The following is an 84,745-nucleotide window of genomic DNA, read 5'->3' as shown; positions in this document are numbered from 1 at the left end:
GCGACCTCGCGAGTGCCAAAGACCTGATCGGGCATCTCGCGCCGGGCTCAATGCTGCTGGCCGACAAGGGATACGACGCCAACGACCTGCGCGCTGCCGTCGCCGAGCGGAACGCATGGGCGAACATCCCGCCCAAGCGCAACCGCAAGGACCCGATCTGCTTCTCCAGGCACCTCTACAAGGCGCGCAACCTCGTCGAGCGCTTCTTCAACAAGATCAAACACTTCCGCCGTATCGCCACCCGCTTCGACAAGACGGCGGAAAACTTCCTCGCCGCCGTGAAGCTCGCGTCCATCCGCATCTGGCTACGCGGTTATGAGTCTACGGCCTAGGAAGTCCTGCGAGACGCTAGCAAAAATCCACAGCAATACAAATATATTCCAAGTATCATCAGAATTGAGATAGCAATAATCCGCCCTCCAAAGTCCCAAATTGCTCCCATTGAGTTTGTGAATACTGGTGAAAAACAGGCCGTTGCTGGCTTATTGCCGCATCTTACGCTTCAATCACAATCTTGACCTTCTCAGGATCGACTCCAAGCGATTGTGCCAAACGCCGCTTCGCCTCCGCGATGGTTAAGGGCGCCTCCTGGTGCGGCATGGGCGCTTGAACTACGAGTTCGGCTGCCGCTCCGTCGTCCGCGCCATCCAGCTTCGCGGTAAGAAGAGGTTGCTTGCCGAGAGCGATGCCGCCACCGATCGATGACGGTGTCTCTGGGTCTTCGGGAAGGAACATCGAAACCCAAACGCCGCGCCCGATGGGGATGCTGTGCCCCGCATCCAGTCTTGCACGGTAAGCACGATCGAAACGCTCTCGCATTTCGTCGCCGTCCACCATGTAGACCAGGCCACGCTTCGGGTTGTCCTTGTCATCGACGGTGACAGCCGCGACGTAGTCGACGTCGTCCAGCGTGACCCATCCGCTGTCGTCCTCGTTCCGCGGAAAGGCAATCCACGTGTCCTGCGTCGTGCGAATGGAAACGGTGTGCCGTTCGGCTCCCCTCACGATTCTGCGAACGCTGGACTTGCCGATTCCTTGGATACGCTCGATGCGCCAGCCCGCTTGCTCAAGCGCGCGCTGGCCCAACTCAAAAAGCTTACGACGGCTTGCAATCTTTCCCGGCTTTCCGAAAACATTTGTCATTCCGCAGTCCTTTCAAAACGGCATGCGGATGATGCCGTCGGTGTGGCGACGTGTCAATTTGTTCCGTAATCTTTCTGGAAGATATTCGGAACAAATGCGGCGGCTTCGGACGGGGAGTAGCGCCGGCTATCGGAGGCAGGCGCGTAACGGTAGCCAAAGCGCAAGAGCCCGCGATCTGCGAACGGAGGAAGGTAAGCCGCCTCAAACTGAATCAGAAATCCAAGGGCGCTCCGGTTCGATGGATGCTTCCGCCTTTTATAGGCGCCATGCCGGCATATTCGAATATTCACCCCACCCTCTCCCTCAACCGCAACAACGCGATTCGCTCGATTTCCGCCATCGCCGTCGAGAACTCCGCTTCCGGCGTGTTCGCCAGCCGCGCCTGAAAAGCCTCCAGGATCTCCTCCTTGGTCCTGCCCTTCACGGCCATGATGAAGGGGAAGCCGAAGCGGGCCTTGTAGGCGTCGTTGAGGGCGAGGAAGGTCGTCTTCTCCTCGGCCGTCAGGCGGTCGAGGCCGGCGCCGGCCTGTTCGCGGCGGGAATCGGGGGCGAGCTCGGCGGTTTTCAGGCGGCCGGCGAGGTCCGGGTGGGCCTTGATGAGGGCGAGCTTTTTCTCACGCGGGGCATGCGCCAGGACGGTGCACATGGCCGCGTGCAGGCCCTCGGCGCTGTCCTGGGCGGCGGTGAGGCCGCGCCGGTGCGTCTCCTCGGCGATCCAGGGGGAATGTTCGAAGACGTCGCCGTAGAGGGCGATGAAGCGCGGGGCGGAGAGGCGGCTCGGCACGAGGCCGGCCGGGCGGTGGTGAACGTACCAGTGGCGGGCGATGTCGATGCGGCGCGGCACCCACACGCGCGGATGCGCGGCGACATAGTCGAGGAAGCGGGCGAGCGCCGCGGCGCGGCCCGGCCGGCCGACGAGGCGGCAGTGCAGGCCGATGTTGAGCATCTTCGGCGCGCCTTCGAGGCCCTCGGCATAGAGAGTGTCGAAGCTGTCCTTGAGGTAAGCGAAGAACTGGTCGCCGGAATTGAAGCCCTGCACGGCGGCAAAGCGCATGTCGTTGGCATCGAGCGTGTAGGGGATGACGAGGTGCGGCCCGTGCGGCCCCTCGACCCAATAGGGCAGGTCGTCGGCGTAGGAATCGGAGGAATAGAGGAAGCCGCCCTCCTCCATGACGAGGTCGGTGGTGAAGGCCGAGCAGCGGCCGGTGTACCAGCCGAGCGGGCGCGCGCCCGTCACCTCTTCGTGCAGCTCGAGCGCCTGCAGAAGGTGAGCGCGCTCCTCCTCCTTGGAAAAATCCTTGTATTCGATCCACTTGAGGCCGTGGCTGGCGATCTCCCAATCCGCCTCCTGCATGGCAGCGACGGCCTCCGGGTTGCGGGCGAGCGCGGTGGCGACGCCATAAACCGTCACCGGCAGGCCGCGGTGGGTGAACATGCGCCACAGGCGCCAGAAGCCGGCGCGGGAGCCGTATTCGTAGATCGACTCCATGTTCATGTGGCGCTGCCCCGGCCAGGGCTGGGCGCCGACGATCTCGGACAGGAAGGCCTCCGAGGCGGCGTCGCCGTGCAGGATGTTGTTCTCGCCGCCCTCCTCGTAGTTGAGGACGAACTGCACCGCGATCGCCGCCCCGTTCGGCCAGAGGGGATCGGGCGCGTGGCGTCCGTAGCCAATCATGTCGCGGGGATAGGGGCTCGTCATGGCGAAGGGCTCCGGAGGCAGCGGCTGGAGGGGCGGCCGGGAGGCCGCGCCCGGCACCAAGCAAGCATCGGGCCGCGGCGGAAATCAACGGGGGGGTGCCGGCGCGGCCGGCTGTCGCGGCCGCCCGTTTTTGCATCTTCGCCTCTTTGGCAAGCGGTATGCACTGTTGTAGTGACAATGTCTGGGACAACCGTCCCGCCGGATGAGGTAGGACCCCCGTGAGCACGCCCGCGATCCACGGCGCCATCAGGCCATCCGACTGGCATTTGCGCAGCACGCTGCAGGATCTCTTCCTGCTCGTGTCGGCCATGGCGCTCGCGGTGCTCGTCGCCTGGCAGTACGATATCTTCACGAGCGGCTATGTCACCGATCCGCCGGAGAAGAAGATCGAGATCGACGAGGCCTTGCTGCTCGGCCTCATCCTCGGCATCGTGCTCTTCCTGTTCTCGCTGCGCCGGCTCTCCGAGCAGCGCCGCGAAGAGGCGCGGCGGGTCGCCGCAGAAGAGCGGGCCCAAGAGGCCGAGCAGCTTGCCATGCTCGACCCGCTGACGGGCCTGCCCAACAGGCGCGTGCTGAGTCGGGCCTTCGAGGAGATGCGCGCACGGCCGGAGCGTGCCGGTGCCACCCTCGCCTTCATGCTGATCGACCTCAACGGCTTCAAGGCGGTCAACGACCGGCACGGCCACCCGGTCGGCGACCGGCTGCTCGTCGTCGTGGCGCAGCGCCTCGGCGGCGCGCTGCCGCGGGAGGCTACCTTGAGCCGGCTCGGCGGGGACGAGTTTGCGGTTCTCTGTCCCAACATTACCGGCCGAGAGGATGCCGCGGCCGTCGCCCAGCGGCTCGTTGAGGTCATCGGGGAGCCGATCGTGATCGACGGTCGGCGCCATGCCGTTTCCGCTGCCGTCGGCGTTGCCCTCCGCCCGCTCGTCGGCGCCGTCGTCGATGATCTGATGCGCGAGGCTGATGCTGCGCTCTATGCGGCCAAGGCCGCGGGCGGTGCGGCGATCCGCTTTGCGGCAACGCCTGCCGATGCGCCGGCGGGCTGAACGGCGGCACGCTGCGCGACATTCCTGTTGAGAGACATGAAGCCATGGCTGCCATGCAGCGGCGGCCCTGCGCCAGCGGCACGAATCATGTTTCGCTGGTAGAAGTGCAAGTTGCGTCATGTGGCGTTCAGTCGGGTCGTGGTGTCGGTATGCGTTTCGAGGCGTCGTTTTCCGTCGAGGTCGACGAATACGGGCGCATTGCGCACGAATGTGTCGACTATTCCTTGCTGCCCCTGCGTTACGAGCGGCTGACGCTGGAGCTCGACGAGCCGATGCCGCGCCGGCAGATCGGCTATGCCATCGTCTGGAACGACGACCGGGTGGTGCATGCCGCCGCGGTGGTCAGCGACCGGCTGCGGATCGACCTCGATCTTGCCGTGCCGGCCGGCGACCATGCGTTCTGGTTCCTGTGCGCCGGGCTCGAGCCGGGCGCCACCATCAGGGGGCGGGCCGTCGTCGAGGGGCGGCTCGACCTCGCGGCCGATGCTGCGGCTGATCCGGACTGACCGGCGGGGCCGCGCGGAAAGATACAAAGGCGGAATAGGGGGAAGCAGTGGGCATCATCTCTTACCTGACGACGACGGAGTTCGGGCCGGGCAGTCTCGCCAAGCTGCCTGAGAGCCTCACGGGCCTCGGCATCCGGCGCCCGCTCCTCGTCAGTGACCGCGGCCTTGCCGCGACGCCGCTCGTCGAGCGCGTCAGGGCGCTCTGCCCGGAGGGCACGCCGGTCTTCCTCGACGTGCCGACGAACCCGACCGAGGAGGCGGCGCTCGCCGCGCTCGCGCTCTACAAGGCGGAGGGCTGCGACGGGCTCGTGGCGCTCGGCGGCGGCTCGCCCATCGACCTCGCCAAGGCGGTGGGGCTGCTCGCCACGCATCCGGCGCCGCTCGCGCGCTATGCCGCCATCGACGGCGGCATGGTCCATATCACGGCAGCGGTCGCGCCGCTCGTCGCCATACCGACGACGGCCGGCACCGGCGCGGAGGTGGGGCGCGCCAGCCTGATGACGCTGGCCGACGGGCGCAAGGTGGGCATCATCAGCCAGCATCTCATCCCGCGGCTCGCCCTGTGCGATCCGGAGCTGACGCTCGGCCTGCCGCCGGGGCTGACGGCGGCGACGGGGCTCGACGCGCTGTCGCATTGCATCGAGACCTTCCTGTCGCCGCGCGACAATCCGCCGGCCGAGGCCATCGCCCTCGACGGCGCCGGCCGCATCTGGCGCAACCTGGAGCGGGCCGTTGCCGACGGCTCCGACCTCGCGGCACGCACCGAACTGATGATGGGCGCACTCGAGGGCGGCCTCACCTTCCAGAAGGGGCTCGGCGCGGTCCATGCGCTGAGCCACGCGCTCGGCAGCCTCAAGGAGCCGTCGCTGCATCACGGTACGCTCAACGCCATCCTGATGCCGCCGGTGGTGCGCTTCAACGCCGGCCATGTCGGCGACAAGCTTGCGCGCATCAAGGCGGCGCTCGGCCTGCCGGCTGAGGTGGACCTCGCCGCCGAACTCGACGCGCTCAACCGGCGCCTGAACATCCCGGCAGGCATCAGGACGCTCGGCGTCACCGAGGCCATGCTGCCGAGCGTTGTCGAGAAGGCGCTCGCCGATCACAGCAATGCCACCAATCCGCGTGCGGCGACCGGCGACGACTACATGGCGCTGTTGCGCGCGGTGCTGGTGTGATCGGGGGACCGGTCAGCGCAGGGTGAAGTTGACCGGCACGCGAACGTTGAGCGTCGCCTGCTGCATCATGGCTGGTGGGGGGGAGGGCACGGGGCTCGCTTGCCTGGCGCCGTCGATGATGGCGGCGTCGAGGATGGGCGAGCCGCTGCTCGCCGCGATGCGCACAGCGAGCACGTTGCCCGCCGCATCGAGCCGCAGCAACAGCTGTGCGGAACCTGTCACGGTGCCGGCGCGGGCGCGGTCGGGATAGCGGATGTGACGGCGCAGGTGTGCCACGACCTTGCCGGCCCATTCCATCTTCGTCTGACCCGACACGGGGGCCGAGCCCTCGCGCGGCGCCGCCGGCGCGGCAGCCTCGTTCTCCTGCGGCGCCAGGCTGCCGCGCGTGCGCCGCTGCTGCGGCGGCGGGGGGCGGCGCTCGATCCTGGGCTGGACGGCCGCGATCTTGGGTTGCTCGGGCGGGGTCAACTCCGGCGGGCGCTGCGGCGGCGTCGGGGGCGGCAGCGTCACCTGCGGCGTCGGCACATCGGGCGGCGGCGGCACATCGAGCGCCGCGACCTCGGCCGGCGTCACCAGCTCGGCGAAATCGGGCGTCGGCGCCGGCTCCGGCAGCTCGACGACGGGATCGGGCAGAGGCTCCGGCGGCGGCTGCTCGGCCGGCTCTTCCGGAACGGGCTGGGGATCGGGCGGCTTGGGCTGCTCCTCCTCGGCCTCCGTCGGCTGCGTGTCGGCGTCCTCGCCCGGTGTCGTGTCCTCGTCGCTCGCCTCGCTCGGCGGGGCGGCGGTGAGCGGGGCGAGGTCGACCATGACCGTCGCCGGCGGCTCGCCGGGATCCTGGAACGGCATGGCCGAGCGCAGCAGGCCGATGGCGACGAGGCCGTGCACGGCCAGCACAACCGTGCCGGCGAGCGTCCAGCGCAACGCCAGACGGCCCGGATGTTCCGCAGCGGTGAAGCCGGGGTGATGCATCCGTCAGGGGCTCGCCGTGGGCGCCGCGGCGGCTGCCGCCTGCTCCAACCCGACGAGCGCCACCTTGAGATAGCCGGCGGCGCGCAGCGCGTTCATTACCTGCATGACATCGCCATAGGCCACGGCCTGGTCGACGCGCAAGAAGATGCGTTCTTCGCGGTTGCGCTTCGTCGCTGCATCGAGCGCGGCGGCAAGACCCTCGCGGGTCACCGTCTCCTCGCCGAGGGTGAGGCCGAGGTCTGCCCTGATGGTGAGGTAGAGCGGCCGTTCGGGCCGCGGCTGCTGGGCGGCGTTCGACACGGGCAGGTCCACCGGCACGTCGACGGTGGCGAGCGGCGCGGCCACCATGAAGATGATGAGCAGCACGAGGATGACGTCGATGAACGGCGTGACGTTGATCTCGTGGGTTTCGGCGAGATCGTCATCCCGGTGGTCGAGCTGGACGGCCATGGTGCTGCCTGTTCATTCCGCCGCGGCAGGCAGGCCGGAGATGGCGCGCAGGTTCGTGCGCCGTCCCTGGGCGGCAAGGTCGCGACGGTCGAGATCGCGCGAGAGGAGGCGCATCACCTCGCTGCCGGCATCGGCGAGGAGGGCCTTGTAGCCGCCGATGGAGCGCGTGAAGGCATTGTAGATGATGACCGCGGGGATGGCCGCGACGAGGCCGATGGCCGTGGCGAGGAGCGCCTCGGCAATGCCCGGCGCCACCACGGCGAGGTTGGTCGTCTGCGCCTGTGAGATGCCGATGAAGGAGTTCATGATGCCCCAGACGGTGCCGAAGAGGCCGACGAAGGGAGCCGTGGCGCCGATGGTGGCGAGGAGGCCGGTGCCGCGCGTCATGCGCCGGGCCGCATTGGCCTCGATGCGGGCGATGGAGATGGCGACACGCTCCTTGATGCCGTCGGCCGGCATGGCGCCGGAGCGCTCCACCTCGCCCTGCGCCGCTCGCGGCAGGTTCGCCGCCGGGCTGCGCGCTGCAACGCGGTCGCGGTCGAAGATCGCCTTGAGGGCGTCGTCCAGCGTCGCGGCCCGGGCGAGTGCGGCATTGACCCGCCGGGCGGCGCGCCGCGCGGCCGCGAGTTCGAGCGTCTTGACGAGCCACACGGTCCAGGTGACGACAGAGGCGAAGGCAAGGCCGATCATGACCGCTTTGACGACCCAGTCGGCCGCCATGAACATGCCCCAGGGCGACAGGTCGTGCGGCAGCAGGGCTGTCACCCCCGGGGGCGCGGCGTCGTTCAGAGCAGCATGCTCCCCGGCGGGCGGGGGCGCGGGCATTGCTGTCGCAGGCTCCGCTCCTTCGGTCGCGACAGGCTGATCCGCTGCCGGCGCGGCCTGCGGCGCGGTTTCCTGTTGCGCGGGGGCAGCAGCGCCGGGCTGCGCCGTGTCCTGCTGCGCCTCGACGGCGACGATCGAGAGCGCGCCGAAAACAAGAACGATCGCGAGGCGGCGTATCGCGGTGCCAGCGATGTGCAAGGCGATCCATCGCCGTGCCTCGCGCCCGGCAGGCGGCTGAGTTGCAGTCATGTCCGGCCTCGTTCGCTGTCGGTCTGTTTTCACCTGCCGCGGTCGCCCTGCGGCAGGCAGGCATATGTGCTTTGCTGCAATAGATACACGGTAGTTGGCAAGTAAAAATCGAAAAATCTAAATTGAAATAATTCCAAAGAGGGCAGAGGCGCGATGAATTACGGAGCATTTATTATTTTCGGGCGCCATTCTGCAGCAGGCGGCTTCGCTCGGCGCTGAATGCGCCGCTGGTATGCGCAAAGTGGAAAGCGCGACGAAAAACGGTGCGCGGGGGCGGCGACTGCCCTATTGAGAAGATCAACAACACGGAGCGAAGCCACATGAGCGAGGGGTCACCCTTCACCTGCGTGCTCGACGCACGCGCCCGCCTCGGCGAAAGCCCGGTCTGGTCTGTGGCGGAGCAGGCTCTTTACTGGGTGGACATCAAAGGCCGGGCCCTGCATCGCTTCGACCCCGCGACGGGCGTGGACGAGGCCATGGCGATGCCAGAGGACATCGGCTCGGTGGTGCTCGTCGAGGGCGGCGGCTTCATCGCGGCGCTGCGCACGGGTCTCTTCTTCGTCGAGGCGGACGGCACGGTGCGCGAGCGCCTCGCTGCCAATCCCGAGGACCATGCCGTGAGCCGCTTCAACGACGGGCGCACGGACCCGGCGGGGCGTTTCCTCGTCGGTACCATCGACGAGCCCAAGGCCGGCGGCAAGGCGCATCTCTACCGCTTCGACGAGGGCGGCCTGGCACCTCTCATCGGCGGTCTGCTCACGTCCAATGGCCTCGCCTTCAGCCCGGACGGCACCTGGCTCTATCATTCCGATACGCCGGCCTTCACTGTCTATCGCCAGCGCTACGACATCGAGACCGGAGAATTCGCCGACCGCGAGGAATGGGTGCGCCTGACGCCGACGGAAGCCGACCGGGGTCGGCCCGACGGTGCGGCGGTGGACATTGAGGGATGCTACTGGACGGCCCTCTTCGAGGGCGGCCGCATCCAGCGCTATTCGCCGCAGGGCGAGCTCCTCGCCGAATATCCGGTGCCCGCCCGGTGCCCGACCATGATCGCCTTCGGCGGGGCGGACCTGCAGACGATCTTCGTCACCTCGGCGCGGGACGGGCGGCCGGAGGAGGAACTTGCGCGCCTGCCGCAGTCCGGCGGCATCTTCTCCATGCGCGCGCCGGTGCCCGGTCTGCCGGAGCCGCTATTCCGCCGGCCGGTGCGCTGAGCACGCTACGCGGCTGGCGCATGGGCGTTGCCCGCCTTCCGCCATTCCCGGTTGCGGCGAGCGGGGATAGAGAGGGGCGGATTGCAGCCGGTGCCTCGCCCATGACCGCCTCCACCCCCGGATCGACCGCCGAAGCTTCGTCGCCCGCGGCGCGCGGGCGCCTGAACGGGCGCATGGGCGGCCTTGGCGATGTCGTGCCAGGGGTCCTGCTCGCGGCGGCGGTCGGCGTCGTCGCGACGCTGCTCGAGCCCACCGCGGCGCGCCTTGCCGCTGCCCTCTTCGGTGCCACCGCTGGCCTGCCGGCGATGGTGCTGGCGCTCGTCATCGGCATCCTGCTCAATCCGGTGGCACAACGGCTGGTCTTCAGGCCGGGGCTCACCTTCTGCGTCAAGAAGGTGCTGCGCTGGGCCGTCGCGCTGCTCGGACTGAAAATCGCCGTCGGTGACGTCCTCGGCCTTGGCTGGCAGGTCATGGTCGTGGTCGTCGCCGGCATGGCGGCGACGCTCGTCTCGGGCGTGTGCCTGGCGCGCCTTTTCGGCCGTAGCGATGCGTATGGCGCGCTCGTCGGCAGTGCCACAGCCGTCTGCGGCGCCTCGGCGGCCCTTGCCACGGTCAGCGTGCTGCCGGACTACAAGGAAAGGGAAGCCGACGTTGCCTTCGTCGTCGTGGCGGTGAACGCCCTGGCGACGCTCGCCATGCTGCTCTACCCGCCGCTCGCGGCCTTCGTCGGCTTCGACGAGCGCATGACCGGCGCCCTCCTCGGGGCGGCGATCCACGATGTCGCCCAGGTTGCCGGCGCGGGCTACGCGGTGTCGGAGGTGGCGGGCAATACGGCGGTGGTGGTCAAGCTCTTCCGCGTTTTCCTGCTGCTGCCGGTCGTCCTCGCCGTCGCCTTCTATTTCGCGAGCCAGGGCGGCAGCACGGCGCGGGCGCGCGTGCCCGTGCCGGTCTTCGCGATCGTCTTCCTGGCACTCGTCCTCGTCAACAGCTACGCCCTGCTGCCCGGCCCGGTCACGGGAGTGCTCAACGAGGCCTCGCGCACCGGGCTGCTGCTCGCCATCGCCGCGCTCGGCCTCGGCACGTCGCCGCGGGCGCTGGCAAGTCTTGGCTGGCGACATGTCGTCATCGCCACCGGCGTGACGCTCGTCATCCTCGCCATCTCGGTCGCCGGGCTCGCCCTTCTCGGCTGACGGGCCTCAGCCACGCGCCGCGGGCGTGGGGGCTGGGGCACCGGCCGGCACGGCGGTCGCCTCCTCATCCTCCTTCTTCTCCGCCATGCTGCCCCTGAGGGCGATGCACAGGAGCGTCGTCGGGATGCCGATGGCGGCGGTGAGGATGAAGAAGGTCGGATAGCCGAAGCTGTCCACCATGTAGCCGGAGAGGCCGCCGACGACCTTGCCGGGCAGGGCGTAGAGCGAGCTGAGGAGTGCGTATTGAGTCGCCGCGAAAGCGGGCGAGGTCAGGCTCGACATGTAGGCGATCAGCGCCGTTCCGGCGAAGCCGCCGGCGAAGTTGTCGAGGCTGATGCTGAGCATCAGGAGATTGAGGTTGTGCCCCTCGAGCGCCAGCCAGGCGAACATCAGGTTCGAGGCGGCGGCGCTGACGGCGCCGATGAGCAGGGTGGTCCACAGGCCGAGGCGCGTCGCCGCGATGCCGCCGGCAAAGGCGCCGAGAATGCCGATCCACACGCCATAGAGCTTGGAGACGCTGGCGATCTCGGACTTGGAGAAGCTGAGGTCGATGTAGAGGGGATTGGCCATCACGCCGGCGACGAAATCCGGCAGGCGGAAGAGCGCGACGAGGGCGAGGATGGCGACGATCAAGGGGCCCTTGCGGCGGGCGAGGTCGGCGAAGGGCTCGACCACCATTTCCTGGGCGCGTGCCAGCAAGGAGGTGCCCCGCGGCGCGGCGCGCTCGCGGCCGATGTCGAGATTGGGGGCGAGCAGGCTCGCGCCGACGCCGACCGCCATGACGGCGGCCATGGCGAGATAGGCGCTGCGCCAGTCGACGAAATCGGCGATGTAGAGCGCGCCCGCGCCGGCGCAGATGAGAGCGAGGCGATAGCCGAGCTGGTAGGCGGCCGACATCATGCCCTGCCGCTCGGTGGGGGCGGCGTCGATGCGCCAGCCGTCGATGACGACATCCTGCGTCGCCGAGAAGAAGGCGACGACGAGCGCGCAGACCACCGTGACGCCGAGGCTCGTTCCTGGATCGCTCAGGGCGATGCCGACGAGGCCGAGCGCAATGCCGCCCTGCGCCGTCAGCATCCAGGCGCGGCGCCGGCCGACGAGGCCCGACAGCACCGGCACGTCGAGACGATCGATCACCGGTGCCCAGACGAACTTGAAGCTGTAGGCAAGAGCGACGTAGCTCAGGAGCCCGATATCGGTGCGCGAGATGCCGGCCTCGCGCAGCCAGGCCGACAGGGTGCTGAAGACGAGGAGGAAGGGCAGGCCGGCGCTGAAGCCGAGGGCCAGCATGATGGCGAGGCGCCCATCCGAGAGGAGGGCGGCGAGGCTGAGGCGGGGGCGCTCGGTCTTCGTCACGGCATCATTCCGGTGTCTCGTCGCTCGCGGTCCGCCGGACAGCGGCGACCGCCGGCCACGGCCAGCATAGCAGCAATGATGGCTAGGGTGCGCCCGATCCCGTTGACTTTCCGTTAACTATGCGGCGCCGGCGGTGGAGGTTTCTTCAGGGCCGGCCTCCACGCCCGTCTCGCTGCCGAATGCGGCATCGGGCCCGTTCGGGTCGCCCGGCGCCGTCTCCCAGCCGAGATCGGGAAAGGCCATGACGCGGTTGTTGCGGAAGTCGTTGCGGCAGACGATGACGCCGCGCTCTTCCATATAGGCGATGAGGCGCCTTGCTCGCCCGGCCGAATGCGTGCCGTAGGCGCGGGCAACCGCGGCATCCGAAGGGCAGGGGGCGCCGTCGTGGGCGGCGCGGGCGAGCATCAGGAAGACGCCGTGCATGTCCTCCGGCAAGGTCGCCGCCAGCGAGACCGCCGCATGCCAGGGACCTTCCTCGGCGGCGCTCTGCGCATCGATGCCGGCGCGCGCCATGGCGAGGCGGCGGCGGAAGGCCGGCAGGTCCGGCGGTGCGCCCGGCACCCGGCGGATGCGGCAGCGCACGAGGAAGTCCTGGTAGAGCACGGCGATGGAGCGGAAGGCCGAATCGGGGTCGGCGAGCACTTCCGCGAGCACGGCGTCGATCAGCGCGTCGCGTTCGGCGGGCGGCATCGGCGGCTCCGCTGGCTCGCTCGGCGCCGGCGGCTCGGGCCTTGCACGCACGAGCTGGGCGAGGATGTCGTTGGTCGAGGGCGGCGGCGGTGCGACGGGCCGGCGCGGCGGCGGGCGCACGGGCTCGGGCTCTGCGGGCGTGAAGATCAGCTCGTGCGCATCCTCGGGCGGCTGCTCGGGCAGGGGCAGGAGCCGCGGGCTGCCGCTGCGGGCGCTCGTCTCGACGGCGCCGATGGTCACCGGCAGCGGCCGGCGCGACAGGGCCGGGCCGAGGGCGACGAAGCGGCCCCGGTCGAGGTCGCGGAACATCTCGGCCTGGCGGCGCTCCATGCCGAGGAGGTCGGCGGCGCGCGCCATGTCGATGTCGAGGAAAGTGCGCCCCATGAGGAAGTTCGAGGCTTCCGCCGCCACGTTCTTGGCGAGCTTGGCGAGGCGCTGGGTGGCGATGACGCCGGCGAGACCGCGCTTCCTGCCGCGGCACATCAGGTTGGTCATGGCGCCGAGCGAGACCTTGCGCGCCTCGTCCGACACCTCGCCGGCCGCCGCCGGGGCGAAGAGCTGCGCCTCGTCGATGATGACGAGCATCGGATACCAATAGTCGCGCTCGGCGTCGAAGAGGCCGCCGAGGAAGGCGGCGGCGCAGCGCATCTGCATCTCGGAGTCGAGGCCCTCGAGGTTGAGGACGACGGAGACGCGGTGCTGGCGCACGCGTGCGGCGATGCGGGTCAGGTCGTTCTCGCTGCGGATCGCATCGACGACCACATGGCCGAAGCGGTCGGCCAGGGTGACGAAGTCGCCCTCGGGGTCGATCACGGCCTGCTGCACCCACTGAGCGCTCTGCTCCAGCAGGCGGCGCAGCAGGTGCGACTTGCCGGAGCCGGAATTGCCCTGCACGAGCAGGCGCGTCGCGAGCAGCTCCTCGAGATCGAGCAGGGCGGATGTGCCCGCCTGCGTCACCCCCATGTCGATCCCGACCTTCATCCCACTCCTCGTTTCGGCTCCCGGCCATCCGGCGACCGGTCCCGTGCGATTCGCACCCGCGAGCGCGCGGCCCATCAATAGCTGCCTGAGGCAAGGCGCGCCAAGACCGGCAGCGCCTGCCAAAGGGCCGAAGCTGGTGGGAGGCAGGCGCAACATGTCGTAATGAGACGCGATTCCTGTCGCGTTCGCGTCAAAGTCGTGGTGAACGATGATCGTCGTGGCCGGGCGGCGGTCGCAGGATGGCGCAAGGAAGGCGACATGACGGCTCGTATCGAGGAAACGCACATCGTCTATGACGGCTGGACGACGGTGGAGGTCGCCACGATCCGTTTCGAGGACGGTTTCGTCATCCACCGCGAGGTGGAGAATCATGGCACGGCCGTGGCAGTGCTCGCCTTCGACCCCGAGCGCGGCGTGGCGCTGCTCACCAGCCAGTGCCGTGCGCCCATCCTGCGCGAGGGCGGCGACAGGGTGCTCGAGGTGCCGGCCGGGCTCGAGGAGGGAGAGGAATCCGCCGCCTGCGCCCGGCGCGAGGTGCTGGAGGAGACGGGCGTGCGGCTCGATCGCCTCGTCAACGTGGTGCGCGCCTGGACGATGCCGGGCCTCTCCACCGAGCGCTGCTCGCTCTTCCTCGCCGAATACCGTGAGGCCGACCGGGTCGAGGACGGTGGCGGGCTCGACGAGGACGGCGAGCGCATCACCGTCCACGAGCTGCCGCTCGCCACGCTCGCCGTTATGGCCGACGGGGGCAGACTGACCGACCTCAAGACCTTCGCCCTCGTGCAGACGCTGCGCCTGCGGCGGCCGGAGCTGTTCGCGCCCCGGTGACGCAGCGGGCCAGTAACGCCTCAGGCCGGTGCCGTCTCGCTCGCCTCGTCCGTCTCGATGCCGAGGAAGCCGCCGGACTGGCGATGCCACAGGGCGGCGTAGAGGCCGCCGCGGGCCAGGAGTTCCTCGTGCGTGCCGGTCTCGACGATGCGGCCGCCGTCCATGACGACGAGCCGGTCGAGCACGGCGATGGTCGACAGGCGATGGGCGATGGCGATCACCGTCTTGCCCTCCATCAGGGCATAGAGCTGCTCCTGGATGGCCGCCTCGATCTCCGAATCGAGGGCGGAGGTCGCCTCGTCCAGCACGAGGATCGGCGCGTCCTTCAGGAGCGCGCGGGCGATGGCGATGCGTTGGCGCTGGCCGCCGGACAGCTTGACGCCACGTTCGCCCACATGGGCGTCGTAGCCGTGGCGGCCCGCCGGATCGGTGAGGTCGTCGATGAACGTGTCGGCATGGGCCATCCGGGCGGCCGCCCGGATCTCCTCCTCGCTCGCTTCCGGCCGGCCGTAGGCGATGTTGTCGCGGATGGAGCGGTGCAGGAGCGAGGTGTCCTGCGTCACCATGCCGATCTGCCGGCGCAGCGACGCCTGGGTGACGCCGGCGATATCCTGCCCGTCGATGAGGATGCGCCCGCTTTCGGCATCGTAAAAGCGCAGCAGCAGGTTGACGAGCGTCGACTTGCCGGCGCCCGAGCGGCCGACGAGGCCGACCTTCTCACCGGGCCTCACGACGAGCGACAGATCGTCGATGACGCCGGACGCGCGCCCGTAGTTGAAGCGCACGTGCTCGAAGCGGATCTCGCCTCTGGACACGACGAGCTCGCGCGCGTCCGGCCGGTCCTTGATGGCGGTCGGCCGGGCGATGGTGTTCATGCCGTCCTGCACCGTGCCGATCTGCTCGAAGAGCCCGGCGACCTCCCACAGGAACCAGTCCGACATGCCGCGCAGGCGCAGCACAATGGCGATGCCGACGGCGATGGCGCCCATCGACAGCGCCGACTGGTGCCAGGCGTAGATCGACAGGCCGGCGACGCCGGCGAGCAGCAGGGCGTTGGTGGTGTGCAGCCCGACCGTGAGCCACGTCACGAGCCGCATTTGCCGATAGACGGTGTCCATGAAGCCGCCCATGGCATCGCGCGCGTAGTCGAGCTCACGGCGAGTGTGGGCGAAGAGCTTGATGGTCTGGATGTTGGTGTAGCTGTCGACCACCCGTCCGGTCATCTCGGCCCGGGCATCGGCCTGCTGCATGGAAATGGCCCTGAGCCGCGGGACGAAGAAGATCATGAGCCCGGCATAGGCGAGGAGCCAGAGGACGAGCGGTAGCATCAGGAGCAGGTCGGCGCTGGCGAGGAGGACCAGCGCGCCGAGGAAGTAGGTGATGACATAGACTGCGACGTCCATGAGCTTCATCACCGTCTCACGCACGGCGAGCGCCGTCTGCATCACCTTCTGCGAGACGCGGCCGGCGAACTCGTCCTGAAAGAAGGCCATGCTCTGGTCGAGGATATAGCGGTGCGTCAGCCAGCGCGCGATCATCGGATAATTGCCGAAGATCGTCTGGTGGGTGACGAGCGACTGCGCGAGGACGGCGAGCGGAAAACCGACGACGACGAGCAGCGCCATGCCGATGAGCGGCCAGCCGTGCGTCTCGAAGAAGGTGGCGCGGTCCGCCTTGGCCAGCCAGTCGACCAATGAGCCCATGAAGCCGACGAAGCTGATCTCGATGATCGAGATCACCGCCGTCAGCACCGCCATGACGATCAGCCAGGGCAGCACCGGGCGCGAATAATGCATCACGAACGGCACCAGCCGGCGCGGCGGCGCGACGGCCTCGGCCCTGGGGAACGGATCGACGAGGGTTTCGAAGAAGCGGAACATGGCGTCCAGACGAAAATCGATGGAGCTGCGGCCGGCGGGGAGGGCCGCCGCAGCGGGAAAGCGAGACCTTTGCCGCCTCCTCAGGCGGGCAGAAAGAGCATGGCCAGGGGCATATGGTGGCTCCTTCGCTTCGTTGCACGCCCGGCCGGATCGCGGGTCCGGCGGGTGGCTCGAGGGCGGAGCGGCGTTATAGAACCTCGACCAGGGTTGAGATCAAGCCGCGCTCCGCGGGCCGGCGGCCTCATGGCCGCCAGCCGTCCGTCAGCTCCAGCGCCTGGCGCTCGAACAGGCGGCGGTAGAGGCCGCCGGGCCGGGCCACGAGTTCCTCGTGGCTGCCCTCCTCGACGACGACGCCGTGGTCGAAGACGAGGATGCGGTCGACCGCACGCACCGTCGACAGACGGTGGGCGATGATGAGCGCCGTGCGGCCCTTGAGGAGCCGCGCCATGGCCTGCTGGATCGCCGCCTCGCTCTCCGAATCGAGGGCCGAGGTCGCCTCGTCGAGGATGAGGATCGGCGCATCGGCGAGGAAGGCCCGCGCCAGGGCGACGCGCTGGCGTTCGCCGCCCGAGAGCTTGACGCCGCGCTCGCCGACGAGCGTCGCATAGCCGCGGGGCAGGCGGTTGATGAAGGCGTCCGCATTGGCGAGCGCCGCTGCGCGCCGGATCTCCTCCATCGTCGCCCCCGGCTTCGCATAGGCGATGTTCTCGGCCAGCGAGCGGTGGAACAGCACCGGCTCCTGCTGCACGATGGCGATCTGGGCACGCAGCGATGCCTGCGTCGCATGGCGCACGTCCTGCCCGTCGATCAGCACGCGGCCGCCGGTGACGTCGTGCAGGCGCTGGATGAGCTTGACGAGCGTCGTCTTGCCCGAGCCGGACGGGCCGACGAGGCCGAGGCTCTCGCCGGGCGCTATCGTGAGGTTGAGGTCGCGGTAGAGCGGCGTCGGGTGGCCGCCGTAGCGGAAGTCGACACGCTCGAACACGATCTCCCCCCGCTTGACGGACAGGGGCCGCGCATCCGCCAGGTCCTCCACGCCGAGTGGCGTGTCGTGCATGGCCACGAGTTCCTCCATCTCGTTGACGCCGCGCTGCAGGTTGGAGATGTGGTAGCCAACGTCGCGCAGGTAGCCCTGCACCATGAAGAACATGGTGAGCACCGTGGCGAGGTCGCCGGCGCTTGCCTCGTCGCGCCACCACAGCCACAGGGCGACGGCGACGATGCCGATGCGCAGGGCGAGGAGGGTGACGATCTGCAGTGCCTCCGAGCCGGAGCTGCGCAGCCAGGTGCGCCGCGTGCGGCGACGCCACTTGTCGATCAGGGCGGCGAGGCGTGCGTCCTCCCGGGCTTCCGCACCGAAGGCCTTGACCACGGCATTAGCGCCGATGGCATCGGCCATGGCGCCGCCGAGCTTCGTGTCCCAGCTGTTCGACAGCCGGGCCGCGGGCGCCACCCAGAGCAGCGACAGGAGCACCGTCAGCACGACATAGAGTACGCCGCCAGCTGCGACGAGGAGGCCCATGAGGGGCCAACGCCAGCCGAGCAGCAGCGTCGCACCCAAGAGCACCATGGCCGAGGGCAGGAGAGCGATGAAGACGGTATCGCCGACAAGGTCGATGGCCCACATGCCGCGGCTGATGCGGCGCACCGTCGAACCGGCGAAGCTGTTGGCGTGCCAGTCCGACGAGAAGCGCTGCACGCGCTCGAAGGCATCCGAGCCGGTGCGGCTCATGACCTTCAGCGTCAGCTCGATGATGGCGAGGATGCCCGTCATGCGGCCGGCGAGCACCAGGAGCCCCATGAGCGCAAGCAGGCCGAGCGCGACGAGCGCGGCTGCGAGCGCCTCCTCGCGTCCGGTCTCGCCGCTGCGGGCGATGGCGTCGACAAGCTGGCCGGCGAAGACGGGCACCAGCACGTCGGCGACGGTGGCGACGACGAGGCCGCCGATGAGGGCGGCGAGCAGCGCGGGATGGCATCGCCATCGGCGCCAGAGGAAGGCGAGCACGGGGCGAAAAGCCCCCGTGCGCCGGGTCTGTTCGGCGGTCACGGTTCGATCACGCCCGCGCGGCGCGGGCGGCCCTTATGAGGGAAACTGGCGCCGGCGACGCGCGCACGACGGCGCGCGGGCCAAGGCCCGGTCCCGAAATGGATAGGAGGTGGAAAGTGGGGTCGGCGGCCTAAGCCGCTCGCGACCTAACGGCGCTTGCGCCCGCTCGGCGAAATGCCGGCGCCCGCCCGCAGCATGGCAAAGGGCATCTGCGTATGACGGATAACTGTCATGTCCGCCCTCCTGCGGGGTGAGTTAGGGGCGCTCTTTGTACAGCGTGATCAGTTTTTGGGCAAGTCCGGTGCGGCGGGAGCGCGCATGTCGCGTGGACGGAGTGGCATCGGAGCCACAGGCGGTCCCGCAGTCTGGTGCGGGAGATCACTTCCTCCGGCGCGGCAAATGCTAAGCTCTTCCTGCTTTCGGCCATCTCCGGACGGGAGGACCATCATGGCCAGGAAAACGCCACCGGTCAGGGAACAGGTTGTCGGGCCGTATGTACGATCGAACGCCTATATCAAGGGCCGGCTGATCGATTTCGACACGGGCAGTGCGGCCCTCGAGGGACAGCACAAGCAATGGCTGTCGGAGAAGATGGCCTATGTGAAGAGCCAGTCCGGCTTCCACATGTGGCTGATCGGCTTCGCCTCGAAGATCGGGGACGCCAACTACAACAAGCGCCTGTCGAACGACCGGACCAATGCGGTCCTCAAGTTCATCGGCGGCCTCGACGAGCGCGCCCTCAGCGCCATCGACCTCTGGGAAGCGCGCGGCGAGGAAGGCTACAACGCCGCCGAAAGCGACAATTCGGCCGACATGCGCGCGGTGGAGGTCCACATCTTCATCGGCGACATCCCGCCTCCGCCGCCTCCACCCGACATCAAGCCACGGCCGCGGCCCCTGCCGCCGCTGCCGGGCGGGCAGCGTTATTCGGACTGGGCGGTTGCCTCGCCGGGCGGCGCGGTGTCGAACATCCTGCCGGGTGTCGTGATCGGCTTCAACGTCTTCGTCTTCCGCAACAGGACGACCGGCGAGCAGCGGGCCTATATTGCGCCGAGTGCCGGGTTCGGCCAGTCGCTGAGCCTGAAGGGCGGGCCGGTGAAGCAGGCGGTGCAGACGCTCCTGACCTCGCCGGCCGGAACCAACATGGACTTCGAGCCGCTCACGTCGCCGCTGCCCATCACCTGGGAGGAACTGGGCGACAGCCTGAGCACGGTCTCGTCCATCGGCGGCGGCATCGGGCCGCGCGGCGTGACGGCGATCCACACCACGATCGAGGCACCGAACGTGTGGCGGCACTCGCCCTCGGGCGTGCCGATCCGGAAGGAGCTTCAGCTGTTCTCGTTCGACTATGTCGGCAAGAACTTCCAGCTTGGGGCCGGCGGCTCGGCCGTCGTCGGGCCGCTGGTCGAAGTCGCCCGCTGACGGCGGGCAGGCGGGCCGGATTGCGGGCGTGCGCCGCCGGCAATCTGCCGCCGCCGTCACACGTCGAGGTTCGCCACCGACAGGGCGTTTTCCTGGATGAACTCGCGCCGCGGCTCGACAATGTCGCCCATCAGCTTGACGAAGATGTCGTCGGCCTCGTCGACCTCGCGGATCTTCACCTGCAGGAGCGAGCGGTTCTCGCGGTCGAGTGTCGTCTCCCAGAGCTGGTCCGGGTTCATCTCGCCGAGGCCCTTGTAGCGCTGCAACTGTATGCCCTTGCGGCCGGCGGCCATGACGGCGTCGAAGAGGCTGACGGGCCCGTCGATCGTCCTCTCGTCGCCGCGGCGCACGAAGGTGGCGGGCTTGGCATAGACGTCCTGCAGGCTCGCGGCGCGCTCATCGAGCTTGCGCGCCTCGGAGGACGCGAGGAGCGCCGCGTCGAGACTCACCGCCTGGCGCACGCCGCGCACCGTGCGAGCGAAGACGAAGCCGCCGGCTTCCGCCCGGCCTTCCCAGCCACGCTCGGTCTCCTCGGCGATGGCGTCGAGGCGGCGGGCGATATAGCTGGCCGCCGCTTCAGCTTCGGCCGGCTCCTCCGCCACCTGCGGGCGCAGCGCCCCGGCGATGGCCGCTTGCTCAACCACGGTGCGGTTGTAGCGGGTGTGCAGGCTGCCCAGCATCTGGCGCACGAAGCGCGCCTCCTCGACGAGGGAGCGCAGGTCGGCGCCGGCGCGTTCCTCGCCGTTGCCGAGCCGCAGGAGCGCGCCCTCGAGGCCGCCGTCGATGAGATAGTCCTCAAGCGCCCGCTCGTCCTTCAGGTACTGCTGCGACTTGCCGCGCGTGACCTTGTAGAGCGGCGGCTGCGCGATGTAGAGGTGCCCGCGCTCGATCAGCTCCGGCATCTGGCGGAAGAAGAAGGTGAGCAGCAGCGTGCGGATGTGGGAGCCGTCCACGTCCGCGTCTGTCATGATGATGATCTTGTGGTAGCGCAGCTTGTCGGGCGCGAATTCCTCGCGGCCGATGCCGGTACCGAGAGCGGTGATCAGCGTGCCGATCTCCTGGCTCGACAGCATCTTGTCGAAGCGCGCGCGCTCCACATTGAGGATCTTCCCCCTCAGCGGCAGCACGGCCTGATACTCGCGGGCGCGGCCCTGCTTGGCAGAGCCGCCGGCCGAATCGCCCTCCACGATGAAGAGTTCGGCTTTGGCCGGGTCGCGTTCCTGGCAGTCGGCGAGCTTGCCGGGCAGGGAGGCGATGTCGAGCGCGCCCTTGCGCCGCGTCAGCTCGCGCGCCTTGCGCGCCGCCTCGCGAGCCGCGGCGGCCTCGACGACCTTGCTCACCACTGTCTTGCCGTCGGAGGGATTCTCCTCGAGCCAGGTCGACAGGGCCTCGTTCATGATCCCCTCGACCACAGGTCGCACCTCCGAGGAGACGAGCTTGTCCTTGGTCTGGGAGGAGAACTTCGGATCGGGCACCTTCACCGAGATGATGGCGGTGAGGCCTTCGCGGCAGTCGTCGCCGGTGAGCGAGACCTTCTCCTTCTTCGTGAGACCGCTCGCCTCGGCATAGCCCGTGATCTGGCGCGTCAGCGCGGCCCGGAAGCCCGCCAGATGCGTGCCGCCGTCACGCTGCGGAATGTTGTTGGTGAAGGCGAGCACCGTCTCGTGGTAGCTGTCGTTCCACCACAAGGCGATTTCGACACCGATGCCGTCGCGCTCGCCGCGCAGCACCACCGGCTTGGTGATGAGCGGGCTCTTGGTGCGATCGAGATAGCGCACGAAGGCCTCGACGCCACCCTCGTAGCACAGCTCCTCGCGCTTGCGCTCGGCATGCCGGTTGTCGGTGAGGACGATGCGCACACCCGAATTCAGAAAGGCGAGCTCGCGCAGCCGGTGCTCCAGCGTCGCATAGTCGAATTCGGTGATGGAGAAGGTCTGAGGGCTCGGCAGGAAAGTCACCTCCGTGCCGCGCTTGTCGCCCGCCTCGCCGACGACCGTGAGCGGGGCCACGGCATCGCCGTGGTGGAACTCGACGAAATGTTCCTTGCCGCCGCGCCAGATGCGCAGCTTCAGCCAGCTCGACAGGGCATTGACGACGGAGACGCCGACGCCGTGCAGGCCGCCGGAGACCTTGTACGAATTCTGGTCGAACTTACCACCGGCGTGCAGCTGGGTCATGATGACTTCGGCAGCCGAGATACCCTCCTCGGCATGCAGGTCAGTCGGAATGCCGCGGCCGTTGTCAGTCACCGTGCAGGAGCCATCGGCATTGAGCGTCACCGTGACCTCGGTGGCGTGGCCGGCCAGCGCCTCGTCGATGGCGTTGTCGACGACCTCGTAGACCATGTGATGCAGGCCCGAGCCGTCGTCGGTGTCGCCGATGTACATGCCCGGGCGCTTGCGCACCGCATCGAGCCCCTTGAGCACCTTGATGGAATCGGCGCCGTAGGAGTCGGGGTTGAGGTCGCGAGCGGGTTCGGCCATGGGGCGATAATCCTGTCAATGATCCTGAGCCGCACGCGAAGCGTGCGACAGGCTTGATTCGACTATTGAATTTAGTGTCTCAACCGGGCGATTGCACGTATTGCGGCCGCTTTTGCGGCCTCATTTGCAGCCTTGCCCTGGCTCCGATGCGTCCCGTCAACGGCTCGCCACCGCAACGGCCGCGCCGGCCATCATCGTCCCGGTGGCGCGGTTGACGAGGCGCACCGCCTGAGCGCTCGTGAAGAGGCGGCGCGCGCGGGCGGCAAGGACGATATAGGCCGAGAAGACCGCGGCGAGAATACTCAGCGTCACGACGACGAGTTCGACATAGCCCACGGCATCGAGGCGGGCGAGGTCGACGATGTTCGGCACGAGCGCGAGATAGAAGACGATGACCTTGGGGTTGCCGAGCGTGACGGCGAGCCCGGCGAAGAACAGCTTAACCGGGTGCTCACGCCGGCGGTCCGCCTCGATCTCGCGCGCTTCGGCCGGGGCACTCCACAGCTTCCAGGCAAGATAGAGCAGATAGGCCGCGCCGGCGTATTTCACCACGAGGAAGACGCCATGGAAGGTCTGGGCGAGGACGGCGAGGCCCGTCACGGCGAAGGTCAGCCACACGACATCGCCGATGGCGAGGCCGGCCGTGAAGGCGGCGGCTCCCTGTGTGCCGCGGCCGAGCACACGCGCGACGATCGCGGCGATGCCGGGACCGGGTGAGGCGGCCGCCACGGCGAGCGTACCGGCGAAGACGAGAAGACCCGTGAGGTCGAGACCGGACATGAACAGCAGCAACTCCATGCGTCGCGGGCGGATCAGCGCTTCTCCCCGGCGACCGCCCCGTTCTTAGCAGAAATGCCGGCATCCGCGAAGTCCGGCATCGCCGGCGTAATCATTCCGGCGGCGGATGGGCGACGGTGACGTGCAGCTTGCCGACGCCCGCACATGAAGCCGGCAAAGAGCGGCACGCCGCCGATGCGCAGCGCCACTGCGGGATCAGCTGCCGGCGTGCGTCTTGAAGATGGTCAATCCCGTGCCGGGACATGGCTAGGGCGGATAATGTAGGCTTCCTGCAGCTCACCGAGCTTCAGCAGGATGGAGGCGACCTGCACGAGAATTGCCGCGGCGACGGGCCGTCGTGACGATGGACCGGTCAGTCCGATGGCCTCAGACCTGCCCGGTGAGCATGATCGGCACCAGCGCTCGTTTCATGCGGCGGGCGCAGCCGGTGTGAGCCGGCCCGGCGTCACGGCGAAGCGCACGGCGTCCGCGGGCAGGTCGGCGAAGAGGGCCGGATCGGCGCCGGTCATCCAGACCTGGCTGCCGAGTGCGGCAAGCGTGCCGTAAAGCGCGGCGCGCCGCCGCGGGTCGAGATGGGCGGCGATCTCGTCGAGGAGCACGAGCGGGGCTAGGCCGCTCATGGCGGCAACGAGGCGGGCATGGGCGAGCACGAGCCCGATGAGGAGGGCCTTCTGCTCGCCGGTGGAGCATTCGGCGGCCGGCGTGTCCTTCGGCCCGTGGCGCACGGTGAGGTCGCTCGCCTGCGGGCCGGCGAGCGTGCGCCCGGCGGCCCGGTCGCGCATGCGGCTCTCGGCGAGGTGGGCGCGGTAAAGATCCTCCACCTCGACGGCCGGCCGGTCGGCGGCCATGTCCTCGAACGCGCCCGCGATGGCGAGATCGCCCCAGGGAAAGGGCGAGGCGTCGTCGCGGGCCGCGAGGATGAGGGCGGCGAGACGGGTGACGGTCTCGCGCCGGGCGGCGGCCACGGCGACGGCGAGCTCGGCGAGTTCGGTCTCGATGGCGTCAAGCCAGGCGGTGTTGCGTGGATGCTCCTCGAGCACGCGGTTGCGGCTGCGCAGGGCGCGCTCGAAGGCATTGACGCGCGTGCCGTGGGCGGGGTCGACGGCGAGGACGAGCCGGTCGAGAAAGCGCCGCCGGTCGCCGGGGGTGCCGGTGAAGAGGCCGTCGAGTGCCGGCGTCAGCCAGACGACGCGCACATATTCGGCGAAGGCGGCCGGGGAGCCCGCCGTCTCGCCGTCGATCCGGCAGCGGCGTGCAAGGCCGCCGTCCGGCGCGCGCTCCGTTCCCGTGCCGAGCCGGACGCCGCCCCAGCGGGTGTCGAGCGCGACAGCGACGGAGAAGGTGCCGGGCCCCTCATGCGCCGCCATCGTAGCGAGATCAGCACGCCGCAAACCGCGGCCCGCCGTGAACAGCGACAGTGCCTCGAGCACGTTGGTCTTGCCGGCGCCATTCTCGCCGACGAGGGCGACGAGCGGCGCGTCGATGTCGGCGTCGAGGGCGCGATAGCTGCGGAAGTCGCGCAGGCCGAGGCGCGTCACGCGGCACGGCGCGGCCGCGCCCGTCGGCGGCAATGCAGCAGGTGGCGGTTGCTCGGTCATCGCCTCGTCACACAGCGGCGCGGCACCCCGCCGCGCCTCTTGCCGAAGACCGGCGAGGCGTGCGCGCCGTTCCGTCCGGATGCTTACACCCGCATCGGCATCAGGACATAGAGGGCGCTTGCGCCCTCGCGGTCCTGGATCAGTGTCGGCGAACCGGGGTCGGCGAGCTTGAACAGCGCCGTGTCGCCGTCGAGCTGGGCCGTGATGTCGAGGAGGTAGCGGGCGTTGAAGCCGATATCGAGCGCTTCGGCCTCGTAATCGACCTCGATTTCCTCTGTTGCGCTACCCGAATCGGGGTTTGTGACCGAGAGCGTCAGCCGGCCGTCGGCGAGGGCGAGCTTTACGGCCCGGCCACGCTCGGAGGAGATGGTCGAGACACGGTCGACGGCGGCGGCAAAGCTCGCCCGCTCGACGACGAGTTGCTTGTCGTTGCCGGCCGGGATCACCCGCTGGTAGTCAGGGAAGGTGCCGTCGATGAGCTTGGAGGTGAGGACGACCGAGCCGATCGACAGGCGGATCTTGCTCGGGGACAGTTCGACGTTTGCCTGCGCCTCGGCGTCCTCCAGCAGCTTCTGCACCTCGGCCACGGCCTTGCGCGGCACGATGACGCCGGGCATCCCGGCCGAGCCTTCGGGAGCCGTGGTCTCGACGCGGGCGAGCCGGTGCCCGTCGGTGGCCACGGCGCGCAGCACCGGCATGCCGTTGCTCTCGATGGTGTGGAGATAGATGCCATTGAGGTAGTAGCGCGTCTCCTCGGTCGAGATCGCGAACTGCGTCTTGTCGATGAGGCGCTTCAGCTCGCCCGCCGGCAGGGTGAAGCGGTGCGGCATCTCGCCGGCCGCGATGTCGGGGAAGTCGCTCTCGGGCAGGGCCTGCAGCGTGAAGCGCGAACGGCCCGAGCGGATCAGCATCTGGCTCGTGTCGCCGCCCGTCTCGAGCGAGACCTGGGAGCCGTCGGGCAACTTGCGCACGATGTCGTAGAGCACGTGCGCGGGCACGGTGGTCGCGCCCGCCATCTCCACATCGGCGGCGAGCGCCTCGGTGACTTCGAGATCGAGGTCCGTCGCCTTGAGATGCAGCATGCCGCTCTCGGCGCGCAGCAGCACGTTCGACAGGATCGGAATGGTGTTGCGCCGCTCGACGACGCGATGCACATGCCCGAGCGACTTGAGGAGCGCCGCCCGCTCGACCGTGACCTTCATGACCGCCCGTTTCCCTTTGGCGCCCGAAGGCGCATGAGGCTCGCTTGCCCGGCTGGCTGATAGCCCACCGGGGCACGCACAATGCCGTCTTGTCGGCCCTTGTGCAAGGGCGGCAACGGGTGTGTCAACAGTGGCGGGCGCGGCAGCTCGGGCTGCGGCCGCTCACTCCTGCAGCATGCGCTTGAGCAGCTCGACCTCCTCGTTCAGCGCCGGGTCGTCGCCCACCGCCTTCTCGATCTTGCGCACGGCATGCAGCACGGTGGTGTGGTCGCGCCCGCCGAAGCGCCGGCCGATCTCGGGCAGCGAACGCAGGGTCAGCACCTTGGAGAGGTACATGGCGATCTGTCGCGGCTTGACGACGGCCGCCGTACGGCGCTCGGAGAGGAGGTCGGCGCGCGACACGTTGTAACGGCCGGCAACGAGCTTCTGGATGTCCTCGATCTTGACGCGCTTGGGGTCGCGGGTGCGCACCAGGTCGCGCACGGCCGCCTCGGCGGTCTCGACGGTGAGGGGCGAGCCGGTCAGCGTCGCGTGGGCGAGCAGGCGGTTGACCGCGCCGTCGAGGTCTCGCCCGTTGGTGGCGATGACCCGGGCCACATAGGCGACGACGGCCTCGGGCACCTCGAAGGCGGGATGCAGCGCCTGCACCGCGGCGATGCGCATCGACAGGATGCGGGAACGCAGTTCCTCGTCGAGCGGGCACATCTCGACGACGAGACCACCGGCGAGGCGCGAGCGCACGCGCTCGTCGAGGGCCTCGAGGTCCGATGGCGGACGGTCCGCCGCCACGACGATCTGCCGCCCGGCATCGAGCAGGGCGTTGATGGTGTGGCCGAATTCCTGCTGGATCGACTTGCCCTGAAGGAATTGCACGTCGTCAATGACGAGCATGTCGATGCCGCGCAGGCGCTCCTTGAAGGCAAGGGCCGTCTGGGCCTTCAGCGAGGCCACGAAACCGTACATGAAACGGTCGGCCGTCAGGTAGATGACGCGCTTGCCGCGGCCCTGCGCCTCATGGGCGATGGCCTGCATGAGATGCGTCTTGCCGAGGCCGACGCCGGCATGGAGATAGAGCGGATTGTAGAGCGGCGCGCCGCCGTCATGGCGGGCGATGCGGTCGGCGGCGGCATGGGCGAGGGCGTTCGAGCGGCCGACGATGAAGGTGGAGAAGGTGAGGCGCGGGTCGAGCGCATTGGCGGCGCTGTCGTCGGCAAGATCCGGGGCCGCGGCCTTCTCGCTCGTGCTCTCGCGCGCCTCGTCTGCGACGCGAGGACGCGCCACGACAGGGGCGGCCGCGCGCGGGGGGGCCGTGGCCGGCTCGCTCGGGCGGGCGGCCACGGGCATTTCGCGCGTCACCGCGCCGCGGACGAAGAAGGCGACGCGGCTGACCGCTGCATGCTCGGCCTTGAAGACCGCCAGAACGCGATCGGCGTAGTGCGACTCGATCCAGCTTTTGAGGAAGCGGGTCGGCACGGACAGGCGGGCGGTCCCGGCCGCAAGACCGTCGCACTCCAGCCGGCCGAACCAGCTCGAGAACACGTCCTCGCCGAGTTCGGCCCGCAGCCGGCGGCGCACGCGTCCCCAGGCGTCTGACAGGTCCTCGCTGCCGCCGGCGGCGCTGCGAGCGTCATCGATATAGGGCACGTGTCCGTGCGGAGCGGCCACACCCTTGGTTTCGATCACGCTCTCTTCGCCTTTGTACATCGCCCCAGCTCCTCGTTCTTCTTGTTTGGTGCAGAAAGCACCCGTGCGATGCAGGTCACCCCGCAGCGCCGCTGGACGCTTTTCGCTACCGACGATTGAGTTCCGCAAAAAGAACCCCGTCTGCCGTCGCCATCTCGCGGCAACGACACCCCGGTGCTCTCGCTGCAATCGAATCCGGACCAGCTATGTAGGAAAAGTTCTTATTCGTTCGTTCTTATGCCGCTTGTCCGATCCCTTGCCTGTATCGACAGGCTTTTCCGCAATCCACGGGGATGAGTCAATGGGTTCGAGCTGAAGCAACTGCGTGGCACGACGCTTTGTCTTCGAGACAACACGAACCCCTCCCCCGAAATGAGGCTTAATGCTTCTGACTTGCTATTGAGAGCCTCAGCCGTGGCGGCGAGGTGAGATGACCCTACGCCAAGGGCCGATCCGACGCAACACGACTATCGGTTGTGTTGTCATACCGGGGCGCGCAAATCGATCGGCGGGCTCTCGCGAGGCGGGGGCAATTGCGTGCAACTCCTTGTGGATCCAGCGAGTTTAAAGGCGCGACCGAAAGCGTGGAGGCGCTTCGAAGGCATTGTTTCGATCGGCCGACCGACGCGTCCGGGCCGCCTCGGGCGGGAGGGATTCGGGCCGGGTGCAGCCCTTTGCCCCCTAAAGTTTTGTCAGCACGGCATTTTGTCTGCGCGGTCACGGCGACCAGGCTGCGGTCGCACCACCCCGGCAAGACGCCGTTTTGTCAAGCCGTCCGACGCCGGAAAACCTGCCGGCGATGGCGCCGTTTCTGCGCCGTGCCGAGTCGCCGGGCCGGTGCCCCGGTCAGGCCGCCAGAACGGTCCGTGTCGCCGCCCCAAAAGGAAAGAGCCCGGCCAAGGCCAGGCTCCTTTGGACCCGTTCGCAGGCCCGCTCGGCGGCATGGTGGGTGCCGCCTCTGTGGCCTCAGGCCTGCAGTGCCTTGATGCGATGCGTCAGGCGCGCGACCTTGCGCGAAGCGGTGTTCTTGTGCAGCACACCCTTCTGGGCGGCGCGCATCAGCTCCGGCTGAGCGTTCTTCAGGGCGTCGAGCGCGGCCTGCTGGTTGCCCGTCGCGATCGCTTCCTCGACCTTGCGGATGAAGGTGCGCATGCGGCTGCGGCGCGCCTTGTTCACGGCGGTGCGGCGGGCGATCTTGCGCGTCGCCTTCTTGGCCGACGGGGTGTTCGCCATGGTGATCCTCGTATCGTCCCGATCTGGCCGCGCGGCAAAGGGCCGGGCGATCGGGATCGGTGGTGGCGGTTGAACGGAAATGACAGCGATCAAGCCGCTGTCCATGAGGGCGGGCTTATAGTCTCTCGCAGCCCGAGCGTCAACGGCCTGTCGCATTCGGCGGCCGGGAATCGTCGGCGGGCTGTCAGAGGAGCAGGCCCCGCAGCCACTGACCGAGCGGATTGGCGCCGTCGAGCAGGAGGCGCAGCGCCATCAGGCAGCAGACGGCGACGATGAGCGGGCGGATGAGGCGCGCGCCGTGGCGCAGGGCCATGCCGGCGCCGAGACGGGCACCGACGAGCTGGCCCGCGGCCATGGCGAGGCCGAGCGGCCACAAGACGGCCCCGGTCGCGGCGAAGAGCATGAGCCCGCCGAGATTGCTCGCGAAATTGAGCAGCTTGGTATGGGCCGTTGCCCGTACCACGCCGAAGCCGAGCAGCGTGACGAAGCCCAGCATGTAGAAGGAGCCTGCGCCGGGTCCGAGCAGCCCATCGTAGAAACCGACAGGAGCCACGACGGCGAAGGTGAAGGCGAGACGGCCGATGCGGGCGCGCGCATCCTCGTCGCGCACCTTGCGCGAGACGGCGAAATAGACGGCGATGGCCATGAGGAGGATCGGCATCGCGGCGGCCACGAGCGCGACCGGCAGCACCTTGACGGCGAGGGCCCCAATGACCGCGGCGATGCCCGCGACAACCGCGAAGGGCGCGGCTCCGTGCCAGTCGATCATCCCCGCGCGGGCGAAGCGATGGGTGGCGACCGCCACCCCGAAGGTGCCTTGCAGCTTGTTGGTGGCGACGGCGGTGACAGGGTCGAGTCCCGCCAGCATCAGGGCCGGCACCGTGATCATGCCGCCGCCGCCGGCGATGGCGTCGACGAAGCCGGCGGCGACCGCCACGACCGCAAGCAGGGCGACGATGTCGAGTTCGAGACCGGCCATGGATGACCGGCCTCCCCTGCCGGATCGGACATGCGCCTCCTCTATAGAGACCGGTCAGCGGTTCTTGAAGTCCGCCTTGCGCTTGTCCACGAAAGCGGCCATGCCTTCTTTCTGGTCCCCGGTGGCGAACATCGCATGGAAGAGGCGGCGCTCAAAGCGGATGCCCTCGGAAAGCGTCGTCTCGTAGGCGCGGTTGACGCTCTCCTTCGTCATCATAACGATGGGCAGCGACATGTCGGCAATGGTCGCCGCCGTCTTCAGCGCGTCATCCAGAAGATCCGCCGCCGGAACGATGCGCGCCACGAGACCGGAGCGTTCCGCCTCCTCGGCGCCCATCATGCGGCCGGTCAGGCACAGCTCCATCGCCTTGGCCTTGCCGATGATGCGCGTCAAGCGCTGGGTGCCGCCGGCGCCCGGCATGACGCCGAGCTTGATCTCCGGCTGCCCGAACTTCGCCGTGTCGGCGGCGATGATGATGTCGCACATCATGGCAAGCTCGCAGCCGCCGCCGAGGGCGAAGCCGGCGACGGCGGCGATGATCGGCTTGCGCCGGCTGGCCACGCGGTCCCAGTTCGTGATGAAATCCTCGAGATAGGTCTCAGGATAGGAGAGGTTCTGCATCTCCTTGATGTCGGCGCCGGCCGCGAAGGCCTTCTGCGAGCCGGTGATGACGATCGCGCCGATGCCCGCATCCTTCTCGAAGCCGTCGAGCGCCGTGTTGAGCTCTCCGATGAGCTGCGAGTTGAGGGCGTTGAGAGCCTCAGGACGGTTGAGCGTGACAAGGCCGACCTTGCCGCGCGTCTCCACGAGGATGGTTTCATAGGCCATGGGCGAAGTCCTCCAATGGGGTTGCTGAACGGCTACCCGAAGGTGGATGCCCGCGTCCATATGCATTCGCGCAAAGCCGCCGCCGCCTTCTCATGCGCTCACCGCTGGCACTGGCTGCACCAGAAGGTGGAGCGGCCGGACTGGACGAGCCGCGCGACGGTGCCGCGGCAGCCGGGGGTCAGGCAGGGCGCATGCTCGCGGTCGTAGACGCGGAAGGCGTGCTGGAAATAGCCGAGCGAGCCATCCGTTTTCATGTAGTCACGCAGCGTCGAGCCGCCGGCGGCGACGGCTTCGCTCAGCACGTCGCGGATCGCCGACGCGAGCCGGCCGGCCGCCGCCGTCGGCCGGCCGGCCTTCGTCATGAGCGTGCCGGCGGCGCGCAGCGGCGACAGGCCGGCCCGGTGCAGCGCCTCGCATACATATATATTGCCGAGGCCGGCGATGAGGCGCTGGTCCATCAGCGCCGCCTTGAGCGGCGTCTTCCGCCCCGCAAAGAGGCGGGCGACGAGCGCACCGTCGAGGGCATTGCCCAGCGGCTCGACTCCCAGGCGGCGAAAGAGCGGATGGGCATCGAGCTCGCTGCGGGGCACGAGCGTCATGAAGCCGAAGCGGCGGGCATCGTTGTAGGTGATGCGGGCGCCATTGGAGAGCTGGAACACGACATGATCGTGGGCGGCGTTGCGGCCGGCCTCCTGGTAGAAGTCGCCGGGCTCGCGCAGTGCGCCGCCCGCCTCCTCGACGATGAAGCGGCCGGTCATGCCGAGATGCATGACGAGAATGTTGCCGCCGGAAAGGTCCGCCATCAGATATTTGGCGCGCCGGCCGAGCGCGACGATCTCGCGGCCCTGCAGCCGCTCGGCAAAACGCTCCGGAAGGGGGAAGCGCAGATCCGGCCGGCGCTGGTCGACGGCCGTGATGCTGGCGCCGACCATCGCCGGCTCGAGGCCTCGTCTCACCGTCTCGACCTCGGGCAGTTCGGGCATCGCGTGTCAGGCTCCAACCCACCGGGTGCCGCCCGATGCGGCGGTGCCGTTGTGCCGCGTCCGCCGCCTCCTGTCCATGGCTGTGACCCTCCCGTTCCGGGCATGGCGGCTCCGATGCGGCGGCCATTGACGCGAGTGGGCCCGCCGCGCTCCCATGACGGACAAGGGCAAGATCCCGAAACACGACCGGAGGGACCCCATGGATCGCATTCTTCTCGTCACGGGCGGCAGCCGCGGCATCGGCGCCGCAACCTGCCGGCTTGCCGCCGCCGAGGGCTATCACGTCGCTGTCAATTACATCAGCGATGCCACCGCGGCCGAGACGCTCGTCGCCGAATGCCGCGCCAAGGGCGTGCGCGCCGAGGCCTTCAAGGCCGACATGGGCGAGGAAGAGGACATCCGCCGGCTCTTCGCCGAGATCGACGACAGGCTCGGACGCCTCACCCATTTCGTCAACAACGCCGGCATCACCGGGCAGGTCAGCCGCCTCGATGCCGCGTCGAGCGAGACGATCCGCGCCTGCATCGACGTCAACGTGACCGGGGCCATCTTCGCGGCGCAGGAGGCGGTCCGGCGCCTGTCGCCGAAGCATGGCGGGCGTGGCGGTTCAATCGTCAACGTCTCATCGGCTGCCTCGCTGCTCGGTGGTCCGAACGAATATGTCTGGTATGCGGCTTCCAAGGGAGCCATCGATGCGCTGACCATCGGCCTGTCGAAGGAGCTCGCGGGCGAGAACATCCGCGTCAATGCCGTGCAGCCCGGCCTCATCGAGACCGACATCCACGCCCGGAGCTCCAACGCACCCGAGCGGCTGGCGCGGCTCACGCCGCTCATCCCGATGGGCCGCACCGGCTCGGCGGAGGAGGTGGCGCGCACCATCCTCTTCCTCCTGTCGGATGCGGCCTCCTATGTCACCGGGGCCTTCGTGCGTGTGACCGGCGGTCGCTGATCAGACAGCGCCTCGTGTCGCAGCGGCTGGAGCGGCGGCCTGCCCTCGATGGCGGCAAGGCGCGGCAGCTCTCAGGCCAGGGAGGCGATGATCTCGCGATAGGCCGCTTCGGGGAAGGCCTTCAGCGTGCGCGTGCGGACATTGCCGAGCTGGCCGACCTGGAGGGCGAAGCGGGCGGCGACCGCATCGTCGGGCGCCTCGATGACGAGCACCATGTCGCAGTCGCCCATGCACAGGTAGAACGCGCGCATGGCGCCGGACATGTCGGTCAGCGCCTTCTTGGCCGCATCGAGCCGGCTCGGCGATTCCTTGATGTTGCGGATGCCCTGGTCCGTCCAGTTGGCGAGCACGATATAGGTTGTCATGGCGCTCCTCCCGGCGGCCCTCGGCCGCCGCGGCGCTCATTCCGGCCAGTCCGCCCCGTGCCGGATCGTGCCCCGCCAAGCGCCGCGGAAGGGGGCGCAGGACGCGGGGCGGAAGCAGCCAGTGTGGACCTCGCGGAAAGGCGGGGCAAGCCCCCGGGGACAGGGGGGAGAGGCGCGGCCCAGCCGCGGCCCGAGCCGGCGGGTCCGGCTCGCCACCGTGCACGAAAGGCTGTTCCCACGCCCGCCAAAGCCGCTTAGAAGCATCGCAAACCCATGGACGAGCGGCCGAGGGCCGGAGGAGAGAAGCGATGAGGCCATCCAAGCGTGCGCCGGACGAACTGCGCAAGGTTTCGCTGGAGCGGGCGGTGGCGCGCTATGCCGAAGGCTCCTGTCTCGTGAAGTTCGGAGACACGCATGTCCTGTGCACCGCCTCGCTCGAGGAGCGGGGGCCGCCATGGCTGCGCGGCACCGGCCGCGGCTGGGTGACGGCCGAGTATTCGATGCTGCCGCGCGCCACGCTGGAGCGCACGCGCCGCGAGGTCACGAGCGGCCGCCCCTCCGGCCGCACGCACGAGATCCAGCGCCTCATCGGCCGCTCGCTGCGCGCCGTGGTCGATCTTTCCGCCATCGGCGAACGGCAAATCGTCATCGATTGCGACGTCCTGCAGGCGGACGGCGGCACGCGCACGGCGGCCATCACCGGGGCGTGGGTCGCGCTGCACGATTGCCTCGCCTGGATGAAGGCGCGCTCGATGGTGCAGGGGGAGGCCCTGAAGGACCATGTCGCCGCCGTCTCCTGCGGCATCTTTGCAGGCACGCCGGTGCTCGATCTCGACTATGCCGAGGATTCAGCGGCCGAGACCGATGCCAATTTTGTCATTACCGGCTCGGGCGGGCTCGTCGAGGTGCAGGGCACGGCGGAGGGCAAACCCTTCTCGGTGGAGGAACTGATGACCCTCGTCGAGCTTGCGCGAGCGGGCACGGCCAAGCTCGTCGACCTGCAGAAGATGGCCGTGATGTGAGCGGGGTGAGACCATGGCGCGCAGGCTCGAAGGCAGGATCGTCATCGCCACGCATAATGCGGGCAAACTCAGGGAGATGCAGGAGCTCATGGCGCCCTTCGGCGTCTCGGCTGTCTCGGCCGGCGACCTCAACCTGCCCGAGCCGGAGGAGACCGGCATGACCTTCGCCGAGAATGCGGCACTGAAGGCGCATGCGGCGGCGAAGGCTGCGGACCTGCCCGCGCTCGCCGACGATTCCGGCATCTGCGTTGCCGCGCTCGACGGTGCCCCGGGCATCTTCTCCGCCCGCTGGGCCGGGTCGGGCAAGGATTTCGCTCATGCCATGCGGCGCGTGGAGGAGGAACTCGCCCGCCGCGGGGCGACGAGCGCCGAGGAGCGGCGGGCGCATTTCGTCTCCGCCCTCGTGGTCGCCTGGCCGGACGGGCACGAGGAACTGTTCGAGGGCCGCGTCTTCGGCACGCTGGTGTGGCCACCGCGTGGAGACCGGGGATTCGGCTACGACCCGATGTTCCAGCCAGACGGGCACGAACGCACCTTCGGCGAGATGGCAAGCGACGAGAAGCACGGCTGGGGCCACGGCGAGGGCCTGTCGCACCGGGCGCGCGCCTTCTCGAGGCTGGCGGCGGCCTGCCTTCGAAAGGACACGGGGGCCGGGTAGGCGAAACGAAAGGTCGGCAGCGCCTGCTGCTCCTCCCTCCCCCACAAGGTCGTGGGGAGGACCGGGGTTTGGGGCGGATCGCCGACCGGGCTGCGGGCATTCGCGGTGCAGGTGCCCCAGCCAAAGCCCCTCCCGCCACAAGCGGGCGAGGGGAACTGCGGTGCGCTCCCTTGAACGCGCGCGAATGCATATAAACGATCATCATCGATCAACGCGGCAGGACGAGCCTTGACCCATCCCACCGCCGATGCCGGCTTCGGCGTCTATCTGCACTGGCCGTTCTGCGCCTCGAAGTGCCCCTATTGCGACTTCAACAGCCATGTGAGGCACGCGCAGGTCGACGAGCCGCGCTTCATCGCCGCCTTCGAGCGCGAGATCGCCCACAATGCCGCGCTGACCGGCCCGCGCGAGGTGACGAGCATCTTCTTCGGCGGAGGAACGCCCTCGCTCATGCGGCCGGCGACGGTCGGGGCCATCCTCGATGCGGTGGCGAAGCACTGGTCGGTCGCGCCGGGCGCCGAGATCTCGTTGGAGGCAAACCCGACGAGCGTCGAGGCCGAGCGCTTCCGCGGCTATCGCGACGCCGGCGTCAACCGGGTGTCGCTCGGCGTGCAGGCGCTCAACGACAGGGACCTGCGCCGCCTTGGGCGCATGCACACCGCGGCCGAGGCGCTCGCCGCCGTGCGCATCGCGGCCGACACGTTCGAGCGCTATTCCTACGACCTCATCTATGCCCGCCCGCACCAGACGCCGGCCGAATGGGCGGCCGAGCTTGAGGAGGCCATCGGCTATGCCGTCGAGCACCTGTCGCTCTACCAGCTCACCATCGAGCCGGGCACCTGGTTCGAGCGGCTGTTCACTGCCGGCAAGCTCACGGTGCCGGACAGCGAGACCGGGCGCGCGCTCTATGACGTGACGCAGGAGGTCTGCGCCCGGCGCGGTCTGCCGGCTTACGAGATTTCCAACCATGCCCGTCCGGGCGCCGAGTGCCGGCACAACCTCGTCTACTGGCGCTACGGCGAATATGCCGGCATCGGGCCGGGAGCGCACGGGCGCCTTGTGACGGATAAGGGGCGCGTCGCGACGGCGACGATTCGCGGACCGGAGGAATGGCTGTCGGCGGTGGAGCGCGACGGCCACGGCGTCGAGAGTCGCGAGACGCTCTCGGAGGAAGCGCAAGGAGATGAATTTCTGCTGATGGGCCTGCGCCTTGTGGAGGGCATCGATCCGGCGCGCTTTGCCGCGCTCGCCGGTCGGCCGCTCGATGCGGGCCGGCTCGACGCGCTGATCGCCGACGGGCTCATCACGCGCGATGCGGCGGGCCGGCTGCGCGTGTCGGAGGCGGGCTTTCCCGTTCTCGACGCGCTGGTGGCCGACCTCGCGGCCTGAAGGATCAGCCGCCGGCGCCGAGCTGGCGGGGCGCCGGGGAGACCGAGGCCGCCGTCCCGTTGCGGATTTCGAGCACGGCGAGACCGCGCTCATTGGTGCCGTTCGGGTTGAAGCGGAAGACGCCGTCCGCCCCGGCGAAGCCGGAGGCATTGGTCAGCACCGGCTCGCTGAAGCGCTGCTGACCCTGTGTGCGCACGAGCGCAGCGGCGAGCGAGACGGCATCATAGCCGAGCGTGGCGATGCGCGTGGGGTCGCTGCCGTACTTGGCGCGGTAGCGCTGGGCGAAGGCATTGAAGCCGGCCGTCTCGGGCGCGGCGAACCAGCCGCCCTGCAGGCCGGCCTGGGAGAAGACGCGCGCCTCGTTCCACACGCCGGTGCCGAGCATGCGCACCTTCTGCGGGTCGACGCCGGCGCCCTGCAGTGCCTGGGCGACGGCGATGAGCGAATCGCCGCTGTCCGGGATGAAGACGGCATTGACCTGCGGCGAGGCGCCGCCCGCAACCGCCGCGATCTTCGCTGCCTGGGCCGCGGCACTGGCGCGGTCGAAGGTCTCCATGGCGACGATGCGCCTGCCGTTGCGGGCCACTGCGGTCTGGAAGGCGGCCTGGGCGACGCGGCCATAGGCCGTATTGGGGATGAGCGCGGCGAAGGACCGCTGCCCCTGGCGCGCAGCATAGGCGACCACGCGCTCCACCTCCGATTCGGGCATGAAGCTCAGGAGATAGACGCCCGGCGCGGCAGCGCCGGCATCGGTCGAGAAAGCGATCACCGGCCGGCCGGCGCCACGGGCGACCTGTCCAGCGGCGCGCACCGCATCCGCAAAGAGCGGCCCGAGGATGAGCTCGGCGCCCTCGGAGATGGCCGCTTGGGCTGCGGCGCGCGCCCCGTCGGCCGTGCCGCGATCGTCCTTGACGAGGATCTGGATGTCCGGCTCGCTAAACTCGCTCATGGCGAGCTCGGCGGCATTGCGCAGGGAGATGGCGGCCGCCCCGGCCTGGCCGCCGGCCGACAAGGGCAGGAGCAGCGCCACCTTGACGTTGCCGGTGCCGATAGTGGTGCCCGGCACGCTGGGCGCGGCGGACTCGGGCGCTACGCCGTCCGTGCCCGTCATGTTCGACAGGCCGCCGCTGCACGAGGCGACGAGCGCGCCCGTCGCCAGGACCAGCGCTGCCTGCTTGAGGCGACGCCAGAGCGAGGGAGCCGCGTCCGGGCGGGCAAGATTGCGGGCAAGGAAGCGCGTCACGGCAGACTCCTGAACACCTCTCGGCTGGGGTGCGGCCGGCAGCGGGCCGAATGAGCCGGCATTCTTCGCAAGTCGCGCAAGGATCGCAACCAAAAGTAAACGCTCCCCTTCCGGCCGCCGGCGCGCATGATCTGCCCAGAGCGAGGCGGCGTCTGCTATGGAAGGCGAAAGGCGCGTGGCAAAATTCTCGTGAACAGGGGCGCGGCATGCCAGGGTCGCGGCGGCAGGGACGGTCATGACGAGCAGAATCAGGGACATCGCGGGGCGGGATGCAGCAGGCCGGGGTGACGCCACCGGGCGGCCCGTGGCGCGCTTCACCGCCTTCGGCCTCGCGGCCGAGGCCGAGCCGCTCGCGCCGGGGCTGCATCTCGTCGCCACGCCCATCGGCAATCTGAAGGACATTTCCTTCCGGGCGCTCGGCACGCTCGCGGCGGCCGATGCGATCCTCGCCGAGGACACGCGGGTGACGAAGACGCTGCTCGCCCACTACGGCATCACGACGCCGCTCCTCGCCTATCACGAGCACAATGCGGCGCAGATGCGCCCGCGCGTCCTCGCCCGGCTGAAGGCTGGCGAAGCGCTCGCGCTCGTGTCCGATGCCGGCACGCCGCTCGTGTCGGATCCCGGCTACAAGCTGGTCGAGGCGGTGCTGGCCGAAGGCATCTCCGTCACCACCGTGCCCGGTCCGTCGGCCGTGCTGACAGCGCTCGTCGTCTCGGGCCTGCCGACGGACCGTTTCTTCTTCGAGGGCTTCCTGCCGGCCAAAAGCGCCGCAAGGCGCGCGCGGCTGGCCGAGATCGGCGCCATTCCCGGCACGCTGGTGTTCTTCGAATCGCCCCGGCGCCTCGCCGAGATGCTGGCTGACGCGGCGGCGGTCCTCGGCGAGCGGCCGGCGGCGGTGGCGCGCGAACTGACCAAGCTCTACGAGACGGTACGGCGCGGCTCCCTTGCCGCGCTGGCGGTCGAATATGGGGCCGAGGCACCGCCGAAGGGCGAGATCGTGGTCCTGATCGGGCCCAAGTCGGTCGATGCGGAGCGCCACAGCGAGGCTGACGTCGAGCACATGCTCAAGGAGGCGCTCTCAGGCCATTCGCTCAGGGATGCGGTGGCCCTCGTCGCCGGCGCCACGGGCCTGCCGAAACGCGAGGTCTACCAGCGCGCGCTCCGGCTCGGCGAGGCGGACACGTGAGCGCGGCGGCCCGCGATCGCCAGCCGAGCCGACAGGCCCGCGCGCAGCGGGCCGGGCTGCGTGCCGAGGTGCTGGCCGCGCTCGTCCTCACCCTCAAGGGCTACCGTATCGTCGCCCGGCGCTATGCCGCCGCCGGCGGCGAGATTGACCTCATCGCCCGCCGCGGCGACACCGTCGCCTTCGTCGAGGTCAAGGCCCGCGCCCGGCTCGACGATGCGCGCGGGGCCATCTCGGCGCAGAAGGCGGCGCGCATGGCCCGCTGCGTGCGGCACTGGCTGGCGCGCAACCCCTGGGCGGCGGGGCTGACGCTGCGCTGCGACGCCGTCTTCCTCGCCCCGCGCAGCCTGCCGCGGCACCTGCCGGCGGTCCTGTCCCTCGCCATCGATTGAACGGCCGTTCGCGCGGGCGCTTGCCTTCAGCCGCGCCCTCGCGCATGGATCGGGGCCACGCCATATAGGGATGGTTTCGAGAAAGGACACCGACCATGGGCCTCACCGTTGCCGTGCAGATGGACCCTATCGAGCGCATCAACATCGCCGGCGACACGACGTTTGCCCTGATGCTGGAGGCGCAGGCGCGCGGGCACGACCTGCTCTACTACACCCCCGACACCCTCTCGATGCGCGACGGCATGATCACCGCGAAGGCCCATCCGGTGCGCGTGCGTGACGTGGCCGGAGAACACGCGAGCCTCGGCGAGCCGGAGCGCATCGACCTCTCTCGCGTCGACGTCATCCTCCTCAGGCAGGATCCGCCGTTCGATCTTGCCTATATCACGACCACGCACATGCTGGAGCGCCTGCATCCCCGGACGCTGGTGATCAACGATCCCGCCCATGTGCGCAACGCGCCGGAAAAGCTCTTCGTCACCGAATTCCCGCACCTGATGCCGCCGACGCTGATCACGCGCGACAGGGACGACATCGAGGCCTTCCGCCGCGAGATGGGCGAGATCGTCATGAAGCCGCTCTACGGCCATGGCGGGGCGGCCGTGCTGCGCGTGGCGCGCGACGACCCGAATTTCGGCTCGCTCTACGACCTCTTCGCGGCGACCTTCCGCGAGCCATGGGTCATCCAGCGCTTCCTGCCGCAGGTGAAGGATGGCGACAAGCGCATCATCCTCGTCGACGGCGAGGCGGCCGGCGCCGTCAACCGCGTGCCGGCGGAGAACGACATCCGCTCCAACATGGTGAGGGGCGGGGCGGCGAAGCCGACGGATCTGACGGCGCGCGAGCGCGAGATTTGCGAGACGATTGGCCCAGCCCTCAGGGAGCGGGGCCTCGTGCTCGTCGGCATCGACGTGATCGACGGCCTGCTCACCGAGATCAACGTCACGTCACCCACCGGCATCCGCGCCATCAAGCGCCTCGGCGGGCCCGACCTCGCCGTGTCGGTGTGGGACGCGATCGAGCGGCGGCGGAGTGCCTGAGCCGCGTCCGCGCCAGCGCATGAGGGCCTGTCGGCCAGTGCTCAGGCCCGCTGCAGGCGGGTCTCCAGGGCGGGTCCCTTGGCCAAGGTCTGGTAGACGACGCAATAGCGCTCGGTCAGCTTCATCAGCTGGTCGAGCTTGTCCTGCGGCGCATCGGTATCAATCGTGAACGACAAGCGGATGGCCCGGAAGCCGACCGGCGCCTCCTTGTCGACGCCCAGTGTGCCGCGGAAATCGAGGTCGCCCTCGGCCTCCACCGTGCCGGAGCGCAGCGGGATCTCGAGCGCGGTCGCGACCGCCTTGAGGGTGACGCCGGCGCAGGCCACCAGGGCCTCCAGCAGCATGTCGCCCGAGCACAGCTCGAGGCCCGTGCCGCCCGTCGCCGGGTGGAGGCCCGCCACTGCAAGGGCGCGGCCGGTCTCCACCTTGCAGGCGATGTTCGCCTCGTCCAGAGCGCCGCGCGCCTTGAGGGTGACGAGGGCGGCGTCGGCGTTTTCGCGATAGGCGTTCTTGAGCGGCGCCTGCAGGGCGCGGAGGGACTGGGCGTCCATGGATCGTCCTCGTCGGTCGGCGGGGCGCCGCCGTCGTTGTCGGGGGCGCGTATCTTCCCGTGTGCGCCGTGCGGCGGCGGGCGTCAAGGCGCTCGCAGACCATGCCCTTTGGCACGGCCTGTGCTATTGCGCGAACGACGACGCGGGGAGCCATCGGGCATGGATCGCAGAACGGGGCCCATCTACGGATCGGAGGACATCGCGGCCGAGGTCGCGGCGCTGGAGGCGCGCCACGGCCAGGATCGCGACCGGCTGCGGCGCGAGCTCATCGCCTGCCTCTCGGCCGGGCTCGTCAAGGGACGGGCGGCGGTGGAGGAGAAGCTCCTCGCCGAGCAGGACGGGCTCGCCTGCGCCCGCCGGCTCTGTGCGCTCATGGACGGCGTCGTGCGGGCCGTCTACGGCGTCGTGGTGCGCCATTTCTATCGGGTGGACAATCCCTCGACCGGCGAGCGCCTCGCCGTCGTCGCCACCGGCGGCTACGGCCGTGGCACGATGGCGCCGGGCTCGGACGTCGATCTCCTCTTCCTCCTCCCTTATAAGAAGACCGCCTGGAGCGAGAGCGTCGTCGAGGCGATGCTCTACATCCTGTGGGACCTCAAGCTGAAGGTGGGCCACGCCACGCGCTCGGTGGACGATTGCCTGCGCGAGGCGCGGGCGGACATGACGATCCGCACCGCGCTGCTCGAGACGCGCTATCTCACCGGCGAGAAGGCGCTCTACGAGGACTTCCTCACGCGGTTCGATGCCGAGATCGTCGAGGGCACGGCCCAGGCCTTCGTCGAGGCCAAGCTCGCCGAGCGCGACGCGCGCATCTCCCAGCGCGGCGCCTCGCGTTATCTCGTCGAGCCCAACGTCAAGGAAGGCAAGGGCGGCCTGCGCGACCTCAACACCCTGTTCTGGATCGCCAAATACGTCTATCGCGTGCGCGACCAGCGCCAACTCGTCAAGGCGGGGCTGTTCACCCAGGCCGAATACAAGCTGTTCCACCGCTGCGAGGAATTCCTCTGGCGGGTGCGCTGCCACATGCATTTCGCCACCGGCCGGGCGGAGGAGCGCCTGTCCTTCGACCTGCAGCGCCTCATCGCCGCCCGCATCGGCTACGGCGCCCACGGCGGGCTCTCGGCGGTCGAGCGCTTCATGAAGCGCTATTTCCTCGTCGCCAAGGACGTCGGCGACCTGACGGCGATCGTCTGCGCGGCCCTCGAGGCGCGGCAGGAGAAGCCGCGCGCCATGCTCGACCGCTTCGTGCGCCGCCTGCGCGGATCCCGGCGCAGCGCCCTCGAGGTGGCGGGCTTCGCCATCGAGAACAACCGCATCACCGTGGTCGACGAGGAGGTGTTCCTGCGCGATCCGGTCAACCTCATCCGCCTGTTCTGGCTGGCCGACCGGCACAACCGCGCCATCCACCCCGACGCGAGCCGCCTCGCCACCCGCTCGCTCAAGCTCATCGACCGGGCGGTGCGCGAGGACCAGGAGGCGAACCGTCTCTTCCTCGACATCCTGACCTCGCGCAATGCGCCGGAGGTCGTGTTGCGGCGCATGAACGAGGTCGGCGTGCTCGGCCGCTTCGTGCCGGATTTCGGCCGCATCGTCGCGATGATGCAGTTCAACATGTACCACCACTACACGGTGGACGAGCACCTTTTGCGCTCTGTCGGCGTCCTCGCCGAAATCGAGGCCGGGCGGCTCGAGGCCGAGCATCCGCTCGCGAACAGCATCATCGGGGGCATCCGCCACCGGCGCGTGCTCTATGTGGCGCTCTTCCTGCACGACATCGCCAAGGGGCGGGACGAGGACCATTCCATCGCCGGGGCGCGCGTCGCCCGGCGGCTCGGCAGGCGCTTTGGCCTCGACGAGGGCGAGATCGACACCCTCGCCTGGCTCGTCGAGAACCATCTCGTCATGTCCACGGTCGCCCAGAGCCGCGACCTGGCCGATCCGCGCACCATCGCCGATTTCGCCGCCCTCGTGCAGACGATGGAACGACTCAAGCTGCTCCTCATCCTCACCGTCTGCGACATCAAGGCGGTGGGGCCGGGGGTGTGGAACGGGTGGAAGGGCGAGCTGCTGCGCACGCTCTATTACGAGACGGAACTCGTGCTGTCCGGCGGCCACTCGGGCGTCGGGCAGGCGGAGCGCGTCCGGCGCGCCCAGGCCGCCCTGCGCGAGGCCCTGCCGGACTGGACGGACGCGGCCTTCGAGGCTTATGCCGGACGGCATTATCCTGCCTACTGGCTCAAGGTGGAACTGCCGCGCCGCGTGAAGCACGCCCGTTTCCTTGCTGCAGCGGAAGCGCGCGGCGACACGACGGCGACGGCTGTCGAGACCGACGGCTTTCGCGGGGTGACGGAACTGACCGTGCTCGCTCCGGATCACCCGCGCCTCCTGGCCATCATCACCGGCGCCTGCGCCTCGGCCGGCGGCAACATTGTGGATGCGCAGATCTTCACGACGACCGACGGGCTGGCGCTCGACACCATCTTCGTCTCGCGTGCTTTCGTCGAGGACGAGGACGAACTGCGCCGGGGCGAGCGCATCGCCCGCGCTATCGAGCGGGCGCTGAAGAGCGAGGTGCGAATCGCCGATCTCGTCGATTCGAGGCGGCCCTCGTCGGGGCGCGAGCGCATGCGCGCCTTCCACGTGCCGCCGGAGGTGGCGCTCGACAACAAGCTGTCGCAGCGCCACACGGTCATCGAGGTCTCCTGCCTTGACCGGCCGGGGCTGCTCTACGACCTCACGACGGCGCTCGGCAAGCTCAACCTCAACATCGGCTCAGCCCATATCGCCACCTTCGGCGAGAAGGCCGTGGACGTGTTCTACGTAACGGATCTCACCGGGGCCAAGATCGTCAGCGGCAGCCGCCAGGCGGCCATCAGGCGCACGCTGATGGAGGCGCTGCGCAAGGAGGACGACGGCCATCCGCCCGGGCGCGGCGAAGCGGCGCGCACGAAGGCAAGTCCTTGATTTTTCCGCTACGAGGGCTGATATCGGCCTCAATATCGTTCAAGCCAGCAACGGAACAGCATGACCCAGAAGCCGACCCGACCCGAGCCGGTCGACGAGACCCTTGCCGCGGCCGATGCTCCTGAGAATGCGGCGCCGGAGGCGGCGCAGGCCGCGAGCGAGGCACTCGAGGCCCTCGTCAGCGAGCGCGACGACCTCAAGGACAAGCTGCTGCGCACCCTGGCCGAGATGGAGAATCTGCGCCGGCGCACCGAGCGCGAGGTGGCGGACGCGCGCGCCTATGGCATGACCAGCTTCGCCCGCGACATGCTGACGGTCGCCGACAACATCCAGCGCGCACTTGAGAGCGTACCGCCAGAGGTGCGCGACAGCGACACCGTCAAGCCCTTCGTCGAAGGCGTTGAACTGACCGAGCGCGACCTCCTCAAGACGCTCGAGCGGCACGGTGTGCGGAAGCTCACCCCTCAGGGTGAGCGCTTCGACCCCAACCTGCATCAGGCGATGTTCGAGGTGCCGGACCCGAGTGTGCCCAACGGCACCGTGGTCCAGGTGGTGCAGGCGGGCTTCGTGATCGGCGAGCGTGTGCTGCGGCCGGCCCTCGTCGGCGTCTCCAAGGGCGGCCCCAAGCCCGGCAACGGGGATAACGACGCGACCGCGCCGGGTGGCGAGCCGAAGCTCCAGTAAGCCGGGCGCGGGCACCCTGGCCACCTCCGTCGGCAGACGTTGTCGTCCCGCCTTTGGAGGGACGATGCGTTGCCACCGGCGGAGGAGACGATGCCCGGCACCTTCGTAGGGAACGAGCTGGCACCGACAACGTCGAGGCGGCCAAGGCCTTCTACGCCGAGATGCTCGGCTGGAGCTTCGAGCCCTTCGCCATGCCTGACGGCGATTATTTCGTCGCGAGGGTCGGCGAGACCTTCGCCGGCGGCGTGACGGGCCTTGCCTGCGGCGCCCTGCCGGAAGCCCGCGAGCCCTACTGGTTCTCCTTCATCAGCGTGGCCGACGTCGATGCAGCGATCGCGCGGGCCCTCGCCCTCGGCGGCAGCATCGTGCGCGCGGTGGTCGACGTCCCCAATGTCGGGCGCGTCGCCATCGTGCGCGATCCGCAGGGGGGCGCCGATCGGCTGGATGACGCCTGTCGGCTGAGCCTTACGAACCGACCGACAGGCCGGCGGCGATGGTGCGGGCGCGCTGCTCGAGGTCGCCGCGCTGGTTCTCGCGCGCCATGACGACGAGGCGCAGGTAGTTGGAGCGCTCGAACCGTACGATCTGCATCAGGAACAGGCGCTGCTTGGTGCGCACGTCATCGGCGGTGGCGACGATCTCGTGCATTGGCACGCCGTTCTCGTCCTTGCCTTCGATGCGCTGGATGGCGAGATTGGCGATTCCGGGCAGCGTGGAGAAGGCCTGCTTGGCGAAACGGTCCTGCTCCAGCGTGCCGGGAATGGCCGCTTCGCCCGAGGAGACGATGACGAGCGGCTGCTCGGCCTCGCGCACCACGTCCTTGGGGCCCTGCGTCATCAGCACGCTGTTGCCGGTGGCGACGCGCACGATGCGGAAGCCGGCGAGTTCGCCCATGCGGAAGGGCAGGGAGGCGAGTTGCTCGTCGACGCCCGGCGGCGCGCGGAAGGCGATCGTCTTCAGGCTCTTCTCGACGGTTGCGCTGTCATAGCCGGCGGTCGTCGCTGGCGCCTGCACCGTCACGAGGGCGGTGGTCTTGCCGTTGGTCGCCACCAGAATCCATTTATCGAAGACGGTGGTGCCCTGTTTCTGCGTACCCTCGACGAGAAAGGCCTTGAGCCCTTTGCCGAGCGCGAAGGGCGCGCGCTTGCGCACCGTGACGCCCTGGCCCTTGAGCGCGTCGGCATTGAAGCCCTTTTCGATGTCGGCATAGGCCTCGGCCGGCATTTCGACGATGATGATGCTGGCGCCCGCCCTCTCGTCGACATAGCCGGAGAACTGGCCGGCCGGCGTCATCGATGGTGGCGGCTCGAACCCGACGCTGAGGCCCGGAAGGAAGGGCGGCTCGGCGGCGCGCACGGAGGGCGCGGCGCTCAGGCCCGCGACCACCACGAGGGCCATCGTGACAAGACGCGGCAGCAGGGATGCCATACGCTCGTTCTCCTTGCGGGGCGGGCAGCGTGGCGGTGCCGCCGTCCGATGATGGTTTGTCAGGGCCGCGTGACGCGGCGCAGGGTCAGATTGATCCGGCCCGGCTCGCGGAGCAAGGTCGAAGTGCCCGGCATGATCCTGTCGATGCCGTGAAAGGCGAGCCGCGCCGGCCCACCGAAGAGCAAGGCGTCGCCCGAGGCGAGGCGCAGCGAGACCGTGGGATCGCGCCGGCCGGTGCCGCCGATGCGAAACAGGGCGGTGTCGCCGAGCGACAAGGAGAGGACGGGCGCGTCGAAATCCTCCTCGTCCCTGTCCTGGTGCAGACCCATGCGCGCGCCGGGGCCGTAGAAGTTGACGAGGCACGCCTCCGGCGGATGCGGATAGCCGGCAAGCGCCTGCCATGCCTCCATGAGGGCGGCGGGGATCCTGGGCCATGGCCTGCCGGTCTCGGGATGGGTCGGCTGATAGCGGTAGCCTGTCTCGTCCGAGACCCAGCCGAGCGGGCCGCAGTTCGTCATGCGCACCGAGAAGGGCTTGCCGGTGCGCGGCATGCGCGGGGTGTAGAACGGCGCCTCGCGCACCACCTCGCGCAGGGCGGCGGCGAGCGCGTCCTGCGCCGGACGGTCGAGATAGCCGGGCCAGTGCAGGACGCCCGGCCGCAGTTCCAGCGCCTGTGTCATCGCCCTCGTGGCCGAACCTCAGCCCTTGAGCACGTCCTTCGATTCGACCGTCGTGTCCGCCTTGAGGCGATAGACGAGCGGCTCGCCCGTGGCGAGCTCCATCGTCGGGATCGTCTCGGGTGTCAGCCGGTCGAGCACCATCACGAGGGCGCGCAGGCTGTTGCCGTGGGCGGCCACGAGCACCTTCTCGCCGCGCATCACGCGCGGAAGGATCTCGCCGATGTAATAGGGCAGCACGCGGGCCGCCGTGTCCTTCAGGCTCTCGCCGCCGGGCGGCGGCACGTCATAGGAGCGGCGCCAGACGTGCACCTGCTCCTCGCCCCACCGCTTGCGCGCGTCGTCCTTGTTGAGGCCCGACAGCTCGCCGTAGTCGCGCTCGTTGAGCGCCTGGTCGCGGATGGTCTCGAGGTTCTCCTGGCCGAGTTCCTTGAGGATGAGGTCGCAGGTGTGCTGCGCGCGGCTCAGGTCCGAGGTGAAGGCGATGTCGAAGGTGAGGCCGAGCGCCTTGAGGCGCTTGCCGGCGGCCTTCGCCTCGGCCACGCCCTGCTCGGTGAGGCCCGGATCCTTCCAGCCGGTGAAGAGATTTTTCAGGTTCCAGTCGCTCTGGCCGTGGCGGACGAGGACGAGAAGACGCTCCATTGGTATCTCCGGATCGGGTTGGCTTACAGCGCGGCGATGCCGAGCACGTCGGACATGGTGTAGAGGCCGGCCGGGCGCTCGCGCGCCCACAGCGCTGCGCGCAGGGCGCCGCGGGCGAAGAGCGCCCGGTCGTCGGCCTTGTGGGTGAGCTCGATGCGCTCGCCGTCGCCGGCGAAGACCACGGTGTGCTCGCCGATGACGGAGCCGCCGCGCAGGGTGGCGAAGCCGATGTCGCCGGCCCGGCGCGCGCCGGTGTGGCCGTCGCGCACCCGCACGGCATGCTCGCGCAGGCCGACCGCGCGGCCCTCCGCGGCAGCTTCGCCGAGCATGAGAGCCGTGCCGGAGGGGGCGTCCACCTTCATGCGATGGTGCATCTCCAGCACCTCGATGTCGAATTCCGGCCCGAGCGTCGCCGCGACGCGGCGCACCAGCGCCGTCAGCAGGTTGACGCCGAGGCTCATGTTGCCGGACTGGACGATCCGCGTCGTGCGCCCGGCCTCGGCGAGCACGGCAAGATCGCTATCCGTCAAGCCGGTTGTGCCGACGACATGGACGATGCCGGCCCCGGCCGCGGCGCGGGCGAAGGCGGCTGTGGCGGCGGGGGCGGTAAAGTCGATGACGCCGTCGGCCTCGGCGAAGGCGGCCGCGACGTCGTTCGTCACCGGGATGCCGAGGTTGCCGGTGCCGGCAAGATCGCCCGCGTCCTTGCCGATGAAGGGCGAGCTCTCGCGCTCGACAGCGGCAGCAAGGATCGCGCCGGGTGTCTCATGAACGGTTTTGACGAGCATGCGTCCCATGCGTCCGGCTGCTCCGACGACGACGAGCCGCATGTCCGCCATGGTTTCCCTCCCGCGCTGGCCGGCGCCGCTGCGCCCGACCGTGGCCGGTGGTATAGCGGCGCGGGGGGCTTGCGCCAAGACCGCGTCGGTAAGGATCGTGCCCGCATCGTGATCAGGCGAGCGCCAGCACCATGGCGGCGCGGCGGGCCGAATCATGGCCGTGCCGCGCCTCCTCGGCCAATTGCTCGCGCAGGAAGGGCGGATGCTCCTCCGGCGCCATCTCGCGAAAGCCGAGCGAGGCGTAATAGGGCCCGTTCCAGGCAATGTCGCGATAGGTGGTCAGCGTGACCTTGGCAAAACCCTGCCGGCGCGCCTCGAGGCAGACGGCGGCGATGAGCGCGCGGCCGAGGCCGCGCCCTTGGTGCGGCAGGGCAACCGAGATCTCGCCGATATGGACCATGCCGCCACACGGCCGGGCGAAGAGGAAGGCGACGGGCACGTCGTCCGCGTCGGCCGCGACCCAGTGCCAGCCGAGGTGGCGCGCATGGGTCTTGACCGGTGCGGGCGGCTCATCGGCGACCCAGGCAAGATCGCTCGCCCGGAAGCGTTCGCCGGCCGAGCGCTCGACGTCCGGCAGGCGGGCGAGGTCCGCCGCCTGCGTCGGCCTTGTGCGGTAAGGGGCGGGCGCGCCGGGCTCACCCGTCGGACGGCTGCGGTCCGTCATAGCCCTCGATGATGATGATGTCGGCGATGGCATGGCCATCGCGCTTGGCCTTGGCGGCCTTGTACTCGGGCGAGTGCCAGCAGGCGACGGCGGCCTCCCGGTCCGGGAACTCTATGACGACATTGCGCTGGCGCGCGCCGCCTTCCACGGCCTCGAAAGCGCCGCCGCGCACGAGGAAGCGGGCCCCGTACTTGCGGAAGGCGTCGCCGTTGGCGGCGACATAGGCCTTGTAGGCCTCCGGGTCCTCGACGTCGACGCGGCCGATCCAATAGGCTTTTGCCATTCTCTCCTCCCTCAGGCGGTCAGGTTTGCGGAAATCTCGGCGACGATCGCCTCGGCCGCTGCGCGTGGATCGCTCGCGGCCGTCACCGGCCGGCCGACGACGAGGTGGTCGGCCCCGGCGCGGATCGCCTCGCCCGGCGTCATCACGCGCTTCTGGTCGCCGACGGCGCTGCCGGCCGGGCGCACGCCCGGCGTGACGAGCAGCATGGACGGGCCGAGGGCGGCACGCAGGGCGGCCGCCTCGTGCGGCGAGATGATGAGGCCGTCGATGCCGATGTCCTTCGCCTGATCGGCGCGGCGGCGCACGGTCGGCCCGACGCCCTCAGCATAGCCGGCGGCGACGAGATCGTCGTCGTCGTAGGAGGTCATCACGGTCACGGCGAGGAGCTTCAGACCCGTGCCGGCACGCCCGGCATGGGCGGCGCGCATCGTCTGCGGATAGCCGTGGACGGTGAGGAGATGCACGCCGAGCCGTGCCACCTGGGCCGTCGCACGCTCGACCGTGTTGGGGATGTCGTGCAGCTTGAGGTCGAGGAAGACCTTCTTGCCCGCCTTCACGAGCCGCTCGGCGACGGCGAGGCCACCCCCGCCGTAAACGAGCTCCATGCCGATCTTGTAGAAGCTGACGGCATCGCCGAGCCTGTCGACGAGTGCCAGGGCCTCGTCGGCGCTCGGCACGTCGAGCGCGGTGATCAGGCGATCGCGAGCGTTCGTCTGCATGGACGTATCCTTTGCGGCTGGTCGAAGGGGCGCCAGCCGTGTAGCACCTTCCGCGGCCCGCTGTCGAAGGCGAATATCGGGAAGGCGAAGAGATTGCCGCCGCCCGGCGCCTGGTCGAAGCGCCGTGTGATCGCCTCGCCCGTGAGGTGGCAGTAGAGCAGCGTGCCGACGCCGCCATGGCCGACGAAGCAGACATCGCGGCTGCCGTCCTCGCCCTTGAGCGCGCCTTCGACGGCGGTGACGATGCGCCGCTGGGCGTCGCGGGCCCGTTCCCAGCCGCGGATGCTCTCGTCCGGATGAGCGAAGAAGAGATTCGCCGTCGCCTCGAACTCCGGCGGCGGCAGGAAGCCGGTGGCCGAGCGGTCGTTCTCGTGCATGGCCTCGCGCACCTCGACGGCAAGGCCGAGGTGCTCGGCAAGGATCGTGGCGGTCTCGACGGCCTTGCGCTCGGTGGAGGAGACGATGCGGCCGATACGGCGCGTCCAGGCAAGGCCGGCGGTGTCGCGTACGCGCTCGCGGCCGCGGTCTGACAGGCCCCACTCGGGCACGGGCACGACAGGATCGATGGCGACCTGAGGATGCGTCAGGTAGAAGGCCGTGGCCACGCGCTACGCCCGACGGGCGCGATAGACCCATACGCGTGCCGGCGGCAGGTTCCACCACACGCGGTTGGAGGCAGTCACAGAATAATGCGCGGCGTCCTTCGGGATGGGCGGCACCACCGCGTAGGTGAACTGGACGAAGGGCGCCCCGCTCCGCATCAGGTCGAAGGCGTCGTTCAGCAGCGCGACCCGCATGGGCAGGGGTTTCGTGAACAGCGGCAGGCTAGAGACAACGGCGGCGGCGGGACGGGCGGCGCTATCGCCGAGGGTTTCCGCCAGGCCGTAGGCATCGCCCTCGACGACGGTGGCCGCCGGGAAGCGGCGCCTGAGCAGCTTGCAGAAATCGGGATTGAACTCGACGAGGATGAGGCGCTCGGGCGCCACGCCGCGGCGGATGATCGCCTCGGTGACAGGTCCCGTGCCCGGGCCGAGCTCGATGACCGGGCCGTCGAGATGCGGGTCGACATAGCTTGCCATGGTGCGGGCGAGCATCCGCCCCGAGGGGCTGACCGCACCCGTGACGAGCGGGCGCTCGACCCAGGACTTGAGGAAGCGGGCTTCGTCTTCGAGCGGGGGCTTTTCCTCGCGGCGGCGCAGCTCAATCACGGATCGACACTTTCCGGTCTTTCGGGACGAACAATAGCTGGAACAGCCAGCCGGCGCGGTCAAGCCCCTTGCCGGTCAGGCATTGCCGCTGACGCCGCCGCCGAAGCCTTCGAAGAAGTCCTTGACGCGCGAGAAGAAGCCGGTGCTTTCCGGATGCGTCTCGCGCGAGGATTCTTCCTCGAATTCCATGAGCAGCTCGCGCTGGCGCTTGGTGAGCTTCTGCGGCGTCTCGACCACTACCTGGATGTAGAGATCACCGAAATCACGCGAGCGCAGTACCGGCATGCCCTTGCCCCTGAGGCGGAACTGCTTGCCGGTCTGGGTGCCCTCGGGCACTTTCACGCGGGCTTCGCCGCCGTCGACCGTCGGTACGTCGAATTCCCCGCCGAGCGCGGCCGTGACCATCGAGATCGGCACACGACAGAACAGGTCCGCCCCATCGCGCTGGTAGATGGGATGCGGCTTCAACGACAGGAAGATGTAGAGGTCGCCGCTCGGTCCGCCGCGCAGGCCCGCCTCGCCTTCGCCGGCAAGGCGGATGCGCGTGCCGTCCTCGACGCCCGGAGGGATGTTGACGGAGAGCGTGCGCTCGCGCGTCACGCGCCCCGCGCCCGAACAGGCGGCGCATGGGTCGTCGATGATCTCGCCGCGGCCGTGGCAGGCTGGGCAGGTGCGCTCAATGGCGAAGAAGCCCTGGGAGGCGCGGACGCGGCCGTAACCGCCGCAGGTCGGGCATTGGCGCGGCTGCGAGCCGAGCTTGGCGCCCGAGCCGTCGCAGGCTTCGCAGACGATCGAGGTCGGCAATGTGATCGTCGCGGTCTTGCCCTTGTAGGCGTCCTCAAGCGTGATCTCGAGGTTGTAGCGCATATCGGCGCCCCGTTCGCGGCCGCCACCGGCATTACCGCGGCCGCGGGCGCCTGCGCGGCCCATGAAGTCGCCGAACAGGTCGTCGAAGATGTCCGCCATGGAAGAGGCGAAGTCAGCGCCGAAGCCTTGGGCGCCGTTCATGCCGCCGCCCTGCTCGAAGGCGGCATGGCCGAAGCGGTCATAGGCCGCGCGTTTTTGCGGGTCCTTCAGGGCCTCGTAGGCCTCGTTGATTTCCTTGAAGCGCGCTTCAGCGGCATGGTCGCCAGGGTTGCGGTCGGGATGGTAGCGCATGGCGAGCTTGCGAAAGGCGCTCTTGAGCTCGCCATCAGAAGCGCCGCGCTCAACGCCGAGTATTTCGTAGTAGTCAGCCTTGGCCATGCGACCTCGTCCTCGACGATCGAACCGGGCCGATCCCCTGGGCCTTCTCCATGCGGACGCCATGCCGGCGCGCGGGAGATGAATTCAACATGCAATGACGAGGGGACCCGGCGCAAGCGCCGGGCCCCGTTATGCGCGGGTTACGCGCTCTTCTTCTTGTCGTCGTCGACTTCCTGGAAGTCGGCATCGATCACGTCGTCCTTGGCCTGACCTGCGCCATCGGCGGATTCAGCGCCGGCCTCACCGCCTTGCGAGGCCTGGTAGATGGCCTCGCCGAGCTTCATGGAGGCCTGCATCAGGTCGTTGGTCTTGGCCTGGATGCCGGCGATATCCTCACCCTCGAGCGCGGTCTTGAGGGCGGCGATCGCATCCTCGATGGCGCCCTTCTCGGCAGCCCCCACCTTGTCGCCGTGCTCCTTGAGCGACTTCTCGGTGGCGTGGATGAGACTCTCGCCCTGGTTCCTCGCCTCGACCAACTCGCGCCGCTTCTTGTCCTCGGCGGCGTGGGCCTCGGCGTCCTTCACCATCTTCTCGATGTCCGCCTCCGACAGGCCACCCGAGGCCTGGATGCGGATGGCCTGCTCCTTGCCGGTCGCCTTGTCCTTGGCCGAGACGTTGACGATGCCGTTGGCGTCGATGTCGAAGGTCACCTCCACCTGCGGCACGCCGCGCGGGGCCGGCGGCAGGCCGACGAGGTCGAACTGGCCGAGCAGCTTATTGTCGGCCGCCATCTCGCGCTCGCCCTGGAAGACGCGGATGGTGACCGCCGTCTGGTTGTCCTCGGCGGTGGAGAACACCTGGCTCTTCTTGGTGGGGATGGTCGTGTTGCGCTCGATGAGGCGCGTGAAAACACCGCCCAACGTCTCGATGCCGAGCGACAGCGGGGTCACGTCGAGGAGCAGCACGTCCTTGACGTCGCCCTGCAGCACGCCGGCCTGGATGGCGGCGCCGATGGCCACCACCTCGTCCGGATTGACGCCCTTGTGCGGCTCCTTGCCGAAGAACTGCTTCACGACCTCCTGCACCTTGGGCATGCGCGTCATGCCGCCGACGAGGACAACCTCGTCGATGGCGCCGGCGGAGAGGCCCGCATCCTTCAGCGCCTTGCGGCACGGCTCGATGGTGCGCTGGATGAGATCATCGACCAGCGCCTCGAACTTGGCACGCGTCAGCTTCAGCGCCAGATGCTTCGGCCCGGAGGCATCGGCTGTGATATAGGGCAGGTTGATCTCGGTCTGCTGCGCCGAGGACAGCTCGATCTTCGCCTTTTCGGCGGCCTCCTTGAGGCGCTGCAGGGCGAGCTTGTCCTTGCGCAGGTCGATACCCTGCTCCTTCTTGAATTCGTCGGCGAGATACTCGACGAGGCGCATATCGAAGTCTTCACCGCCGAGGAAGGTGTCGCCGTTGGTCGACTTCACCTCGAAGACGCCGTCGCCGATCTCCAGGATCGAGATGTCGAAGGTGCCGCCGCCGAGGTCGTAGACAGCGATCGTGCCGTTCGACTTCTTGTCGAGGCCGTAGGCAAGCGCGGCCGCTGTCGGCTCGTTGATGATGCGCAGCACCTCGAGGCCGGCGATCTTGCCGGCGTCCTTCGTGGCCTGGCGCTGGGCGTCGTTGAAATAGGCCGGAACAGTGATGACGGCCTGCTCGACCTTCTGGCCGAGATAGGCTTCTGCCGTCTCCTTCATCTTCTGCAGCGTGAAGGCGGAGATCTGCGACGGCGAATATTCCTTGCCGTCGGCCGTGACCCAGGCGTCGCCGTTGCCCGCCCTGACGATCTTGTAGGGCACAAGGCCCATGTCCTTCTTCGTCATCGGGTCGTCGAAGGTGCGGCCGATGAGGCGCTTGATGGCGAAGAAGGTGCGCTCGGGGTTCGTCACCGCCTGGCGTTTGGCCGGCTGGCCGACGAGGCGCTCGCCGTCGTCGGTGAAGGCGACGATGGAGGGCGTCGTGCGGGCGCCTTCCGCGTTCTCGATCACCTTGGGCGTCGTGCCTTCCATCACAGCGACGCAAGAATTGGTGGTGCCGAGGTCGATACCGATAACCTTACCCATGGATGTGATCCCTCACTTTCAAGCAGACCGCCGTGCCGGATCCCGAAGCGATCCGGCCCATGGCTTGACTCTAACCAAACTCAGGCACATCGCGGCCTTGGCTGTCGCGCTGCGCCCCTAACCGACAATCCGCACGTCGGGCGCGTATATAAGGACAGGCCCTGCGGCAGGCAAGGCGACTGTCACATGCGCCCGGCGGCGGTGTCTTCTGCCATGAGATGGATGCGGGGGTGGCGCTTCGCAAGGCTTGCGGCCGCACCTGCCCGCGGCTTGCCCTGAACGGGAGGCGGCTTCAGCCGCCTGCCCGTCCGGCCTCCCAGCCGAGGATGGCCTGCTTGCGCGTAAGGCCCCAGTGATAGCCGGTGAGGGCGCCCGAACGGCCGAGCACACGGTGGCATGGTACGACGAAGGAGATGGGATTCTTGCCGACGGCAGCGCCGACGGCGCGAGCCGCGCTCGGCTTGCCGATGTGCTCTGCAACCTGCGAATAGGTGGTGGCGCGGCCGAGCGGTACCTTGAGCAGGGTGCGCCACACGCGCACCTCGAAGTCCGTGCCGATGAGGACGACCTTGAGCGGCCGGTCGGCCCGCCACATGGCGGGATCGAAGATGCGCGCGGCGAGCGGCCTGGTCACGGAGGTGTCTTCCACGTAATGCGCCCGAGGCCAGCGCCGGCGCATGTCGGCGAGCGCGGCCTCGCGGTCGCCCCCGTCAACGAAGCCAAGGCCGGCGAGGCCGCGGTCCGTGGCGACGAGGATGGCCTCACCGAAGGGCGAGGGGTGGAAGCCGTAGGACATGACGAGGCCCGCGCCGCCGGCCTTGTAGGCACCCGGCGTCATCGCCTCGTGGGTGACGAAGAGATCGTGCAGGCGACCAGGGCCCGACAGTCCCACTTCGTAGGCCGTTTCGAGTACGCTTGCGGAGGCATCGAGCAGGGCCCGCGCGTGGTCGAGCGTGATCGCCTGCAGGAAGGCCTTGGGGGAGAGGCCGCACCAGCGCCGGAAGAGATTGTGCACCTGCGTCGTCGTCAGGCCTGCATGGGCGGCCATGTCGTCGAGCGAGGGCTGGCTGCGCCAGCGCTCGGAGATGAAGGCGATGATGCGCCGCACGCGCTCATAGTCGCCGGCGGCCGTAGCCGCACCCTCCGTGACGGGCAGGTCGTCGACGGCGGGCAGGGTCTTGATCGCGCTGTCCAGCATGGTCCGGCAAATCCTCCGGCGGCAAGCATAGGCATCGCGCCGGCCCGTGCCACCCGAAAGCTGCTCGGCCTCTCTTTGTCAACACAGCCTAGAGGCAAGTCCGCTCCGCTGACGCCAATCCCGCTCTCCGCGGCGACGACCGCCACTGGGCTGCGCCCCACGACCGCCTCGTCGCCTCCGAGCCGCCCGAGAGCCTCGGGCAGGATCTCGTCGGCGAGACCTGGGATCTCGTCCTGTAGGGCGCCCCTGCCCCTCAGCCGCCGACGTTGAAGGCTGCGAGCGCCGCCATGTTGACGATGTCGCTGTCCTTGGCGCCGAGCGGTACGATCTGTACCGGCTTGTCGAGCCCGACGATGAGCGGGCCGATGACTGTGGAGCCGCCGAGTTCCTGCAGCATCTTCGTCGAGATCGAGGCCGAGTGGAAAGCCGGCATGACGAGCACGTTCGCCGGCCCTGACAGGCGGCAGAAGGGATAGACGCTCATCACGTCGCGGTTGAGCGCGACATCCGCCGCCATTTCGCCGTCGTACTCGAAGTCGCAGCGCCGCCCGTCGAGGATGCGCACCGCCTCCTGCACGCGCTCGGAGCGCTCGCCCGTCGGATGGCCGAAGGTGGAGAAGGCGAGCATGGCGACCCGCGGCTCGTAGCCGAGGCGACGGGCGACGCCCGCGGCCTCCACCGCGATCTCCGCAAGATCCTTCGCGCCCGGCATCTCCGTGATGGCCGTGTCGGCGACGAGGACGGTGCGCCCGCGCGCCAGCACGATGGAGACGCCGATGACCCGATGGCCCGGCTTCACGTCGATGACGCGGCGCACGTCCTCGAGGGCGATGGAATAGTTGCGCGTCGTGCCCGTCACCATCGCGTCGGCGTCGCCGAGTGCCACCATGGCGGCCGCGAAGTGGTTGCGGTCCTGGTTGATGAGGCGCTGGCAGTCGCGGAAGAGATAGCCCTTGCGCTGCAGCCGGTCGTAGAGGAACTGCGCATAGGTGGCGTTGCGATGCGACAGGCGGGCGTTGTGTACCTCGATGCCGTCCTTGGCCTCGAGGTCGATGCCCGCAAGCCGCGCCGTCTCGTAGACGCGCTCCTCGCGTCCGACGAGGATGGCCGTGCCCAGTCCCTGGTTGACGAAGGACGCAGCAGCGCGGATGACCTGCTCCTCCTCACCTTCGGCGAAGACCACGCGCTTCGGAAACCGCCTGACGCGCTCGAAGATGCGGTTGAGCGTGCCCGCCACCGGATCGCGCCGGGCCGAGAGCTGCGCCTTGTAGCCGCGCATGTCGACAATCGGTCGCCGTGCCACGCCCGTGTCCATTGCCGCCCGGGCGACGGCGGAAGGCACCACGTGGATGAGGCGCGGATCGAACGGCACGGGGATGATGTAGTCGCGCCCGAAGCGCGGGCGCGCGCCCTGGTAGGCGGCCGCCACCTCGTCCGGCACGTCCTCGCGCGCGAGGTCGGCGAGCGCCTGGGCCGCGGCAATCTTCATCTCCATGTTGATGGTCGTCGCCTGCACGTCGAGCGCGCCGCGGAAGATGTAGGGAAAACCGAGAACGTTGTTGACCTGGTTGGGATAGTCCGAGCGGCCCGTCGCCATGATGGCGTCGTCGCGAATGGCCGCGACCTCCTCCGGCAGGATCTCCGGGTCCGGGTTCGCCATGGCGAAGATGATGGGGTTCGGCGCCATGGAGGCGATCATCTCCGCCGTCAGCGCCCCCTTGGCGGAAAGGCCGAAGACGACGTCGGCGCCGTCGAGCGCGTCGGCGAGGCTGCGCGCCTTCGTCTCGGCGGCATGGGCCGACTTCCACTGGTTCATGCCCTCCTGGCGGCCCTTGTAGACGGCGCCCTTGGTGTCGCACAGGATGACATTGTTGGGCGCGAAGCCCATGGCCTTGATGAGTTCCGCGCAGGCGATGCCGGCGGAGCCGGCCCCATTGATCACGAGCCGCGTCGACTTCACGTCCCGGCCGGTCAGGTGCAGCGCGTTGATGAGCCCCGCCGCGGCGATGATGGCCGTGCCGTGCTGATCGTCGTGGAAGACCGGGATGTCCATCAGCTCGCGCAGGCGCTCCTCGATGATGAAGCAGTCCGGCGCCTTGATGTCCTCAAGATTGATGCCACCGAAGGAGGGCCCGAGATAGCGCACCGCGTTGATGAAGGCGTCTGGATCCTCGGTGTCGACCTCGAGGTCGATTGAATCGACGTCGGCGAAGCGCTTGAAGAGGACGGACTTGCCCTCCATCACCGGCTTGGAGGCGAGCGCGCCGAGGTTGCCGAGGCCGAGGATGGCGGTACCGTTGGAGATGACGGCGACGAGATTGCCCTTGGTCGTGTAGTCGTAGGCGACGCTCGGATCCTCGTGGATCGCCTTCACCGGCACGGCGACGCCCGGCGAATAGGCGAGCGAGAGGTCGCGCTGGGTCGCCATCGGCTTGGTGGGCACCACCTCCAGCTTGCCGGGCCGCCCCTGCGCATGGAACTGGAGGGCTTCCTGGTCGGTGAAGGTCGGGCGGGAGCGGCGCTTGGCGGTATCCATCGTCTTATTGTCTCGGGCGTTTCCTGTCGGGGGCGAGACCTTACGGCAGTCGTGCGATCCCCCTCAAGCGAAGTTCTCCACGATTTCTGCAAAACATCCATGCAACGGTGGATGAAACGCCCGTAAGGCTCTGCTAGCGTCCCCGCCCATGAGCCGGGAAGTCAGCGCTGCGAAGGACGATCTGGAGGAGACCGGCGGCAGCGCCGCCGCGCCTGCCGCCACGCACAAGGCCGCGCGCTCCGAGGCCGAGCCCCAGCGCATGACGCCGATGATGGCGCAGTATGTGGAAATCAAGGCGGCGCACGCGGACTGTCTCCTCTTCTACCGGATGGGCGATTTCTACGAGCTGTTCTTCGAGGATGCCGAGATCGCCTCGCGCACCCTTGGCATCGTGCTCACCAAGCGCGGCAAGCACCTCGGCGAGGACATCCCCATGTGCGGCGTGCCGGTGGAGCGCGCCGAGGACTACCTGCAGCGCCTCATCGCCGCCGGCCACCGCGTCGCGGTCTGCGAGCAGACGGAAGACCCCGCCGAGGCGAGGAAGCGCGGCGGCAAGTCCGTCGTGCAGCGCGGCGTCGTGCGCCTCGTCACGCCCGGCACGATCACCGAGGACAGCCTGCTCGACCCGGCGCAGGCCAACCTCCTCGTCGCGCTCGCCCGCCGCCGCACCGGCGAGGACAGCTACGCCTACGGCCTCGCCGCCATCGACATCTCCACCGGCCGCTTCACCGTGACGGAGACCGCCGCCGCCGGGCTGTCCGCCGAAATCGCGCGGCTCGACCCGCGCGAGATCGTGGTGCCGGACACGATCTACGACGAGCCGACGCTGCGCGACCTGTGGCGCGAGCAGCGCGCCGCGGTCACGCCTCTGGCGCGCGACGGGCTCGATCCGGCCTCCGCCGAGCGGCGGCTGAAGGATTTCTTCGGCGTCGCCAGCCTCGACGCCTTCGGCGCCTTCTCGCGCGCCGAGATCGCCGCCGCGGCCGCCGCCCTCGCCTATGTCGAGCGCACGCAGCTTGCCGCCCGCCCTGCGCTGTCGCCTCCGCTACGCGAGGACGTTTCCGGCACGCTCTCCATCGATGCGGCGACGCGCGCCAATCTCGAACTGATGCGCACCCTCTCGGGCGAACGGAGCGGCAGTCTCGTTTCGACCATCGACCGCACGGTGACGCCGGGCGGCGGGCGTCTCCTCGCCGAGCGTCTCGCGAGCCCGCTGACGAGCGTCGCCGCGATCCGCGCCCGTCACGACGCCGTGGCCTTCCTCCTCGGCGAACGGCCGCTGCGCGAGCGCCTGCGCCAGGCTCTCTCCGCGGTGCCCGACATCGCCCGTGCCCTGTCGCGCCTGACGCTCGGCCGCGGCGGCCCGCGCGACCTCGCCGCCGTGCGCGACGGGCTCGCGGCGGCGGAAGCGGTCGCGTCCCTCCTCGCCAGCGCCGCCCCACCTCCGGAATTGGCGGCCGCTGCCGAAGCGATGCGTGGCGTCGCGCCGGGCCTCGCCGAAAACCTCTCCGCCGCCCTCGCCGATGAACTGCCGCTCCTGAAGCGCGACGGCGGCTTCGTGCGCGAGGGCTACGACGGGGCGCTGGACGAGGCGCGCGTGCTGCAGGTCGATTCGCGCCGCTTTATCGCCGCGCTGCAGGCCCGCTACGTCAACGAGACCGGCTGCCGGACGCTGAAGGTCAAACACAACAATGTCATCGGCTATTTCGTCGAGGTGCCACCCGCCATCGGCGAGGACCTCGTCAAGCCGCCGCACAACGCGACCTTTGTGCACCGCCAGACCATGGCGGGGGCCATGCGTTTCTCCACGACCGAGCTCGGCGAGCTTGAGGCCCGCATCGCCTCGGCGGCGGAACGCGCGCTCGGCATCGAGCTTGCCGTCTTCGAGCGGCTCGGCGATGCCGTGATCGGGGCGGGCGAGGCCATCAAGCGTGCTGCCGAGGCGCTCTCCGTCGTCGATGTCACGGCGGCGCTCGCGCTTCTTGCCGACGACCTCGGCTGGACGCGCCCCACCGTCGACGACAGCCTCGCCTTCTCCATCGCCGCCGGGCGCCATCCGGTGGTCGAGGCGGCGCTGAAGCGCGCGGGCCAGACCTTCGTCGCCAACGACTGCGCGCTTTCGCCGCCCGAGGGCGAGAAGGCCGGCCGCATCACCCTCGTCACCGGCCCCAACATGGCCGGCAAGTCGACCTTCCTGCGCCAGAACGCTCTCATCGTCGTGCTCGCCCAGATGGGTGCCTTCGTGCCGGCGGCGCGGGCCCATATCGGCATCGTCGACAAGCTGTTCTCGCGCGTCGGCGCCGCCGACGACCTCGCCCGCGGCCGCTCGACCTTCATGGTCGAGATGATCGAGACCGCGGCCATCCTCAACCAGGCGGGCGAGCGTGCGCTCGTCATCCTCGACGAGATCGGCCGCGGCACCGCGACCTTCGACGGTCTGTCCATCGCCTGGGCGGCGATCGAGCACCTGCACGAGGTCAACCGCTGCCGGTCGCTGTTTGCCACCCACTATCATGAGCTCACCGCCCTTGCCGAACGTATGCCCCGTGTGGAGAACGCGACCGTGCGGGTAAGCGAATGGAAAGGCGACGTCGTCTTCCTGCACGAGGTCGTCCCCGGTGCAGCCGACCGCTCCTACGGCATCCAGGTGGCCAAGCTCGCCGGCCTGCCGCCCCCGGTCATCGCTCGCGCCCGCGCCATCCTCGATGAGCTGGAGAAGACCGAACGGGAAAAGCCCGTCGCCACCCTCGTCGACGACCTGCCGCTCTTCGCCGCGATGCCGCCGCGCCCTGCCGCCGCGGCACCGCAGAAAGACGCGCTTGGCGAAGCACTCGACGGCATCGATCCGGACGAGATGTCACCCCGCGAGGCGCTCGAGGCGCTCTACGGCCTCAAGGCTCTGCGGGCTGAACTCAACCGCGACTGATCAGGTGGCCGCTGCAACGCGGCGCTGCCGCTTCAGCCGCAGCGTGAAGAGCATGCCGTTCCACATGACGCAGATGGCAAGGCCGATCAGCAGCGCGGCGGCCGACCCCAGGGGAATGGCGGCGAGGTGCACCGCCGTCAGCGCGGCCGCAAAGCCCGCGAGGCCATAGACGCTGCTCGCCGCGACGGCACCGGCCGCCGGCCCGCCGATGGCCCGGTGAGTCACGACGAGAATACTCGAGATGACGATGGGGAAGAGGGCGAGAATGCCCGAGGCGACCGCCCCGATATGCCAACTGACGATGCTGAGGACGCCGACGAGCGTCGCGACGGCGAGCGCGCGCAGCACGAGGTCGACCGGGCGGGGACCATCCGAGGCCGGAATCACGACCCGCGAGAAGCGCCGCGCCAGCGGCACCCCCACGGCAAGGGCCGCGGCATTGATGAGCAGGCCGAACCACAGCGGCGGCGTCATGGTGCGGATGGCGAAGGCGGCAAGGAGCCACACGCCGATCGCCCCGGCGATGCTGCCGAGCCCGCCCGCGCCACGCCGGGCGAGCACCGCATAGGTCATGGCGAAGATCACCGTGACGGCGTTGATGCTGACGCTGCCGACCGCGCTCTCGGCGATGAAGGCCGGGCCGTGGTCCATGGCGAGCACGACATAGGCCGGGCCGGCGGAGATCGGCAGCGTCGCGATCAGGCCGCCGACGAAGGGCCCCGCCTTCTGCGCCGCGAACGAGCCCGAGACAACGATCGCGGCGACGAGCACCATCTTGACCGGCAGCGCCAGGAGCGCGGCATCGAATTCCATGTCCCGGACCTTCATCCCCGACGGCGCGCAGCAGCCGCCAGACAAGGGCATAGCGCGTTGGGGCGGGCGAAGCCCGCGACGTCTTTGCAACCCTGCCCTGCCGCCGCCGAAAGCGGATACCCGCCGCAATGGCGCCGGCTTTTGTTCTCTTCCTGTTCTTGAGCGGGACCGCGATCGCCGTTAAGGTGCGCCCGGGCCGGGGGAAAGAGCATGGTGGCGAGGGTCGCGACGGTCGCGTTCGAGGGCATCGAGGCACGCGCCGTCGACGTGCAGGTGCAGATCGCGCCGGGCAATGTGGCCTTCACCATCGTCGGCCTGCCGGACAAGGCGGTGGCCGAAAGCCGCGAGCGCGTGCGCTCGGCCCTGATGGCGGCGGGGCTCGCTTTGCCGGCCAAGCGCATCACCGTCAACCTCGCCCCGGCCGACCTGCCCAAGGAGGGCTCGCACTACGACCTGCCCATCGCCCTCGCCGTGATGGCCGCCATCGGCGCGGTGCCTGCGGATGCCCTTGCCGGCTATACGGTGCTTGGCGAGCTCGCGCTCGATGCGTCCGTCACGGCCGTCGCCGGCGTGCTGCCGGCGGCGATCGCCGCCAATGCGCGCGGGCACGGCCTCATCTGCCCGGCCGCCTGCGGCCCCGAGGCGGCCTGGGCGAGCGGCGATCTCGACATCCTCGCCCCGCGCTCCCTCGTCCAGCTCGCCAACCACTTCAAGGGCACGCAGGTCATGGCCCGACCCGCGCCGGCGGTGACGCGCCCCGGCGCCGACCTGCCGGACCTGAGGGACATCAAGGGCCAGGAAAGCGCCAAGCGGGCGTTGGAAATCGCCGCCGCCGGCGGCCACAACCTGCTCATGAACGGCCCGCCAGGCGCCGGCAAGTCGATGCTGGCGCAGCGCCTGCCCTCGATCCTGCCGCCCCTCGCCCCGGCCGAGCTGCTCGAAGTGTCGATGATCCAGTCCGTCGCCGGCCTCCTCGCCGAGGGCGCCCTGACGGACCGCCGGCCCTTTCGCGCACCTCATCATTCCGCCTCCATGGCCGCGCTCGTGGGCGGCGGTCTCAGGGCCCGGCCCGGCGAGGTCTCGCTCGCCCACCACGGCGTGCTCTTCCTCGACGAATTGCCTGAGTTCCAGCCCCAGGTGCTCGACAGCCTGCGCCAGCCGCTGGAAACCGGCGAGGTGCTGATCTCACGCGCCAACCACCGTGTCAGCTACCCGGCCCGCTTCCAGCTCGTCGCCGCCATGAACCCCTGCCGCTGCGGCCGCGCCACCGAGCCCGGCTTCGCCTGCCGGCGCTCGCCCAACGAGCGCTGCATGGCGCAGTACCAGGCGCGGCTGTCCGGTCCGCTGATCGACCGCATCGACCTCGTCATCGAGGTGCCGGCCGTCACGGCGGCGGATCTCATCCTGCCGCCCCCGACCGAGGGCTCGGCGGAGGTGGCGCAGCGTGTCGCGCGCGCCCGTGCCGTGCAGAGCGCCCGCTATTCCGCGCTCGGCCTCGCCGAGGTCACCACCAATGCCCGCTGCCCCGTGCCAGTGCTCGAGGAGGTGGCGCGGCCGGACGATGCCGGCCTTGCCCTCATTCGCGAAGCGGCCGACGCCATGCGCCTCACAGCCCGCGGCTATCACCGAGTGCTGAAGGTGGCGCGCACCCTCGCCGATCTCGACGGCGAGGAACGGGTCGGGCGCCTGCATCTCGCCGAAGCGCTGTCCTACCGCACGACGCTCGAACGGCTCGCCGTACCAGCCTGAACGGCTTAACGGGCGATTCAGCACGCCTGCCAACGCAATCTCAACGCCTCCATGGGAGTTTGCGCAGCAACGAAAAGCTGAGCTGATCTGCCGGATGGACCTTCTGACCACCTCTCATGACCTCGTGACCGGCGCTGCCGCGCTGATCGCTGTCGCGACCGTGGTTTGGCTCATCGCCCGGCGTCGGCGGACGCTTCTTTCCCAGATCGACCGGCTCGAAGCGGAGATCGAGACGCTGCACGATTCGGTATGGGAACTGTCCGAAAGCCGCGAGCATTATCGCAGCCTGGTCGAAGCCCAGGGCGACGTCATCGTGCGCCGCGCCCAGGACGGGCACATCATCTACTGCAACGACGCCTTCGCCCGCCTCGCCGGCCGGTCGCGCGAGGAACTCATCGGCAGCCACTGGCAACCGGTGGTGCGCGAGATCAGCGACGTACGCCTGTCGACGACAGGTGCGCGCATCTTCGACGAGGCCATCGAGTTCGGCAGCGGCATCGTCTGGATCTCGTGGATTGAGACCCTCGCCATCGGCGACAGCGGCGCCGAGCGCCAGCGCGTCGGCCGCGACGTGACGAGCCGCGTCGCGGCCGAACACGACCTGCTCGACGCACGCCACCGCGCCGAGGCGGCGAGCGAGGCCAAGTCCCGCTTCCTCGCCACCGTCAGCCACGAGGTGCGCACGCCGCTCAACGGCATTCTCGGCATGGCCGATCTGCTCGCCGACACGCGCCTCGATCCCGAGCAAGCGACCTATGTGCGCGCCGTCAAGACCTCCGGCGAGGTGCTGCTGTCGCTCATCGACGACATCCTCGACTTCTCCAAGATCGAGGCCGGCAAGATCGCCCTCGTGCAGGAGCCGTTCGACCTGCGCAGCCTTGTCGAGAACGTCGTTGAGCTTCTGGCCCCGCGGGCTCAGGGCAAGGGTATCGAGATCGCGAGCTTCGTTGCACCCGACCTACCGTCGCTCGTCATGGGCGACCGCGATCGCCTGCGCCAGGTGCTGATGAACCTCGCCGGCAATGCGGTGAAGTTCACCGACCAGGGTGGCGTCGGAGTCAGCATCGAGGTCGAGTCCGACGGACTCATTGCCTTCAGCGTCGCCGACACCGGTCCCGGCATCCCCAAGAGCCGCCAGGACGCCGTCTTCCGCGAGTTCGAGCAGGTGGACGACACGGCGAGCCGCCGCCATGGCGGCACCGGCCTCGGCCTCGCCATCTGCCGGCACATCGTCGAGCGCATGGGCGGCACCATCACCGTCGAGAGCGAGGAGGGCCGCGGCGCCACCTTTCGCTTCACTATCGCTCTCGCGAGTGTCGGCGGCGACAGCCGCACCGCGCTGCCGCCGCCGACCAAGGTCGATCTTTCCGGCAAGCGCGTGCTCATCATCGCCCACTCGCCCTTCGAGGCGCCCTTCATCGCCCGTCGGCTCACCGCGGCCGGGGCGAGCGCCGAGATCTGCGAAAGCGAAGAAGCCGCGAGCGCGGCGATGACAGCCGGCAGCTATGACGTCGTCCTCACCGACTGCGCACTTGGCGAAGAGGCGGCGCGCCGCCTCGCCGCCCTCGCCCGGCGTTCCGGCGTGCGGCGCAGCCTCGTCCTCCTCTCGCCCTTCGAGCGGCGCGAGTTCGGCCCGCCGGCTGCCGCCGGCTTCGACGGCTATCTGGTGAAACCGGTGCGCGCCCTGTCCCTGATGCAACAGATCGCGCACGAGCCCACTGCGCTGCCGCCGCAGCAGATCCATTCGGCGCAGGCCCAGGCCCTGCCGCCGCCGGGCGGACACGAGCCGCGCCGCCGGCGCGTCCTCCTGGCCGAGGACAACGAGATCAACGCGCTGCTCGCCCTCAAGCTCCTCGAAGCGGCGGGGGCCGAGACGCTTTGGGTGCGTGACGGTGTCAAGGCCGTCGTGGCCATGCGGCGGGTACTTGCCGGCCACGAGGAACCGTTCGACCTCGTGCTGATGGACGCGCGCATGCCAGAAATGGACGGTCTCGAGGCGGTGCGCCGCATCCGCGCTGCCGAGGCCGCCCATCCGCGCCCGGTGCATGCGCGAATCGTCATGTTGACGGCAAACGCCTTCGCCGAGGACCGCGCGGCGGCCCTGGCGGCCGGGGCCGACGACTTTCTTGCCAAACCGTTTGAACGTCAGAAGATTCAAGAACTTGTTGATGGCGCCGGTACTGCCGGCGTGGCTCGGGCCTGAGCTCATCGCCCCATCTCGTCGTTGTCACAAAACTTTCCGAGGCTTATGGTTCCGTTAAGATATGCGGCGGATTGGCTGCGTCGGCAAACCGGCGCGCCGGGCTGACGACGCCGCCTTCGGGGCAGACGGTCTGGGGCACATGGTTTACGATCCGACACAGGTGAAGACCTCGCAAGGGGCCGCGCAGCCCGACGTCATCCGGGTCGCGCCACGCGGTTTCACGAACATGCTGCGCCCCAGCAACTGGGGAACCGCCACCGCAAACGCGCTGCTGCCGTTCCGCACCCCGGCCCCGGCCGATGCCGGCGGTTTGCCGACCATCCTCGGACGAATCGGCTCCCTCGAGGTGCGTCTCGCCCGCACCCGCAAGGAGATCAAGCAGGCGCAACGGCTGCGCTTCCGCGTCTTCTACGAGGAGATGTCGGCACTGCCGAACGCGACATCCATGCTGTCGCGGCGCGACATCGACGAGTACGATGCCATCTGCGACCATCTGCTGGTGCTCGATTACGACGTGCCGAAGAAGGCCTTCCGCACCCCCAGGCCGCAGGTGGTCGGCACCTACCGCCTGCTCCGGCAGGAGGTGGCCGACCGGCACTGGGGCTTCTACACGGCCGGCGAGTTCGACATCCAGCCGCTGATCGACGCCAATCCCGGCAAGCGCTTCCTGGAGCTCGGCCGTTCCTGCGTGCTGAAGCCCTATCGCAACAAGCGCACCGTCGAACTGCTGTGGCACGGCATCTGGACCTACGTGCTGCACCACCGCATCGACGTGATGCTGGGCTGCGCCAGCCTGGAGGGTACCAACCCGGATCAGATGGCTCTGCAGCTCAGCTTCCTGCACCATTTCGCCCGCGCGCCCGAGAACTGGCGAGCCCATGCGCTCGCCGGCCGCGGCGTCGCCATGGACCGCTTGCCCAAGGAGGCCGTCGATCCCAAGGCCGCGCTGCATGCACTGCCGCCGCTGGTCAAGGGCTACCTGCGCCTCGGCGCCTTCATCGGCGAGGGGGCCGTGATCGACCATCAGTTCGGCACCACGGACGTGCTGGTGGTATTGCCCGTCGAAGCCATCAACCCGCGTTATATCGACCACTTCGGCCCGGCCGCAAACCGCCACGCCGCCTGACGGGGTCTCAAGGTCGCCCGGCAAGCTCCACCTGCGCCAGTGCGGCAATCCCTTCACGGTAGGTCGGGTAGGCAAGCGACACGCCGAGTTCCTCGCGCAGGCGGCGATTGCAGACGCGGCGGTTGTCGGCATAGAAGCTGCGCGCCATCGGCGACAGGTTGGCCTCCGCGAAAGGAACCTCCGGCGGCGGAGCGATGCCGGCGAGTTCGGCCGCATAGGCGACGACGTCCTGGGGCGGGGCCGGTTCGTCGTCGGCGACATTGTAGATCGCCCCCGGCGACGGCCGCGCGAGAGAGGCGGCGAGCGCGGCGGCGATGTCCTCCACATGGATGCGGTTGAAGACCTGGCCGGGCTTGACGATGCGCTGCGCCTCGCCGCGCAGGAGCTTGGCAAGCGGGCTGCGCCCCGGTCCATAGATGCCGGCGAGCCGGAAGATCTGCACCGCCTTGCCGGTCTTGCCGCCGAGCGCCAGCCATGCCTCTTCGGCAAGGACGCGCTGGCGCGTGCGCCCCATGGAGGCATTGAGCGGCGCGCTTTCATCCACCCAGGCACCACCATGGTCGCCGTAGACGCCGACGGTGGACAGATAGGCGATCCACCCGAGCCTCGGCGCCCCTCCAATGGCCTCGCGCGCGGCCGCCAGCACCACGTCCCCCTCGGGCCCCGGCGCGATGCTGACGATGAGCGCATCGGCTTCTGCAAGTGCAGCGGCCGCCGCCTGCGGCAGGTGCCCGCCTGCGAAGACGAAGGCCTCGATCTCGCCCGGTGCCGCATTGACCGCGGCCGCCTTCTCGGCGGTGCGCACCGTCCCCGAGACGCGGCCGAAGCGCTCGCGATACCGGGCGATGAAGTGGCTGGCGCTGTAGCCGAGACCGAAGACGAACAGGTTCACGTCAGACCCTCCGCTGCGCTCCCGGCGAGCGCCAAACGCCATTCATCGCGCACGGTCATGTCCTCTTCCCCGTCCATGCGAAGCGCAGCCAGCGCCACGAAGTCATCCGCCGGCAGCAGCCGCGACAAGGCCCATACGGCCGTGCCGCGTATCAGGGCACTCGGCTCGTCGAGCAGACGCAAGGCGGACTCCGCGAGTGCCGGCAAGCCGGAATTGCCGATGGCGACAAGCACGTTGCGGATGAAGCGTTCGCGCCCCGTGCGCTTGATCGGCGAGCCGGCGAAGAGCTGCCGGAAGGCGGCCTCGTCGAGCCCTGCGAGCGCAGCAAGCGACGGCGCCGTTAGATCCGGCCGGGCGGCGAGGCGCGCCTCCCGCGCTTCCCGCGCGAACTTGTTCCACGGGCAGACGGCGAGGCAGTCGTCGCAGCCGAAGACCCGATTGCCCATGAGGGCGCGCAGGTCGCGCGGGATCGGCCCCCTGTGCTCGATGGTGAGGTAGGAGATACAGCGTCGTGCATCAAGCACGTAGGGCGCCGGGAAGGCCGCCGTTGGGCAGATGTCGAGGCAGCGCCGGCACGAGCCGCAATGGTCCTTTTCCGGCGCATCGGGCGGCAGCTCCGCCGTGGTGAAGATGGCACCGAGGAAAAGCCAGTTGCCGAAGGTGCGCGACACGAGCACCGTGTGCTTGCCCTGCCAGCCGAGACCGGCCGCCTCCGCGAGCGGCTTCTCCATCACCGGCGCGGTGTCGACGAAGACCTTGACGTCCGCGCCGCCTACGGAGGCGAGGAGCGATGCCACCTGCTTGAGCTTGCCCTTGATGATGTCGTGATAGTCGCGGTTGCGCGCATAGACCGAGATGGTCGCCCGCTCGGGCCGCGCGAGATTGGCCAGCGGATCCTCCGCAGGGCCGTAGTTCATGCCGAGCAGGAGGATGGAGCGCACCTGAGGCCAGAGCCGTGCGGGATCCGCCCGCTCGTCTGCCCGGTCTGCCATCCACGCCATGCTGCCCTGGCACCCTTCCGCGAGCCACGCGCCAAGCCGCTCCGGCAGCTGCGGCACGGCGGCCGGATGCGTGACCTTGAGGACGTCGAAGCCCTCGGCCGCGGCCCGTGCGGCAATCGCGCGTCTGAGCGCCTCGCCCGTCAGAAATCGAGATCCGCGTAGTGGGCGGCCGGCGCCATGCCCGGCACCCTGTCGTTCAGCAGCGTCCGGAAGGACGGCCGCGATTTTACCCGTGCGTACCACGCCTTCGCCGTTTCGTCCTCGTCCCAGGGCACATCGCCCAGATAGTCGGCGCAGGACAAGTGCGCCGCCGCCGCGAGGTCCGCATAGGAGAGCTGCGCGCCCGCCAGCCAGTTCCGCTTCGCCGCCAGGAAGCCGATGTATTTCATATGATAGCGGACATTGCTGCGCGCCGCACGGATGGCGCTCATGTCCGGCGGTCCGCCGCCGGCGTCGGCCCCCATGAAGCGCTTGTAGATCTTCTCGGTGACGAGATAGCCCGACACCTCCTCGAAGAACTTCTGGTGGAACCACTCCATCAGGCGCCGCACCTCGACCCGGTCGGCCACCGTCTGCGGCAGGAGGCGGCGCATCGCGTCGAGCCCGCCGCTCCGCGTCTCGTCGAGATATTCGGCGATGACGGAGGCACCGGGCACGACGAGCCCCTGTTCCTCCACCAGCACGGGGACGAGCCCGGCGGGGTTAAGCACCAGGAATTCGGTGCGCCGCTCCCACGGCTTTTCCTCCACCAGGGATAGTTCGGCACCGATCTCGCCGAAGATGAGCCGTATGAAGCGGGAGTGCGGACAGAAGGGATAGTGATGCAGGGTCGCCATGATACGCGCGGACTATGCTGACAGACAGGCGGCAATAAGGCGGGAGCGGTCACCTTCCGGCATATCCGCGCGCGCAGACCGGCTGGCACGATGGCCATTCCCCGTATAGAACCGCTGCCGGGCCGAGACAACTCGATTCGTTTCTCGGAACACGACGTCGCCGCCCCTTCTCGCAACTCTTCACAGCCCGCCCACAGCCCGCCGCAGGATCGCCGCATGACTTTCACGGACGCGCTCGAAGCACTCGTGCTCGGCCTCATCGAAGGCTTGACGGAGTTCATCCCGGTGTCCTCGACGGGCCACCTGCTGCTCGTCGGCCATTTCATCGGCTTCGAATCGAATGGCAAGACCTTCGAGGTGCTGATCCAGCTCGGCGCCATCCTCGCCATCCTGTCGGTCTATTTCAGCAAGCTCCTCACCGTCGCCCGCGGCCTGCCGACGGACCCCGGCATGCGCCGTTTCGTCCTCGGCGTCCTCATCGGGTTCCTGCCGGCAGCCATCATCGGCGCCATCTTGCACGGCTTCATCAAGGAGGTGCTGTTCGATCCGACGATCGTCTGCATCTCGCTCATCCTCGGCGGCATCGTACTGCTCGCCGTGGACGGCCTGGCACTGAAAGTCGAGCATCGGGATGCCATGCACTACCCGCTGCCGATGTATCTCAAGATCGGAATCTGCCAGTGCCTCGCTATGATCCCCGGCGTGTCGCGCTCGGGTGCAACCATCGTCAGCGCCATGCTGATGGGTGCCGACAAGCGCTCGGCGGCGGAGTTCTCCTTCTTCCTCGCCATGCCGACCATGGCGGGGGCCTTTGCCTACGACCTCCTGAAGAACTACAAGAACCTTTCCTTCAACGACGGTGCCCTCATCGTCATCGGCTTCGTCTCGGCCTTTGTCGCCGGCCTCTTCGTAGTGCGCTCACTGCTCAACTTCGTCTCGCGGCACGGGTTCGCCCTCTTCGGCTGGTGGCGTATCGTCATCGGCGCCGCCGGCCTGGCAGGCATCCTCGTCTACGGTTGAGCCACCGTCATGCCGTCTCGGCTCATATCGTCTTGGCCTCGTAGCGACACAGGTCGTTGATGAGGCAGCGGCTGCAATCCGGCTTGCGCGCCTTGCAGACGTAGCGTCCGTGCAGGATGAGCCAGTGATGGGCGTGGCGCCGATAGGGCTCGGGCACGACTTTCTCGAGACCCATTTCAACCGCGAGCGGAGTTTTGCCCGGGGCGAGCGGGATGCGGTTGGCGACACGGAAGAGATGTGTATCGACGGCGATGGTCGGCGCACCGAAGGCGATGTTCATGACCACGTTCGCCGTCTTGCGGCCGACGCCCGGCAGGGTCTCGAGCGCCTCACGCGAGCGCGGCACCTCGCCGCCGAAACGCTCGATGAGCTGACGCGACAGGGCGATGACGTTTTTCGCCTTGTTGCGGTAGAGGCCGATGGTCTTGATGGCCTCACGCAGCGGCTCCTCGCCAAGAGCAAGCATCTTTGCCGGCGTGTCGGCGATGGCAAAGAGCGGGCGCGTCGCCTTGTTGACGCCCGCGTCCGTCGCCTGGGCCGACAGCACGACTGCGACGAGCAAGGTGTAGGGATTGACGTATTCGAGCTCGCCCCTGGGCTCGGGGTTGGCATCGTGGAAGCGTCTGAAGATCTCGGCGACCGTCGCGGCATCCGGCACGACTGGGCCCTTGCGGCCCCTGCCGGCACGGGCCGGCAGCTTCCCGGTCGGCACCACCCCGGCCGATCCAGCGGCCTCCGCCTGCCGGGGTCGGGAAGTCGCCGTGTCGCCGGCGGGAGAAGAAGGATGCTTCACGCGCATGCCGGTCCTATAATGGACGGTGATGACGAGCGACAAGCCCTCTCTCCCGCCGAGTCCGGACGCGGTGAACGATCCCGCGGCGGAACCGCTGTTCCGCGCGCTCATCACGCCGCACCGCTCGCTGGGGCAGAGCGCCTTCCGCCTGGTCATGACGCTGATGTGCGTCGCGACCTTCGTCTCCAGCGTCCCCTTCATGCTCGCCGGCGCCTGGCCGGTTGCAGGCTTCTTCGGCCTTGACCTGCTCGCCATCTATCTCGCCTTCCGCGTCAACTTCAGCCGCGCCCGCAGTTTCGAGGAAGTCGTCCTGAGCCGGATTGAGCTTCTCCTGCGCAAGGTCGGCCACCGCGGCGACCGGCGCGAGTGGCGATTCAATCCGGCCTGGACCCGGCTCGAGCGCGTCTGTGACGAGGATTTCGGTTTGCAACGCCTGACAGTCGTGTCGCGCGGCGAAAGTGTTTCCGTGGGCAACGTCCTGTCGGCCGATGAGAAGGCGGACTTCGCCGACGCTTTCTCGGCCGCTCTCGCGACCGCAAAGCGCGGGTGAGTCTTCCGGCAGCGACACTTGGATGAAGGCGGCTTCACCGCCATTATTTGAACAACGGAGTGACGCCCTTTCCCTAGGCTGTGTTGACAAAGGGGGTTCCCGCTCAACGAGCGACGTGGGTCAGGCCAGCGTCCAGATGATAGACAGCACCGTCGTGCGTGCCTACCAGCACCCGGCGAAGCGTCCGACGCCCAGGGTTTCGGCCCGATGATCGATCAGCCTGGACCGGAAGCGAAGGTGTTGATCGCCGACAACGGCTACGACAGCAATGCCATCCGCGACGATCTGCGGGCACGCGGGGCAGAGCCGCTCATCCCCATGAAGCGCAATCGTCTCGCGCGGCTCCCGGTCGACAGCGTCGTCTACGCTCTGCGCAACCGCCTCAAGAACGACCGCCGGATCGCCACCCGTTACGACAAAGCCTCGGCCAGTTAGCTCGGCTTCGCAATCATCGGCGCCATCCGCCTGTGGATCAGGCACTTTGTCAACACAGCCTAAGCGGAGCGGACCTGGCGCACGAAGGCGTCGACGGCCTCGTTGAGGGCGAGCGCCTGCTCGTCGAGTTCCGTCGCTGCCTGCAGCACCTGCTCGGCGGCGACGCCGGCGCTCTGGGCGTCGAGTCGCACGTCGCCGATGTTGCCCGAGACAGCCTGGGTGCTCGTGGCCGCCTGGCGGGCGCTGACGGCGATCTCCTCGGCGGCGCGGGACTGGGCCTTGGCGACATCGGCGACGATGGAAACGGCCTGACCGATGTCGGCCACCGTGCCGTCCATGGAGGCCACGGCCCGCACGGCCGCCACGGAGGCGCTGCGGATGGTCTCGATATTGGCGGCGATCTCGGCGGTTGCCCGGCTCGTCTGCACGGCGAGGCTCTTGACCTCGCTCGCCACCACCGCAAAGCCGCGGCCGGCGGCGCCGGCGCGTGCGGCCTCGATGGTGGCGTTAAGGGCGAGAAGGTTCGTCTGATTGGCGATGTCCTCGATGAACTCGACGATGGTGCCGATCTTCTGCACCGCATCGACAAGGCCGTCGACGTCGGCGCGGGTCATGGCGACATGTTCGGAGGTCTCGCGTGCCTTGCCGACCGTGACCATGGACTGGCGGGTCAACTCGTCGATGGAGGCGTGGATCTGCTCCGCCGCGCCGGCCACGGTGCGCACGTGCGCCGAGGTCGCCTCGGCATCGGCGGCGACCTCGGTCGCCTTGCGGCTGGTGCCCTGCGCCGTGGTGGCGAGGTTGCCGGCGGCCGCCCGCATGTCATCGGCAGCCCGCGAGAGCTGGCGCAGCGCCTGCCCGACCCCGTGCTCGAAACGGTCGGCGAGTTCGCGCAGCGTGCGCTGGCGCGAGCGCTCGTTCTCCGCCTTCAGCTCCTCAGCGGTGATACGGTCGGTCACGTCGATGACAAAGCCGTCCCAGATGATCTCGCCCCTGTTGCCCGTGCGTGGTGTCGCCTGGGTGCGCAGCCAGACGATGCGGCCGTCCTCCGGGCGGATGACGCGGATCTGCACGTTGCACGGCACGCCATCGCGGGCGGAGAGGTCGAGCGCCTCGCGATATGCGGGGAGATCCTCCGGGTGGACGAGGCGGTGCAGACTGTCGGCGCTTTTCATGATTTCGGCTGCCTCGATGCCGAATATCTCGATGGCTCCCTTGGAAACGAACGGGAAGGAGATGCGGCCGTCCGGATGCAGCACGCGCTGGAAGAGCACCCCCGGCGCATTGTCGACGATGCCGCGCCGCAACAGCTCGGTCTCGCCGAGAGCGTGCACCGCCGAGCGCCGTTCCCGATCCCAGAGAATGAGCAGGCCGGTGAACTCGACGCCGAGCCAGTTCACGACGACATGCGGAACGGCAATCGTCTGCAGTGCGGCGAGGGTCGCTTCCCAGGACGGAAGGGCAGCTAGGCTGAACAGCGGCAGGATGCCTGCCATGGCCCCGAGGGCGTGGATGTCACGATGATTCAGGGCGCGTCGCTTGCGACGCAGAAACAGATGATAGGCCGATCCGGCCACGGCACTCGTGCCGATGCCGATGAGCCCTGCGGCAAGTCCGGTTCCTCCCGCGTCCCAGCGCACCACCATCGCCATCGCGGCGGTGATCACGGCGCTCGCGATGCCGCCGACCGGAGCGGCGAGCGTCACCATGACGTTGCGTGCGTCGAACAGCAAACCCGGAACCGGAACAGCCGGCCGATACATGCTCACCATGGCGACGAGACCGAAGACAACGCCGACGGCCACCTGCCAGACCAGGGGCCATCGCGCCAGCGGCGGCGCGAGAATCGCGAGCAGCACGGCCGACAGCACGAGAAACGATGCGCTCTCGACGAACGGAAGGAAGTAACTGAACGAGGGCATTCCAGTCGTCGCTTTGATGGCGGCTGGGCAGCGAGACTACGCCTGGAGCGTAAACAAAGCCCTGCGCCGCCGTTGCATTCCTTCACGATACGCAAACCCTCTTCCGCGGCGATCCCGGATGGGGCCGTGCGGCTTCGCTTGCGGGCAGCCTTCTTCTTCGCCATCAAGGACGGCATGACGCATCAACCGTTACCCGAGCCCTTGCCAGTGGATGACGCGCTGCCGGCCCTGCGTGCCGCGCTCGCGGCCCGCAATGCCGCGGTCCTGGTGGCACCGCCCGGCGCCGGCAAGACGACGCGCGTGCCGCTCGTCCTGCGCAACGAGGCTTGGTGTGCGGGGCGTGTCATCGTGCTCGAGCCGCGGCGTCTCGCAGCGCGCGCGGCGGCCGCTCGCATGGCGGCCACTCTGGGCGAAACGGTCGGCGAGACGGTTGGCCTCCGGGTCCGGCTGGAGACGCGCGTTTCGCGCAAGACACGCATCGAGGTCGTCACCGAAGGCGTGTTCACGCGCATGATCCTCGACGATCCGGCGCTCGAGGGCGTGTCGGCGGTCCTGTTCGACGAGTTCCACGAGCGCTCGCTCGATGCCGATCTCGGCCTCGCGCTCGCCATCGAGACGCAGGAGGCCCTCAGCGCGAATCTGCGGCTCCTCGTCATGTCGGCGACGCTCGATGGCGCGCGCGTTGCCGCGCTCCTCGGCGATGCGCCGGTGATCGAAAGCGAAGGTCGCGCCTTTCCGGTCGAGACGCGCTATCTCGGCCGCACGCCCGGCCGGCGCATCGAGGAAGACGTGGCCGATGCCGTGGTGGCAGCGCTCGGTGTCGAGGCCGGCTCGCTCCTCGTCTTCCTGCCCGGCCAGGGCGAGATCCGCCGCGTGGCGGAGATGCTAGGCGCGCGCATCCGTGACCCAAGCGTCGACATTGCGCCCCTCTACGGCACCCTTGATCGTGTCGCGCAGGACCGGGCCATCGCGTCTGCGCCGCCCGGGCGGCGCAAGGTGGTCCTGGCCACCGCCGTCGCCGAGACCTCGCTGACGATCGCCGGTGTCCGGGTCGTCATCGATTCCGGTCTCGCGCGCGTGCCGCGCTACGAGCCCGACATCGGCTTGACGCGGCTCGAGACGGTGCGCGTGTCGCGCGCCTCGGCCGACCAGCGGCGCGGCCGCGCCGGCAGGACGGAGCCGGGCGTCTGCTACCGGCTGTGGGAGGAGGCGGGCAACGGCGCGCTCGAGCCTTTCGCACGGCCCGAGATCCTGACCGCCGACCTTGCACCGCTGCTGCTCGACTGCGCGGCCTGGGGGCTCAGCGACCCGATGCGGCTGCGCCTCCTCGACGCGCCGCCCGCCCCCGCGCTTGCCGAGGCGCGGCGCCTCCTCGTCGAGATCGACGCGCTCGACGGTAGCGGGCGGCTCACGCCGACGGGCCGGCACCTGCACGACCTGCCACTACCGCCGCGCCTCGCGCGTATGGTCCTCGCCGCCGGCACCGCGGCCGGCACTGCAGCGGAGATTGCCGCCATCCTCGTCGAGCGCGGGCTCGGTGGGAGCGGCACGGATCTCGTCGAGCGGCTGGAGCGCTTCCGGGCCGACCGTTCACGTCGGGCGGCCGACATGCGCCGCACGGCGGCCGGCTGGGCCCAGCAATCCGCTGCGGCCGGGCTGCCGGCCGCGGCGGCGAACGATGACCCCGGCGTCCTCGTCGCGCTAGCCTATCCGGACCGCATCGCACGCGCGCGTGGCAAGGCGGGTGAGTTCCTGCTTGCCAACGGCCGCGGCGCCTTCGTCGACTCGGCCGACCGGCTGGCGCGCGAATCCTTCCTTGCCGTGGCCGAGATCGCCGGCGGCGGCGCAAGCGCCCGCATCGTGCTGGCGGCGCCGATCACGCCAGCTGGCATCGAGGCTATCGCAGGCCATCACATCGAGAACGTGGAAGAGGTGGTGTTCGATCGGGCCGCCCGGGCCCTGCGCGCCCGCAAGCTACGCCGCCTCGGCGCCCTCGTCCTCGCCCAGCACCCGCTTGCCGTGCCGGCGGACGAGGCTTCCGCCGCCGTGCTGGCGCGGGGCGTCGCAGCCATCGGCATCGATGGCCTGCCCTGGACGAAGGGCCAGCAGCAACTGCGCGAGCGTGTTGCCTTCCTGCGCCGCGCCGAGGGCGAACCTTGGCCAGACCTCACGGACGAGGCCCTGGCGCAAACTGCCGAGCGCTGGCTCGCTCCCCATATCGTCGGCTTGACCAGCCTGTCCGGGATCGACGCCGGCCATCTCGACGCGGCGCTGCGCAGCCTCGTGCCCTGGGAGCTGATGCGCCGTCTCGATACCGAGGCACCGACCCATTTCGAGGCACCGACAGGCTCGCGCATCCTCGTCGACTATGGCGGGGAGGAGGGACCGTCCATTGCCCTTCGGGTGCAGGAACTGTTCGGGCTCGACCGGCATCCGACGCTCGCCGGCGGGCGCGTGCCGCTCATCCTCGAACTGCTGTCGCCGGCGCACCGGCCCATCCAGATTACGCGCGACCTGCCGGGCTTCTGGCGCGGCTCCTGGGCCGGCGTGCGAGCTGACCTGCGCGGCCGCTATCCCAAACATCCCTGGCCGGAGGACCCGGTCAGCGCCACGCCGACGACGCGCGCCAAGCCGCGCGGCACTTAGCGATGCCCCCGCGCCGTCAGGCCGATGCCGCGACGGGCAGCAGCCGGGCGGCGGTGGCAGGGTTAAGCGCCATGGGAATATCGTAGACGAGGGCAAGGCGCATCAACGCCTTCACGTCGACGTCGTGCGGATGTGGCGACAGCGGATCGACGAAGAAGATGAGCATGTCGATGCGACCCTCGGCAATCATGGCGCCGATCTGCTGGTCGCCGCCAAGCGGCCCGCTCTTCAGCCGCGTCACGCTGAGCTCCGGGCAGCGCTCCATGACGCGCGCGCCGGTCGTGCCGGTGGCATAGAGCCTCGTGGCTGCGAGTTCGTTGCGATGCGCCTCGACGAAGGCGGCCATCTCTGCCTTCTTCGCGTCATGGGCGACGAGGGCGATGGTGGGGGTGGCGGCGGGTGTCTCGGTGGTCTCAGTCATGGCGGCTTTCGCTGGAGGCCGGAGGAAGGCTCCCCGGTCTTAGGAAAGCGGCCACCTTTGTGCAATCGCGCTTTTGCCGTCCCCCGCGTCCCGCTCGTCTCGCAGGCGTCGGGGGCGGGATCCGACAGGGCATCGGCATCAGTTTCCCATGCGCTCGTTCCAGCGCCATTCGCCGACAAGGCAGGAGGCCTTCTTTTCCGCGGCCGTGCGCTCGACCTGCGGCGCAGGCCCGCTGACGCCGGCGATCTCCATGACGAGCTTCTTGCGGATGGTGTCCTGGAACTGCTCGATCTCGCGCACGGGCACCATGAACGCGCCGAGGCCGCCGATGACGCAGTCGCGGTAGTAGGCGTCCAGATCGGCGATGTCCATGTAGCTCGAGCGTTTGTAGAGCAGCGGCAGGCCGTTGATCGTGATGTTGCGGGCGACCGCCTCGTCGCGGGCGTCGGTCACTGGCCGGCCCTGGTTGTTCGGCCCGTCGCCGGAGATGTCGATCACCTGCCGCATGGCCGCGACGCCGCTGCTGCCGAAGAGGTTGGCGGCGAAGTCGATGGCACCGGAGATCGAGGTGCGATAGGCGCGCCGGATGGGCGCGGCGGCGATGCGCTCCACGAAGGCATCGGCGCTCTCGGGCCCCTCGATGACCTGCCAAGGAACGATGATGTCCTGAGAGTTCGAGCCCGCCCATTCGACATAGGTGGCGGCGATGCGGCCGACGGGGCCGCGCGCGATGGCGTCAAGCACGGGCGTCGAGCGCAACGCCTCGACATAGCCCTTGCGCTGCAGGCGCTGCTCGTCCTCGTCCATGGAATAGGAGATGTCGACGGCGATGACGAGCGCGACATCGACCTCCTGCGGCCCTGCCTGCGCGAGCGCTCCTGCCGGCAGCATCATGAGGCCGGCGAGTGCTGCCCCGGCCAACGATCCCCACGGCAGCGTCCCAATTGCCGGATGGCCCATCTCGCGTCTCCTCTCTCCCAGTAGGCGAGGGGGACCATCAAGTGTGCCACTCCCGGCGAAACGATGGAACGTCCCGCCCTGGCCGGCTCACGATTTCGTGCGCGAGGCCACCACGGCCGAGACGATGCCAAGCGCCGCCGCGAAGGCGCCGTCGGCATCGAGCCGGGTGGTGTCGAGCTGGTGCGCATCAGGCGCCACCGCGAGGGGGGCCGTGGGGCGCTCGGCGTCACGCCGGTCGCGGCGGCGGATGTCCTCGAGGATCGCGGCCTCGTCGGCCGGCTCGCCGCGCGCGACGAGTTCGCGCCAGCGGCGACGGGCCCGCTCCTCGGCGCTCGCCGTGACGAAGAGCTTCACATCGGCCTCGGGGCAGATCACGGTGCCGATATCGCGGCCGTCGAGCACTGCCCCGCCGGGCTGGCCGGCGAAGGCGCGCTGCAGGGCAATGAGCGCCTCGCGCACACTCGGCATGGCGGCGACGATGGAGGCGGCCTCGCCCATCGCGCGACCGCGCAGGGCGCCCTCGTCGAGACGTTCGAGGTCGAGCTCCCGGGCCGCCGCCGTTGCCGCCGCAACATCGTCCAGAGTTTCCCCGGCTGCGAGAAGGCGTTGCGCCACGGCCCGATAGAGCAGACCGGTGTCGAGATGCGGCAGGCCGAAGTGAGCGGCGAGCCGGCGCCCGAGCGTGCCCTTGCCGGAGGCGGCGGGGCCGTCGATGGCGATGATCATGGCATCCCCCGCCCGTCAGCCGATATTGGCGCCGAGGCCGTGCATCAGCGGCACGAAGGTCGGGAAGCTCGTCGCGATCATCGTGCCGTCATCGACCTGCATCGGCTTCTCGCTGGCGAGGCCCAGCACCAGGAAGGACATGGCGATGCGGTGGTCGAGATGCGTCGCAGCCGTGCCGCCGCCCGGAACACGCCCGCCGCGCACGATGAGGTCGTCACCGGCGATCTCGGCATCGACCCCGGCCGCGCGGAGGCCGGCCAGCACGGCCTCGAGCCGGTCCGATTCCTTGACGCGCAGCTCGTGCAGGCCGCGCATCACCGTCTCGCCCTCGGCGAAGGCGGCGGCGACGGCGAGGATCGGATACTCGTCGATCATCGACGGGGCGCGCTCGGCCGGGACGTCAATGCCCTTCAGGGTGCCAGCGCGCACGCGCAGGTCCGCGACATCCTCGCCGCCCTCCTCGCGTCGGTCGAGCACGGCGATGTCCGCGCCCATCTCCATGAGCGTGGTGACGAGGCCAGTGCGCAGCGGGTTCATCATGACGCCTTCGAGGACGATGTCCGAGCCCGGCACGATCAGCGCGGCGACCAGCGGGAAGGCGGCAGAGGAAGGATCGGCCGGCACGACGACGGGTCGCGCCGTCAGCTCCGGGTGGCCGACGACGGTGATGCGCCGGCCGTGGATGCCGTGGGGCTCGACGCTCACCTCGGCGCCGAAGTGGCGCAGCATGCGCTCGGTGTGGTCGCGCGAGGCCTCGTTCTCGACGACGGTGGTGCGGCCTGGCGCATTGAGGCCGGCGAGCAGCACGGCCGACTTGATCTGGGCCGAGGCGACAGGCGTCTCATAGACGATCGGCACGGTCTCGCGCGCACCTTCCAAAGTGATGGGGCAGCGCCCACCCTCCGCCTCGGACACGACTCGCGCGCCCATTTTCACGAGCGGGTCGAGGATGCGGCGCATGGGGCGCTTGCGCAGGGAGGCGTCGCCGTCGAAGGTCGCGGTGATCGGATGGCCGCCGACGACGCCCATCATCAGGCGAGAGCCGGTGCCGGCATTGCCGAAGTCGAGCACGCCGGCCGGGCGCGAGAGCCCGCCGATGCCGACGCCTCGAACCCGCCAGCGCCCCTCGCCGAGACGCTCGACATCCGCGCCGAGCGCGCGGGCGGCATCCGCCGTGCGCAGGACGTCCTCGCCCTCGAGAAGACCGCTGATCGCCGTCTCGCCGGCGCTCAGGAGGCCGAAGATCAGCGAGCGGTGGGAGATGGACTTGTCGCCGGGCACGCGCAGGCGGCCGGCGAGGCTGGCCCCGCGGCGGGCGATGAGCGGTTGCGGTGTTGCGGAATGGGAAGACACGGTCGCTCGGTTCCAGTTGAAAGGGCGGCATGCGCTCCCTAGCGCATTTCCTCGCCGGATGAAATCGCCGGGCCGCCCGCCGAAAAAACTGCGATTAGGGTTTGACAGGCGGCGGACACATGACTAACGGGAGCGCTCAACCTCAACCCCGGAAGAGAGCACCACCGTGGCGAAACCGGAACTCGGCACGAAGCGCCAATGCCTGAGCTGCGGCGCCAAGTTCTACGACCTCAACAAGGATCCGATCGTCTGCCCGAAGTGCGGGACGGTCTTCGTCGTCCAGGCTCTGCGCGGCCGCGCGGAGACAGCGCGGGCCGAGGAGGGCGAGGAAACCGAGCTCGAGACGGGCGCGGACATCGTCTCCCTCGACGAGGTTGCTGCCGGCGAGAAGGCCAAGGAAGGGGCTGTGGATGACGATGTCGATATCGAAGATGATATTGACGACGACGACACTTTCCTGGAAGAAGACGAAACCTCGGACGATGACGTGAGCGATCTCATCGACGGCGACATCGACGACGATGAAGAGGCTTGATACAACGGCGCATTGAGGATATAGACCCGGCCGTCGCCCTCGCGGCGGCCCCGTGCGGAACCCAAGCCGCACCGGTTCGGATGGGGCCATAGCTCAGTTGGGAGAGCGCTTGAATGGCATTCAAGAGGTCGGCGGTTCGATTCCGCCTGGCTCCACCAAACTCATTCTCCACTGTGTAGCCTCCAAAAAATAGCGTATGTTGCGCAGCAGCATGGGTGCATCTGGCCACCGTGGCCCGCTTCCGGGCCGGGGCGCCATCTGACGGTCCCGCCGGCGGACGTCCTCTCCTCCTTCGCCTTCAGCCGCGCGGCAACGACCGCGGCGCGTGCGCCGTGCTCTTGACCCGTCGGCGGAGGGACGCCATATGCTTGGCAACGAGGATGCCGCCCAAGGCGGGTCCAAGGATCCGAAGTGCCTGAGAGGGCTTCGCAATGTCGCGTGTACCGTCCTTGTCCTCCCCGTTTCTGCTCGGCTTCGACGAGATCGAACGAGCGCTCGATCGCGTCGCCAAGGCGACGTCGGACGGCTATCCGCCGTATAACATCGAGCGGCTGCCGCGCACCGACAGCGAGCCGGACCGGCTGCGAATCACGCTCGCGGTCGCCGGCTTTACCCGGGACCAGCTGGAGATCACCGTCGAGGAGAACCAACTCGTCATCCGCGGGCGGCAGAGCGACGACAAGACACGCCACTTCCTGCATCGCGGCATTGCCGCGCGGCAGTTCCAGCGAACCTTTCTGCTGGCTGATGGAATGGAGGTGCTCAGTGCAGACCTCTCGAACGGCCTTCTGTCCGTCGATCTCGCAAGGCCGGAACCGGAGCGGATCATCCGCAAGATCGACATCCAGGCGCGCGGGTGAGCCGCGGCCGAACACCGACACCGCTTCATGAGGAGGGTGCGATGAACGACAACGACACTTTCGAATTCCGCGGCGATGTCCACGATGTCGCGGCGCTGGCGCAGGCTGGTGGCGGCAAGGTTGCCTATGTGCGAGCCATCCGCTCCGAGCGGGTGCGCGAGATCTTCCCGCAGGCGCCGGACATTCAGCCCGGTCTCGATCTCTTTGCCTTGCTGGCGGCCGACGGCACCCCCATCCTTCTGACCGATTCGAAGGACGCCGCCATCGCCAATGCCTGGGCAAACGACCTCGAGACGGTCAGCGTCCACTGACCTTCTGGACAGCGAGGTTTTCCACCGCGCCGACGAGCAGGTCGAGGTCCTGCGGCCGCGACAGGCGGTGGTCGCCGTCCTTCACCAGCGTGACGACGGCCTCGTCCCCCGGCAGATGCTCGACGAGCTCCATCGCGTGCTGCCACGGCACGTCCGGGTCCTGCATGCCCTGCAGGATGTGGATCGGGCAGCCGGTGGCGATGGCGCTGCCGAGCATCAGGTGGTTGCGCCCGTCCTCGATCAGGCGGCGCGTGATGGCATAGGGCTCGGGTGAATATTGCGAGGGCTGCAGGTAGCGGCCCTCGCGCATGATCTCGTCCCGCACCGCCTCCGGCATCTCGCCCCACATCAGCCGCTCGGTGAAATCGACCGCGGGGGCGATCAGCACGAGGCCGCCGGGTGCGGCGGGCGAGTTCTTCGCGCGCAAGGCGCGCGTGGCGAGCAGCGCCAGCCAACCGCCCATGGAGGAGCCGACGAGGATCGGCGCTTCACCGGCCTCGGCCTCGATCACGGCGAGGCTGTCGGCGAGCCAGGTGGAGATGCAGCTTCTCTCGAAATCGCCCTCCGATTCGCCATGGCCGGCATAGTCGAAGCGCACGAAGGCATGGCCGGTTCGCACCGCCCAGTCGTCGAGGGCCGAGGCCTTGGTCGCCAACATGTCGGAACGGAAGCCGCCGAGCCAGACGACGGCGGGGGCCGCGCCTTCACGCTTGCGCAGCGCGAGGCGGTACTCGTCCCCATTTTCCTGTCGCTTCAGAAATTGCGGTTCGGGCGCGCTCATCCTAAACACTCCGCAGGGGCTGTTCTCAAGTTCAGCGTTTCGGAGGCCTCATACACCGGTGGCAGTTTTGACGCGACCCGGCATGCCGGCACCTTTTCCCACTTCGACCGAGCACCCCCTGACGGGGCGCACGGTGCTGCAGATCGTTCCCGAGCTCGAGATCGGGGGGGCGGAGCGCACGGCGGTCGATGTCGCGGCCGGCCTCGCCGCCGTCGGCGCGCGGGCGCTGGTGGCGACCGCCGGCGGGCGGCTCGTCGGCGAGCTCCAGGCCAAGGGCGGCGTTTGGATACCCTTTCCCGCCGCGAGCAAGAATCCGCTCGCCATGCTGGTCAACGCCCGCAAGCTGATGCGCATCTGCCTCGACGAGGGGGTGGAGGTGGTGCATGCGCGCTCACGCGCGCCGGCCTGGGTGGCACTGACGGCGGCGCGAGCGCTCGGCCTTCCCTTCGTCACAACCTATCACGGCAGCTATTCCGGCCGTTCCAAGGTGAAGGTCACCTACAACTCGGTGATGGCGCGCGGCGACGTCGTCATCGCCAATTCGCGTTATACGGCCGAGCTCATCTCCGCCATGCATCCCTTCGCCCGTGAGCGGCTGCGCGTGATCCACCGCGGCACCGACCTCTCGGTCTTCTCTCCTTCGGCCGTGTCACCGGCCCGGGTCGATGCGCTGCGCCGGCAGTGGAACGTCGCGCCGCACGAGCGCATCGTGTTGCTCGCCGCGCGGCTGACGGGCTGGAAGGGACACCGGGTACTCGTGGAGGCGGCGCGCCGTCTCGCCGACGGCGGCCTGCGCGATGTCGTGTTCGTCTTTGCGGGCGACGCCCAGGGGCGCGACGGCTATGTGCGGGAGATTGACGGCCTTATCGCCGCGCGCGGGCTGCAGGGCATTGTGCGTCGCGTCGGCCATTGCGCCGACATGCCGGCGGCCATGCTGGCGGCCTCCGTCGTTGCCGTGCCCTCGACCGAGCCGGAGGCCTTCGGCCGGGTGGCCGTGGAGGCGCAGGCCATGGGCACGCCCGTGGTAACGAGCGACCTTGGTGCGGTGCCGGAGACGGTTCTCGCCCCGCCGCAGGTCGACGCCGGGGCGCGTACGGGCTGGCACGTGCCGGCGGGCGATGCGCCGGCGCTGGCGGCGGCTCTCGGCGAGGTGCTGTCGCTCGGCGCTACCCAGGCCGAGGCACTGCGCCTCAGGGCCCGGGCGCATGTGGAGGACATGTTCTCGCTCGAGCGCATGGTCTCCGACACGCTCGACGTCTATGCCGCCCTGATCGAGGCGCGTGCCCCACGGCGGCGCGCTTGATCTGTTGACTTTTCCTGCCTTTGTGCAGAATGTCCGCGTTTCAGCCAGAACGAGCGTACCGGCGCGGCAGCGTCGCGGCTTGGCATCGGCGGATCGGTCCGAAGAGGTCGGGCCATATCGCGCTGCCCGAGGCCGCAGGATGTATCCGCAACGGCGCCGAACGAGGAGTTACGAACCATTCGCAGGCCTATGAGAGCAATGGCGATGCCCCAGAAGGAGGGGCCGCGCGCCAACCGGGACATCCGTGGTGTCCGTGAGGTCCAGCTCATTGACGAGAACGGGCAGAATCGCGGCATCGTGTCGTTCTTCGATGCGCTGAGGATCGCCGAGGAGGTGGGGCTCGATCTCGTCGAGATTGCTCCGAACGCGACACCGCCGGTCTGCAAGCTGCTCGACTACGGGCGCTACAAGTTTCTCGAGCAGAAGAAGGCCGCGGAGGCGCGCAAGCGCCAGAAGACCGTCGAGGTCAAGGAAATCAAGCTCCGGCCGGGCATCGACACCCACGACTACGAGGTGAAGATGAAGGCCATGCGCCGCTTCTTCGAGGAGGGCGACAAGGTCAAGGTGACGCTGCGTTTTCGCGGCCGCGAGATGGCGCACCAGGATCTCGGCTATAAGCTGCTGGTGCGCGTCAAGGAAGAGATGAGCGAGATCGCCAAGGTGGAGAGCGAGCCGCAACTTGAAGGCCGCCAGATGATCATGGTGATGGCGCCGCGCTGACGCGCCGGCCACTCTCGTGCCAGATGGTCGAAGGCCGCCGGCACCGCCGGCGGCTTTTTCTATTGGACGGGTCAGCGGCTTCTATTTACTTCTCTAGATGGGTGAAGGGCATGTAAGCTTTTATGAATTGAATGACAGGCTGACCCCTAGGCCGTAAACCCATAAACGGCTCTGGGTTTCCTGACGGTGGCAATTGTGATTCAAGCTCCTTTTCGGGAGCTTTGCGATGGGCCGCTACGATCTGACGGATTTCGAATGGGAGGCGATCCGGCCTCACCTTCCCAACAAGTCGCGGGGCGTGCCTCGCGTGGATGACCGGCGGGTTCTCAATGGCATCTTCTGGTGCCTGCGCTCGGGCGCGCCGTGGGCGGACATGCCGGCGCGCTACGGGCCGCCGACCACGATCTACAACCGCTTCAACCGATGGCGGAAGGCGGGCGTCTGGGATCGGCTCATGGACGCGATCA

The 84,745-nt window shown here is 69.1% G+C and carries 77 protein-coding genes, 1 tRNA gene and 1 pseudogene; 33 read left to right on the top strand and 46 right to left on the bottom strand.

Going from position 1 to position 84,745, the window contains the following annotated elements; translation table 11 throughout:
- Window positions 1–332: IS5/IS1182 family transposase (locus ASC46_RS18600; protein ID WP_072249585.1), on the top strand; the 332-nt coding region annotated here is incomplete at its 5' end.
- Between the two features lie 163 nt (window positions 333–495).
- Here ASC46_RS18600 and ASC46_RS18595 read toward each other — a convergent pair.
- Window positions 496–1,143, bottom strand: a complete 648-nt coding sequence (locus ASC46_RS18595; RefSeq protein ID WP_055460788.1) for a hypothetical protein — start codon at window positions 1,141–1,143, stop codon at window positions 496–498.
- A 286-nt stretch (window positions 1,144–1,429) separates the two neighbouring features.
- Complete coding sequence (gene puuE / locus ASC46_RS18590) at window positions 1,430–2,842, bottom strand: allantoinase PuuE (protein WP_055460799.1); 1,413 nt, start codon at window positions 2,840–2,842, stop codon at window positions 1,430–1,432.
- Window positions 2,843–3,060: 218 nt separating this feature from the next.
- Between puuE and ASC46_RS18585 the strand changes: the two genes are divergently transcribed.
- The 3 genes from ASC46_RS18585 to ASC46_RS18575 all read left to right on the top strand — a co-directional run bounded on the left by ASC46_RS18585 (window position 3,061) and on the right by ASC46_RS18575 (window position 5,569).
- Window positions 3,061–3,888, top strand: a complete 828-nt coding sequence (locus ASC46_RS18585) for a GGDEF domain-containing protein (RefSeq protein WP_055460787.1) — start codon at window positions 3,061–3,063, stop codon at window positions 3,886–3,888.
- Window positions 3,889–4,037: 149 nt separating this feature from the next.
- Complete coding sequence (locus tag ASC46_RS18580; RefSeq protein WP_055460786.1) at window positions 4,038–4,394, top strand: hypothetical protein; 357 nt, start codon at window positions 4,038–4,040, stop codon at window positions 4,392–4,394.
- A 47-nt stretch (window positions 4,395–4,441) separates the two neighbouring features.
- Window positions 4,442–5,569, top strand: a complete 1,128-nt coding sequence (locus tag ASC46_RS18575; RefSeq protein WP_055460785.1) for an iron-containing alcohol dehydrogenase — start codon at window positions 4,442–4,444, stop codon at window positions 5,567–5,569.
- A gap of 12 nt (window positions 5,570–5,581) precedes the next feature.
- Here ASC46_RS18575 and ASC46_RS18570 read toward each other — a convergent pair whose 3' ends face one another.
- Genes ASC46_RS18570 through exbB form a run of 3 tightly spaced genes read right to left on the bottom strand, consistent with a single transcriptional unit; the run spans window position 5,582 to window position 8,062 of the window.
- On the bottom strand, window positions 5,582–6,538 hold the full coding sequence (locus tag ASC46_RS18570) for a TonB family protein (protein WP_055460784.1): 957 nt from the start codon (window positions 6,536–6,538) through the stop codon (window positions 5,582–5,584).
- Between the two features lie 3 nt (window positions 6,539–6,541).
- On the bottom strand, window positions 6,542–6,988 hold the full coding sequence (exbD, locus tag ASC46_RS18565) for a TonB system transport protein ExbD (RefSeq protein ID WP_055460783.1): 447 nt from the start codon (window positions 6,986–6,988) through the stop codon (window positions 6,542–6,544).
- Between the two features lie 12 nt (window positions 6,989–7,000).
- Complete coding sequence (exbB, locus tag ASC46_RS18560; RefSeq protein ID WP_245280624.1) at window positions 7,001–8,062, bottom strand: tonB-system energizer ExbB; 1,062 nt, start codon at window positions 8,060–8,062, stop codon at window positions 7,001–7,003.
- A gap of 320 nt (window positions 8,063–8,382) precedes the next feature.
- On the opposite strand from exbB, the gene ASC46_RS18555 reads away from it, so the two are divergent.
- Both ASC46_RS18555 and ASC46_RS18550 read left to right on the top strand, forming a co-directional pair.
- Window positions 8,383–9,279, top strand: coding sequence for an SMP-30/gluconolactonase/LRE family protein (locus ASC46_RS18555; RefSeq protein ID WP_055460782.1), 897 nt, complete (start codon window positions 8,383–8,385; stop codon window positions 9,277–9,279).
- Window positions 9,280–9,380: 101 nt separating this feature from the next.
- Window positions 9,381–10,469, top strand: coding sequence for a YeiH family protein (locus ASC46_RS18550; RefSeq protein ID WP_245280623.1), 1,089 nt, complete (start codon window positions 9,381–9,383; stop codon window positions 10,467–10,469).
- 6 nt (window positions 10,470–10,475) lie between these two features.
- Here ASC46_RS18550 and ASC46_RS18545 read toward each other — a convergent pair whose 3' ends face one another.
- The gene (locus ASC46_RS18545; protein ID WP_055460781.1) at window positions 10,476–11,825 is read right to left on the bottom strand and encodes an AmpG family muropeptide MFS transporter; all 1,350 of its coding nucleotides are present in this window, start codon (window positions 11,823–11,825) and stop codon (window positions 10,476–10,478) included.
- A gap of 117 nt (window positions 11,826–11,942) precedes the next feature.
- A complete protein-coding gene (locus ASC46_RS18540) occupies window positions 11,943–13,496 on the bottom strand; it encodes a helicase HerA domain-containing protein (RefSeq protein ID WP_055460780.1) in 1,554 nt (517 codons plus the stop codon).
- A gap of 258 nt (window positions 13,497–13,754) precedes the next feature.
- On the opposite strand from ASC46_RS18540, the gene ASC46_RS18535 reads away from it, so the two are divergent.
- Window positions 13,755–14,324 (top strand): NUDIX domain-containing protein, encoded by a 570-nt coding sequence (locus ASC46_RS18535; protein ID WP_055460779.1) that lies wholly within the window; start codon window positions 13,755–13,757, stop codon window positions 14,322–14,324.
- Window positions 14,325–14,344: 20 nt separating this feature from the next.
- Here the strand turns inward: ASC46_RS18535 and ASC46_RS18530 are convergent, their stop codons facing one another.
- Both ASC46_RS18530 and ASC46_RS18525 read right to left on the bottom strand, forming a co-directional pair.
- A complete protein-coding gene (locus ASC46_RS18530) occupies window positions 14,345–16,204 on the bottom strand; it encodes an ABC transporter ATP-binding protein (protein WP_055460778.1) in 1,860 nt (619 codons plus the stop codon).
- Window positions 16,205–16,445: 241 nt separating this feature from the next.
- On the bottom strand, window positions 16,446–18,251 hold the full coding sequence (locus ASC46_RS18525) for an ABC transporter ATP-binding protein (protein ID WP_055460777.1): 1,806 nt from the start codon (window positions 18,249–18,251) through the stop codon (window positions 16,446–16,448).
- Window positions 18,252–18,698: 447 nt separating this feature from the next.
- On the opposite strand from ASC46_RS18525, the gene ASC46_RS18520 reads away from it, so the two are divergent.
- Window positions 18,699–19,673: an OmpA family protein gene (locus ASC46_RS18520; RefSeq protein WP_055460776.1), complete on the top strand. Its 975-nt coding sequence runs from the start codon at window positions 18,699–18,701 to the stop codon at window positions 19,671–19,673.
- 56 nt (window positions 19,674–19,729) lie between these two features.
- Here ASC46_RS18520 and gyrB read toward each other — a convergent pair whose 3' ends face one another.
- The 10 genes from gyrB to mutM all read right to left on the bottom strand — a co-directional run bounded on the left by gyrB (window position 19,730) and on the right by mutM (window position 31,460).
- Window positions 19,730–22,156, bottom strand: a complete 2,427-nt coding sequence (gene gyrB / locus ASC46_RS18515; RefSeq protein ID WP_055460775.1) for a DNA topoisomerase (ATP-hydrolyzing) subunit B — start codon at window positions 22,154–22,156, stop codon at window positions 19,730–19,732.
- A gap of 156 nt (window positions 22,157–22,312) precedes the next feature.
- The gene (locus ASC46_RS18510) at window positions 22,313–22,936 is read right to left on the bottom strand and encodes a LysE family translocator (RefSeq protein WP_055460796.1); all 624 of its coding nucleotides are present in this window, start codon (window positions 22,934–22,936) and stop codon (window positions 22,313–22,315) included.
- 32 nt (window positions 22,937–22,968) lie between these two features.
- Window positions 22,969–23,142 carry a DUF817 domain-containing protein gene (locus ASC46_RS21375; protein ID WP_141659717.1) on the bottom strand — a complete coding sequence of 58 codons (174 nt, stop codon included), beginning with the start codon at window positions 23,140–23,142 and terminating at the stop codon, window positions 22,969–22,971.
- A 219-nt stretch (window positions 23,143–23,361) separates the two neighbouring features.
- On the bottom strand, window positions 23,362–24,552 hold the full coding sequence (recF, locus tag ASC46_RS18505; RefSeq protein WP_055460774.1) for a DNA replication/repair protein RecF: 1,191 nt from the start codon (window positions 24,550–24,552) through the stop codon (window positions 23,362–23,364).
- 83 nt (window positions 24,553–24,635) lie between these two features.
- On the bottom strand, window positions 24,636–25,754 hold the full coding sequence (dnaN, locus tag ASC46_RS18500; protein WP_055460773.1) for a DNA polymerase III subunit beta: 1,119 nt from the start codon (window positions 25,752–25,754) through the stop codon (window positions 24,636–24,638).
- A gap of 162 nt (window positions 25,755–25,916) precedes the next feature.
- Window positions 25,917–27,458 carry a chromosomal replication initiator protein DnaA gene (dnaA, locus tag ASC46_RS18495; protein ID WP_245280622.1) on the bottom strand — a complete coding sequence of 514 codons (1,542 nt, stop codon included), beginning with the start codon at window positions 27,456–27,458 and terminating at the stop codon, window positions 25,917–25,919.
- A gap of 945 nt (window positions 27,459–28,403) precedes the next feature.
- Window positions 28,404–28,670, bottom strand: a complete 267-nt coding sequence (gene rpsT, locus ASC46_RS18490) for a 30S ribosomal protein S20 (RefSeq protein ID WP_055460772.1) — start codon at window positions 28,668–28,670, stop codon at window positions 28,404–28,406.
- Between the two features lie 184 nt (window positions 28,671–28,854).
- Complete coding sequence (locus ASC46_RS18485) at window positions 28,855–29,649, bottom strand: TSUP family transporter (protein WP_055460771.1); 795 nt, start codon at window positions 29,647–29,649, stop codon at window positions 28,855–28,857.
- A gap of 54 nt (window positions 29,650–29,703) precedes the next feature.
- The gene (locus tag ASC46_RS18480; protein WP_055460770.1) at window positions 29,704–30,477 is read right to left on the bottom strand and encodes an enoyl-CoA hydratase; all 774 of its coding nucleotides are present in this window, start codon (window positions 30,475–30,477) and stop codon (window positions 29,704–29,706) included.
- Window positions 30,478–30,575: 98 nt separating this feature from the next.
- On the bottom strand, window positions 30,576–31,460 hold the full coding sequence (mutM, locus tag ASC46_RS18475) for a bifunctional DNA-formamidopyrimidine glycosylase/DNA-(apurinic or apyrimidinic site) lyase (protein WP_055460769.1): 885 nt from the start codon (window positions 31,458–31,460) through the stop codon (window positions 30,576–30,578).
- A 199-nt stretch (window positions 31,461–31,659) separates the two neighbouring features.
- Here mutM and ASC46_RS18470 point away from each other — a divergent pair, with 199 nt between their 5' ends.
- Window positions 31,660–32,409: an SDR family oxidoreductase gene (locus ASC46_RS18470; RefSeq protein ID WP_055460768.1), complete on the top strand. Its 750-nt coding sequence runs from the start codon at window positions 31,660–31,662 to the stop codon at window positions 32,407–32,409.
- Window positions 32,410–32,480: 71 nt separating this feature from the next.
- Here ASC46_RS18470 and ASC46_RS18465 read toward each other — a convergent pair whose 3' ends face one another.
- Entirely contained in the window at window positions 32,481–32,774 is a 294-nt protein-coding gene (locus tag ASC46_RS18465; RefSeq protein WP_055460767.1) for a GYD domain-containing protein, read from the bottom strand.
- Window positions 32,775–33,082: 308 nt separating this feature from the next.
- On the opposite strand from ASC46_RS18465, the gene rph reads away from it, so the two are divergent.
- The 3 genes from rph (at window position 33,083) to hemW (ending at window position 35,843) form a co-directional block, all read left to right on the top strand.
- Window positions 33,083–33,796, top strand: coding sequence for a ribonuclease PH (gene rph, locus ASC46_RS18460; RefSeq protein WP_055460766.1), 714 nt, complete (start codon window positions 33,083–33,085; stop codon window positions 33,794–33,796).
- Window positions 33,797–33,809: 13 nt separating this feature from the next.
- Entirely contained in the window at window positions 33,810–34,454 is a 645-nt protein-coding gene (rdgB, locus tag ASC46_RS18455; RefSeq protein WP_055460765.1) for an RdgB/HAM1 family non-canonical purine NTP pyrophosphatase, read from the top strand.
- A 228-nt stretch (window positions 34,455–34,682) separates the two neighbouring features.
- The gene (gene hemW, locus ASC46_RS18450) at window positions 34,683–35,843 is read left to right on the top strand and encodes a radical SAM family heme chaperone HemW (RefSeq protein ID WP_186438004.1); all 1,161 of its coding nucleotides are present in this window, start codon (window positions 34,683–34,685) and stop codon (window positions 35,841–35,843) included.
- Window positions 35,844–35,847: 4 nt separating this feature from the next.
- Here hemW and ASC46_RS18445 read toward each other — a convergent pair whose 3' ends face one another.
- On the bottom strand, window positions 35,848–37,086 hold the full coding sequence (locus ASC46_RS18445; RefSeq protein WP_055460794.1) for a penicillin-binding protein activator: 1,239 nt from the start codon (window positions 37,084–37,086) through the stop codon (window positions 35,848–35,850).
- A 235-nt stretch (window positions 37,087–37,321) separates the two neighbouring features.
- Between ASC46_RS18445 and rsmI the strand changes: the two genes are divergently transcribed.
- The 3 genes from rsmI (at window position 37,322) to gshB (ending at window position 39,704) form a co-directional block, all read left to right on the top strand.
- A complete protein-coding gene (gene rsmI, locus ASC46_RS18440; protein WP_072249581.1) occupies window positions 37,322–38,275 on the top strand; it encodes a 16S rRNA (cytidine(1402)-2'-O)-methyltransferase in 954 nt (317 codons plus the stop codon).
- The gene (locus ASC46_RS18435; RefSeq protein WP_055460762.1) at window positions 38,272–38,664 is read left to right on the top strand and encodes a YraN family protein; all 393 of its coding nucleotides are present in this window, start codon (window positions 38,272–38,274) and stop codon (window positions 38,662–38,664) included. The genes rsmI and ASC46_RS18435 overlap by 4 nt, the downstream gene beginning before the upstream one ends.
- A 95-nt stretch (window positions 38,665–38,759) precedes the next feature.
- Window positions 38,760–39,704, top strand: a complete 945-nt coding sequence (gshB, locus tag ASC46_RS18430) for a glutathione synthase (protein WP_055460761.1) — start codon at window positions 38,760–38,762, stop codon at window positions 39,702–39,704.
- A gap of 41 nt (window positions 39,705–39,745) precedes the next feature.
- Here gshB and ASC46_RS18425 read toward each other — a convergent pair whose 3' ends face one another.
- On the bottom strand, window positions 39,746–40,255 hold the full coding sequence (locus tag ASC46_RS18425) for an OsmC family protein (protein ID WP_055460760.1): 510 nt from the start codon (window positions 40,253–40,255) through the stop codon (window positions 39,746–39,748).
- Between the two features lie 159 nt (window positions 40,256–40,414).
- Between ASC46_RS18425 and ASC46_RS18420 the strand changes: the two genes are divergently transcribed.
- The 3 genes from ASC46_RS18420 to ASC46_RS18410 are packed head-to-tail and all read left to right on the top strand — an operon-like array spanning window position 40,415 to window position 44,448.
- Window positions 40,415–43,219: a [protein-PII] uridylyltransferase gene (locus ASC46_RS18420; RefSeq protein ID WP_055460759.1), complete on the top strand. Its 2,805-nt coding sequence runs from the start codon at window positions 40,415–40,417 to the stop codon at window positions 43,217–43,219.
- 60 nt (window positions 43,220–43,279) lie between these two features.
- The gene (gene grpE / locus ASC46_RS18415; RefSeq protein ID WP_055460758.1) at window positions 43,280–43,903 is read left to right on the top strand and encodes a nucleotide exchange factor GrpE; all 624 of its coding nucleotides are present in this window, start codon (window positions 43,280–43,282) and stop codon (window positions 43,901–43,903) included.
- A 53-nt stretch (window positions 43,904–43,956) separates the two neighbouring features.
- Entirely contained in the window at window positions 43,957–44,448 is a 492-nt protein-coding gene (locus ASC46_RS18410; protein WP_245280621.1) for a VOC family protein, read from the top strand.
- On the opposite strand, the gene ASC46_RS18405 is transcribed toward ASC46_RS18410, so the two are convergent.
- From ASC46_RS18405 to ASC46_RS18345, 13 genes are all read right to left on the bottom strand, one after another.
- Complete coding sequence (locus ASC46_RS18405; protein WP_055460757.1) at window positions 44,369–45,331, bottom strand: hypothetical protein; 963 nt, start codon at window positions 45,329–45,331, stop codon at window positions 44,369–44,371. The two genes, ASC46_RS18410 and ASC46_RS18405, sit on opposite strands and share 80 nt — an antisense overlap.
- 59 nt (window positions 45,332–45,390) lie before the next feature.
- Window positions 45,391–46,011: an alpha-ketoglutarate-dependent dioxygenase AlkB family protein gene (locus ASC46_RS18400; protein ID WP_055460756.1), complete on the bottom strand. Its 621-nt coding sequence runs from the start codon at window positions 46,009–46,011 to the stop codon at window positions 45,391–45,393.
- Window positions 46,012–46,029: 18 nt separating this feature from the next.
- Window positions 46,030–46,650 carry a 2,3-bisphosphoglycerate-dependent phosphoglycerate mutase gene (locus tag ASC46_RS18395; RefSeq protein WP_055460755.1) on the bottom strand — a complete coding sequence of 207 codons (621 nt, stop codon included), beginning with the start codon at window positions 46,648–46,650 and terminating at the stop codon, window positions 46,030–46,032.
- 23 nt (window positions 46,651–46,673) lie between these two features.
- A complete protein-coding gene (gene dapB / locus ASC46_RS18390; RefSeq protein ID WP_055460793.1) occupies window positions 46,674–47,480 on the bottom strand; it encodes a 4-hydroxy-tetrahydrodipicolinate reductase in 807 nt (268 codons plus the stop codon).
- Between the two features lie 121 nt (window positions 47,481–47,601).
- Window positions 47,602–48,153 (bottom strand): GNAT family N-acetyltransferase, encoded by a 552-nt coding sequence (locus tag ASC46_RS18385; protein ID WP_055460754.1) that lies wholly within the window; start codon window positions 48,151–48,153, stop codon window positions 47,602–47,604.
- A complete protein-coding gene (locus ASC46_RS18380) occupies window positions 48,125–48,436 on the bottom strand; it encodes a DUF1330 domain-containing protein (protein WP_019403854.1) in 312 nt (103 codons plus the stop codon). The genes ASC46_RS18385 and ASC46_RS18380 overlap by 29 nt, the downstream gene beginning before the upstream one ends.
- A gap of 11 nt (window positions 48,437–48,447) precedes the next feature.
- On the bottom strand, window positions 48,448–49,155 hold the full coding sequence (gene pyrF / locus ASC46_RS18375; protein ID WP_055460753.1) for an orotidine-5'-phosphate decarboxylase: 708 nt from the start codon (window positions 49,153–49,155) through the stop codon (window positions 48,448–48,450).
- Window positions 49,128–49,760 (bottom strand): histidine phosphatase family protein, encoded by a 633-nt coding sequence (locus ASC46_RS18370; protein ID WP_055460752.1) that lies wholly within the window; start codon window positions 49,758–49,760, stop codon window positions 49,128–49,130. Before ASC46_RS18370 ends, pyrF begins: the two co-directional genes overlap by 28 nt.
- Window positions 49,761–49,763: 3 nt before the next feature.
- The gene (locus ASC46_RS18365; RefSeq protein ID WP_055460751.1) at window positions 49,764–50,363 is read right to left on the bottom strand and encodes a class I SAM-dependent methyltransferase; all 600 of its coding nucleotides are present in this window, start codon (window positions 50,361–50,363) and stop codon (window positions 49,764–49,766) included.
- Between the two features lie 75 nt (window positions 50,364–50,438).
- Entirely contained in the window at window positions 50,439–51,608 is a 1,170-nt protein-coding gene (gene dnaJ, locus ASC46_RS18360) for a molecular chaperone DnaJ (protein WP_055460750.1), read from the bottom strand.
- 140 nt (window positions 51,609–51,748) lie between these two features.
- Entirely contained in the window at window positions 51,749–53,662 is a 1,914-nt protein-coding gene (dnaK, locus tag ASC46_RS18355) for a molecular chaperone DnaK (RefSeq protein WP_055460749.1), read from the bottom strand.
- Window positions 53,663–53,954: 292 nt separating this feature from the next.
- The gene (locus tag ASC46_RS18350; protein WP_055460748.1) at window positions 53,955–54,860 is read right to left on the bottom strand and encodes a bifunctional helix-turn-helix domain-containing protein/methylated-DNA--[protein]-cysteine S-methyltransferase; all 906 of its coding nucleotides are present in this window, start codon (window positions 54,858–54,860) and stop codon (window positions 53,955–53,957) included.
- Window positions 54,861–55,113: 253 nt separating this feature from the next.
- A complete protein-coding gene (locus ASC46_RS18345) occupies window positions 55,114–57,396 on the bottom strand; it encodes an NADP-dependent malic enzyme (RefSeq protein WP_055460747.1) in 2,283 nt (760 codons plus the stop codon).
- Between the two features lie 148 nt (window positions 57,397–57,544).
- On the opposite strand from ASC46_RS18345, the gene mutS reads away from it, so the two are divergent.
- Window positions 57,545–60,322, top strand: coding sequence for a DNA mismatch repair protein MutS (gene mutS, locus ASC46_RS18340; RefSeq protein WP_055460746.1), 2,778 nt, complete (start codon window positions 57,545–57,547; stop codon window positions 60,320–60,322).
- Here the strand turns inward: mutS and ASC46_RS18335 are convergent, their stop codons facing one another.
- Window positions 60,323–61,135: a hypothetical protein gene (locus tag ASC46_RS18335; RefSeq protein WP_055460745.1), complete on the bottom strand. Its 813-nt coding sequence runs from the start codon at window positions 61,133–61,135 to the stop codon at window positions 60,323–60,325.
- A 210-nt stretch (window positions 61,136–61,345) separates the two neighbouring features.
- Here ASC46_RS18335 and ASC46_RS18330 point away from each other — a divergent pair, with 210 nt between their 5' ends.
- The 3 genes from ASC46_RS18330 (at window position 61,346) to olsB (ending at window position 66,213) form a co-directional block, all read left to right on the top strand.
- Window positions 61,346–62,884: a YifB family Mg chelatase-like AAA ATPase gene (locus ASC46_RS18330; RefSeq protein ID WP_055460744.1), complete on the top strand. Its 1,539-nt coding sequence runs from the start codon at window positions 61,346–61,348 to the stop codon at window positions 62,882–62,884.
- A gap of 94 nt (window positions 62,885–62,978) precedes the next feature.
- Window positions 62,979–65,087, top strand: a complete 2,109-nt coding sequence (locus tag ASC46_RS18325) for an ATP-binding protein (protein ID WP_055460743.1) — start codon at window positions 62,979–62,981, stop codon at window positions 65,085–65,087.
- Between the two features lie 139 nt (window positions 65,088–65,226).
- Window positions 65,227–66,213 (top strand): l-ornithine N(alpha)-acyltransferase, encoded by a 987-nt coding sequence (olsB, locus tag ASC46_RS18320; protein ID WP_055460792.1) that lies wholly within the window; start codon window positions 65,227–65,229, stop codon window positions 66,211–66,213.
- A gap of 7 nt (window positions 66,214–66,220) precedes the next feature.
- Here the strand turns inward: olsB and ASC46_RS18315 are convergent, their stop codons facing one another.
- From ASC46_RS18315 to ASC46_RS18305, 3 genes are read right to left on the bottom strand one after another with little or no spacing between them, the layout of a single operon-like run.
- Window positions 66,221–67,105: an NAD-dependent epimerase/dehydratase family protein gene (locus tag ASC46_RS18315; RefSeq protein WP_055460742.1), complete on the bottom strand. Its 885-nt coding sequence runs from the start codon at window positions 67,103–67,105 to the stop codon at window positions 66,221–66,223.
- Window positions 67,102–68,250: a tRNA epoxyqueuosine(34) reductase QueG gene (queG, locus tag ASC46_RS18310; protein ID WP_425349166.1), complete on the bottom strand. Its 1,149-nt coding sequence runs from the start codon at window positions 68,248–68,250 to the stop codon at window positions 67,102–67,104. The genes ASC46_RS18315 and queG overlap by 4 nt, the downstream gene beginning before the upstream one ends.
- Window positions 68,247–68,942: a glutathione S-transferase family protein gene (locus ASC46_RS18305; protein ID WP_055460790.1), complete on the bottom strand. Its 696-nt coding sequence runs from the start codon at window positions 68,940–68,942 to the stop codon at window positions 68,247–68,249. The genes queG and ASC46_RS18305 overlap by 4 nt, the downstream gene beginning before the upstream one ends.
- A gap of 216 nt (window positions 68,943–69,158) precedes the next feature.
- Between ASC46_RS18305 and ASC46_RS18300 the strand changes: the two genes are divergently transcribed.
- Entirely contained in the window at window positions 69,159–69,962 is an 804-nt protein-coding gene (locus ASC46_RS18300; protein ID WP_055460741.1) for an undecaprenyl-diphosphate phosphatase, read from the top strand.
- A gap of 22 nt (window positions 69,963–69,984) precedes the next feature.
- Here ASC46_RS18300 and nth read toward each other — a convergent pair whose 3' ends face one another.
- Entirely contained in the window at window positions 69,985–70,761 is a 777-nt protein-coding gene (gene nth / locus ASC46_RS18295) for an endonuclease III (RefSeq protein WP_055460740.1), read from the bottom strand.
- A 22-nt stretch (window positions 70,762–70,783) separates the two neighbouring features.
- On the opposite strand from nth, the gene ASC46_RS18290 reads away from it, so the two are divergent.
- The gene (locus ASC46_RS18290; RefSeq protein ID WP_055460739.1) at window positions 70,784–71,305 is read left to right on the top strand and encodes a DUF2244 domain-containing protein; all 522 of its coding nucleotides are present in this window, start codon (window positions 70,784–70,786) and stop codon (window positions 71,303–71,305) included.
- 180 nt (window positions 71,306–71,485) lie between these two features.
- Window positions 71,486–71,740: pseudogene (locus tag ASC46_RS18285) on the top strand (transposase); the annotation flags it as partial.
- 59 nt (window positions 71,741–71,799) lie between these two features.
- Here ASC46_RS18285 and ASC46_RS18280 read toward each other — a convergent pair.
- On the bottom strand, window positions 71,800–73,662 hold the full coding sequence (locus ASC46_RS18280) for a methyl-accepting chemotaxis protein (RefSeq protein ID WP_055460737.1): 1,863 nt from the start codon (window positions 73,660–73,662) through the stop codon (window positions 71,800–71,802).
- Window positions 73,663–73,836: 174 nt separating this feature from the next.
- On the opposite strand from ASC46_RS18280, the gene hrpB reads away from it, so the two are divergent.
- Entirely contained in the window at window positions 73,837–76,308 is a 2,472-nt protein-coding gene (gene hrpB / locus ASC46_RS18275) for an ATP-dependent helicase HrpB (RefSeq protein ID WP_055460789.1), read from the top strand.
- 16 nt (window positions 76,309–76,324) lie between these two features.
- Here hrpB and ASC46_RS18270 read toward each other — a convergent pair whose 3' ends face one another.
- The 4 genes from ASC46_RS18270 to aroA all read right to left on the bottom strand — a co-directional run bounded on the left by ASC46_RS18270 (window position 76,325) and on the right by aroA (window position 79,768).
- Window positions 76,325–76,729 carry a methylglyoxal synthase gene (locus ASC46_RS18270; protein WP_055460736.1) on the bottom strand — a complete coding sequence of 135 codons (405 nt, stop codon included), beginning with the start codon at window positions 76,727–76,729 and terminating at the stop codon, window positions 76,325–76,327.
- Between the two features lie 138 nt (window positions 76,730–76,867).
- Window positions 76,868–77,689: a DUF1194 domain-containing protein gene (locus ASC46_RS18265; RefSeq protein WP_055460735.1), complete on the bottom strand. Its 822-nt coding sequence runs from the start codon at window positions 77,687–77,689 to the stop codon at window positions 76,868–76,870.
- Window positions 77,690–77,776: 87 nt separating this feature from the next.
- Complete coding sequence (gene cmk, locus ASC46_RS18260) at window positions 77,777–78,415, bottom strand: (d)CMP kinase (RefSeq protein ID WP_055460734.1); 639 nt, start codon at window positions 78,413–78,415, stop codon at window positions 77,777–77,779.
- 15 nt (window positions 78,416–78,430) lie between these two features.
- Window positions 78,431–79,768 carry a 3-phosphoshikimate 1-carboxyvinyltransferase gene (gene aroA, locus ASC46_RS18255; protein WP_055460733.1) on the bottom strand — a complete coding sequence of 446 codons (1,338 nt, stop codon included), beginning with the start codon at window positions 79,766–79,768 and terminating at the stop codon, window positions 78,431–78,433.
- A 166-nt stretch (window positions 79,769–79,934) separates the two neighbouring features.
- Here aroA and ASC46_RS18250 point away from each other — a divergent pair, with 166 nt between their 5' ends.
- From ASC46_RS18250 to ASC46_RS18235, 4 genes are all read left to right on the top strand, one after another.
- A complete protein-coding gene (locus tag ASC46_RS18250; RefSeq protein ID WP_055460732.1) occupies window positions 79,935–80,303 on the top strand; it encodes a TIGR02300 family protein in 369 nt (122 codons plus the stop codon).
- A gap of 82 nt (window positions 80,304–80,385) precedes the next feature.
- Window positions 80,386–80,461: transfer RNA gene (locus ASC46_RS18245), tRNA-Ala, on the top strand.
- Between the two features lie 273 nt (window positions 80,462–80,734).
- A complete protein-coding gene (locus ASC46_RS18240) occupies window positions 80,735–81,163 on the top strand; it encodes an Hsp20 family protein (protein ID WP_026015432.1) in 429 nt (142 codons plus the stop codon).
- 41 nt (window positions 81,164–81,204) lie between these two features.
- Window positions 81,205–81,474: a BQ00720 family protein gene (locus ASC46_RS18235; protein ID WP_055460731.1), complete on the top strand. Its 270-nt coding sequence runs from the start codon at window positions 81,205–81,207 to the stop codon at window positions 81,472–81,474.
- On the opposite strand, the gene ASC46_RS18230 is transcribed toward ASC46_RS18235, so the two are convergent.
- Window positions 81,461–82,255, bottom strand: a complete 795-nt coding sequence (locus ASC46_RS18230) for an alpha/beta hydrolase (protein WP_055460730.1) — start codon at window positions 82,253–82,255, stop codon at window positions 81,461–81,463. The two genes, ASC46_RS18235 and ASC46_RS18230, sit on opposite strands and share 14 nt — an antisense overlap.
- Window positions 82,256–82,337: 82 nt before the next feature.
- Here ASC46_RS18230 and ASC46_RS18225 point away from each other — a divergent pair, with 82 nt between their 5' ends.
- From ASC46_RS18225 to ASC46_RS18215, 3 genes are all read left to right on the top strand, one after another.
- Window positions 82,338–83,558, top strand: a complete 1,221-nt coding sequence (locus ASC46_RS18225) for a glycosyltransferase family 4 protein (protein WP_169790118.1) — start codon at window positions 82,338–82,340, stop codon at window positions 83,556–83,558.
- Window positions 83,559–83,756: 198 nt separating this feature from the next.
- Window positions 83,757–84,278, top strand: a complete 522-nt coding sequence (infC, locus tag ASC46_RS18220; RefSeq protein ID WP_245280619.1) for a translation initiation factor IF-3 — start codon at window positions 83,757–83,759, stop codon at window positions 84,276–84,278.
- Window positions 84,279–84,504: 226 nt separating this feature from the next.
- On the top strand, window positions 84,505–84,745 hold a 241-nt coding region (locus ASC46_RS18215; RefSeq protein ID WP_055460727.1), incomplete at its 3' end, for an IS5 family transposase.

Source organism: Chelatococcus sambhunathii (assembly GCF_001418005.1).
Taxonomy (GTDB): domain Bacteria; phylum Pseudomonadota; class Alphaproteobacteria; order Rhizobiales; family Beijerinckiaceae; genus Chelatococcus_A; species Chelatococcus_A sambhunathii.
The sequence above is the reverse complement of the archived record's forward strand: the minus strand, read 5'-3'. Positions and strand labels throughout refer to the sequence as shown.

What these genes read in the sequence shown, in the direction of transcription:
- ASC46_RS18595 (WP_055460788.1), bottom strand. Translation starts at nt 1,143, where the DNA reads ATGACAAATGTTTTCGGAAAGCCGGGAAAGATTGCAAGCCGTCGTAAG.
- puuE (WP_055460799.1), bottom strand. Translation starts at nt 2,842, where the DNA reads ATGACGAGCCCCTATCCCCGCGACATGATTGGCTACGGACGCCACGCG.
- ASC46_RS18580 (WP_055460786.1), top strand. Translation starts at nt 4,038, where the DNA reads ATGCGTTTCGAGGCGTCGTTTTCCGTCGAGGTCGACGAATACGGGCGC.
- ASC46_RS18570 (WP_055460784.1), bottom strand. Translation starts at nt 6,538, where the DNA reads ATGCATCACCCCGGCTTCACCGCTGCGGAACATCCGGGCCGTCTGGCG.
- exbD (WP_055460783.1), bottom strand. Translation starts at nt 6,988, where the DNA reads ATGGCCGTCCAGCTCGACCACCGGGATGACGATCTCGCCGAAACCCAC.
- exbB (WP_245280624.1), bottom strand. Translation starts at nt 8,062, where the DNA reads ATGACTGCAACTCAGCCGCCTGCCGGGCGCGAGGCACGGCGATGGATC.
- ASC46_RS18555 (WP_055460782.1), top strand. Translation starts at nt 8,383, where the DNA reads ATGAGCGAGGGGTCACCCTTCACCTGCGTGCTCGACGCACGCGCCCGC.
- ASC46_RS18550 (WP_245280623.1), top strand. Translation starts at nt 9,381, where the DNA reads ATGACCGCCTCCACCCCCGGATCGACCGCCGAAGCTTCGTCGCCCGCG.
- ASC46_RS18540 (WP_055460780.1), bottom strand. Translation starts at nt 13,496, where the DNA reads ATGAAGGTCGGGATCGACATGGGGGTGACGCAGGCGGGCACATCCGCC.
- ASC46_RS18535 (WP_055460779.1), top strand. Translation starts at nt 13,755, where the DNA reads ATGACGGCTCGTATCGAGGAAACGCACATCGTCTATGACGGCTGGACG.
- ASC46_RS18530 (WP_055460778.1), bottom strand. Translation starts at nt 16,204, where the DNA reads ATGTTCCGCTTCTTCGAAACCCTCGTCGATCCGTTCCCCAGGGCCGAG.
- ASC46_RS18520 (WP_055460776.1), top strand. Translation starts at nt 18,699, where the DNA reads ATGGCCAGGAAAACGCCACCGGTCAGGGAACAGGTTGTCGGGCCGTAT.
- gyrB (WP_055460775.1), bottom strand. Translation starts at nt 22,156, where the DNA reads ATGGCCGAACCCGCTCGCGACCTCAACCCCGACTCCTACGGCGCCGAT.
- ASC46_RS18510 (WP_055460796.1), bottom strand. Translation starts at nt 22,936, where the DNA reads ATGTCCGGTCTCGACCTCACGGGTCTTCTCGTCTTCGCCGGTACGCTC.
- recF (WP_055460774.1), bottom strand. Translation starts at nt 24,552, where the DNA reads ATGACCGAGCAACCGCCACCTGCTGCATTGCCGCCGACGGGCGCGGCC.
- dnaN (WP_055460773.1), bottom strand. Translation starts at nt 25,754, where the DNA reads ATGAAGGTCACGGTCGAGCGGGCGGCGCTCCTCAAGTCGCTCGGGCAT.
- dnaA (WP_245280622.1), bottom strand. Translation starts at nt 27,458, where the DNA reads ATGTACAAAGGCGAAGAGAGCGTGATCGAAACCAAGGGTGTGGCCGCT.
- rpsT (WP_055460772.1), bottom strand. Translation starts at nt 28,670, where the DNA reads ATGGCGAACACCCCGTCGGCCAAGAAGGCGACGCGCAAGATCGCCCGC.
- ASC46_RS18485 (WP_055460771.1), bottom strand. Translation starts at nt 29,649, where the DNA reads ATGGCCGGTCTCGAACTCGACATCGTCGCCCTGCTTGCGGTCGTGGCG.
- ASC46_RS18480 (WP_055460770.1), bottom strand. Translation starts at nt 30,477, where the DNA reads ATGGCCTATGAAACCATCCTCGTGGAGACGCGCGGCAAGGTCGGCCTT.
- mutM (WP_055460769.1), bottom strand. Translation starts at nt 31,460, where the DNA reads ATGCCCGAACTGCCCGAGGTCGAGACGGTGAGACGAGGCCTCGAGCCG.
- ASC46_RS18470 (WP_055460768.1), top strand. Translation starts at nt 31,660, where the DNA reads ATGGATCGCATTCTTCTCGTCACGGGCGGCAGCCGCGGCATCGGCGCC.
- ASC46_RS18465 (WP_055460767.1), bottom strand. Translation starts at nt 32,774, where the DNA reads ATGACAACCTATATCGTGCTCGCCAACTGGACGGACCAGGGCATCCGC.
- rph (WP_055460766.1), top strand. Translation starts at nt 33,083, where the DNA reads ATGAGGCCATCCAAGCGTGCGCCGGACGAACTGCGCAAGGTTTCGCTG.
- rdgB (WP_055460765.1), top strand. Translation starts at nt 33,810, where the DNA reads ATGGCGCGCAGGCTCGAAGGCAGGATCGTCATCGCCACGCATAATGCG.
- rsmI (WP_072249581.1), top strand. Translation starts at nt 37,322, where the DNA reads ATGACGAGCAGAATCAGGGACATCGCGGGGCGGGATGCAGCAGGCCGG.
- gshB (WP_055460761.1), top strand. Translation starts at nt 38,760, where the DNA reads ATGGGCCTCACCGTTGCCGTGCAGATGGACCCTATCGAGCGCATCAAC.
- ASC46_RS18425 (WP_055460760.1), bottom strand. Translation starts at nt 40,255, where the DNA reads ATGGACGCCCAGTCCCTCCGCGCCCTGCAGGCGCCGCTCAAGAACGCC.
- ASC46_RS18420 (WP_055460759.1), top strand. Translation starts at nt 40,415, where the DNA reads ATGGATCGCAGAACGGGGCCCATCTACGGATCGGAGGACATCGCGGCC.
- grpE (WP_055460758.1), top strand. Translation starts at nt 43,280, where the DNA reads ATGACCCAGAAGCCGACCCGACCCGAGCCGGTCGACGAGACCCTTGCC.
- ASC46_RS18405 (WP_055460757.1), bottom strand. Translation starts at nt 45,331, where the DNA reads ATGGCATCCCTGCTGCCGCGTCTTGTCACGATGGCCCTCGTGGTGGTC.
- ASC46_RS18400 (WP_055460756.1), bottom strand. Translation starts at nt 46,011, where the DNA reads ATGACACAGGCGCTGGAACTGCGGCCGGGCGTCCTGCACTGGCCCGGC.
- ASC46_RS18395 (WP_055460755.1), bottom strand. Translation starts at nt 46,650, where the DNA reads ATGGAGCGTCTTCTCGTCCTCGTCCGCCACGGCCAGAGCGACTGGAAC.
- dapB (WP_055460793.1), bottom strand. Translation starts at nt 47,480, where the DNA reads ATGCGGCTCGTCGTCGTCGGAGCAGCCGGACGCATGGGACGCATGCTC.
- ASC46_RS18385 (WP_055460754.1), bottom strand. Translation starts at nt 48,153, where the DNA reads ATGACGGACCGCAGCCGTCCGACGGGTGAGCCCGGCGCGCCCGCCCCT.
- ASC46_RS18380 (WP_019403854.1), bottom strand. Translation starts at nt 48,436, where the DNA reads ATGGCAAAAGCCTATTGGATCGGCCGCGTCGACGTCGAGGACCCGGAG.
- pyrF (WP_055460753.1), bottom strand. Translation starts at nt 49,155, where the DNA reads ATGCAGACGAACGCTCGCGATCGCCTGATCACCGCGCTCGACGTGCCG.
- dnaJ (WP_055460750.1), bottom strand. Translation starts at nt 51,608, where the DNA reads ATGGCCAAGGCTGACTACTACGAAATACTCGGCGTTGAGCGCGGCGCT.
- dnaK (WP_055460749.1), bottom strand. Translation starts at nt 53,662, where the DNA reads ATGGGTAAGGTTATCGGTATCGACCTCGGCACCACCAATTCTTGCGTC.
- ASC46_RS18350 (WP_055460748.1), bottom strand. Translation starts at nt 54,860, where the DNA reads ATGCTGGACAGCGCGATCAAGACCCTGCCCGCCGTCGACGACCTGCCC.
- ASC46_RS18345 (WP_055460747.1), bottom strand. Translation starts at nt 57,396, where the DNA reads ATGGATACCGCCAAGCGCCGCTCCCGCCCGACCTTCACCGACCAGGAA.
- mutS (WP_055460746.1), top strand. Translation starts at nt 57,545, where the DNA reads ATGAGCCGGGAAGTCAGCGCTGCGAAGGACGATCTGGAGGAGACCGGC.
- ASC46_RS18335 (WP_055460745.1), bottom strand. Translation starts at nt 61,135, where the DNA reads ATGGAATTCGATGCCGCGCTCCTGGCGCTGCCGGTCAAGATGGTGCTC.
- ASC46_RS18330 (WP_055460744.1), top strand. Translation starts at nt 61,346, where the DNA reads ATGGTGGCGAGGGTCGCGACGGTCGCGTTCGAGGGCATCGAGGCACGC.
- ASC46_RS18325 (WP_055460743.1), top strand. Translation starts at nt 62,979, where the DNA reads ATGGACCTTCTGACCACCTCTCATGACCTCGTGACCGGCGCTGCCGCG.
- olsB (WP_055460792.1), top strand. Translation starts at nt 65,227, where the DNA reads ATGGTTTACGATCCGACACAGGTGAAGACCTCGCAAGGGGCCGCGCAG.
- ASC46_RS18305 (WP_055460790.1), bottom strand. Translation starts at nt 68,942, where the DNA reads ATGGCGACCCTGCATCACTATCCCTTCTGTCCGCACTCCCGCTTCATA.
- ASC46_RS18300 (WP_055460741.1), top strand. Translation starts at nt 69,159, where the DNA reads ATGACTTTCACGGACGCGCTCGAAGCACTCGTGCTCGGCCTCATCGAA.
- nth (WP_055460740.1), bottom strand. Translation starts at nt 70,761, where the DNA reads ATGCGCGTGAAGCATCCTTCTTCTCCCGCCGGCGACACGGCGACTTCC.
- ASC46_RS18290 (WP_055460739.1), top strand. Translation starts at nt 70,784, where the DNA reads ATGACGAGCGACAAGCCCTCTCTCCCGCCGAGTCCGGACGCGGTGAAC.
- ASC46_RS18280 (WP_055460737.1), bottom strand. Translation starts at nt 73,662, where the DNA reads ATGCCCTCGTTCAGTTACTTCCTTCCGTTCGTCGAGAGCGCATCGTTT.
- hrpB (WP_055460789.1), top strand. Translation starts at nt 73,837, where the DNA reads ATGACGCATCAACCGTTACCCGAGCCCTTGCCAGTGGATGACGCGCTG.
- ASC46_RS18270 (WP_055460736.1), bottom strand. Translation starts at nt 76,729, where the DNA reads ATGACTGAGACCACCGAGACACCCGCCGCCACCCCCACCATCGCCCTC.
- ASC46_RS18265 (WP_055460735.1), bottom strand. Translation starts at nt 77,689, where the DNA reads ATGGGCCATCCGGCAATTGGGACGCTGCCGTGGGGATCGTTGGCCGGG.
- cmk (WP_055460734.1), bottom strand. Translation starts at nt 78,415, where the DNA reads ATGATCATCGCCATCGACGGCCCCGCCGCCTCCGGCAAGGGCACGCTC.
- ASC46_RS18240 (WP_026015432.1), top strand. Translation starts at nt 80,735, where the DNA reads ATGTCGCGTGTACCGTCCTTGTCCTCCCCGTTTCTGCTCGGCTTCGAC.
- ASC46_RS18235 (WP_055460731.1), top strand. Translation starts at nt 81,205, where the DNA reads ATGAACGACAACGACACTTTCGAATTCCGCGGCGATGTCCACGATGTC.
- ASC46_RS18230 (WP_055460730.1), bottom strand. Translation starts at nt 82,255, where the DNA reads ATGAGCGCGCCCGAACCGCAATTTCTGAAGCGACAGGAAAATGGGGAC.
- ASC46_RS18225 (WP_169790118.1), top strand. Translation starts at nt 82,338, where the DNA reads ATGCCGGCACCTTTTCCCACTTCGACCGAGCACCCCCTGACGGGGCGC.
- infC (WP_245280619.1), top strand. Translation starts at nt 83,757, where the DNA reads ATGGCGATGCCCCAGAAGGAGGGGCCGCGCGCCAACCGGGACATCCGT.